Annotated in this window: 97 protein-coding genes; 48 read left to right on the top strand and 49 right to left on the bottom strand. The window is 62.8% G+C overall.

Annotated elements, in window-relative coordinates; all coding sequences use genetic code 11:
* Positions 1 to 158: 158 nt before the first annotated feature.
* The gene (locus tag AC0C6X_RS07740) at positions 159 to 980 is read left to right on the top strand and encodes a lytic murein transglycosylase (RefSeq protein ID WP_173517922.1); all 822 of its coding nucleotides are present in this window, start codon (positions 159 to 161) and stop codon (positions 978 to 980) included.
* A gap of 68 nt (positions 981 to 1,048) precedes the next feature.
* On the opposite strand, the gene AC0C6X_RS07735 is transcribed toward AC0C6X_RS07740, so the two are convergent.
* Both AC0C6X_RS07735 and pdxY read right to left on the bottom strand, forming a co-directional pair.
* Complete coding sequence (locus AC0C6X_RS07735) at positions 1,049 to 1,702, bottom strand: carbonic anhydrase (RefSeq protein WP_173518208.1); 654 nt, start codon at positions 1,700 to 1,702, stop codon at positions 1,049 to 1,051.
* Positions 1,703 to 1,831: 129 nt separating this feature from the next.
* Positions 1,832 to 2,713, bottom strand: coding sequence for a pyridoxal kinase PdxY (gene pdxY, locus AC0C6X_RS07730; protein WP_472952407.1), 882 nt, complete (start codon positions 2,711 to 2,713; stop codon positions 1,832 to 1,834).
* A 284-nt stretch (positions 2,714 to 2,997) separates the two neighbouring features.
* Here pdxY and AC0C6X_RS07725 point away from each other — a divergent pair, with 284 nt between their 5' ends.
* On the top strand, positions 2,998 to 7,791 hold the full coding sequence (locus AC0C6X_RS07725) for an NAD-glutamate dehydrogenase (protein WP_472952690.1): 4,794 nt from the start codon (positions 2,998 to 3,000) through the stop codon (positions 7,789 to 7,791).
* A gap of 186 nt (positions 7,792 to 7,977) precedes the next feature.
* Positions 7,978 to 9,405, top strand: coding sequence for an MFS transporter (locus AC0C6X_RS07720; RefSeq protein ID WP_173517925.1), 1,428 nt, complete (start codon positions 7,978 to 7,980; stop codon positions 9,403 to 9,405).
* Positions 9,406 to 9,461: 56 nt separating this feature from the next.
* Here the strand turns inward: AC0C6X_RS07720 and purH are convergent, their stop codons facing one another.
* From purH to htpX, 4 genes are all read right to left on the bottom strand, one after another.
* Entirely contained in the window at positions 9,462 to 11,072 is a 1,611-nt protein-coding gene (purH, locus tag AC0C6X_RS07715) for a bifunctional phosphoribosylaminoimidazolecarboxamide formyltransferase/IMP cyclohydrolase (RefSeq protein WP_173517926.1), read from the bottom strand.
* A 125-nt stretch (positions 11,073 to 11,197) separates the two neighbouring features.
* Positions 11,198 to 12,880 carry a heparinase II/III family protein gene (locus tag AC0C6X_RS07710; protein ID WP_246304445.1) on the bottom strand — a complete coding sequence of 561 codons (1,683 nt, stop codon included), beginning with the start codon at positions 12,878 to 12,880 and terminating at the stop codon, positions 11,198 to 11,200.
* Between the two features lie 214 nt (positions 12,881 to 13,094).
* On the bottom strand, positions 13,095 to 14,504 hold the full coding sequence (locus tag AC0C6X_RS07705; RefSeq protein WP_472952404.1) for an RsmB/NOP family class I SAM-dependent RNA methyltransferase: 1,410 nt from the start codon (positions 14,502 to 14,504) through the stop codon (positions 13,095 to 13,097).
* On the bottom strand, positions 14,504 to 15,463 hold the full coding sequence (gene htpX / locus AC0C6X_RS07700) for a zinc metalloprotease HtpX (protein ID WP_173517929.1): 960 nt from the start codon (positions 15,461 to 15,463) through the stop codon (positions 14,504 to 14,506). Before htpX ends, AC0C6X_RS07705 begins: the two co-directional genes overlap by 1 nt.
* A 123-nt stretch (positions 15,464 to 15,586) precedes the next feature.
* Here htpX and AC0C6X_RS07695 point away from each other — a divergent pair, with 123 nt between their 5' ends.
* Entirely contained in the window at positions 15,587 to 15,787 is a 201-nt protein-coding gene (locus AC0C6X_RS07695) for a DUF1674 domain-containing protein (protein WP_173517930.1), read from the top strand.
* A gap of 170 nt (positions 15,788 to 15,957) precedes the next feature.
* Here AC0C6X_RS07695 and acs read toward each other — a convergent pair whose 3' ends face one another.
* Positions 15,958 to 17,907, bottom strand: a complete 1,950-nt coding sequence (acs, locus tag AC0C6X_RS07690) for an acetate--CoA ligase (protein ID WP_173517931.1) — start codon at positions 17,905 to 17,907, stop codon at positions 15,958 to 15,960.
* Between the two features lie 225 nt (positions 17,908 to 18,132).
* Between acs and AC0C6X_RS07685 the strand changes: the two genes are divergently transcribed.
* On the top strand, positions 18,133 to 18,834 hold the full coding sequence (locus AC0C6X_RS07685) for a DUF1013 domain-containing protein (protein ID WP_173517932.1): 702 nt from the start codon (positions 18,133 to 18,135) through the stop codon (positions 18,832 to 18,834).
* A gap of 72 nt (positions 18,835 to 18,906) precedes the next feature.
* Here AC0C6X_RS07685 and AC0C6X_RS07680 read toward each other — a convergent pair whose 3' ends face one another.
* Positions 18,907 to 19,293, bottom strand: coding sequence for an ectoine synthase (locus AC0C6X_RS07680; RefSeq protein ID WP_173517933.1), 387 nt, complete (start codon positions 19,291 to 19,293; stop codon positions 18,907 to 18,909).
* 137 nt (positions 19,294 to 19,430) lie between these two features.
* Between AC0C6X_RS07680 and AC0C6X_RS07675 the strand changes: the two genes are divergently transcribed.
* Positions 19,431 to 20,300: a LysR substrate-binding domain-containing protein gene (locus AC0C6X_RS07675; RefSeq protein ID WP_472952401.1), complete on the top strand. Its 870-nt coding sequence runs from the start codon at positions 19,431 to 19,433 to the stop codon at positions 20,298 to 20,300.
* Between the two features lie 45 nt (positions 20,301 to 20,345).
* Here the strand turns inward: AC0C6X_RS07675 and AC0C6X_RS07670 are convergent, their stop codons facing one another.
* Complete coding sequence (locus tag AC0C6X_RS07670; RefSeq protein ID WP_472952399.1) at positions 20,346 to 22,253, bottom strand: propionyl-CoA synthetase; 1,908 nt, start codon at positions 22,251 to 22,253, stop codon at positions 20,346 to 20,348.
* 170 nt (positions 22,254 to 22,423) lie between these two features.
* Entirely contained in the window at positions 22,424 to 23,083 is a 660-nt protein-coding gene (locus AC0C6X_RS07665) for a YggS family pyridoxal phosphate-dependent enzyme (protein WP_173517936.1), read from the bottom strand.
* A 223-nt stretch (positions 23,084 to 23,306) separates the two neighbouring features.
* Here AC0C6X_RS07665 and leuS point away from each other — a divergent pair, with 223 nt between their 5' ends.
* Genes leuS through holA form a run of 3 tightly spaced genes read left to right on the top strand, consistent with a single transcriptional unit; the run spans position 23,307 to position 27,500 of the window.
* Positions 23,307 to 25,934, top strand: a complete 2,628-nt coding sequence (gene leuS / locus AC0C6X_RS07660; RefSeq protein ID WP_472952397.1) for a leucine--tRNA ligase — start codon at positions 23,307 to 23,309, stop codon at positions 25,932 to 25,934.
* A complete protein-coding gene (gene lptE / locus AC0C6X_RS07655; RefSeq protein ID WP_173517938.1) occupies positions 25,921 to 26,454 on the top strand; it encodes an LPS assembly lipoprotein LptE in 534 nt (177 codons plus the stop codon). Before leuS ends, lptE begins: the two co-directional genes overlap by 14 nt.
* Before the next feature lie 11 nt (positions 26,455 to 26,465).
* A complete protein-coding gene (gene holA / locus AC0C6X_RS07650) occupies positions 26,466 to 27,500 on the top strand; it encodes a DNA polymerase III subunit delta (protein ID WP_247959342.1) in 1,035 nt (344 codons plus the stop codon).
* Between the two features lie 200 nt (positions 27,501 to 27,700).
* Here the strand turns inward: holA and AC0C6X_RS07645 are convergent, their stop codons facing one another.
* From AC0C6X_RS07645 to hemE, 8 genes are all read right to left on the bottom strand, one after another.
* Complete coding sequence (locus AC0C6X_RS07645; protein ID WP_247959341.1) at positions 27,701 to 28,591, bottom strand: ParB/RepB/Spo0J family partition protein; 891 nt, start codon at positions 28,589 to 28,591, stop codon at positions 27,701 to 27,703.
* Between the two features lie 35 nt (positions 28,592 to 28,626).
* Positions 28,627 to 29,421: a ParA family protein gene (locus AC0C6X_RS07640; protein ID WP_247959340.1), complete on the bottom strand. Its 795-nt coding sequence runs from the start codon at positions 29,419 to 29,421 to the stop codon at positions 28,627 to 28,629.
* Between the two features lie 15 nt (positions 29,422 to 29,436).
* Positions 29,437 to 30,078 carry a 16S rRNA (guanine(527)-N(7))-methyltransferase RsmG gene (gene rsmG / locus AC0C6X_RS07635; protein ID WP_173517942.1) on the bottom strand — a complete coding sequence of 214 codons (642 nt, stop codon included), beginning with the start codon at positions 30,076 to 30,078 and terminating at the stop codon, positions 29,437 to 29,439.
* Entirely contained in the window at positions 30,075 to 31,958 is a 1,884-nt protein-coding gene (mnmG, locus tag AC0C6X_RS07630; protein WP_472952394.1) for a tRNA uridine-5-carboxymethylaminomethyl(34) synthesis enzyme MnmG, read from the bottom strand. Before mnmG ends, rsmG begins: the two co-directional genes overlap by 4 nt.
* 100 nt (positions 31,959 to 32,058) lie before the next feature.
* The gene (mnmE, locus tag AC0C6X_RS07625; protein ID WP_173517944.1) at positions 32,059 to 33,387 is read right to left on the bottom strand and encodes a tRNA uridine-5-carboxymethylaminomethyl(34) synthesis GTPase MnmE; all 1,329 of its coding nucleotides are present in this window, start codon (positions 33,385 to 33,387) and stop codon (positions 32,059 to 32,061) included.
* A 370-nt stretch (positions 33,388 to 33,757) separates the two neighbouring features.
* On the bottom strand, positions 33,758 to 35,023 hold the full coding sequence (gene rho, locus AC0C6X_RS07620) for a transcription termination factor Rho (protein WP_089044254.1): 1,266 nt from the start codon (positions 35,021 to 35,023) through the stop codon (positions 33,758 to 33,760).
* A 194-nt stretch (positions 35,024 to 35,217) separates the two neighbouring features.
* Positions 35,218 to 35,760, bottom strand: coding sequence for a protoporphyrinogen oxidase HemJ (gene hemJ, locus AC0C6X_RS07615; protein ID WP_472952688.1), 543 nt, complete (start codon positions 35,758 to 35,760; stop codon positions 35,218 to 35,220).
* Positions 35,757 to 36,788 (bottom strand): uroporphyrinogen decarboxylase, encoded by a 1,032-nt coding sequence (gene hemE, locus AC0C6X_RS07610; RefSeq protein WP_472952390.1) that lies wholly within the window; start codon positions 36,786 to 36,788, stop codon positions 35,757 to 35,759. The genes hemJ and hemE overlap by 4 nt, the downstream gene beginning before the upstream one ends.
* Before the next feature lie 407 nt (positions 36,789 to 37,195).
* On the opposite strand from hemE, the gene AC0C6X_RS07605 reads away from it, so the two are divergent.
* Genes AC0C6X_RS07605 through dnaQ form a run of 5 tightly spaced genes read left to right on the top strand, consistent with a single transcriptional unit; the run spans position 37,196 to position 40,791 of the window.
* The gene (locus AC0C6X_RS07605) at positions 37,196 to 38,017 is read left to right on the top strand and encodes a pyruvate, water dikinase regulatory protein (RefSeq protein ID WP_247959336.1); all 822 of its coding nucleotides are present in this window, start codon (positions 37,196 to 37,198) and stop codon (positions 38,015 to 38,017) included.
* A gap of 31 nt (positions 38,018 to 38,048) precedes the next feature.
* Positions 38,049 to 38,648 (top strand): Maf-like protein, encoded by a 600-nt coding sequence (locus AC0C6X_RS07600; RefSeq protein ID WP_472952388.1) that lies wholly within the window; start codon positions 38,049 to 38,051, stop codon positions 38,646 to 38,648.
* Complete coding sequence (locus AC0C6X_RS07595) at positions 38,641 to 39,498, top strand: shikimate dehydrogenase (protein WP_472952385.1); 858 nt, start codon at positions 38,641 to 38,643, stop codon at positions 39,496 to 39,498. The genes AC0C6X_RS07600 and AC0C6X_RS07595 overlap by 8 nt, the downstream gene beginning before the upstream one ends.
* Positions 39,498 to 40,094, top strand: a complete 597-nt coding sequence (gene coaE, locus AC0C6X_RS07590; RefSeq protein ID WP_472952383.1) for a dephospho-CoA kinase — start codon at positions 39,498 to 39,500, stop codon at positions 40,092 to 40,094. The genes AC0C6X_RS07595 and coaE overlap by 1 nt, the downstream gene beginning before the upstream one ends.
* Positions 40,087 to 40,791 (top strand): DNA polymerase III subunit epsilon, encoded by a 705-nt coding sequence (gene dnaQ / locus AC0C6X_RS07585; RefSeq protein WP_472952381.1) that lies wholly within the window; start codon positions 40,087 to 40,089, stop codon positions 40,789 to 40,791. The genes coaE and dnaQ overlap by 8 nt, the downstream gene beginning before the upstream one ends.
* Positions 40,792 to 40,850: 59 nt before the next feature.
* On the opposite strand, the gene secB is transcribed toward dnaQ, so the two are convergent.
* Both secB and AC0C6X_RS07575 read right to left on the bottom strand, forming a co-directional pair.
* Complete coding sequence (gene secB, locus AC0C6X_RS07580) at positions 40,851 to 41,354, bottom strand: protein-export chaperone SecB (RefSeq protein ID WP_247959332.1); 504 nt, start codon at positions 41,352 to 41,354, stop codon at positions 40,851 to 40,853.
* A 171-nt stretch (positions 41,355 to 41,525) separates the two neighbouring features.
* On the bottom strand, positions 41,526 to 42,032 hold the full coding sequence (locus tag AC0C6X_RS07575; RefSeq protein ID WP_472952378.1) for an FxsA family protein: 507 nt from the start codon (positions 42,030 to 42,032) through the stop codon (positions 41,526 to 41,528).
* A 236-nt stretch (positions 42,033 to 42,268) separates the two neighbouring features.
* Here AC0C6X_RS07575 and AC0C6X_RS07570 point away from each other — a divergent pair, with 236 nt between their 5' ends.
* The 5 genes from AC0C6X_RS07570 to gyrB all read left to right on the top strand — a co-directional run bounded on the left by AC0C6X_RS07570 (position 42,269) and on the right by gyrB (position 47,593).
* On the top strand, positions 42,269 to 42,973 hold the full coding sequence (locus AC0C6X_RS07570) for a Tim44/TimA family putative adaptor protein (RefSeq protein WP_173518210.1): 705 nt from the start codon (positions 42,269 to 42,271) through the stop codon (positions 42,971 to 42,973).
* Positions 42,974 to 42,988: 15 nt separating this feature from the next.
* Positions 42,989 to 44,092, top strand: coding sequence for a murein transglycosylase A (gene mltA, locus AC0C6X_RS07565; RefSeq protein WP_247959331.1), 1,104 nt, complete (start codon positions 42,989 to 42,991; stop codon positions 44,090 to 44,092).
* Entirely contained in the window at positions 44,085 to 44,648 is a 564-nt protein-coding gene (locus AC0C6X_RS07560) for a Smr/MutS family protein (RefSeq protein ID WP_472952375.1), read from the top strand. Before mltA ends, AC0C6X_RS07560 begins: the two co-directional genes overlap by 8 nt.
* A complete protein-coding gene (locus AC0C6X_RS07555) occupies positions 44,645 to 45,022 on the top strand; it encodes a helix-turn-helix domain-containing protein (protein WP_173517955.1) in 378 nt (125 codons plus the stop codon). The genes AC0C6X_RS07560 and AC0C6X_RS07555 overlap by 4 nt, the downstream gene beginning before the upstream one ends.
* A 135-nt stretch (positions 45,023 to 45,157) precedes the next feature.
* On the top strand, positions 45,158 to 47,593 hold the full coding sequence (gyrB, locus tag AC0C6X_RS07550; protein ID WP_173517956.1) for a DNA topoisomerase (ATP-hydrolyzing) subunit B: 2,436 nt from the start codon (positions 45,158 to 45,160) through the stop codon (positions 47,591 to 47,593).
* Between the two features lie 60 nt (positions 47,594 to 47,653).
* On the opposite strand, the gene AC0C6X_RS07545 is transcribed toward gyrB, so the two are convergent.
* Positions 47,654 to 48,250 carry a nitroreductase family protein gene (locus tag AC0C6X_RS07545; RefSeq protein ID WP_173517957.1) on the bottom strand — a complete coding sequence of 199 codons (597 nt, stop codon included), beginning with the start codon at positions 48,248 to 48,250 and terminating at the stop codon, positions 47,654 to 47,656.
* Between the two features lie 256 nt (positions 48,251 to 48,506).
* Between AC0C6X_RS07545 and gabD the strand changes: the two genes are divergently transcribed.
* Both gabD and hpaI read left to right on the top strand, forming a co-directional pair.
* Entirely contained in the window at positions 48,507 to 49,961 is a 1,455-nt protein-coding gene (gene gabD / locus AC0C6X_RS07540) for an NADP-dependent succinate-semialdehyde dehydrogenase (protein ID WP_173517958.1), read from the top strand.
* 250 nt (positions 49,962 to 50,211) lie between these two features.
* Positions 50,212 to 51,018 carry a 4-hydroxy-2-oxoheptanedioate aldolase gene (gene hpaI, locus AC0C6X_RS07535; RefSeq protein ID WP_173517959.1) on the top strand — a complete coding sequence of 269 codons (807 nt, stop codon included), beginning with the start codon at positions 50,212 to 50,214 and terminating at the stop codon, positions 51,016 to 51,018.
* Here hpaI and AC0C6X_RS07530 read toward each other — a convergent pair.
* Both AC0C6X_RS07530 and AC0C6X_RS07525 read right to left on the bottom strand, forming a co-directional pair.
* Positions 51,012 to 52,100: a mannitol dehydrogenase family protein gene (locus AC0C6X_RS07530; protein ID WP_472952371.1), complete on the bottom strand. Its 1,089-nt coding sequence runs from the start codon at positions 52,098 to 52,100 to the stop codon at positions 51,012 to 51,014. The two genes, hpaI and AC0C6X_RS07530, sit on opposite strands and share 7 nt — an antisense overlap.
* 20 nt (positions 52,101 to 52,120) lie before the next feature.
* Positions 52,121 to 52,999, bottom strand: a complete 879-nt coding sequence (locus tag AC0C6X_RS07525) for a GntR family transcriptional regulator (protein ID WP_472952370.1) — start codon at positions 52,997 to 52,999, stop codon at positions 52,121 to 52,123.
* Between the two features lie 223 nt (positions 53,000 to 53,222).
* Between AC0C6X_RS07525 and AC0C6X_RS07520 the strand changes: the two genes are divergently transcribed.
* From AC0C6X_RS07520 to AC0C6X_RS07480, 9 genes are all read left to right on the top strand, one after another.
* Entirely contained in the window at positions 53,223 to 54,728 is a 1,506-nt protein-coding gene (locus AC0C6X_RS07520; RefSeq protein WP_173517962.1) for a UxaA family hydrolase, read from the top strand.
* Between the two features lie 39 nt (positions 54,729 to 54,767).
* Positions 54,768 to 55,787 carry an aldo/keto reductase gene (locus AC0C6X_RS07515; protein ID WP_173517963.1) on the top strand — a complete coding sequence of 340 codons (1,020 nt, stop codon included), beginning with the start codon at positions 54,768 to 54,770 and terminating at the stop codon, positions 55,785 to 55,787.
* Between the two features lie 166 nt (positions 55,788 to 55,953).
* Complete coding sequence (locus AC0C6X_RS07510) at positions 55,954 to 56,943, top strand: ABC transporter substrate-binding protein (RefSeq protein WP_247959324.1); 990 nt, start codon at positions 55,954 to 55,956, stop codon at positions 56,941 to 56,943.
* Positions 56,944 to 57,038: 95 nt separating this feature from the next.
* On the top strand, positions 57,039 to 58,592 hold the full coding sequence (locus AC0C6X_RS07505) for a sugar ABC transporter ATP-binding protein (RefSeq protein ID WP_173517965.1): 1,554 nt from the start codon (positions 57,039 to 57,041) through the stop codon (positions 58,590 to 58,592).
* 136 nt (positions 58,593 to 58,728) lie between these two features.
* Positions 58,729 to 59,706: an ABC transporter permease gene (locus tag AC0C6X_RS07500; protein ID WP_173517966.1), complete on the top strand. Its 978-nt coding sequence runs from the start codon at positions 58,729 to 58,731 to the stop codon at positions 59,704 to 59,706.
* A 32-nt stretch (positions 59,707 to 59,738) separates the two neighbouring features.
* Positions 59,739 to 60,761, top strand: coding sequence for a zinc-binding alcohol dehydrogenase family protein (locus tag AC0C6X_RS07495; protein ID WP_472952368.1), 1,023 nt, complete (start codon positions 59,739 to 59,741; stop codon positions 60,759 to 60,761).
* A gap of 320 nt (positions 60,762 to 61,081) precedes the next feature.
* Entirely contained in the window at positions 61,082 to 62,356 is a 1,275-nt protein-coding gene (phaZ, locus tag AC0C6X_RS07490; RefSeq protein ID WP_247959322.1) for a polyhydroxyalkanoate depolymerase, read from the top strand.
* A gap of 145 nt (positions 62,357 to 62,501) precedes the next feature.
* Positions 62,502 to 62,921 (top strand): DUF2852 domain-containing protein, encoded by a 420-nt coding sequence (locus AC0C6X_RS07485; RefSeq protein WP_173517969.1) that lies wholly within the window; start codon positions 62,502 to 62,504, stop codon positions 62,919 to 62,921.
* Positions 62,922 to 63,019: 98 nt separating this feature from the next.
* A complete protein-coding gene (locus tag AC0C6X_RS07480) occupies positions 63,020 to 63,772 on the top strand; it encodes a M48 family metallopeptidase (protein WP_247959321.1) in 753 nt (250 codons plus the stop codon).
* A gap of 16 nt (positions 63,773 to 63,788) precedes the next feature.
* On the opposite strand, the gene AC0C6X_RS07475 is transcribed toward AC0C6X_RS07480, so the two are convergent.
* The gene (locus AC0C6X_RS07475) at positions 63,789 to 63,983 is read right to left on the bottom strand and encodes a YqaE/Pmp3 family membrane protein (RefSeq protein ID WP_034801662.1); all 195 of its coding nucleotides are present in this window, start codon (positions 63,981 to 63,983) and stop codon (positions 63,789 to 63,791) included.
* Between the two features lie 157 nt (positions 63,984 to 64,140).
* Here AC0C6X_RS07475 and AC0C6X_RS07470 point away from each other — a divergent pair, with 157 nt between their 5' ends.
* The 5 genes from AC0C6X_RS07470 to AC0C6X_RS07450 all read left to right on the top strand — a co-directional run bounded on the left by AC0C6X_RS07470 (position 64,141) and on the right by AC0C6X_RS07450 (position 69,276).
* Positions 64,141 to 64,815 carry a phosphoribosylanthranilate isomerase gene (locus AC0C6X_RS07470; protein WP_472952365.1) on the top strand — a complete coding sequence of 225 codons (675 nt, stop codon included), beginning with the start codon at positions 64,141 to 64,143 and terminating at the stop codon, positions 64,813 to 64,815.
* Entirely contained in the window at positions 64,812 to 66,032 is a 1,221-nt protein-coding gene (trpB, locus tag AC0C6X_RS07465) for a tryptophan synthase subunit beta (protein ID WP_173517972.1), read from the top strand. Before AC0C6X_RS07470 ends, trpB begins: the two co-directional genes overlap by 4 nt.
* Before the next feature lie 4 nt (positions 66,033 to 66,036).
* Positions 66,037 to 66,876 carry a tryptophan synthase subunit alpha gene (trpA, locus tag AC0C6X_RS07460; protein WP_173517973.1) on the top strand — a complete coding sequence of 280 codons (840 nt, stop codon included), beginning with the start codon at positions 66,037 to 66,039 and terminating at the stop codon, positions 66,874 to 66,876.
* Positions 66,877 to 66,926: 50 nt separating this feature from the next.
* Positions 66,927 to 67,841 (top strand): acetyl-CoA carboxylase, carboxyltransferase subunit beta, encoded by a 915-nt coding sequence (gene accD / locus AC0C6X_RS07455; RefSeq protein WP_472952363.1) that lies wholly within the window; start codon positions 66,927 to 66,929, stop codon positions 67,839 to 67,841.
* A gap of 91 nt (positions 67,842 to 67,932) precedes the next feature.
* Positions 67,933 to 69,276, top strand: coding sequence for a bifunctional folylpolyglutamate synthase/dihydrofolate synthase (locus AC0C6X_RS07450; RefSeq protein ID WP_173517975.1), 1,344 nt, complete (start codon positions 67,933 to 67,935; stop codon positions 69,274 to 69,276).
* A 98-nt stretch (positions 69,277 to 69,374) separates the two neighbouring features.
* Here the strand turns inward: AC0C6X_RS07450 and trxA are convergent, their stop codons facing one another.
* From trxA to chvI, 12 genes are all read right to left on the bottom strand, one after another.
* Positions 69,375 to 69,698: a thioredoxin gene (trxA, locus tag AC0C6X_RS07445; RefSeq protein WP_247959319.1), complete on the bottom strand. Its 324-nt coding sequence runs from the start codon at positions 69,696 to 69,698 to the stop codon at positions 69,375 to 69,377.
* A gap of 86 nt (positions 69,699 to 69,784) precedes the next feature.
* Complete coding sequence (gene addA, locus AC0C6X_RS07440) at positions 69,785 to 73,351, bottom strand: double-strand break repair helicase AddA (RefSeq protein WP_472952361.1); 3,567 nt, start codon at positions 73,349 to 73,351, stop codon at positions 69,785 to 69,787.
* Positions 73,341 to 76,529 carry a double-strand break repair protein AddB gene (gene addB, locus AC0C6X_RS07435; RefSeq protein WP_472952360.1) on the bottom strand — a complete coding sequence of 1,063 codons (3,189 nt, stop codon included), beginning with the start codon at positions 76,527 to 76,529 and terminating at the stop codon, positions 73,341 to 73,343. Before addB ends, addA begins: the two co-directional genes overlap by 11 nt.
* On the bottom strand, positions 76,526 to 77,257 hold the full coding sequence (locus AC0C6X_RS07430; RefSeq protein WP_472952359.1) for a nucleotidyltransferase family protein: 732 nt from the start codon (positions 77,255 to 77,257) through the stop codon (positions 76,526 to 76,528). The genes addB and AC0C6X_RS07430 overlap by 4 nt, the downstream gene beginning before the upstream one ends.
* A gap of 10 nt (positions 77,258 to 77,267) precedes the next feature.
* A complete protein-coding gene (gene tsaE / locus AC0C6X_RS07425) occupies positions 77,268 to 78,779 on the bottom strand; it encodes a tRNA (adenosine(37)-N6)-threonylcarbamoyltransferase complex ATPase subunit type 1 TsaE (RefSeq protein ID WP_472952686.1) in 1,512 nt (503 codons plus the stop codon).
* A complete protein-coding gene (locus AC0C6X_RS07420) occupies positions 78,779 to 81,259 on the bottom strand; it encodes a sensor histidine kinase (RefSeq protein WP_472952358.1) in 2,481 nt (826 codons plus the stop codon). The genes tsaE and AC0C6X_RS07420 overlap by 1 nt, the downstream gene beginning before the upstream one ends.
* A gap of 305 nt (positions 81,260 to 81,564) precedes the next feature.
* A complete protein-coding gene (gene ahcY, locus AC0C6X_RS07415) occupies positions 81,565 to 82,965 on the bottom strand; it encodes an adenosylhomocysteinase (RefSeq protein ID WP_173517981.1) in 1,401 nt (466 codons plus the stop codon).
* A 166-nt stretch (positions 82,966 to 83,131) separates the two neighbouring features.
* Positions 83,132 to 83,422: an HPr family phosphocarrier protein gene (locus AC0C6X_RS07410; RefSeq protein ID WP_043624332.1), complete on the bottom strand. Its 291-nt coding sequence runs from the start codon at positions 83,420 to 83,422 to the stop codon at positions 83,132 to 83,134.
* A complete protein-coding gene (locus AC0C6X_RS07405) occupies positions 83,422 to 83,823 on the bottom strand; it encodes a PTS sugar transporter subunit IIA (protein ID WP_173517982.1) in 402 nt (133 codons plus the stop codon). Before AC0C6X_RS07405 ends, AC0C6X_RS07410 begins: the two co-directional genes overlap by 1 nt.
* Positions 83,824 to 83,979: 156 nt before the next feature.
* A complete protein-coding gene (locus AC0C6X_RS07400; protein ID WP_247959313.1) occupies positions 83,980 to 84,438 on the bottom strand; it encodes an HPr kinase/phosphorylase in 459 nt (152 codons plus the stop codon).
* Positions 84,435 to 86,222 (bottom strand): sensor histidine kinase, encoded by a 1,788-nt coding sequence (locus AC0C6X_RS07395; RefSeq protein ID WP_349508029.1) that lies wholly within the window; start codon positions 86,220 to 86,222, stop codon positions 84,435 to 84,437. Before AC0C6X_RS07395 ends, AC0C6X_RS07400 begins: the two co-directional genes overlap by 4 nt.
* Before the next feature lie 205 nt (positions 86,223 to 86,427).
* Positions 86,428 to 87,153, bottom strand: a complete 726-nt coding sequence (gene chvI / locus AC0C6X_RS07390) for a two-component system response regulator ChvI (RefSeq protein WP_173517985.1) — start codon at positions 87,151 to 87,153, stop codon at positions 86,428 to 86,430.
* Between the two features lie 324 nt (positions 87,154 to 87,477).
* On the opposite strand from chvI, the gene AC0C6X_RS07385 reads away from it, so the two are divergent.
* The 5 genes from AC0C6X_RS07385 (at position 87,478) to AC0C6X_RS07365 (ending at position 91,364) form a co-directional block, all read left to right on the top strand.
* Positions 87,478 to 89,088, top strand: a complete 1,611-nt coding sequence (locus AC0C6X_RS07385) for a phosphoenolpyruvate carboxykinase (RefSeq protein WP_472952356.1) — start codon at positions 87,478 to 87,480, stop codon at positions 89,086 to 89,088.
* Between the two features lie 115 nt (positions 89,089 to 89,203).
* Positions 89,204 to 89,638 (top strand): alternative ribosome rescue aminoacyl-tRNA hydrolase ArfB, encoded by a 435-nt coding sequence (gene arfB, locus AC0C6X_RS07380; RefSeq protein WP_173517987.1) that lies wholly within the window; start codon positions 89,204 to 89,206, stop codon positions 89,636 to 89,638.
* Between the two features lie 78 nt (positions 89,639 to 89,716).
* The gene (gene lysM, locus AC0C6X_RS07375; protein ID WP_472952355.1) at positions 89,717 to 90,190 is read left to right on the top strand and encodes a peptidoglycan-binding protein LysM; all 474 of its coding nucleotides are present in this window, start codon (positions 89,717 to 89,719) and stop codon (positions 90,188 to 90,190) included.
* A 2-nt stretch (positions 90,191 to 90,192) separates the two neighbouring features.
* Complete coding sequence (locus AC0C6X_RS07370; RefSeq protein ID WP_247959510.1) at positions 90,193 to 90,564, top strand: hypothetical protein; 372 nt, start codon at positions 90,193 to 90,195, stop codon at positions 90,562 to 90,564.
* Positions 90,565 to 90,752: 188 nt separating this feature from the next.
* Positions 90,753 to 91,364, top strand: a complete 612-nt coding sequence (locus AC0C6X_RS07365) for an alpha-ketoglutarate-dependent dioxygenase AlkB (protein WP_173517990.1) — start codon at positions 90,753 to 90,755, stop codon at positions 91,362 to 91,364.
* Positions 91,365 to 91,439: 75 nt separating this feature from the next.
* Here the strand turns inward: AC0C6X_RS07365 and coaA are convergent, their stop codons facing one another.
* From coaA to hisB, 7 genes are read right to left on the bottom strand one after another with little or no spacing between them, the layout of a single operon-like run.
* Positions 91,440 to 92,435 carry a type I pantothenate kinase gene (gene coaA / locus AC0C6X_RS07360; RefSeq protein WP_173517991.1) on the bottom strand — a complete coding sequence of 332 codons (996 nt, stop codon included), beginning with the start codon at positions 92,433 to 92,435 and terminating at the stop codon, positions 91,440 to 91,442.
* On the bottom strand, positions 92,432 to 92,755 hold the full coding sequence (locus tag AC0C6X_RS07355; protein ID WP_173517992.1) for a phosphoribosyl-ATP diphosphatase: 324 nt from the start codon (positions 92,753 to 92,755) through the stop codon (positions 92,432 to 92,434). Before AC0C6X_RS07355 ends, coaA begins: the two co-directional genes overlap by 4 nt.
* A gap of 15 nt (positions 92,756 to 92,770) precedes the next feature.
* On the bottom strand, positions 92,771 to 93,547 hold the full coding sequence (gene hisF / locus AC0C6X_RS07350; protein ID WP_173517993.1) for an imidazole glycerol phosphate synthase subunit HisF: 777 nt from the start codon (positions 93,545 to 93,547) through the stop codon (positions 92,771 to 92,773).
* Between the two features lie 4 nt (positions 93,548 to 93,551).
* The gene (gene hisA / locus AC0C6X_RS07345; protein WP_472952352.1) at positions 93,552 to 94,289 is read right to left on the bottom strand and encodes a 1-(5-phosphoribosyl)-5-[(5-phosphoribosylamino)methylideneamino]imidazole-4-carboxamide isomerase; all 738 of its coding nucleotides are present in this window, start codon (positions 94,287 to 94,289) and stop codon (positions 93,552 to 93,554) included.
* 28 nt (positions 94,290 to 94,317) lie between these two features.
* On the bottom strand, positions 94,318 to 94,968 hold the full coding sequence (gene hisH / locus AC0C6X_RS07340; RefSeq protein ID WP_247959307.1) for an imidazole glycerol phosphate synthase subunit HisH: 651 nt from the start codon (positions 94,966 to 94,968) through the stop codon (positions 94,318 to 94,320).
* A complete protein-coding gene (locus AC0C6X_RS07335) occupies positions 94,968 to 95,438 on the bottom strand; it encodes a DUF2628 domain-containing protein (protein WP_173517996.1) in 471 nt (156 codons plus the stop codon). The genes hisH and AC0C6X_RS07335 overlap by 1 nt, the downstream gene beginning before the upstream one ends.
* A 24-nt stretch (positions 95,439 to 95,462) precedes the next feature.
* Positions 95,463 to 96,071: an imidazoleglycerol-phosphate dehydratase HisB gene (hisB, locus tag AC0C6X_RS07330; RefSeq protein ID WP_429818721.1), complete on the bottom strand. Its 609-nt coding sequence runs from the start codon at positions 96,069 to 96,071 to the stop codon at positions 95,463 to 95,465.
* Between the two features lie 293 nt (positions 96,072 to 96,364).
* On the opposite strand from hisB, the gene hslV reads away from it, so the two are divergent.
* From hslV to AC0C6X_RS07305, 5 genes are all read left to right on the top strand, one after another.
* The gene (hslV, locus tag AC0C6X_RS07325; RefSeq protein WP_173517998.1) at positions 96,365 to 96,922 is read left to right on the top strand and encodes an ATP-dependent protease subunit HslV; all 558 of its coding nucleotides are present in this window, start codon (positions 96,365 to 96,367) and stop codon (positions 96,920 to 96,922) included.
* Positions 96,912 to 97,433, top strand: coding sequence for a GNAT family N-acetyltransferase (locus tag AC0C6X_RS07320; RefSeq protein ID WP_173517999.1), 522 nt, complete (start codon positions 96,912 to 96,914; stop codon positions 97,431 to 97,433). The genes hslV and AC0C6X_RS07320 overlap by 11 nt, the downstream gene beginning before the upstream one ends.
* Entirely contained in the window at positions 97,430 to 98,734 is a 1,305-nt protein-coding gene (hslU, locus tag AC0C6X_RS07315) for an ATP-dependent protease ATPase subunit HslU (protein WP_173518000.1), read from the top strand. The genes AC0C6X_RS07320 and hslU overlap by 4 nt, the downstream gene beginning before the upstream one ends.
* A 194-nt stretch (positions 98,735 to 98,928) precedes the next feature.
* The gene (locus tag AC0C6X_RS07310; protein WP_247959306.1) at positions 98,929 to 99,873 is read left to right on the top strand and encodes a DUF1402 family protein; all 945 of its coding nucleotides are present in this window, start codon (positions 98,929 to 98,931) and stop codon (positions 99,871 to 99,873) included.
* A gap of 74 nt (positions 99,874 to 99,947) precedes the next feature.
* Positions 99,948 to 101,342: a cytochrome P450 gene (locus AC0C6X_RS07305; RefSeq protein ID WP_173518002.1), complete on the top strand. Its 1,395-nt coding sequence runs from the start codon at positions 99,948 to 99,950 to the stop codon at positions 101,340 to 101,342.
* On the opposite strand, the gene AC0C6X_RS07300 is transcribed toward AC0C6X_RS07305, so the two are convergent.
* The gene (locus AC0C6X_RS07300; RefSeq protein ID WP_472952351.1) at positions 101,296 to 101,925 is read right to left on the bottom strand and encodes a hypothetical protein; all 630 of its coding nucleotides are present in this window, start codon (positions 101,923 to 101,925) and stop codon (positions 101,296 to 101,298) included. The two genes, AC0C6X_RS07305 and AC0C6X_RS07300, sit on opposite strands and share 47 nt — an antisense overlap.
* A gap of 146 nt (positions 101,926 to 102,071) precedes the next feature.
* Here AC0C6X_RS07300 and AC0C6X_RS07295 point away from each other — a divergent pair, with 146 nt between their 5' ends.
* Complete coding sequence (locus tag AC0C6X_RS07295) at positions 102,072 to 104,075, top strand: hydantoinase/oxoprolinase N-terminal domain-containing protein (RefSeq protein WP_472952350.1); 2,004 nt, start codon at positions 102,072 to 102,074, stop codon at positions 104,073 to 104,075.
* Positions 104,076 to 104,280: 205 nt separating this feature from the next.
* Entirely contained in the window at positions 104,281 to 106,452 is a 2,172-nt protein-coding gene (locus AC0C6X_RS07290) for a malate synthase G (RefSeq protein WP_173518005.1), read from the top strand.
* Positions 106,453 to 106,576: 124 nt separating this feature from the next.
* Here the strand turns inward: AC0C6X_RS07290 and AC0C6X_RS07285 are convergent, their stop codons facing one another.
* Both AC0C6X_RS07285 and AC0C6X_RS07280 read right to left on the bottom strand, forming a co-directional pair.
* The gene (locus AC0C6X_RS07285) at positions 106,577 to 108,511 is read right to left on the bottom strand and encodes a HAMP domain-containing methyl-accepting chemotaxis protein (RefSeq protein ID WP_472952348.1); all 1,935 of its coding nucleotides are present in this window, start codon (positions 108,509 to 108,511) and stop codon (positions 106,577 to 106,579) included.
* A 275-nt stretch (positions 108,512 to 108,786) separates the two neighbouring features.
* Entirely contained in the window at positions 108,787 to 109,476 is a 690-nt protein-coding gene (locus AC0C6X_RS07280; protein ID WP_472952347.1) for a L,D-transpeptidase, read from the bottom strand.
* Between the two features lie 182 nt (positions 109,477 to 109,658).
* Here AC0C6X_RS07280 and AC0C6X_RS07275 point away from each other — a divergent pair, with 182 nt between their 5' ends.
* The gene (locus AC0C6X_RS07275; RefSeq protein ID WP_173518008.1) at positions 109,659 to 110,189 is read left to right on the top strand and encodes an MmcB family DNA repair protein; all 531 of its coding nucleotides are present in this window, start codon (positions 109,659 to 109,661) and stop codon (positions 110,187 to 110,189) included.
* Between the two features lie 62 nt (positions 110,190 to 110,251).
* Here the strand turns inward: AC0C6X_RS07275 and AC0C6X_RS07270 are convergent, their stop codons facing one another.
* The 3 genes from AC0C6X_RS07270 to hrpB all read right to left on the bottom strand — a co-directional run bounded on the left by AC0C6X_RS07270 (position 110,252) and on the right by hrpB (position 114,820).
* Positions 110,252 to 110,836 carry an ActR/PrrA/RegA family redox response regulator transcription factor gene (locus tag AC0C6X_RS07270; RefSeq protein WP_472952346.1) on the bottom strand — a complete coding sequence of 195 codons (585 nt, stop codon included), beginning with the start codon at positions 110,834 to 110,836 and terminating at the stop codon, positions 110,252 to 110,254.
* 182 nt (positions 110,837 to 111,018) lie between these two features.
* Positions 111,019 to 112,326, bottom strand: coding sequence for an ActS/PrrB/RegB family redox-sensitive histidine kinase (locus AC0C6X_RS07265; protein WP_247959300.1), 1,308 nt, complete (start codon positions 112,324 to 112,326; stop codon positions 111,019 to 111,021).
* A 34-nt stretch (positions 112,327 to 112,360) separates the two neighbouring features.
* Positions 112,361 to 114,820 (bottom strand): ATP-dependent helicase HrpB, encoded by a 2,460-nt coding sequence (gene hrpB / locus AC0C6X_RS07260; RefSeq protein ID WP_472952344.1) that lies wholly within the window; start codon positions 114,818 to 114,820, stop codon positions 112,361 to 112,363.
* Positions 114,821 to 115,343 lie beyond the last annotated feature (523 nt).

The raw sequence follows: 115,343 nt of genomic DNA, 5'->3' as shown, positions 1-115,343 counted from the left end.
GGCTTGGCGGGTTTCCCGTTTCACGGGCCATGGGCCGTGTCGCCCCGGATTCACGTGAAACGACGATAAAGTTACCCGCCGCTCCCGGCAGGTGACACCGCCGGCGAAGGCTGGCATTTTTTGAAAGCAACGAGATTCGGGCTATGACGGGGTATTTCATGCACAGGGCAAAGTGCGTAGCAGTGGGGCTTGCTGCCCTGATTTCGACTGCAATTTTTCCGGCGGTGGCATCTGCCGCCCAATGCGGCAATGACGGAAGCGGCTTTGCTGCCTGGGTGCAGAACTTCAAGCAGGAAGCCTCCGGCAACGGGATCAGCCCTGCGGTCCTCGATCGCGCCCTCTCGAGCGTCTCCTACAACAAGGCCACGATCCGCGCCGACCGTGGCCAGAAGAGCTTCAAGCTGTCACTTGACCAATTCATGCAGAAGCGCGGTGGCCAGGCGATCATTTCCCGCGGCAAGAAGATGAAACAGCAGAACGCCGCGCTGTTCACCAGCATCGAGCAGCGTTTCGGCGTCCCGGCCGGCCCGCTGATCGCCATCTGGGGCATGGAGACCGGCTTCGGTGGCTTCATGGGCAAGGAGCATACGCTTTCGGCCGTGTCGACGCTTGCCTATGACTGCCGCCGCTCGGACTACTTCACCGATCAGCTCTATGCGGCGCTGCGGCTCGTGCAGCGCGGCGACCTGAGCCCGGATGCGCGCGGTGCTGCCCACGGCGAGATCGGCCAGACCCAGTTCCTGCCGGCCAACGTCTTGAAGTATGGCGTCGATGGCGATGGCAATGGCCACATCGACATGGTGCGCTCCAAGGCCGACGCGCTGGCTTCGACCGCCAACTTCCTGCGCGGCCACGGCTGGCAGCCGGGTGCAGGCTATCAGCCCGGCCAGGCGAACTTCGGTGCGATCCAAGGCTGGAACGCGGCAAGCGTCTACCAGCAGGCAATCGCCATCATCGGCGCGGAGATCGACGGCCTCTGATCTTTGGGATGTCCGACCTTTTCTGAGATAGTCTCAAGCCCGGTTCGATGGACCGGGCTTTTTGCTGGCTACATGCCCGGGCGGGAGAAGTCGCCGGTCGCCGGGTCCATCACCCAGAGCTCGCCGGTCGAGATGTCGAACCAGGCGCCATGCAGGTGAAGCTTGCCCTTGGCCTCGAGGATCTGAACGCAGGGGAAAGTGCGCAGGTTGGCAAGCGAGTTGCGGATCGAGACCCGCTCGAGCGCACGCTGGCGCTCCGCCTGGGTCATGATGTCGTTGCTCTGGATCTGCTCGGCTGCCGGCTTCAGGAGGTGCATCCAGCGACCGATGAAATCACCGGGCGACAAGGGCTCGGCATCCGGATCGAGGGCCGCCTTGATGCCGCCGCAGCGGCCATGCCCCATCACGACGATATCGCTGACGCGCAGCGACTGCACAGCGAACTCCAGGGCGGCCGACGTCGAGTGATAGTGACCGTCGGGCTCATAGGGCGGCATGAGATTGGCGACGTTGCGCACGACGAAGAGTTCACCCGGGCCGCTGTCGAAGATCGTTTCCGGCGCCGCACGCGAATCGCAACAGGCAACGACCATCGTCTTCGGCTTCTGGCCGGTTTCCGCGAGCACCTTGTAGCGTTTCTGCTGCTCGTTGAAGCGGCCATTCATGAAGTTGCGGTAGCCGTTCAGAAGGTGATCCGGAAAACGCTGCTGCTGCTTGTCCATCGGTTTCTCCGCTGCTGCTTCGAGCCAGACGCGGGCCTTCGCCCGCATCACGCTCCAAGTCATGAAAATCATCATGATCTAAAGTTCAATCCACGATGTCTTCCAGGCATCGTCGATGAACAGCTTCTTCTATTTTCGCCGTATCTGATTCGGATGTACCAGTCGGCGCATCTGCACCATCGCCATCGGCGTCGAAAGGCTCGAGGCGTCCTGCTCGATCGTCAGTTCATCGGCACCGCGCTTGACGCTGCGCGCGATGATCTCGAACACGCTCGCAGTCGCCATCTGCAGTGCGCGCTCTTCTGAAAGTCCTTCGAGAAGTCGCGCCAGGAACACGGCAGTCAGCAAGTCGCCTGTGCCATTCGGCGGGTTCTCGACGAGCCGATGCTCGGCAAGCAGCGCATGATTGCCCGAAAGGAACAGGTTGCCCGTACCGCCGCTCATCATCGGCACTGCCGAGGTCACCAGCACGCGGGCCGGGCCGAGGCCGAGAGCGGCATCGAGGATCGCCGTATTCGTTTCCAGCGTGGCGCCGGAGAGCCAGGCAAGCTCGAAGCGGTTCGGTGTCGCCAGATTGGCAAGCGGCAGCAGCCGGTCGCGAATGGCCGCCGCGGTCGCCTCCGGAACATAGAGCCCGCCGGCATCGCCGATGACGGGATCGCAGGCATAGATGAGTTTGGGATTGCGCTCTCTGAGAGCTGCCACCAGTCGCGCGACACCCTCGGCCTGGCCGGCCGAGCCGAGATAGCCCGAAAGCACGGCGCGCACCTCGCCCACCCAGGGCGCGGCAATGAGATTGTCGATCACCGACTGGAAATCCGCATCCGCAATGGTGACGCGCGTCGAGCGCCCGTGCCCGGGATGCCAGGGAAGAATGACCGTCGGCAGAGCCCAGACCGGATGCCCCAGCGTCTCCAGCGCGAAGACTGCGGCCCGGTTGCCGACCTTGCCACGTACGACATGGCTCGAGATGACGATGACGGCGCCGGGCAGGGAGGGCATTTCGGGCATCGACGAGTCCAATCCTTCAGTCTAGAACTCTGATCACCCGACTGTCACCGCCCTGTCAACAGCCGATGGCAGATAGGTCCCGCAGAAGCCGCTGGCGTTTTCGTGCTTTTTCATCGATTTTCGAGCAATTTTCGCGAAATTGCCTTCGATTTAAATGGATTTAAGCTGTTTTCACGTGAAATTCTCCGATTTTGGGCTCGATTTTGCCGAAATCGGCGTAAAAAGCGGTCGCCATTAGCCATGGTTCTGATAGGGTTTGGCCTATCATGAGTGGGAGAGACTTCATGGGCGTGAAATACAATCCGAAGCGGGACAGACACATCGACGCAGCAAAGGCGGCCGCCATCAAACTGGGCGTCGACGGGCTGGCGCCGGAAATCCTCTTCGGTGGGGCCAGCAACGACGACCTCGATCTCTATTCGGCGGACATGCTGGCGCTGACTGCAGCCCATGCGCACCGTGAGCTCGCCCGCTGGGATGGCGGCAAGCCACAGGTTTCGGTGGAGAGCGTCGCCGGCGTCGCACCTGGCGGCACCGAGGTTTCGATCATCGCGATCACCGAACGCAACATGCCGTTCCTCTATGATTCGATCATGGGGGAGATCACCAGCACCCACCGCGACATTCACCTCGCGATCCATCCCATCCTGGTTCAGGAACCGGGCGAGCCGGCGAAGCTCTTCGATCCGGACGAGGCAAGCGATCCGGCACACCGCGTCAGCCACATCCAGATCCATCTGACCAAGCTGGCACCCGTCGAGGCCGAACACCTCAGCAACCGCATTCGCGACGTGCTGGAGCAGGTGCATCAGACCGTGCACGACTGGCCGGCGATGACGGCGCTGCTCGACCAGGCCATGCAGGAACTCGAGGCCTACAACGCGTCGCGCAAGAAGAGCGACCGTGACGAGGCGCTCGCCTTCCTTCGCTGGCTGCGCGACAACAACTTCACCTTCCTCGGCATGCGCGAGTACACCTATTCGGGCAAGGGCGAGAAGGCAGCCGTCGAACGCGGCAAGGGCAGGGGCCTCGGCATTCTTTCCAACCCGGACGTACGCGTCCTGCGCCAGGGCAAGGACGCGGTGCTGACCACGCCGGAAATCCTCGCCTTCCTTGATGGCCCGGATTTCCTGATTGTCACCAAGGCCAACGTCAAGTCGGTCGTGCATCGCCGCGCCTATATGGACTATGTCGGCGTCAAGCGTTTCGATGCCGACGGCAATGTCACCGGGGAATTGCGCATCGTCGGCCTGTTCACCTCCACGGCCTACACCCGCCAGGCATCCGAGATCCCGCTGCTGCGCCACAAGATCGAGAAGATCGTCGATCACTTCGGCTACGACCCGCAGAGCCATTCCGGCAAGATGCTGGCAAACACGCTGGAGTCCTATCCGCGTGACGACCTGTTCCAGATCGATGTCGGCCTGCTTGCCGCCTTCTGCGAGCAGATCAACGAGCTCGGCGACCGGCCGCGCATCCGCGTGCTGCCGCGCATCGACCATTTCGACCGTTTCGTCTCGGTCATCGTCTTCGTGCCGCGCGAACAGTATGATTCGGACGTTCGCGAGAAGATCGGCGACTACCTGAAGACGGTCTATGACGGCCGCGTCTCGGCTTACTACCCGGCCTTCCCGGAAGGCGGCCTGGCCCGCGTCCACTTCATCATCGGCCGTTCCGCCGGCAAGACCCCACGCATTCCGCAGGCCAAGCTCGAGGAAGCTGTCCGCGAAATCGTGACGCGCTGGATCGACCGGTTCGATCTGCTCGCCCGCAAGGACGGCATCGAACTCAATGTCGACGAAGCCTATCAGTCATTCTTCACCCCGGCGGAAGCCTATGCCGACCTCGCGGATATCGCCGCCTGCAAGATGGAAGACCCGATCCGGATCTCCTTCTATCACTACCCGCGCGCCGTCACGCGCGCCGATACGGCAGAGCTGAAGATCTTCCATGCCGGCGAGCCCGTATCGTTGTCGCGCCGCGTGCCGCTGCTCGAAAACCTCGGCTTCCGGGTGATCAGCGAGCAGACCTACGATATCGGCGTCAAGGTCCATGGCGAAGACGAGCGCAAGGTCGTGCTGCACGACATGGAGCTGATCCACCGCGACGGGCACACGCTGAACCTCGACAAGACGGGCCCGGCCCTGGAGGAGGCGTTCCTCGCCGCCTGGAAAGGCACGATCGAGGACGACAACTTCAACCGGCTGATCCTGCTTGCGGGCCTCAATGCCCGCGAAGTCACGGTGCTGCGCGCCTATGCCCGCTATCTGCGCCAGGCCGGCATCACCTATTCGCAGGGCTATATCGCCGACACGCTGAACAAGTATCCGGCGATCGCCGCCGAGATCTTCAAGCTGTTCGTGACCCGCATGGATCCGAAGCTCGAGGAAAAGCCGCGTGCCAAGAAGTGCAGCGCCCTGCTTTCCGCGATCGAAGACGCGCTGTCAGCCGTTCCGAGCCTCGACGAAGACCGCATCCTGCGCCGCTACGTCAACGCGATCGAAGCGACGCTCAGGACCAACTACTTCCAGCATGACGCAGAGGGCAAGCCGCGCGCGGTTCTCGCCTTCAAGCTCGATCCGAAGCAGCTCGACGGCCTGCCGGAACCGCGTCCGTTCCGCGAAATCTTCGTCTACGGCACCGAGGTCGAGGGCGTGCACTTACGCTTCGGCAAGGTCGCTCGTGGCGGCCTGCGCTGGTCGGACCGCGCTCAGGACTACCGCACGGAAGTGCTTGGCCTCGTCAAGGCGCAGCAGGTCAAGAACGCCGTCATCGTGCCGGTTGGCGCCAAGGGCGGCTTCTACCCGAAGCAGCTCCCGGTCGGCGGCACCCGTGACGAGGTCTTCAAGGCCGGTACCGAGGCCTACAAGACCTATATCCGCACTCTGCTCTCGGTGACCGACAACATCGTCGGCCAGGATATCGTGCCGCCGGCCGATACGCTGCGCCGCGACGGCGACGACCCGTATTTCGTCGTTGCCGCCGACAAGGGCACGGCAACCTTCTCCGACACCGCCAACGGCCTTGCGCAGGAAGCGGGCTTCTGGCTCGACGACGCCTTCGCCTCCGGCGGTTCCGCCGGCTACGACCACAAGAAGATGGGCATCACCGCCCGCGGCGCCTGGGAGACCGTCAAGCGGCACTTCCGCGAGATGGACATCGACATCCAGACGACGCCCTTCACCGTCGCCGGTGTCGGCGACATGTCGGGCGACGTCTTCGGCAACGGCATGCTGCTCTCGGAGAAGATCCGCCTGATCGCGGCCTTCGACCACCGCGACATCTTCATCGATCCGTCGCCGGATATCGAAGCCTCCTTTGCCGAGCGCAAACGCATGTTCGCCCTGCCGCGTTCGAGCTGGCAGGACTATGACCGCAAGACCCTTTCCGAGGGCGCGATGATCATCTCGCGTGCCGAGAAATCGGTGACGCTGACGCCGCAGGCGATGGCGGCCATCGGCCTCGACAAGCAGAAGGCGACCCCCTTCGAGATCATGAACGCGATCCTGAAGAGCCAGGTCGACCTGCTCTGGTTCGGCGGCATCGGCACCTATGTGCGCGGCAGCAACGAAACGGATGCGGAAGTCGGCGACCGTGCCAACGATGCCATCCGCGTGACGGCCGAAGAGGTCCGCGCCCGCGTCATCGGCGAGGGTGCCAACCTCGGCGTTACCCAGAAGGGCCGCATCGGCTTCGGCCTCAATGGCGGCCGCTGCAATTCGGATGCCATCGACAACTCGGCGGGCGTCAACTCCTCGGACGTCGAGGTCAACATCAAGATCGCGCTTGCTTCCGCCATGCGCGACGGTCGCCTGACCCGTGCGAAGCGCAACACGCTGCTTGCCTCGATGACCGAGGAAGTGGGCCATCTGGTGCTGCGCAACAACTACGAGCAATCGCTGGCGATCTCGCTGACCGCGATGCAGGGCCTCGGCAACCGCACGGCGCTTGGCCGGCTCATGACGCGCCTCGAGGCCGACGGCCATCTCAACCGCAAGGTCGAGACGCTGCCGACCGACCAGGCGATGACCGAGCGCTACCAGGCGGGCAAGCCGCTGACCCGCGCGGAAATCGGCGTGCTGCTGTCCTACTCCAAGCTCGTTCTCTTCGATGAGCTGATTGCGAGCGAACTGCCTGACGATCCGTACTTCACGGCGACGCTGGAGCGCTACTTCCCGGCGAAGATGCGCAAGGCCTATGCGGGCGACATCCGCGGGCATCGCCTGCGCCGCGAAATCATCGCGACGATCCTCGCCAATGAGGTGATCAACCGTGGCGGTCCCGCCTTCGTCTCGACCCTGACGGACGCCACCGGCTTCCTCTCGGCCGATGTCGTCAAGGCCGCAGTGCTGGCACTCGACGGCTTCGACCTGCCGCGCATCTATGACGAGATCGACGCGCTCGACAACAAGATCGGCGGCGGCCTGCAGAACATCCTCTACCAGGAAGTCGGCCGCATCTTCACGCTCGTCACCGAGCGGGCGTTGCGTACCCATGCGGCGACCGGCTCCGTCTCCGAGGCCGTATCGCGCCTGCGTGACGGCCTGCAGAAGCTGCGCGCCACGATGCGCACCGCGGTTTCCGGCGAGAGTGCCGAAGAAGCACGGCTGAAGACGGCGGCCTTCGTCGAGGGCGGCGTACCGGCCAAGCTCGCCGAGGAAATCTCGGAACTGACGCTGATGACGCTCGTGCCGGAGATCATGCAGATTGCCGCTGAAACCGGCGAGACGCTGAGCCGCACGGCGCAGGGCTACTTCGCCGTCACCGATACGCTTCGGATCAACCGGCTGCTGGCGGCCTCCGATCGCGTTCCGGCAACGGAGCAGTTCGAGGCCATGGCTCTGTCGCGGGCCGTCTCCGATATCGCCGCGGCACGGCGGGAGATCACAGCAGCAGCGCTGCGCGAGCAGAAGAAGGAACGCAATCCGGTTGCCGCCTGGGAGGAGAGCGCGCGTGTCCGTGTCGCCCAGGCGACCGGCCAGCTGCAGCTCCTGACCGAGAAGGGCGAAACGACGCTCGCCAAGATCACGGTTGCTGCAGGCCTCCTCAACGACCTGGCGCGCGGAAGGGCGCAGTGAGACGGTTCGTCCCGTCTTGATCGGCACGGATCGGATCGGACCGGTCCGCCTGAACAGGACGAATGGGGGCGTGGGCAGTTTTTTCGCCCGGATCCCGCTCTGGACCTTTTGGAATCGGTCCGATTGAAGATAGGCTGCGCCGCGCGTTCCAGGGACGCGCGGCGCAGTCGTTTCGGGAGGGGGACCTTGCAGATTTTGGCCGAGAGGACGGAAGAACAGCCGCGGACATCGCGCGCAGGCATCGCCGGCTGGATGCTGTTCGACTGGGCGGCGCAACCCTTCTTCACCGTCGTCACCACCTTCATCTTCGGCCCCTACTTCGTCTCCCGATTGACCGAGGATCACGCCGTCGGCCAGGCGATGTGGGGCTACACGCTGACCGTTTCCGGCATCATCATCGCGGTCCTTTCGCCAGTGCTGGGTGCCATCGCGGACGCGACCGGCCCGCGAAAGCCCTGGATCGCCTTCTTCGCCGTCATCAAGATGACATCGCTGGCTATGCTCTGGTTTGCGGCCCCGGGCTCTCCGATCCTCTACCCGGCGATCTTCATGGTGCTCGCGACCGTCGCGGCCGAATTCTCGATCGTCTTCAACGATTCGATGATGACCCGGCTGGTCGACGAGAAGGATGTCGGCCGCATCTCCAACATCGCCTGGGGTCTCGGCTATCTCGGCGGCATGATCGTGCTGATCGCCGTCGTCGCATTGCTTGCCGGCAACCCCGAAACCGGCAAGACGGCAGCCGGCATCGATCCCTTGTTCGGGCTGGATCCGGCAACGGGGGAGGACGCGCGCATCACCGGACCGATTTCAGCACTTTGGTATTTCGTCTTCATCCTGCCGATGTTCCTGTTCACGCCTGATGCGACCAAGGCGACCATGTCGCTCGGCAAGGCGACCGTGACCGGCCTCAGAGAGCTCAAAGGCACGCTCGGCGAACTCAGGGATAGAGCCGGCATTCTGCGCTTCCTGATCGCGCGCATGATCTTCCAGGACGGCGTCAACGGCCTTCTGGCACTCGGCGGCACCTTCGCCGCGGCCATGTTCGGCTGGCGGACGCTGGAACTCGGCATCTACGGCATCATTCTCAACGTCGTCGCCATCGGCGGCTGTCTCTATGCAAGCAGGCTCGATGCCCGGCTCGGTTCCAAGGCCATCGTCACCGCCAGCCTCATCTGCCTTATCGTTGCGACGATAGGCATCGTCTCGACCGGGCCCGGCTTCACCGCCTTTGGCTTGATACCGCTATCGACAGACGACTCCGGTGCGCTCTTCGGCACCGCCGCCGAGAAAGCCTACATCCTCTACGGACTGCTGGTCGGCATCGCCTTCGGTCCGGTACAGGCCTCCTCACGCTCCTATCTCGCCCGCAGCGTCAGCCCGGACGAGGCAGGCCGCTACTTCGGCCTCTATGCGCTCTCCGGCCGCGCCACCTCATTCCTCGCCCCGGCGGCGGTTGCCACGATCACGCTTGCCACCGGCTCGGCCCGCACCGGCATGATGGCGCTCATCGTCTTCCTTGCGGTCGGTTTCCTGATCCTGCTGCGCACGCCGTATCCGGCCGACACCAGACACAAGAAGGCCGCCGAGTCCTGGGGACGCGACGGCCTCTGACTGTTGATCTACAGGCAAACTCCGGGACATGCGTCGAACGCTATCCCGGTGTCGTCTCAGTGACGGAAGTGGCGCATGCCGGTGAAGACCATGGCGACGCCATGTTCGTCGGCAGCGGCAATCACCTCTTCGTCACGCATCGAACCACCCGGCTGGATGACGGCGGTTGCACCCGCGGCGATCGCCGAAAGCAGACCGTCGGCAAAGGGCAGGAAGGCTTCGGAGGCGACAGCGGAGCCCTTGGTGAGCGGCGTGGCCAGGCCCAGGGCCTTGGCCGCTTCCTCGGCCTTGATTGCCGCGATGCGAGCGGAATCGACGCGGCTCATCTGGCCGGCGCCGATGCCGGCGGTCTGGCCATCCTTCGCATAGACGATCGCGTTCGACTTGACGTGCTTCGCCACCTTGAAGGCGAACTTCATGTCCTCGAGTTCCTGAGCGGTCGGTGCACGCTTGGTCACGACCTTGAGCTCGAGATCTTCGACCATGCCGTTGTCACGCGTCTGCACCAGCAGGCCGCCCGAGACGGTTTTGGCCGCAAGGCCCGGAATGCGCGGGTCCGGCAGGCCGCCGGTCGAAAGCAGGCGCAGGTTCGGCTTGCGGGCGATCACGGCCTTGGCCGCGTCACTCACGGAAGGAGCGATGATCACTTCGGTGAACAGCTTGACGATTTCTTCCGCCGTCTCCGCATCGAGTTCCTGGTTGAGCGCGATGATACCGCCGAAAGCCGAGGTGGAATCGCAGGCAAGCGCCCGGCGATAGGCTTCGGCAAGCGTCGGCGCGGTGGCGACGCCGCACGGATTGGCATGCTTGATGATGGCGCAGGCCGGCGCCTTCTCCGGCAGGAATTCGCCGACGAGTTCGAAGGCGGCATCCGTATCGTTGATGTTGTTGTAGGAAAGCTGCTTGCCCTGCAGTAGCGTCGCGGTGGCGACGCCCGGGCGGTTCTCGCCGGTGAGGTAGAAGCCCGCCTTCTGATGCGGGTTCTCCCCGTAACGCATTTCTTCCTTCAGCACGCCGCCGATGACGCGGTGGCGCGGCATCGCCGTATCCAGCGCCTCGGCAAACCAGTTGGAGATGGCCGCATCGTAAGCCGCAGTGCGGGCATAGGCCTTGGCCGCCATCTTCTGGCGGAACGCATAGGTCGTCTTGCCCGCGTCAAGCTCTTCGAGCAGCAGCGGATAGTCAGCCGGATCCGTGACGATCGTCACATAGGCATGGTTCTTGGCCGAGGCGCGGATCATTGCCGGGCCGCCGATGTCGATGTTCTCGACGGTGGTCGGATAGTCGCCGCCCTTGGCCCGGACTTCTTCGAAGGGATAGAGGTTGATGATCGCGAGGTCGATCGCGGTGATGCCGTGCGTGGACATGGCGGCGACGTGTTCGGCATCGTCCCGGATTGCCAGCAGGCCGCCATGCACGCCCGGATGCAGGGTCTTCACCCGGCCATCCATGACTTCGGGAAAACCGGTCAGTTCGGAAACGTCACTCACCGGCAGGCCGGCTTCCGAGAGTGTTTTGTGCGTGCCGCCGGTCGATACGAGCCGGATCCCCTTCTCGTGAAGGGAACGCGCCAGATCGACGACGCCGGTCTTGTCGGAGACGGAGAGGAGGGCGGTGCGGACCGTAACCTCGTTCGGGGCGGGGATTTTCTTGGAGGCGACAGCCATCAACCATGCTCCTTTGGCGGCGCCGGACGCCCGGGAGGATGCTCCGGCGGTTGGGATGGCTGCCCGTTAGCATAGCTTGCCGGTCGAAGAAACCTCCACGAGGCGGCAGCGCTAAAATAAGCACCTCAGTTCGCGCGCGAGAAGGTCCACTGGATCTCCGGCTGGCGGCCGACGGCGAAGGTTACGGTCAGTTGCGACGACGCGCGGATGCCGGAAGGATCGGCAAAGAAGATATCCTCTTCGACGGCGAGCTCTCCGTCCTGGCAGGCAAAGAGCCAGATCTCGCCATCCGGCGCGGTCAGAAAGACCTCGCGTGCATTGTTCTGGCGGATGCCGACCGCCGGATGAATATGGAAGCGGGCGACCGCGGTGGCCGTATCGCCTTCGTCCGGATCACTGCCGTCGGCGCGCGACAGCCGGTCGCGACCGCGGATCATGCGGCCACCGTTCAGGACGCCGATGTCACGCTCGTGCACCAGGCCGAAGGCGGCAAGATAACCGTCATGACTTGCCGTCACCGACTCCAGCCGACCCGGCTCGTCCTTGCGCGCCACCGCAACCTTAGAAACGCCTGTCGTCATGATCGGTCCGAGAAAGCGCGACTGCGAGAAGCGTGACGAGGACGTGTCGTTGACGGTCACCGTCGAATGCGCCGCGGTCGTGCGCGACATCTGCCTGAAACGATCGCCGGCAAATTTCGGTGCGCCCGAATTGACGACGAAGCGCGTCTTGCCCGAGGACATTTCGAAGGACAGGCAGCCGGCATGGGCGCTGCGCGAAAGATCGACGGACAGCGGCCGGCCGGTATCCATGATGACGACGGTGTTCTCGATCGCCAGACGCTCGTAATGCGCATGGGGCAGAGACCGGAACGGGTCGCCTGCCGTCTCGTCGTAACGCAGCACGGAGGCCAGTTCATGTGCCAGGACCGAGGTTGCACCGTTGAACAGCGCGAGCTCCCCTCCCTGATGCCGGAAGAAGCGCAGAGCCGGATACATCCGATCGATGCAGGGGATCAGCCGCGACGGCACGTCATGGCCGAGATTGACGTAGGTCTGCCGGAGCGGCAGCAGATCGAGCAACAGTTCGAGCCCGGCCCGCGGGCTGCGCGAGCAATGGCTGCCATCCGGCAGGATCTGGCGGTCGAGTTCGAGGTCGAGATGGCGCGAGGCCTTGCGAATGGCGCTCGGCGAAGCCGGCATGGCGACCGACGCCATGGCAAGCGCAAGCCGCACCCGAAGCCGCGCCTCGCCGTCGCGCACCGTATCGGCGATATGGCGAAGATAACGCACCTGAAGCGCGAGGCTCTTCAGGAAACGGCGATAGAAACCGTGTTCGGCGTTGCGCAGAACCACAGGCGAGTGAGAAAGCCAGGCAATGATGCGCTGGGCGATGATATCAGGATCCCAGGCGATGCCGCCGAGATCGCGGCCATGGGTGGCGATCCAATCGTCGACGATCTGGCGCAAGCGCACGTAGCCGGCGTCCTCGCGGATCGCACGCAGATGTCTCAGCCAGCCGAAGGAGTGGAGACGCGCCGCAAACTCGCGCGACGGAAGATCGATCTCGAACGGCGACTCGCCTTCCGTATCGAGGACGCGGCCGGCAAGCGGGAAACGCCCGGCGAGGATTTCCTCGGCGACAAAGGGATCGACGGCTCTGAGATCGGTCGGCGCGACGATCAGGCGGTTCGGCGTCGTGCCGGTGAAACGCAGGGTGGAGACACGGCCGATCGACAGCCGGCGCGACACGCGGCGCCAGCCTTCACGCACATACAGGTAAGAAAGCCTCCGCCTGCCGGAAAACAACCTCAACGCCGCCGGTTTCCTCATTACTGGCACGACCGCTCAAACATCTGAACGGGCGATGGTCTCGCGCCAGCCGCCGCATGGTGCCAGAGAGACCGTTAAACTTTTATCAATCTTGCCATCTTTGATAGGCCCCTGGCGCGAAAGCGTCAAATGACACGGCAAGACAGGGCCTTGAGCCCATCCTGACCGGCCTGACCGCGGGCCAGCGGTGCTATTTGCGGCGAATCACTGCCGCGTAGAAGCCATCGAGGCCGCCGGCAAAGGGCGCATCGAGCGGCAGCATGGCCGGCGTAGTGCGCATCTCACCAAGCGGCGTGATTGCGTCCTCCAGCCCCGGCCAATCCGCGCGGGAGATCGCAACCCGCTCATAGACGGCGCCCGAACCGACCACCCGCTGGACGACCTCTTCGCCTTCGAGCGGATCGAGGGAGCAATTGGAGAAGACGACGATGCCGCCGGGCTTGACCACGGTGAGCGCGTGGCGGAGCAACCGCTCCTGCAAGGCGGCGAGCTTCGCGATATCTTCCGGGCCCTTGGTCCACAGCACGTCGGGGTGACGACGGGTCGTGCCGGTGGACGAGCAGGGCGCGTCGAGCAAGGCCGCATCGAACAGCGTTTCCGGCTGGAAGTCGGCCATGTTGACTTCCTTCGTCTCCGCCTCCAGGCCGAGCCGCTTCAGGTTGCTCTTCAGCCGGCGCAAGCGGCTGCCGGACTGATCAAGCGCCGTCACTTCGGCGCCGGCGAGGATGAGTTGAGCGGTCTTGCCGCCCGGTGCGGCACAGAGATCGACGACCCGCTTGCCGCTAAGGTCACCGAACAGCCGCGCGGGGATCGATGCGGCGGCATCCTGAACCCACCAGGCGCCCTCTTCGAATCCGGCTAAGGAAGGGATGGCGCCGGAGAATGCGCCGAGACGAACCGAGCCCGTCGGCAAGACAGTGCCGCCGAGACGCTCGGCCCAGCTTGCCGGTTCCGATTTGACCGATAGATCGATTGCCGCCGGTGTGAGCTGCGCTTCGGCGATCTGCTGGGCTGGTCCAGCGCCATAGCGGGCGATCAGGCGCTCAAAGAACCAGTCCGGCATCGCCGGCACCTCCCGCATGCTTTCGAGAATGGCATCCTTCTCACGCGACAGCCGCCGAAGAACCGCATTCACGAGATTGGCGAAACGCCGATTGCGCGGATCCGCCTGCGCCTGCTCGACGGCGAGGTCGACGGCGGAATGATCGGGCACATCGAGATAGAGGATCTGTGCCGCCGCCACGGCAAGCACATGCTCGAGCGCGCGTGCGCCCTCCGGCAAAGGCGTCTGCAGCAGCGAACCGATGGCGGCCTGGATGCGTGGCAGATGGCGAAGTGCGGAGTTCAGGATTGCCCGAACGAGCGCGCGATCGGCCTCGTTGAGCTCGCGGTAGGCCGGATTGCCGTGCTCGCTGTCGAGCATCCCGTCAAGCGAGGTCTTGCGGTCGATGACCGCGGCCAGAATTTTTGCGGCGGCCTGCCGTGCCCTGAGACCCGGTTTTTCCGGGCCGCGCGGAGCGGCGGGCTTCTTCGATTTTGCCGCGGCGCCGTTTCCGTGTGATCGTTTCGGACGTGAATCGTTTTTGTTTTCTGCGGACATCAGGACCAGGGACCTTTGGGCGGTTCGGAACCACCGCGACCCCAACCGGTAGGAGGCACAGAGCGCGATTTGCGCACGGGATTATCAGCACGAACCGGCGGCGTCGAGCCCGAAGACATTTCCTGGGCCATCTGCTGCAGAGCCGCAATCCGGTTTTCCGTGTTCGGATGGGTCGAGAACAGATTGTCCATGCGCTCGCCGGAGAGCGGGTTGATGATGAACATATGCGCCGTGGCCGGATTGCGCTCGGCCTCGTCATTGTGAATCCGATGGGCAGCGCCGGCGATCTTCTCCAGGGCGGAGGCCAGCGCCATGGGCTTGCCGCAGATCTCGGCGCCGCGCCGGTCTGCGGAGTATTCACGGGTGCGGCTGATCGCCATCTGCACCAGCATCGCCGCCAGCGGTGCCACGATGATGGCGACCAGCGTGCCGATGAAGCCCAGCGGGTTATTGTTTTCGCGGTTGCCACTGAAGAAGAAGGCAAAGTTGCCGAGCATCGAGATCGCACCCGCAAGCGTCGCCGTCAGCGTCATCGTGAGGGTGTCGCGATTTTGGACGTGCGCCAGTTCATGCGCCATCACGCCCGCGACTTCATCATAGCTCAGCGCATGCAGCAGGCCGGTCGAGGCGGCAACCGCGGCATTTTCCGGGTTGCGACCGGTGGCGAACGCATTCGGCTGCGGGTTGTCGATGACATAGACGCGCGGCATCGGCAGCCCGGCATTTCGCGCGAGATCACGGACGATGCCGTAATATTCCGGTGCGCTGCGTTCATCGACTTCCTGGGCGCGATACATGCGCAGCACCATCTTGTCGGAGTTCCAGTAGGAGAAGAAGTTCATGCCCGCAGCGATGACGAAGGCGATCATCATGCCGCCACGTCCACCGATGGCGAGGCCCACCGCCATAAACAGGGCGGTCATGACTGCAAGCAGCATGGCGGTGCGGACAAGGTTCATCAAAGTCTCCGGATCGTCGATGTTTCACGTGAATCAGGGTTCCCGTTCTGGGAATGGCATCCTATATGATGGGTGCAAATGCCCCGTTCTTCAATATTGATGCTCGAATCCGGATACGTTCAGATGCAGAACGACAATGACAATGCTCCCGATCGTCCGAAGCGACCACTGCCGCCTGCAGCCATACGCGCACTGAAGGAAGCCGAAGAGCGACGTCGGGCGGAGGTCACGAAGGAATTGCCGCCGGAAATCGGCGGGCGCGGCGGTGAAGATCCTGCCCGCTACGGCGACTGGGAGATCAAGGGGCGGGCGATCGATTTCTGAATTTGAGGCTGCGAGCTGTCAGCCGTTGGTCGCGATCTGAATCCGGCTCACAAAGCCGCAATGCGCGCAAAACATTGCACGTCGCGACACCGCACTTCACCGGCGAAGCTTGCTTGTTTCGATCGAAGCGGCCGCTGCCCACCCAACGGGATAGACAGCGGCCGAGAGCGTCAGGCCCTGTTCTGACGGTTGGCGATCAGATCGTCGACGACAGCCGGATCGGCGAGCGTTGACGTATCGCCGAGCGTTCCGAAATCATCTTCGGCGATCTTGCGCAGAATGCGCCGCATGATCTTGCCCGAGCGGGTCTTCGGCAGGCCGGGCGCGAACTGGATCTTGTCAGGCGTGGCGATCGGTCCGATTTCCGAACGAACGTGCTTCACCAGAGCTGCGCGAAGATCATCATTGCCGATCTCGCCGGCCATCAGCGAGACATAGCAGTAGATGCCCTGGCCCTTGATCGGATGCGGATAGCCGACGACGGCGGCTTCCGAGACCAGGTGATGCGACACCAGCGCGGATTCGACTTCAGCCGTGCCGAGACGGTGGCCGGAGACGTTCAAGACGTCGTCGACGCGACCGGTGATCCAGTAATAGCCGTCCTCATCGCGACGGCAGCCATCACCAGTGAAATACTTGCCCTTGTAGGTGGCGAAGTAGGTCTGGGCGAAGCGCGCGTGATCGCCATAGATCGTACGCATCTGGCCCGGCCAGCTATCAATGATGCAAAGGTTGCCGTCGGCAGGGCCCTCGAGCACGTTGCCCTCATTGTCGACGAGCTGCGGCTGCACGCCGAAGAACGGCCGGGTCGCGGAACCGGGCTTGAGATCGGTCGCGCCCGGCAGCGGCGTGATCAGAATGCCGCCCGTCTCCGTCTGCCACCAGGTATCGACGATCGGCGACTTCTGCTCGCCGACAACGTTGTAATACCACTCCCAGGCTTCCGGGTTGATCGGCTCCCCGACCGAGCCGAGCAGGCGCAGCGACGAGCGCGACGAACGCTGGACGAACTCGTCGCCAGCCCCCATCAGCGAGCGGATCGCCGTCGGCGCCGTATAGAAGACGTTGACCTTGTGCTTGTCGACCACTTCCCAGAAGCGCCCGGCATCCGGGAAATTCGGAACACCTTCGAACATCACGGTCGTCGCCGCATTCGCGAGCGGACCATAGACGATATAGGAGTGGCCGGTGACCCAGCCGACGTCCGCCGTGCACCAATAGACTTCACCATCGCGGTAGTCGAAGACATATTCATGCGTCATCGACGCATAGACGAGGTAACCGCCGGTCGTGTGCAGCACGCCCTTCGGCTTGCCGGTCGAGCCCGACGTATAGAGGATGAACAGCGGATCTTCCGCCTTCATCTTCGCCGGCTCGCAATGCGGCTTCACGGTCGCGATTTCCTGGTGATACCAGAGGTCGCGGCCAGGCGCCCAGGCGGTCTTGCCGCCGGTGCGGCGGACCACCAGCACCTTGTTGACGATGACATGCTGCTTGGCCGCGATATCGATCGCCGTGTCGGTGTTTTCCTTGAGCGGTACCGGCTTGCCGCCGCGCACACCCTCGTCGCAGGTGATGACGAAAGTGCTCTCGCAGTCGACGATACGGCCGGCCAGCGCGTCCGGCGAGAAGCCGCCAAAGACGACGGAATGGATCGCCCCGATGCGGGCGCAGGCGAGCATCGCATAGGCCGCTTCCGGGATCATCGGCATGTAGATGGTGACGCGGTCGCCCTTCTTTACGCCGTGCTTCTTCAGCACGTTGGCGAGGCGACAAACCTGTTCGTAGAGCTGGTTGTAGGTGATCTTCTTGTCGATATAGGGATTGTCGCCTTCCCAGATGATCGCGGTCTTCTCACCATGCGTCTTCAGGTGGCGGTCGATACAGTTGTAGGAGACGTTGGTCAGGCCGTCTTCGTACCACTTGATCGAAACCTTACCCTTGAAAGAGGTGTTCTTGACCTTGGTATAGGGCTTGAACCAATCGATCCGTTTGCCGTGTTTGCCCCAGAACTTTGCCGGGTCCGAAACACTCTCCTCGTACCACTTCAGGTAAGTGGCGTTGTCGAGCAACGTCCGGCTCTTGGCAGACTTCAACACCGGATAGATCTTGGCGGACATTTTTTCCTCCCTGCGCATTTCGATGCCGGCGACCCCTCCCCGGGGCGCTCGCTCGCGCACATTCATAGCAGGTCAAATCCCCGCCGCAATTAGACAAAAGGACATTTGGAACTGAAGAATTGCAATTTTGAGACAAGGACGGTATAGAGGCCCACATTTCCCGGAAATCAGTGGTAGACTCCACGGCCCGCGACACCGGCGCGGACGGACAAAAGGACTATATCCATGGCTCAGCAACTGCTTATGCCCAAGGCAACAGCCGTCTGGCTCGTTGACAATACCGCGCTGTCCTTCGACCAGATCGCGCAGTTTTGCAAGCTGCACCCGCTTGAAGTGAAGGCGATCGCCGACGGTGAATCCGCGCAGGGCATCAAGGGCCTCGACCCGATTGCCACCGGCCAGCTTTCGCGTGACGAGATCGCGCGCGCAGAAGCAAACCCCAACCACAAGCTGAAGCTTTCGGAGCCGAAGGTCCGCGTTCCCGATTCCAAGCGCAAGGGTCCGCGCTACACGCCGGTCTCCAAGCGCCAGGATCGCCCCAACGCCATTCTCTGGCTCGTACGCAACCATCCCGAGTTGAAGGACGCGCAGATTTCGCGCCTCGTCGGCACGACCAAGTCGACGATCGAACAGATCCGCGAGCGCACCCACTGGAACTCCGCTAACCTGACGCCGATGGATCCGGTGACCCTCGGCCTGTGTTCGCAGATCGACCTCGACCTCGAAGTCGAACGCGCCTCCAAGGGCCGTCCGCTGCCGACGGCTGCCGAACTCGGCCAGACGCTGGAGTCGGCTCAGGAAACCGAAAAGCTCGGCTTCAGCTACGAGCGCGAAGAAGAGAAGGAAATCGACGCCGATGCCGTCTTCGCCAAGCTCAAGTCGCTGAAGTCGGACCGCAAGGACGAGGACGACGACGATCAATACTGATCACCGTCCAGTTCGATCAAAGCCCGGATCGACGATCCGGGCTTTTTTGTTGGCCTGTGCTCAAGAAAGTGTTCAGTAAGCCGAACCGGATGGATCGTTGAGGTTGTGACGCTCGGTTCCCTTAAGCGGCGGATTGAAGATGCTGACGAGGATCAGATCCTCGTCCTTGCCGCCGCGCAGATAGTGCTTGTCGTGCTGGTCCAGCACGTAAATGTCGCCCTTGGTGATCGGGAAGATCTTGCCCTGCATGTCCTCGACCTCACCGTGGCCGGCGATGCAGTAGCACGCCTCCAGATGGTTGCGGTATTCGAGCAGCGACACGGTGCCAGCGCGCACGACCGTGTGGCATACGGTGAAACCCATGCCATCCTTCTCGGTAAGCAGGCGGTGGCTGGTACCGCTGCCCCATTCGACGAAATGATCGGTTGCCTCGACTTGCTGCAGGCTGCGCACGAACATGGGTCTCTCCATCTGTAAAGATTTCTAATGTTTCCGGGCGAGCTTCCCGCTCATTCCCGTGATGAAACCAGTATCCGTTGACATCGGCAGCCGATCAAACGACGATTCCTCACGGAATAGCTGAGGAAATCTTACAGATGACACTGCCGCCACTTGGCATGCTGCGCGCCTTCGAAGCTGCGGCGCGTTTGGCAAGTTTCTCCCGCGCCGGGGACGAACTGCACGTGACGCATGCCGCCGTCAGCCACCAGATCCGCCTGCTGGAGGAGTGGTTCGGCCGGCCGCTCTTCGTGCGGGAGAAACGTGGTGTGCGGCTGGCGGCGGAAGCCGAGAGCTTGGCAGCAACGCTGACATCAGCCTTCGAGCGCATCGCCGCGGAAACGGAGTTGCTGCGACTGAATGCCAAGGCGCAAGTGAGCGTCGCCTGTATTCCTTCGATCGCCACGCGCTGGCTGATACCGGCACTCGGAGAGTTTCTCCGCGATCACCCGGACGTCGACGTCAGGGTCGTCTACGCCATGGCCGAGCAGCAATTGCGCGAAACCGGCTGCGATATCCTCATCACCCTCGGCGCCGATACAAGCGAAGGGACGCGCTCAGACCGGCTGTTTTCACGAATCAACCGGCCGGTTGCCAGCCCACGCTACATCGAACGGAAAGGGGACCTGAGGACGGCGCAGGCGATCGCTTCCGCCGATCTGCTGCATGACGAGACAACCTCGCGCTGGCGCGATTGGTTCGCCAAGGCAGGGGTGGCAGCGGGGCAAGCCTTGCGAGGTCCAATCTTCCAGGACTTCAACCTTCTCGCCACGGCCGTCATCGCCGGCCATGGCGTGGCACTGTGCCCCGTCGAAGTCTTCCGGCGCGAAATCGGGAGCGGCGATCTCGTGATACTCTCCGATATCGCCACGCTCGAAAACGAAAGCTATTTTCTCATCACCAAGACCGCACGCTCAAAGGCGGTGTCGGCCTTCAGCGACTGGTTCGCAATGGTTGCCAGGTCTTGATGCGAGCGCCACGGCGCTCACATCATAAGCCGGCTCAGAAAGCCTCTAGATTCCGATTCCCCGGCCATGCAAGGCCACGGTGATCTCGTCGAGGATAAGCGGATCGTCGATCGTCGCCGGCATTTTCCAGGGTTGCCGATCGGCGATTTTCTGGATCGTTGCCCGCAGGATCTTGCCTGAGCGCGTCTTCGGCAGCCGCTTGACGCAGATCGCCATCCGGAACGCCGCCACCGGCCCGATGCGCTCGCGAACGAGGCCGATCACTTCGCGTTCGATCTCCGACGTTTCACGGGAAACATTGGAATTGATCACCAGGAAGCCCGCCGGCACCTGGCCTTTCAGATCGTCGGCGATGCCGATGACGGCGCATTCGGCGACATCGGGATGGCTGGCGCAGACTTCTTCCATCGCCCCGGTCGAGAGGCGATGACCGGCAACATTGATGATGTCGTCGGTGCGCGCCATAATGAAGATATAGCCGTCCTCGTCGAGATAACCGGCGTCAGCGGTCTTGTAGTAGCCGGGGAACTCGTCGAGATAGGCCGCGCGGAAGCGATGGTCGGCGTTCCAGAGCGTCGGCAGGCAGCCGGGCGGCAGCGGCAGTTTTACGACGACATTGCCGAGCGTCCCCGGGCCGACCGGATGCCCAGCATCGTCGAGGATCTGAACATCATATCCCGGCAACGGAACGGACGGCGACCCATATTTGACCGGCAACAGGCCGAGGCCCATGGGGTTGCCGGCCACCGGCCACCCGGTCTCCGTCTGCCACCAGTGATCGATGACGGGCACGCCAAGCGCCTTTTCTGCCCAGCGGATCGTGTCAGGGTCCGCCCGCTCACCGGCAAGGAACAGCGCACGGAAGCGCGACAGGTCGTAGCGGCCGACATGGGAAGCGTCAGGGTCCTCCTTGCGGATCGCCCGCAACGCCGTCGGCGCCGTGAACATCACCACGACGCCGTGCTCGGCAATGATCCGCCAATAGGTTCCGGGATCAGGCGTTCCGACCGGCTTGCCTTCGAAGAGGATCGAGGTGCTGCCGTTCAGGAGCGGCCCATAGACGATATAGGAGTGGCCGACGACCCAGCCGATATCGGAGGCGGCCCAGAACACCTCGCCCGGCTGGACGCCGAAGAAATTCTCCATCGACCACTTGAGCGCGACCATGTGACCGCCATTGTCGCGCACCACGCCCTTGGGCTGGCCGGTCGTGCCTGAGGTGTAGAGCACATAGAGCGGATCGGTGGAGGCAACGGGCGTGCATCCGACCTCTTCGCCCGCCTGCTTCGCCGCGGCCAGCGCCGCAGCAAAATCGATGTCGCGTCCCTCCGTCATGGCGGCTTCCGCCATTTCGCGCTGGAAGACGAGGCAATGCGCCGGCTTGTGGGTAGCGATCTCCAGCGCCGCATCGAGCAACGGCTTGTAGGCGACGGTCCGGCCGGGTTCGATGCCGCAGCTTGCGGAAACCACGAGCTTCGCCTGGCAATCGTCGATGCGCACCGCCAATTCGTTGGCGGCAAAACCGCCGAAGACCACGGAATGGACGGCGCCGATCCGGGCGGCAGCAAGCATGGCAACCGCCGCCTGCGGGATCATCGGCATGTAGATGATAATGCGGTCACCCTTGCCGATGCCGAGCTTCCGATAGACGGCGGCCAGCGCCTTCACGTCGGCGAGCAGGGCCGCATAGGAAATGCGCTCGACCCGACCGGTGACCGGACTGTCATAGATGAAGGCGATCTGCTCTCCGCGCCCCGCTTCGACATGACGGTCGAGACAGTTGTAGCAGGTATTCGTCAGGCCATCGGCATACCAGTGCCCATAGGTGCCACGCTCGGCGTCAAAGGCCCGCTGCGGACGTTCGAACCAATCGATGGCGTCGGCGGCACCAGACCAGAAACCCTGCGGATCCGCCTTCCAGGCGGCGTACACTTCGGAATAGCGACTCGCCATTTCCGTTCCTCCCTGTGCATGTTGCCGGACATGTCCGGCCTCCTCATGCGCAAGGATAGGCTAATGAGTGGGCAGGGGAACCCCGACGAAAGCGGTATGCGTCGAGCTCGAGCAATTCCAGCGAAAGCGTGAAAGGGTTCGCTGGAATTGCAAGTTCCTACACTCTTTCGTCAGCGCGCGCCGAAAATGGCCGAACCGACGCGAACGCTGGTGGCGCCGAACTGGATGGCCGTCTCGAAATCGCCGGACATGCCCATCGACAGCTTGTCGAGCCTGCAGGCGGCGGCGAGCTTCGCAAGCAGGGCAAAATGCGGGCCGGGATTTTCCTCGACCGGCGGAATGCACATCAGCCCCTCGATCTGAAGGCCCAGCTCCCGGCGGCAGAGATCGACGAAGGCGACCGTCTCCTCCGGTGCGATGCCGGCCTTCTGCGGCTCGAGCCCCGTGTTGACCTGAACGTAGAACCTGAGGTTCCGGCCCTGCTTCTGCATCTCTGCCGCGAGCGCGCGGGCAATCTTCTCGCGATCGACGGTCTCGATGACGTCGAACAGGGCCACGGCCTCGGCCGCCTTGTTCGATTGCAGCGGGCCGATCAGGTGAAGTTCGAGGTCGGATGTCTCCGCCTTCAGCTCCGGCCACTTGCCCTGCGCTTCCTGCACCCGGTTTTCGCCAAAGACCCGCTGGCCCGCCGCGATCACCGGCCGGATGGTATCGGCGTCGAAGGTCTTGGAAACCGCGACCAGCGTAACGGCGCCCTCGGCGCGATCGGCAGACTTCTCCGCCGCCTGAATCCGGCTCACGACATCCTGCAACCGCTCTTGGACTTCCATCGACCCGTTCTCCGACAAGGAACTATCAAACCACTGACCGAGCGGCTTAGGCAAACTTGAGCGACTTGCCAAGGCCATGGCCACACCGGCAGGCTCAAATCCGCCAAAGTGTCGCGGCAAACCCTTCAAAAACTTGACCGTCAGGCGGTTTCGTGGTGAAGGTCACGCCAACTATCATGAGGGCGCCTTATGCGCCGCAGAACTTCCGGAACATCGAAAAGACATGTCTAGCGAACGATACAATCCGCGTGATGCCGAGCCCCGCTGGCAGCAGGAATGGGAAAAGAACGAGGTCTTCCAGACCGCGAACGACGATCCGCGCGAAAAGTACTACGTGCTCGAGATGTTCCCCTATCCGTCGGGCCGCATCCACATGGGCCACGTGCGCAACTACACCATGGGTGACGTGGTGGCGCGCTACAAGCGCGCCCGCGGCTTCAACGTGCTGCACCCGATGGGCTGGGATGCTTTCGGCATGCCGGCCGAAAACGCCGCCATGGAACGTGGCGTGCATCCGGCCAGCTGGACCTACCAGAACATCGCCTCGATGAAGGCGCAGCTCAAGGTCATGGGCCTGTCGCTCGACTGGAACCGCGAATTTGCGACCTGCGACCCCGCCTACTACCAGCGCCAGCAGCACCTGTTCCTGGACTTCCTGGAGAAGGGTCTCGTCTATCGCAAGCAGTCGAAGGTCAACTGGGACCCGGTCGACAACACCGTGCTCGCCAACGAGCAGGTGATCGACGGCCGCGGCTGGCGGTCGGGCGCTCTGGTCGAACAGCGCGAGCTGACGCAATGGTTCTTCCGCATCACCGACTTCAGCCAGGAACTGCTCGACGCGCTCGACACGCTGGATCAGTGGCCCGAGAAGGTGCGCCTGATGCAGAAGAACTGGATCGGCCGCTCGGAAGGCCTGTCGCTGCGTTGGGAACTCGTGAACGGTACCGCTGGTGACGCGGCCGAGCTCACCGTCTATACGACCCGTCCGGATACGCTCTTCGGCGCCTCCTTCCTGGCGATCGCCGCCGACCATCCGCTGGCCAGGCAGGTGGCAGCCACCAATCCGGAGGTCGAGGCATTCTGCGAGGAATGCCGCCGCGCCGGCACGTCGCTCGCTGCACTGGAAACGGCAGAAAAGAAGGGCATCGATACCGGCATTCGCGCCAAGCACCCGCTCGATCCGAGCTGGGAGCTGCCGGTCTATGTCGCCAACTTCGTGCTGATGGACTACGGCACGGGCGCCATTTTCGGCTGCCCCTCCGGCGACCAGCGCGACCTCGATTTCGCCCGCAAATACGGCCTGCCGGTCGTCCCCGTCGTCATGCCGAAGGACGGTGATGCCGCGACCTTTGCAATCGGCGACGAGGCATATATCGGCGACGGCGTGATGATCAACTCGCGCTTCCTCGACGGCCTGTCGACGGAAGACGCCTTCGAGACGGTCGCTTCGAAGCTGGAAAAGGAAACGTTCAACGGCACGCCGCGCGCCGAGCGCAAGGTGAACTTCCGCCTGCGCGACTGGGGCATTTCGCGCCAGCGCTATTGGGGCTGCCCGATCCCGGTCATCCATTGCGACGACTGTGGCGTCGTGCCGGTTCCGAAAGCCGATCTGCCTGTCGTGCTGCCGCCGGACGTCACCTTTGACAAGCCAGGCAATCCGCTCGACCGTCACCCGACCTGGCGCCACGTCGCCTGCCCGCATTGCGGCAAGGATGCCCGGCGCGAGACGGACACGATGGACACCTTCGTCGACTCGTCCTGGTATTTCACGCGCTTCACCGCACCCTGGGAAGACAATCCGACCGACCCCAAGGTCGCCAACCACTGGCTGCCGGTCGATCAATATATCGGCGGCATTGAACACGCGATCCTTCACCTGCTCTACTCGCGCTTCTTCACCCGCGCGATGAAGGCAACCGGCCATGTCGCGATCGACGAGCCGTTCAAGGGTCTGTTCACCCAGGGTATGGTCGTGCACGAAACCTATAGCCGCGGCGAGGGCGCCCAGCGCGAATGGGTTACGCCGGCTGAGATCCGCATCGAAGAGATCGACGGACGACGCCGCGCCGTACTGCTTGAGACCGGCGAGGAAATTGCCATCGGCTCGATCGAGAAGATGTCGAAGTCGAAGAAGAATGTCGTCGATCCCGACGACATCATCGCTTCCTACGGCGCCGATACGGCCCGCTTCTTCGTTCTTTCCGATTCGCCCCCGGATCGTGACGTTATCTGGTCCGAAGCCGGTGTCGAGGGATCGCATCGCTTCGTCCAGCGCGTGTGGCGTTTGGTGAGCGAGGCGGCCGAAAAGCTGCGCGCGACCGAGGCTGCACCGGCGTCTGAAGGCGAAGCCCTTGCCGTTTCGCAGGCCGCTCACAAGACGCTGCGCGCCGTCGAGGCGGATTATGACAAGCTCGCCTTCAACAAGGCCGTGGCGCGCATCTATGAACTGGTGAACACGCTTGCCGCGCCGTTGACCCAGGTTGCCGCCGGCAAGGCGGATGCGGCACTCGCTGGCGCCGTAAAGGACGCCACGACGATCCTGATCAACCTGATCGCGCCGATGACGCCGCACCTTGCCGAGGAATGCTGGCGTGAAATCGGTGGCGAGGGGCTGATCGCGGAACGCGGCTGGCCAGCTTTCAACCCGGCGCTGGTCGTCGAGAACGAAATCACCCTTCCGGTACAGATCAACGGCAAGAAGCGCGCCGATTTGACAATCGCCCGCGATGCGGATCAGAGTGCGATCGAAAGCGCCGTCCTGGCGCTTGATGCCGTCAAGACTGCGCTCAACGGCAGCAGCCCCAAGAAAATCATCGTCGTGCCCCAGAGGATCGTCAATGTCGTTGTCTGATAGAGCTGGCGCCCGCATCCGGTCGATCCCGGTGCTGGCAGGTGTTCTTTTGCTGACCGCGCTCGCCGGCTGCCAGGTCAGGCCGCTCTATTCCGATCCTGTCGGCACGTCGACGGCATTGGCGGCGATCGAGATCTCCGATGCCGACGACCGGGTCGAACAGGAAGTCCGCAACGACCTGATCTTCCTTGTGGCGGGCGGGCAGGGCGAACCGGTAAACCCGCAGTATCACCTGGCACTGGAGGTCACGACCCGTGCCATGGGCGTGCTCTATGATCAGGACAAGGACCGAGTGGACCGCGCCAGCGCCGGACGCATCGTCGTCAAGGCGGACTACAACCTGACGAAGATCGGCACGGGCGAGACGATCAAGTCCGGCAACCGTACGGCGGTCGCGCTCGTTGACTTCCCGGTCCAGGAATTTGCCAAGTTGCGCGCCATCCGCGACGGCGAAAACCGCGCCGCAAAGGAACTGGCCGAGCTGATCCGGGCTGATATCGCCGCGGCCCTCAGCCGCTAGTCGGTGTCGGGATGAGCGAAGTCAAGTCGCACGAATTCGACTCCTTCCTCCAGAAGTCCGCCGGGGTCTATCGGCTGTTCATTCTCTACGGGCCCGACCGCGGGCTCGTCTCCGAGCGTGCGTCCGCGCTCGCCGCGCGCTGCGGCGTGCCGCTGGATGATCCCTTTTCCGTCCTGAAACTCGATGTCAGCGAGCTGACGCAATCGCCGGGCCGGTTGCTCGATGAGGTCAATTCGATCGGCCTCTTCGGAGGTGACAAGCTCATCTGGGTACGGGGTGCGGCCAACGAGAAGTCGCTCGTCGACGCGATGCAGCTTCTGGCCGCCGAACCGCCGTCCGGAAGCTATGTGATCGTCGAGGCCGGTGACCTGAAGAAGGGTGCCGCGCTTCGCAAGATCGGCGAAACGGCCCGTTCTGTGGCCTGCATCGCCTGTTACAGCGACGACATTCGCGGCCTGCAGGCCTTGATCGACAAGGAACTTGGCGACGAGAAGCTGGGAATCACGCCGGCCGCCCGTGCGCGCCTGCTGGAGGCGCTTGGCGGCGATCGCCTGGCGTCACGCAATGAACTGCGCAAACTCGCCCTTTATTGCCGCGGCAAGACGGCCGTCGACGAGGAGGATGTCCTAGACATCGTCGGCGACGCCAGCGCCATTTCCGTTGACGACGCAGTCGACGCCGTGCTGAAGGGCGATCTCGACGGTCTGCTGCATGCGATGCAGAAGATCACCACGTCGAAGACACCGGCGTTTCTGGTGCTGCAGGCCTGCCTAAGACAGTTCCAGCAGCTCGACGTGATGCGCGCCGAAATGGATGCCAGTCGCCAGCAGGCAGGGCAGGTCATTGCCACGCTCGGCCGCGGTCTACATTTCCGGCGCAAGCCGATCGTCGAAGCCGCCTTGAAGCAATGGACGGCGCCGGCGATACGCCGTGAACTCAATCGTCTTCAGACGACGATCTTTCAAAGCCGCAGCCGTGCCAGCCTGGAAGAAAGCCTGGTCTTGCAGAATCTCATGGCGATCGCCGTGCAATCCGCACGGCGCTGATGCGGTTGACGCAAAGGGAACCCAGCCTGTAGCAATCGATTGCTTCTGTCACTTTCCTCGCCGGTAATTACGCCCGGCACGGATACGGAGGCTTCTACTAAGCCCGGTGAGACAGAAAGATTAAGTGAATCAATAGATTAGGACGCGCTTTGCGTACAAGGCGCGCCCTTCGGGAGTTCTGAAAATGCCGCTTGAAGCTCTCACCGGCGCTCAAGCAGGCGGCAAATTTCCTCGAGCTGATCGAGCGTCTTATAGGCGATGCGGAGATGGCCACCAGACGCCTTGTGGTTGACGGTCACCTCGAGGCCAAGGCTATCCGACAGGGTGCGTTCCAACGCCAGCGTATCCGCATCCTTCTCGTCGCGGCGCGCTGTCTTGCCGAAATTCGGATCGTTCTGCGCGCGGATATCGTTCTGGGCCATGCGCTCGGCATCACGCACCGAAAGCCCCTTGGCGACGATCGTCCGGGCCAGCGTCGCCGGATCCGACGTGGGAATGAGCGCCCGTGCATGACCCGCGGACAGCGTGCCCTCCGACAGCATGTCGCGCACCGGTTCCGGCAGTTTCAGCAGCCGCAGGCTGTTGGCGACGTGACTGCGGCTCTTGCCGATGATTTCACCGAGATCGTTCTGCGTATAGCCGTGCTCGGCAATCAATTGTTCATAGCCCAGCGCCTCATCAAGCGGGTTGAGGTCAGAGCGCTGAACGTTTTCGACGATGGCGATCTCCAGCGCCGTCCGATCGTCGACGTCGCGAATGATCACCGGAATCTCGGTGAATCCGGCTAACTGTGCGGCCCGCCAGCGGCGTTCGCCGGCGATGATTTCGTATCGGTCGACACCAATGGTGCGGGCGACAACGGGCTGAACGATACCATGCTGGCGAATCGAATTGGCGAGATCCTGGAGTTCGGCTTCATCGAACTGTCGGCGCGGGTTGCGCGGGTTGCGCGACACAAACTCAATCGGCACCCGTCGGTCCGGATTGACCGGGGCAGGGGCTGCGGCGCCGGTCTGCAGCGGTTGGTCCATCTCACCGATCAACGCCGCCAGTCCGCGACCAAGCCGTCTCTTCGAGCTATCGTCGTTCATATTGTCACCCGATTTAAATTACGCTGCCGAAATGATTATGCCGCCTTGCGCTGGCGCTCACGCTGAATCACTTCCGATGCCAACTGCAGGTAGGCCTGGCTTCCGGCACATTTCAGATCGTAGAGGATCGCAGGCTTGCCGTAGGACGGCGCCTCCGAGACGCGAACGTTGCGCGGGATGAGCGTGTGATAGACCTTGTCGCCAAGATGGGTCCTGACATCGCTGACGACCTGCTGGGCGAGATTGTTGCGCGAGTCGAACATCGTCAGCACGATGCCCTGGATATCCAATGACGGGTTTACCGATCGGCGAACCTGGTCCACGGTTTCCAGCAATTGGCTGAGGCCTTCCAAGGCGAAGAACTCGCACTGCAGCGGCACCAGCACGGAATGTGCGGCCGCCATGGCATTCATCGTCAGCAGATTGAACGACGGTGGGCAATCGACGAGTACGTAGGAATATTCCATCGCCGCCGGGCTAACCAATGCCTTGCGCAACCGAAAAACCCTGTCTGCTTCCCGCGAGATCTCCATCTCGACGCCAAGAAGATCCATCGTCGAAGGCACGATCGAGAGGTTCGGAACGGCGGTTTGCTGCGCGATCTCGCCGATCCCATGGGATCCCATCATCAGCTCGTAGGACGAGAGGTTTCGATCGCGCCGCTGAATACCCAAACCGGTGCTGGCATTGCCCTGCGGATCAAGATCGACGATGAGGACGCGCTCGCCGATCGCCGCCAAAGCGGTAGCCAGATTAATGGCGGTCGTCGTTTTACCAACTCCACCCTTCTGATTTGCGATTGTGATGATCCGATTTCTTGCGCCAAACATGTTTCCGCTCGCCGATCACTGAACCTTGCGTGACAGATTTGCGATCTCGAGCACAACAGAATCCGGCTCGACGACGCTTGGATGTTTTACCAGATCGAATTGATAGCGGCCAATGGCTTTGTCGATTTCGCGCTGGTAATCCCGCCCTTTGTGGAAGTAGGCGACCGTTTTGCGCTCTTCGGCCAGCAACCACGGCGCCGAATAGTCGAGCAACAGCGTCAAGTCGGCCAATGCGCGCGCGGAAACTGCGTCTGCCTGCGGAATCACCTTTCCAGCTTCTTCGATCCGAATCGGATGAACGGAGCCACGTGCACCCGTTTCGGCCAAAGCGACTCGCAAGAATGCGGCCTTCTTGTTGTTGCTTTCGACGAGATGCACCCAGCCGTCGGCGAACTCCGAGAGATAGATCGCCGTAATGACACCCGGGAAGCCGCCGCCGCTGCCGAGATCAACCCAGGTCTTCGGCTCGGGAGACAGTTGCGCAAGCTGCAGACTGTCGACGATATGACGGCGCCATAAATCCTCGATCGTCGAGGGCGCCACGAGGTTGATCGACTTCGCCCATTTCTGAAAGAGGCGGGCAAAATGCTCCAGTCGTTCATTCGTTTCACGTGAAACACGCAGTCCGTTCAACACGTCGACTGGACTCGTTTTCATTGTGCATTCGCCTTCTCTTCGCGTTCTACGGTTCCGTTCTGGCGCTTCAACCAGGCAAGAATCAGCGACGCCGCGGCCGGGGTCATGCCGTCGACCTTCATCACCTGCGCCAGGTTTCGCGGTGCCTGCTGCTTCAGCTTCTGCTTCAGCTCATTGGACAAGCCCGACAGTTTGTCAAAGTCAAAGCCATCGGGAATGACCAGATTTTCCTCACGACGAATGCCGGCTATGTCCGCCGCCTGGCGGTCCATATAGACCGCATAGGCAGCATCAATCTCTAGCGCCTCGACGACCCGCGGGCCAATCGACGACAGCTCCGGCCAGATCGGCAGCAGCGAAGCGATCGATTGCTCCGGATAGGAGAGGATCTCAAAGGCAGTGCGCCGCTGCCCGTCCTGGTTCAACTTCAGGCCATGGCGATTGCCTTCCGCCGGTGTCACCGAAAGGCTCTTCAACAGTTGCCGACCGTCGTCGAACTGAGCCCGCCAATCGACAAAACGATCACGGCGCGCATCGGAGACGCAGCCGAGTTCCATCGCCAATGGTGTGAGACGGGCATCGGCATTGTCGGCTCGCAGCGACAAACGATACTCCGCGCGAGATGTGAACATGCGGTAGGGTTCAGTGATGCCGCGCGACGTCAGATCATCGATCATGACGCCGATATAGGAATTGGTGCGGCTGAAGATCACCTCCGGTCGTCCGGTCGCAAGCAAAGCCGCGTTCAAACCCGCGACCAATCCTTGCGCGCCAGCTTCCTCGTAACCGGTCGTCCCGTTGATCTGTCCCGCCAGGAACAGGCCGGGCATCTTGCGCACCGCCAGTGTCGCATTCAACTCGCGCGGATCCACATGGTCATATTCGATGGCATAGCCGGGCTGCAGGATCGTCACATTCTCCAAGCCGGGGATCGTTCGAATGAACGCGTCTTGGATATCGGCGGGCAGCGACGTCGAGATCCCGTTCGGATAGATGGTGTCATCGTCGAGGCCTTCCGGCTCCAGGAAGATCTGATGGCCGTCGCGCTCGCCAAAGCGGACGATCTTGTCTTCGATCGACGGGCAATAGCGCGGGCCGACACCTTCGATCTGGCCCGAATACATGGCCGACTTGCCGATGTTGTCGGTAATGATCTTGTGCGTTGCCTCCGTCGTGCGCGTCACACCGCAATCAATCTGCCGGTTCAAAATGCGGTCGGTCATGAAGGAGAAGGGCACAGGATCCTCGTCCGGGCCTTGCCTCCCGACACGATCCCAGTCGATCGTGCGTCCATCGAGGCGTGCCGGCGTACCGGTCTTCAAGCGGCCAAGCTTCAGACCGTAGCGCAACAGCGTCCCGGAAAGACCAACCGATGGTTCTTCGCCAACGCGGCCGGCAGGGATCTTCTGATCGCCAATGTGGATCAAGCCCTTCAGGAAGGTGCCAGTCGTCAGGACCACGGACTTTGATACAAACGACCGCCCGTCCTTCATCACGACGCCGCTGACTTTTCCGTCCGCCTCGACAAGGTCGAAAGCATCGCCCTCGATGACTGTCAGGTTGGCGATGGCGGCGATCTCGCGTTGCATGGCTTCGCGATAGAGGCGCCGGTCAGCCTGTGTGCGCGGACCGCGGACAGCAGGGCCCTTGCGCCGGTTGAGGAGGCGAAACTGAATACCGCCGGCATCGGCGACGCGGCCCATCAGGCCGTCCATCGCGTCGATCTCGCGCACCAGGTGACCCTTGCCCAATCCACCAATCGCCGGGTTGCAGGACATCACGCCGATGGTCGACGCCTTGTGGGTAATCAGTGCCGTATTAGCACCGAGACGCGCAGCCGCGGCTGCCGCCTCGCAGCCCGCATGGCCGCCGCCAATGACGATGACGTCATACTGGATCATTGTTCATATCTCCAAACCAGCACCGCTTCGCGCCGGCACGATTCGTTTCACGTGAAACACAACGAAGGACTCGCAAACGTTGTATCGTTGTTTCCACAGACTATTTTCCAATACAGAATTCGGAAAATATCACATCCAAGAGGTTCTCGACATCCACCCGGCCGGTAATCCGCCCGATGGCATCGCCAGCGAGACGAAGCTGTTCAGCTCGGATGTCGAGACCATAACTTTCCCCCGCCAAGCTTGCTTCGATTGCTCGAAGTGCTTGCCGCAGGCTATCGACATGGCGGCGACGCGACGGCAAAGCGAGTGCGGTGCGGCCACTAAGGTCGGGCAGGTGACTGGCGATCGCATCCAACAGGCGATCCATGCCTTCACCGGTCCTGACCGAAATAAAGACGTCGGCCGCATCGGGAGACCACCGCCGGTCCGGTTGATCGATCTTTGTTGCCACCCGCAAAACGGGCGTGCCGTCAGCGGCGATCTCGGACAAAGAGTCGAAGCCGCCCATCGACTCCGACAGAAGGAGGATCAGATCTGCCCGCTCGATAACTTCTCGCGCGCGACGGATACCCTCTTGCTCGACACGTTCGTCGGTTTCACGCAATCCCGCAGTGTCGTAAAGTTTGACAGAGAATCCGGCTAATGAAAGGTCGACTGAGAGTACGTCGCGCGTCGTTCCGGCGATTTCCGTGACGATGGCGATATCCCTCTGCGCCAGTGCATTGAGCAAACTCGACTTGCCGGCGTTCGGCTCGCCCGCGATGACGATCTTCAACCCGTCCCGGATGATCTCGGCGAGCGGCGCATCAGCGATGTGGGCGGCGATCTCCTGTGCCAGCGTCGCCATGTCCTGCCAGATACGCTCGCTCACCGAACCCGGCACATCGTCCTCGTCGGCAAAATCGAGCTCAGCCTCGATCATCGCCCGCGCATGGGTGAGGCGTTTCGCCCAGGCCGCATAGACCTTCGATTGCCCGCCGCCAGAATGCTCGATCGCCAGGCGGCGCTGCATTTCGGTCTCGGCAACGATCAGGTCGGCGAGCCCCTCGACTTCCACCAGATCCAGCTTGCCGTTCTGGAAGGCGCGCCGTGAAAACTCGCCCGCTTCGGCGTGCCGCAAGCCCTCGAACTGGGAGAGCTCCTCGAGCAGGGCGTTTACCGCAGCGCGGCCGCCATGGATCTGAAACTCAGCGCAATCCTCGCCGGTGAAGGAGGCAGGCGCGCGAAAATAGAGAACAAGGCCGCTATCGATCACAAGACCGTTGCGGGTCCGAATCGATTTGAGCGTCGCTGTTCGCGGCAACGGCACGTCACCGCACAATGCCTGTAAGACCGCCGCGGTGTGCTGGCCGCTGACACGCACGACCGCGACGCCAGAGGGCAGGGCCCCGCTGGAAAGCGCATATATCGTGTGCATCGCTGTCATTGGCTCACCTGAAAGACCGCGAAAGCCGTTATGCAGTTCGCTGGTCGAAACAATGGGGATCATCGAAGTTCGGGACCGGATCGTTTCACTTCGCGGAGCTGGCTCACGCAGAATGAAAACTGTATCTCAACGGGTCGGGGAGCTTATGCCGAAACGGCGTTGAAATATCAAGGTGCTGCCACGCGCGTGTTTCACGGCATCGGCATGTTTCACGTGAATCAGCCGGAAACAATCGCGGAATCGAGATCCAGATGATCCCGATTGTTGCAAAGCCGAATCAATACCTACTGTGAATCCGGCTAAGTTTTTTGGAAAGCAAAACCGACCGAGTAAGGTCGGCCGGTCTCTGATTTGGGATATCGACTGCGTTTTACGTGTTCATCGAGTCGAAGAAGTCGCCATTGTTCTTCGTCTGCTTGAGCTTGTCGATGAGGAACTCGATCGCATCGGTCGTGCCCATCGGCGCCAGAATGCGGCGGAGCACGAAGATCTTCTGCAGATCCTGGCGCGGCACCAGCAGGTCTTCCTTACGCGTACCGGACTTGAGGATGTCCATAGCCGGGAAGATGCGCTTGTCGGCGACCTTGCGGTCGAGCACGATTTCCGAGTTACCGGTACCCTTGAATTCTTCGAAGATGACTTCGTCCATGCGGCTGCCGGTATCGATCAGCGCGGTCGCGATGATCGTCAGCGAGCCGCCTTCTTCGATGTTACGAGCAGCACCGAAGAAGCGCTTCGGACGCTGCAGGGCATTGGCGTCGACACCACCGGTCAGGACCTTGCCCGATGACGGAACGACCGTGTTGTAGGCGCGGCCGAGGCGGGTGATCGAGTCGAGCAGGATGACGACGTCGCGGCCGTGTTCGACAAGGCGCTTCGCCTTTTCGATGACCATTTCGGCCACCTGCACGTGGCGGGTTGCCGGCTCGTCGAAGGTCGACGAAACGACTTCGCCCTTCACCGAGCGCTGCATGTCCGTCACTTCTTCCGGACGCTCGTCGATCAGGAGAACGATTAGGTAGCATTCCGGATGGTTGGCGGTGATCGAATGCGCAATGTTCTGCAGGAGAACGGTCTTACCGGTGCGCGGCGGCGCGACGATCAGGCCACGCTGGCCCTTGCCGAGCGGCGCCACGAGGTCGATGACGCGGGCGGAGAGATCTTTCGACGTCGGAACGTCGAGTTCCATCTTGAAGCGCTCGTTCGGATAGAGCGGCGTCAGGTTGTCGAAGTGAACCTTGTGACGGATCTTTTCCGGATCGTCGAAATTGATGGTGTTGACTTTGAGCAGGGCGAAGTAGCGCTCGCCTTCCTTCGGTCCGCGGATCGGGCCCTCGACCGTGTCGCCGGTCTTCAAGGAGAAGCGGCGGATCTGGGAAGGCGAGATGTAAATGTCGTCGGGACCGGGAAGGTAGTTTGCATTCGCGGAACGGAGAAAGCCGAACCCATCCTGCAGGACTTCAACGACGCCTTCGCCGATGATTTCGATATCCTGTGCGGCAAGCATCTTGAGGATCGCGAACATCAGCTCCTGCTTGCGCATCGTGCTGGCGTTTTCGACCTCGAGCTCCTCGGCAAAGGCGAGCAGATCGGTCGGCGTCTTGTTCTTGAGTTCTTGTAGCTTCATTTCAGCCATGAAGGATCCATGTTTGGTATGGGTAATGGAGAGATGGCGAGTATTCGTTGGGGAGCTGCGGCTGGAAGAGGCAGGCTCTTGTCTTTGTCACAAGCCATGAAGAGGAGATGGCAGAAAATAGCGATTCACGTGAAACCCCGCAAGGGGCTGTCGCAAATTAGAAACGACTATTGCAAACCACAAATCGATTAAATTCAGAATGGCTTCACCACGACCATGATCACGATGAGAATCATCAGCAGCGTCGGGGCCTCGTTCATCAGCCGCCAATAGCGCGCGTCGTGCTTGTTTTCGTCACGCTGAAATTCGCGAACGGCTCGGCTGAAGCGCATGTGGACACCCGTCAGCAGCACCACGAACAGGAGCTTGGTGTGCAGCCAGCCGCCCTGGAAGCCATAGACGCTCCAGGCGAGGTAAAGCCCGAGCACCCAGGAGATCATCATCGCCGGGTTCATGATGACCTTCAAAAGCCGCATCTCCATCATCTTGAAGGTTTCCGCCTGCGCCGAGCCCGGCTCGGCGTCGGTGTGATAGATGAAGAGGCGCGGCATGTAGAGAAGGGCCGCCATCCAGGACATGACCGCGATGACATGCAGCGCCTTGATCCAGAGATAGAGATCATCCGGCTGCCAAAGGAACAGACCGACAAGAAGCGCGACGAAAGCGCCGAGCGCAATCGCTGCCCTGAGCCGCGCCCTGTTGCCGGGCGCCTGATCGGTCTGTTTCTCCGCCATCAGCTTGCTCCGCGGACCCGGGCAACCAGGGCCGACACGTGATCCGGATCGGCCTGCGGCGTGATGCCATGGCCGAGATTGAAGATCAGCGGTCCATGGCCAAGCGCATCGAGAATACGGTCGATGCCTTCCGCGAGCGCCGTGCCGCCCGCAACGACCCGCATCGGATCGAGGTTGCCCTGGACGGGCCCTTCCTTCTGCAGATCCTGCGCAAAGGAAAGCGGCACGGTCCAGTCAAGACCGATGGCATCGGCGCCCGTCGCCTGGCGATAGGTCTTCAGTAGCTGACCGGCGCCTTTCGCAAAGGCGATGATCTTCGCGTTCGGCCGCTGCGCCCGGACCGAAGCGATCATCCGGCGAACCGGCTTGACGGCATAACGGGCGAATTCCTCCTCGCCGAGAACCCCCGCCCAGGAATCGAAGATCTGCACCGCATCGGCGCCGGCATCGATCTGCCGCACGAGATAATCGGCCGAGACATCAGCAAGGAAAGACAGCAGGTGATCGAAGGCTTCCGGATTGCGGTAAGCGAAGAGACGGGCAGGGGCCTGGTCCGGCGTTCCGTGTCCGGCGATCATATAGGTCGCAACCGTCCAGGGAGCGCCACAGAAGCCGAGCAGCGTCGTTTCTCCGGGGAGTTCGGCGCGCAACCGCGACACCGTCTCGAATACCGGCTGGAGGTGCTCGGCGATGCCCTCAGGCTTCAGGCTAAGGATGCCGTCGACATCGATCGGATCCATTCGCGGCCCATGACCTTCCTCGAAGCGCACATTGCGTTTCAGAGCATCCGGGATGACCAGGATATCGGAAAAGAGAATGGCGGCATCGAAAGCATATCGACGGATCGGCTGCAGCGTCACCTCGACTGCGAGATCCGGCGTGTAACAGAGATCGAGGAAGCTTCCGGCCTTAGCCCGCGCTGCCCTGTACTCCGGCAGGTATCGGCCGGCCTGGCGCATGAGCCAGATCGGAGGAGGAGACACCATCTTCCCTGCCAAAACCTCCAGAACCTTTCTGCGCGTTTCGGTCACGGATCATCTCTCCCAATCTAAAATCAAAGATATTTAGAAGGTTTCTATTTCTTAGAGTCGGTGGGTATCAAGGATTAAAACAACCCACCAACTTGTCCACGGTTGCGGATCGGAATGAAGCGCGCCGGGACAACAACTGCGCCATCTGGAAAAACAGTGCAGATAGGCGAATAAAGGCCTTTTGATTCAGTCAATTAGCGACACAGAGATTTTGACCGGGCCTGTGGACGAGCGGTTGATACGCGTGACACTTTGTCATCGCCGCGAGTCTTTTCCACATTTGCCGCGGAGCATTTTCCGCGGCTGCGCCAATTGTGAATAAGTCGGCTGTTTTCCACTTGCCTGGATCGGCACCGCGTCGTTAGCTGTTCTTCATCCCGGCTTATCAACAGCACCAGGAGAATAGCGTGGAGAACAAGAAAAACTACTTCCACCTTCACCTGATTTCGGACTCGACCGGTGAGACTCTGATCGCTGCAGGGCGCGCCGCAGCGGCTCAATTCCAGAGTTCCCATGCGCTGGAACATGTCTATCCGCTGATCCGCAACCGCAAACAATTGCTGCAGGTTCTCGATGCGATCGATGGCGCGCCCGGCATCGTGCTCTACACGATTGTCGACCGGGAACTCGCCGATATCATCGACCGGCGTTGCCGCGACATGGGTGTCCCTTGTGTCTCGGTGCTCGACCCGATCATCGACCTCTTCCAGTCCTATCTGGGATCGCCCTCGCGCCGTCGCTCCGGCGCCCAGCATGTGATGGATGCGGAATACTTCGCCCGTATCGATGCGCTCAACTTTACGATGGACCACGACGATGGTCAGTTGCCTGCCGATTTCGACGAGGCCGATGTCGTTCTCGTCGGCATCAGCCGGACGTCGAAGACGCCGACCAGCATCTATCTCGCCAACCGCGGCATCAAGACCGCCAACATCCCGATCGTCCCGGGCGTGCCGTTGCCTGACAGATTGATGGAGGCGACGAAGCCGCTCGTTGTCGGTCTAATCGCTACCGCCGACCGCATCTCACAAGTGCGCCAGCACCGGGTACTCGGAACGACGCAAGGGTTCCACGGCGATCAATATACGGACAAGGCCTCGATTACCGAGGAACTGAAATATGCCCGGTCAATTTGCGCCCGCAACAACTGGCCGGTCATCGATGTTACCCGCCGTTCGATCGAGGAAACCGCGGCGGCCATCGTTGCCCTGCGTCCGCGTCTGCGCTAGACCCGAATCGAACAATACGGGAACCTGCTTGATGAATCCTTTGCTCGTCCTGGCCTCGGCAAGCCCGTTTCGCCGTGCGCTCCTGGAAAATGCCGGCCTCGTTTTCGAGGCGAAGGCAGCAAAGATCGATGAGCGTGCGCTGGAAAAGCCGCTCGAAGATGCCGGTGCTGCGCCCGAAACCGTGGCGCTCGCGCTGGCGGAGGCAAAGGCGCGCGACGTTATCCGGCATTTTGACGACGCGCTGGTGATCGGCTCGGACCAGACCATGTCCCTGGAAGCGCGGGTCTATCACAAGCCAAAGGACATGGCGGAAGCGGCACAGCATCTGCTTTCGCTGTCGGGAAAGACCCATCGCCTGAACAGCGCCATCGTGCTTTTGCGCGGCGAAGAGGTTGTCTGGCGGCACGTCTCTTCCGCTCATATGACCGTGCGGCCGCTGACGGCAGACTTCGTTAGGCGCCACCTGGAGCGTGTCGGCGAGAAGGCACTTTCGAGCGTCGGCGCCTACCAACTGGAAGGCGAGGGGATCCAGCTCTTCGAAAAGATCGAGGGCGACTATTTCACCATCCTCGGTCTTCCGATGCTGCCGCTGCTCGCCAAACTTCGTGAACTGGGAACGATCGATGCGTGATTCACGTGAAACATTTGTTAACCACGCCTTCGTCACCGGCTATCCGATCAAGCATTCCCGATCGCCTCTCATCCACGGCTATTGGCTGAAACAGCTCGGTCTGCCCGGCAGCTACCGTGCCCATGAGGTCAGGCCGGACGATTTCGCCGCCTTCATTGCAAGCCTCAAGGACGGAACGTCCGGCTTCTGCGGCGGCAATGTCACCATCCCGCACAAGGAACTCGCCTGTCGCCTGGCGGATAGACCCGATGAGCTGAGCCAGGAACTCGGCGCCGCCAATACACTATGGATTGAAGACGGAGAGGTTCGCGCCACCAATACCGACGGCCGCGGTTTCGTTGCCAATCTCGATGAGCGGGCGGCCGGGTGGGATAAGACGTCGACCGCCGTTGTCCTCGGCGCCGGCGGCGCCAGCCGCGCGGTCATCCAAGCGGTCCGTGATCGCGGCATCAAGACGATCCATGTCGTCAATCGGACGGTCGAGCGGGCGAAGGAGCTCGCCGATCGTTTCGGACCGTCGGTCGAAGCGCATCCCATGGGCGCGCTCAAGGAGGTGATGGCGGGTGCAGGCCTGTTCATCAACACCACTTCCCTTGGCATGGATGGCAGCGACGCGCCGGCGATCGATTTCGGCATCATGGCATCCGGCGCCGTCGTGACGGATATCGTCTATGTTCCGCTGAAGACGCCGATCCTGGCCCAGGCGGAGGCGCAAGGTTTCGCGATCGTCGACGGCTTGGGCATGCTTCTGCACCAGGCCGTGCCCGGCTTCGAGCTCTGGTTTGGCTGTCGGCCAACGGTCGATGCCGCGCTGCGACAACTCATCATCGATGACATGGACAGGCACTGATGATCATCCTCGGGCTGACAGGATCGATCGCCATGGGCAAGTCGACGACGGCCCAGATGTTCCGTGATTTCGGCGTCCCGGTGAACGATGCCGACGAGGTCGTGCACGAACTTTATCGCGGCGAGGCGGTTACGCCGGTCGAGGCGGCCTTTCCCGGAACGACGAAAGACGGCGAGGTCGATCGCGCCGAACTGTCGCGCCAGCTCATGGAGGCGCCGGGACGGCTGCCTGAACTCGAGGCGATCGTTCATCCGCTCGTGCGCAAGAAGGAACAGGAATTCCTAACGAAGAACGCGGGCGCGCCTTTTGTCGTCCTGGACATCCCGCTGCTGTTTGAAACGGGAGCGGAAAAGCGGGTCGACCGCGTCGTGGTGGTCAGCTGCTCGGCCGAACTCCAGCGCGAGAGAGCGTTGAAGCGCCCGGGGATGACTGAGGAAAAATTCGCGATGATCCTTGCACGGCAGGTGCCCGACAGCGAAAAGCGTAAACGCGCCGACTACATCATCGATACCAGCGACAGTTTCGACGTCACCCGCGGCCAGGTGAAGGCGGTCGTCGACGAGCTCGCAGCCAGCAACGGAGACACGGATGCGTGAGATCATCTTCGATACGGAAACGACAGGCCTCGACAATCGCGAGGACCGCGTGATCGAAATCGGCGGTGTCGAGCTCGAAAATCAGTTTCCGACCGGCCGCACGCTGCACATCTTCATCAATCCCGGCAGCCGCAAGGTTCACCCGGACGCGCTCGCCATCCACGGCATCACCGACGAATTCCTGAAGGACAAACCGCCCTTCGCCGATGTCGTCGACGAGATCCTCGATTTCTTCGGTGATGCGCGTTGGGTCGCGCACAACGCCACCTTCGACATGGGCTTCGTCAACGCCGAGTTCGCCCGCCTGGGACTGCCGCTGATTGCTGTCGACCGGGTGACGGACACATTGGCGCTTGCGCGCCGCAAGCACCCGATGGGGCCGAACTCGCTCGATGCGCTTTGCCGTCGTTACGGCATCGACAATTCGCACCGCGCGAAACACGGCGCTCTTCTCGACTCCGAACTGCTTGCCGAAGTCTATATCGAGATGATCGGCGGCCGGCAGGCTGCGCTCGGCCTTGTCTCGACGAAATCGGCGGGGCAATCGATCGAACTCGACGATGCGCCGATCGTCATCGGCCAGCGTCCGCGTCCGCTGCCGAGCCGGCTGTCGCAGGACGATCTTGCGGCGCACGCTGCGCTGATCGCGAAGATCGGCGCCAAGGCGATCTGGGCAAAATACGAACCCCAGGAATAATAGGCATCAAAAAAGCCCGGCGCGAACCGGGCTTCTTGTTCCAGCGTTCTGGATTTCGATCAGTTCGCGGTTTCGTTCGCGTTCGAAACCTGGGCACGGACCTTTTCTTCGGCCATGCGCTGCGCGAACATCTGCGCGAAGTCGATCGGGTCGATCATCAGCGGCGGGAAGCCACCGTTGCGGGTCGCGTCGGCAACGATCTGCCGCGCGAACGGGAACAACAGGCGCGGGCACTCGATGAAGAGCAGCGGCAGCATGTGCTCCTGCGGGAAACCTGCAACGCGGAAGACGCCGCCATAGGCCAGCTCGACGTTGAAGAGAACCCGTTCGCCGTCCTTGGCTTCGGCATTCAGCGACAGGACGACGTCGAAATCGTTCTCTGCGAGCGGGTTGGCGTTGACATTGACGTTGATGTTGATCGACGGCGCCTTGTCACGAGCCTGCAGCGAACGCGGAGCGCCCGGGTTTTCGAAGGAAAGGTCCTTGATATACTGGGCGAGGATGTTCAGCGACGGGCTCTGCTGCGCGCTGCCGTTGCCGTTGGATGCGGTATCAGTCGTCATAAGGGTTCCTCGACATCAATTCGGTGAGGCCATCTAGCATTTCGGCCTGGGGCTTACAACCCTGCGGACCCGGCCCGTTCGGCCGGATGCGGGTACCTTTGCTCCAAACCGCGAAGCCGGGAATATGCTCCAGAATGTGGGCGACGGAGTGCCGTTTGCGCATTCTTTTGGTCAGGGGCGATGGCGATCGCCGTTTTGCGGCGGATCCTCGTCGTCCGTCCGCGAGAATTCGCCTTCGTCGAGGTCGATGACGCGCCGCGAGGGCCGTGGTTCTCGCGGGTCGTTTTGTTGGTACCAGTTCGCCCCGGATGCCGCGGTCACGATCGTCATCCGCTTGCGCAGGTAGGCGGCCACGCCATTCCGGACCAAGGGCAGAAACAGGAGGAGCCCGATCACGTCGCTGACGAAGCCCGGCACGATGAGCAGGATCGCCGCGACGAACAACAAGGCGCCGCCGATCACCTCTCGGCCCGGGTCACTGCCGGTGCGGGTGGCATCCTGCATCCGGCGGATGACGGCAAATCCCTGGACCCTGAGCAGGATCACACCCACAAATGCGCTTGCAAGCACCAGAAGCAGCGTCATCAAAAGCCCGATCTCTCGGCCGACGACGACGAAACCGGCGATTTCGGCGAGCGGGAGCCCGAGGATGACGAGGGGGATAAGAATTGAACGCATCGATGCTGCCCGAAAATGAAACCTGGTGTCAGAACCCCTTCTACCGCATGTTTCCTCAAAGCGTCTCCGATTTCAGGGCAAAAGCATGCAGCAACTCTGAAGGATCACAGCGATCTTTGCGCATCTTAAAAGACGCGCGACGCCGTAAGAGTGCGGACATCGCCATTTGAATGATCTATTCTTGCGGACTATATGGAAATAGCCACGAGAAAATCTAACAGCGGTTCCGGGTGGAAATGGGCTCCTTCGACTTCATCACGTTTTTTTTCCTGATCGCCGCGGTGGTCATCTTCCTGCAACTGCGCAGCGTCTTGGGCCGTCGGACAGGGAGCGAGCGGCCGCCGTTCGATCCTTACTCGCCGCGTGATATGAGCCAGGGGCCGGAAAACGGCGACAAGGGCAAAGTCGTGCAGTTGCCGCGGCGCGAGAATGCGGACGAACAAGCGGGGCGCTACGAATCGATCGATACCTTCGCCAAGGCGGGCACGACACTGAATACCCAGCTTCGGTCGCTGAGCGACGCTGATCCGAGCTTCGATCCGAAGGAATTCGTCCACGGCGCCAAGATGGCCTACGAGATGATCGTCATGGCTTTTGCTGACGGTGACCGCAAGACGTTGAAGAACCTGCTGTCCCGCGAGGTCTATGAAGGCTTCGACGCGGCGATCACCGATCGCGAGCGCAAGGGCGAAGTTGTCAAGTCCACCTTTGTCGGCATCGACAAGGCGGACATCATTCACGCCGAAGTGAAGGACAGCGAGGAAAACATCACGGTGCGCATCGTCAGCCAGCTGATTTCGGCGACCTATGACAAACAAGGTGGCCTGATCGACGGCGATGCCGAGTCGGTCGCCGAGGTCAACGATCTCTGGACTTTTGCACGCGACATCCGTTCGCGGGATCCAAACTGGAAACTGATCGCCACCGAATCCGAAAACTGAGCGGACGGGGCTGCCATGTCCTTTCGACTTGAACCCGTCAGTTTCGACGATCTTCCCGGCTGGCGGGACGACGACCCGACCAAGGTGATCGAGGCGATGCGGCGCTGTCAGAAGCACGTCTCGACGGTCAAGCCCTATCGCACCGGTTCGCTCGGGATCTCGGTCGATGATCTGATGCCGGCGCTCTCGGCTTCGTCGGCAGACATCGATACGGCTGAAGGCGCGCGGGCATTTTTCGAGAAGCACTTCGTGCCGTTCCTAATCGGCCCGGACGCCGGTTCCGGATTCGTGACCGCGTTCTACGAACCAGAAATCGAAGTTCGTGCTGAAGCGAACGAAACCTATCGTTATCCGCTTTATCGGCGGCCGGCCGACCTAGTCGATATCGACGACAGCAACCGACCCGATGGCATGGATCCTTATTTCGCCTTTGGCCTTTCTGACGGTGACCGGATCAGCGAGTATCCGGACAGACGGGCCATCGAACAGGGTTATTTGACCGGCCGCGGCCTGGAGATTGCCTATGCAAAATCCAAGATCGATGTCTTCTTCGTGCATGTGCAGGGTGCGGCGCGGCTCGTTTTCCCGGATGGTTCGCGCCGTCGCGTGACCTATGCCGCCAAGACCGGCCACTATTTCTCGCCGGTCGGCAAGTTGCTGATCGAGCGCGGCAAGATCGATGCCGCGACCGTCTCGATGATGAGCATCCGTGCCTGGCTGGAGGCGCACCCGGACGACGTCGATGAAGTGCTCTGGCACAACCGGTCGTTCATCTTCTTCCGCGAGGCTGCGGTCGAGGACGAGCACCTGGGTCCGATCGCCGCCGCCAAGGTCTCGCTCGAGCCGGGACGTTCCTTGGCGGTGGATCGCCTGATCCACACTTTCAGTGTGCCCTTCTACATCGCGAGCGAGAGCCTGACGCGCCTCGACGACGGAAAGCCCTTCCAGCGCCTGATGCTGGCGCTCGACACGGGTTCGGCGATCGTTGGACCGGCGCGCGGTGACATCTTCACCGGTTCCGGCTTCGAGGCTGGCGAACGGGCCGGCGCAGTCCGCAACACGGCGGATTTTTATGTCTTTGTTCCGAGGGCCGCTGCGGCACGATACGGCCATGCCTAAGGAAAAGAAGCTTTCGTCCGAAGATCGCATTCTCTGGGGCAAGGTTGCCCGCTCGACGAGACCGATGCCGGGTCGGCTCGACGACCTGATGGAGATGTTGGCCGAGGACGAACAGCCAAAGCCGCAGGAAGAACCGAAAGCCAAGCAGCAGAAACCGACCGGTACCGTCGAGCCGCCGGGCATCACGCTGACGAAAAAGCCGGGCGAGAAAGTGCATCATCCGCTTGAGCAGCCGGTCAAGCGTAAGCTTGCCAAGGGGCGCCTGACACTCGAAGCGCGCATCGACCTGCACGGCATGATCCAGAGCGAAGCGCATGGTTTGCTGCTGCAGTTTCTTCTGAGGGCGCATGAGCGGGGATTGCGCCATGTGCTCGTCATCACCGGCAAGGGCACCTCGTTCGGTAGCGACGGCGCTTTGAAACGGGCTGTGCCGCTTTGGTTCTCCCTGCCTGAGTTCCGGCCGCTGATCTCGTCCTATGAGCAGGCTGCCCGCAACCATGGCGGAGAGGGCGCTCTCTACGTTCGGTTGGCCCGTACCCGCGGGAGCGCGATATGACGCCCTTTGGCGAGGCGCTGCGCGAACTCAGGCGCAGGAAGGGTGTGTCGCAGAAGCAGATGGCGGCGGCGCTCAACGTTTCTGCCGCCTATCTCTCAGCGCTCGAACACGGAAAGCGCGGTGCGCCGAGCTTCGATTTTCTCCAGCGGGTGGCAGGCTACTTCAACGTCATCTGGGATGAGGCGGAGGAATTGTTCCGTATCGCCAATGTCTCCGCCCCGAGGGTCGTGCTGGACACGTCGGGCCTGACGCCGGAGCACACCGCATTTGCCAACCGGCTCAGCGAGCAAATCCGCGCTTTGTCGCCAGAGACGATCCGCGCCCTGGAAGATGTTTTGGAAAAAGCCACATTTCCTGATAATGACAGGGGATGAATGCCTGTTTCCGGCCGCTGCCTGGCGGTCCGGGATTTGGAACCGTGGACAAATTTTCTATAGTCCACGAGGCGTCCGAGACGTGATTCGCAACGAATCACCATGTCCGAAGAACCTGGAAAGACCCGTAGCTGAATGACCGATATTCCTGAGACCGAAACCGGCGCCAGCGCCGAATATGGTGCCGATTCCATCAAGGTGCTGAAGGGCCTGGATGCCGTGCGCAAGCGGCCTGGCATGTATATCGGCGACACGGACGACGGCTCCGGTCTACACCACATGGTCTACGAGGTCGTCGACAACGCGATCGACGAGGCGCTCGCCGGTCATGCCGACATCGTCACGGTGTCGCTCAATCCGGATGGATCGGTGACGGTAACCGACAACGGCCGCGGTATCCCGACCGACATCCACAAGGAAGAAGGCGTCTCGGCGGCCGAGGTCATCATGACTCAGCTCCACGCCGGCGGTAAGTTCGATCAGAACTCCTACAAGGTTTCCGGCGGTCTGCATGGCGTTGGCGTCTCGGTGGTCAACGCGCTTTCGGTCTCGCTGAAACTGAAGATCCGCCGCTCCGGCAGGATCCACGAGATGAGCTTTACCCACGGGGTCGCCGATGGCCCGCTTGCGGTGACAGGCGATGCAGGCGACGCAACCGGCACCGAAGTGACGTTCCTACCGAGCGCCGAGACCTTCTCCAAGACCGAGTTCGACTACTCGACCCTGGAACACCGTCTGCGCGAACTCGCCTTCCTGAACTCCGGCGTCCGCATCATGTTGACGGACAAGCGCCATTCCGACATTCGCCAGGACGAGATGATGTATGACGGCGGCCTTGAAGCCTTCGTCGCCTATCTCGACCGGGCGAAGAAGCCGCTGGTGCACAAGCCGGTCGCCATTCGTGGCGAGAAGGACGGCATCACCGTTGAAGTCGCCATGTGGTGGAACGACAGCTACCACGAAAACGTGCTCTGCTTCACCAACAACATCCCGCAGCGCGACGGCGGCACCCATATGGCCGGTTTCCGCGCGGCGCTGACGCGACAGGTCACCTCCTACGCGGATTCCTCGGGCATTACGAAAAAGGAAAAGGTCACGCTCCAGGGCGAGGACTGCCGCGAGGGCCTGACGGCCGTTCTTTCGGTCAAGGTTCCGGATCCGAAGTTCTCGTCGCAGACGAAGGACAAGCTGGTATCGTCGGAAGTGCGCCCGGTGGTCGAAAGCCTCGTCAACGAAGCGCTCAGCACCTGGTTCGAGGAACATCCGAGCGAAGCCAAGATCCTCGTCGGCAAGGTGGTCGAAGCGGCTGCTGCCCGCGAGGCCGCCCGCAAGGCCCGCGAACTGACGCGCCGCAAGGGTGCGCTCGACATCTCGTCGCTGCCCGGAAAGCTTGCCGACTGCTCCGAGCGCGATCCGGCCAAGTCCGAGCTCTTCCTGGTGGAAGGGGACTCGGCAGGCGGCTCCGCCAAGCAGGGCCGTTCGCGCGAAAACCAGGCGATCCTGCCGCTTCGCGGCAAGATCCTCAATGTCGAACGCGCCCGCTTCGACAAGATGCTGTCGAGCCAGGAAATCGGCACGCTGATCACCGCGCTCGGCACCTCGATCGGCAAGGACGAGTTCAATGCCGACAAGCTGCGCTACCACAAGATCATCATCATGACGGACGCCGACGTCGACGGCGCCCATATCCGCACCCTGCTGCTCACCTTCTTCTTCCGCCAGATGCCGGAACTGATCGAGCGCGGCCATCTCTATATCGCCCAGCCGCCGCTCTATAAGGTGATGCGCGGCAAGTCGGCCCAGTACCTCAAGAACGAGCAGGCACTGGAAGACTATCTGATCACGATGGGCCTTGAAGAAGCGACGCTGGAGCTGGAATCGGGCGAAGTGCGCGCCGGCCAGGATCTGCGCGAAGTCATCAACGACGCGCTCCGCCTGCGCAATCTGATGAACGGGCTGCACTCGCGCTACAATCGCTCCATCGTCGAGCAGGCGGCGATTGCCGGCGCGCTGAATGTCGAGCTCAACGGCCAGCGCGACGCCTATGAGGCGGTCGCCACGGAAGTTGCCCGTCGCCTCGACGTCATCGCCGAGGAAACCGAACGCGGTTGGGCCGGTGCGGTCACGGCCGAAGGCGGTCTCCGCCTCGAGCGCATGGTTCGCGGCGTCAAGGAAGTCGCCGTGCTCGACATGGCGCTCATCGGCTCGTCCGATGCCCGCTACATCGACCAGCTCACCGCCAAGCTCAAGGAAGTCTATGCCGCCCCGCCGGTCCTGCGCCGCCGCGACGGGACGCAGGAGATCAGCGGACCGCGTGCGCTCCTCGACGCCATTTTCGCGGCTGGCCGCAAGGGCCTGTCGATGCAGCGCTACAAGGGCCTCGGTGAGATGAACGCCGAGCAGCTCTGGGAAACGACGCTCGATCCGAACGTCCGCTCGCTGCTGCAGGTCCGGGTGGCCGATGCGACCGATGCCGACGGCCTGTTCTCGCGTCTGATGGGCGACGAGGTCGAGCCGCGCCGCGATTTCATCCAGGAGAACGCGCTGAGCGTCGCCAACCTCGACATCTGATCTTTCCGGAGATCATTACCGATCGGGATCCCGGTGCCGCGCGACACCGGGATTTTTTCGTTATTCGCCCTTGAACTGGCCTTCGAAGGCGAACTCGCTGACCGGCTTGCGCTGGCTTGGGATTTCCCGCGCGCGCAGATCGTCGGGGAGCGTCGAGGGATCGGCCAGCCGGCCGATCGCAACGGCGGCCTCGACCCGGTAATGTTCGGGAACGTTCAGTACGTGCATGGCCTTGTCGCGGTCGATGCCCGCCATGCCATGGGCGTGCCAGCCGGAAAGCGAAACCTGCAAAGCAAGGCTGTACCAGGCCGAGCCCGTGTCGAAGGCATGGGTATAGGCCGGCCGCATCTCGCCGTTCTGTGCCTGGTTATGGGTTCTCGAAATGACGATCAGAAGCGCTGCCGCGTTCTTCGCCCAGCGCTGGTTGCCTTCGTCGAGACAGTCGAGCAGCACCGGGAAGTGTTCCGTCCCGCGACGGGCGTAGACGAAGCGCCAGGGCTGTCGGTTGCTTGCCGAGGGCGCCCAGCGAGCTGCTTCGAAGAAGGAAAGCAGTTCGCGTTCCTCGATCTCTTCGTGGGTGAAGGCGCGGGGCGACCAGCGCTCAAGGAACATGGCGTCAATGGGATAGTCGGCTTTTCTGTTATCGGTCGCCGTCATGGACATGCCTCTTCTCTGTATTCTCTAAATCCTCAGCAGCTTTTCAGCGCCTGATCTGTCCTGGCGCCTATGGCTCGATTCGTTTCGGACGCTACATGAGGACGGGTGCGGATGAAACCGGGTCGGAAGCATGGAAACGTGCGTGCGATCGGTAAGCTGTACGCGTCAGGAAAGTGCAGAAACGGTCGCGTGGGTCATTGCCGTTTCCAGGAAAAAAGTTGTATAAGTTCTGTAGATTTTTGAGAGAGGACGGATCATGTCGTTTAAAGACCCATCATTGTTTCGCCAGGCAGCCCTCGTCGGCGGCGAGTGGATCGAGGCGGACGCGGCGAACGCGATCGAGGTGAACAACCCCGCGACCGGCGAGATCATCGGCCGCGTGCCGAAGCTTGGCGCCAAGGAAACCAAGGCAGCGATCGAGGCGGCGCGCGTGGCCCAGAAGGGCTGGGCGGCGCGCACGGCCAAGGAGCGCGCCGGCATCTTGCGCAAATGGTTCGAGCTGATGATCGAGAACAAGGAGGATCTCGGCCGCATCCTGACGCTGGAACAGGGCAAGCCGCTTGCGGAAGCGACCGGCGAAATCGTCTATGGCGCAAGCTTCGTCGAGTGGTTTGCCGAAGAGGCGCGCCGCATCTATGGCGACCTGATCCCCGGCCATCAGCCCGACAAGCGCATCCTGGTGATGAAGCAGCCGATCGGCGTCGTGGCCGCAATCACGCCGTGGAACTTCCCCAATGCGATGATCACCCGCAAGGCCGGCCCGGCCTTCGCCGCCGGCTGCGCCATGGTGCTGAAGCCCGCAGCGCAAACGCCGTTCTCGGCGATTGCGATCGCGATCCTTGCCGAACGCGCCGGGCTGCCGAAGGGCCTTTTCAGCGTCATCACCGGCTCGGCCCGCGAGATCGGCGCCGAGATGACCTCCAACCCTGTCGTGCGCAAGCTGACCTTCACCGGCTCGACCGAGGTGGGTGCCGAGCTCTATCGTCAGAGTGCGGCCACCATCAAGAAGCTCGGCCTCGAACTCGGCGGCAATGCGCCGTTCATCGTCTTCGACGATGCCGATCTCGATGCTGCGGTCGAAGGCGCGCTGATCGCCAAGTTCCGCAACAACGGCCAGACCTGCGTCTGCGCCAACCGCATCTATGTGCAGGATAAGGTCTATGACGCCTTTTCCGACAAGCTCGCCAAGGCGGTCGCCAAGCTGAAGATCGGCAACGGCCTTGATGAAGGCGTCATCCTCGGGCCGCTGATCGACAAGGCGGCGCTGGAGAAGGTGGAAGAGCACATTGCCGACGCCACCTCCAAGGGGGCACGCGTGGTCCAGGGCGGCAAGCGCCACACGCTCGGCGGCACCTTCTACGAAGCGACGGTTCTGGCCGACGTCACCCAGGCGATGGCCGTTGCGCGGGAGGAAACCTTCGGCCCGGTCGCGCCGCTCTTCCGCTTCAAGGACGAGGCCGATGTGATCGAGCAGGCAAACGATACCGAGTTCGGTCTCGCCTCCTATTTCTACGCCAAGGATCTGGCGCGGGTGTTCCGCGTGGCGGAAGCGTTGGAATACGGCATGGTCGGCGTCAACACCGGGCTGATCTCGACGGCGGAAGCGCCGTTCGGCGGCGTGAAACTCTCCGGCCTCGGCCGCGAGGGCTCGCGCTACGGTATCGAGGAATTCACCGAGATCAAGTATGTCTGCCTCGGCGGCGTTGCCTGAAACAGGCGAAAATCCAACTTGCAACAAACCGGCCAGTGTTTTGGCCGGTTTTCTTTTGCCAGCAAGGCGTTAGTGTCAAAATCGAAATTATCGATGGCGTGAGGTTGCCCTTCACTCCAGCCCTCTCCGTGCGAGCGGAGAAAAGGGATTTCAACGCGGCGCGGTATCGTCTCCGTATACGGGAAGAGGTACCGGCAGGCGGGTGAGGGGCGAAGGTTGATCCTCACGGCTACGTTTAAGGAGAATGAGCATGCCGGCCCCGAAGAACCCCTTTAAGGCAGCCCTGCGCGAAAACCGCTTCCAGCTTGGACTGTGGGTGGCGCTTGCCAGCCCCTATGCGGCGGAAGTGGTGGCTGGCAGCGGCTATGACTGGCTGCTAATCGATGGCGAGCATGCGCCGAACGATATCCCGCTGCTGTCGGCACAGTTTCGCGCGGTCTCGGCATCCGCCAGCCATCCGATGGTCCGTCTGCCGGTCGGCGATACCGTGTTGATCAAGCAGATTCTCGACACCGGCGTGCAGACCTTGCTGATCCCAATGGTCGAGAGCCTGGCGCAGGCGCAGCAACTGGTGCGTGCCACACGCTATCCGCCGCATGGCGTTCGTGGCGTTGGTGCCGCCCTCGGCCGTGCGTCTCACTTCGGCCGCATCGGCGACTATCTCCAAACCGCCGGCGACGAGATCTGCCTGATCCTGCAGATCGAAAGCCGCGCAGGCCTTGCCGCGATCGACGAGATTGCCGCACTCGACGGCGTCGATGGCCTCTTCATCGGTCCGTCCGACCTGGCGGCGGACATGGGTTATCTCGGCAAGCCCGGCCATCCGGAGGTGCGTGCGGCGATTGCCGACGCCTTCGAGCGTATCAAGAAGGCTGGCAAGGCGCGGGGCATCATGACGCTCGACCTCGAGCAGGCGCGCGACTACCGCGAGCTCGGCGCCGATTTCATGGCGATCGGCACGGACGTTACATCGCTCGTTCGCGCAACGACGGCGCTGCGCCAGGAGTTTATCGGCGAGGTCGCTTCGGCGCCAAAGAAGCAGGAATCCGGCTACTGATTCGAGATTGCGGCGAGCTCGGGCATCGAAACGCTCGGGCTCCAGCGCTGGAGGTCGACGATCCGGCGCTCGATCTTTTCGCGGTGATGGTTGGCGATATCGCCCAGGCGGTGGTTGAGGAACGGGTTTCTGAAGCGCTCCAGCGTCGCTGCAGCATAGGTGGTCGCCTCGTTCTCCAGACCCTTGGCGGCGAAGGCGGGAATGACTTCGGATTGATAGATGTGGTCCAGCCGGGCTGCCACGGATGCGTCGGCGAGGATCTCCCGGACGGTCTCGTTCGGGTCGCGGCCTTCCTTGAGCCAAAGATCCGCAAGCACCGTGTGGCCGAGGTTGAGAATGTGAAGCTTCAGCTTCTCATAGGGTGTCAGGTTGTCCACGAGTTTCACGGACGGATGGGTGCAGGGCGAGCGTAGGCCGGGCTGATTTTCGATTGCCCACAGCGCATAGGGCTCGGCAATCGCACCGGCGGGCTCCAGCGGTTCGGAGACGATGCGGTCGACCAGCGTGTTTGCCCAGACGACGCGCTTGTCCAGCCACATGGTGAATGTGTCGTCTTTGACCCGCTCCGCCGCAAGCCCCAGCATCAGCGCCTTCAGCACATCGCCGTTGCGTGACACGAGCTCGCAGGGAAGGATCGTCAGGGGGCGCCCGCCGGCATCGAAGCGCGCCTTCAAGAGCAGAAGCAGCTTACCGGGAAAGGAAAGGGGAATGTCCGTCACCAGATCGTCTTCGCTGACCTGGTAACCCGTATCGCCGGTATTGGAGATCAGGATCTCCGCCTCCTCGGCAACGATCTCCCGGACCTCGTTCCAATTTTCGGCAGTCGAGCGCGCCCGCGCCACACTGGTGACCTGTACTGTCCGGTCGATCCGCTCGCCGCCCTGGATGCCGCGGATGACGACGGGAAAGCCGTCGGGGCGGGCAAGCGCCGCAAGTCGTCCGGCGCGTTCCTTGGATCCGGTCGTCTGGACGATCGTGATCGGCCCGGGCGCCTGACCTGTTTTCAGTGCCTCGCTGACGAAGAGATCGGCATGGGCCTGAAGGAAGCGGCTGGTCCCGAATTGCACGATCGGCGTCGTCATCTTGTGGCTCCGGTAGCTGGCTATGGAATGGATTGAAGCAAGGTCTCGCGCGCGGACTGGAGATGGCGCCGGCAGGCCTGTTCGGCCTTTGCGGGGTCATGCGAGCGCAACGCCTCGATATAGGCAAGGTGTTCTTCCAGGGCGCGCGCATTGCGCTGGCGGGCATTCGTCTTGTTCCACTGGTAGTGATAGTGGAAGACGATCGCGATGATGTCGTAGAAATCGATGATGAAGCGGTTGCTGGACGCCTTGTGCACCAGCAAGTGGAACTGCTCGTCCAGTTCGGAGAATTCCCGGTAGCGGTTGTCGATATCGGCCAGGATTTCCCGGTGCAGGGTCTCGATTTTCTTGAGCTCCTCCCATGCGGGGTGATCGTGCGGCAAGGAAACGAAGCGCGCGGCCGAACGCAATTCGAACATCTCGCGCACTTCCGTCAGCTCCAGCGCAAACTCCCGCGTGAAGCCCTTGAGGATCCAGTGGCTATTCGGCCGTTTCTCGATCAGGCCGAAGCGACTGAAGCGAATCAGGAACTCGCGTACGCTGGTCGTCCCGGTGCCGATTTCGCGCGCCAGTTCGAGCTCGTTGATCTGCATGCCGGGCTCGGCGCCGCCGGCGAGAATCCGGCGCATGAAACTGCGCTCGATGATCTCGGACAGCGAATCGGTTTCTTCCGTCGGAAAATAGTCGTCGGGGCGGGGCTGCCGCAGCACGTTCTTCTTGCGCTTGTCCCAGGCGATCAGCTGCAGTTCCTCGAAGCGGCTGAGGATTGCGCGCACCGTCGTCCGGCTGACGCCGAGCACCTGCCCAAGCTCCGGCTCGGAGGGCAGCGAGGATGTTTCCGCCAGAAGCTTCAGGCAGCGGTTATAGGCATCCTTGAAGACGGTATTCTGTTTTGCCATGGCAAGATCCGGCCGGTTTGAACTTGTCTGCGTTTATCAGCGACGCTCCTCTATCGCGGCGATCCGGTTTTGTCTCCGTCTGTCGTCAGCATCTTTCCTCCCGTTTACCCCGGTCGTTGGCCCGACGGCGTCAGCGACGTTCCGCTATAATACCCATTGACGACGATCTGTCTATTGTAGATAAAAGACAGAAGAACAGACCTCAACAATCACGGAGAAATCGGTGTCTGCGCCGTCCACCATCCTGCTCGCACCGGAGGACAACGTCGTCGTGGCGACCTTGGCGATTGCCGCCGGTGACGCCCTGCCAAATGGCGCGCGCGCGGCAGCAAAGGTCGATGCCGGCCACAAGATCGCGATCCGCACCATCCGCACCGGCGAACCGGTCGTCAAATATGCTCAGGCGATCGGACGGGCGACCGCCGATATCGCACCGGGCGACCATGTACACTCCCACAACCTTGCCTTCGACCGGGATCGTTTGGCGATCGGCCCGCAGGGAGCGCCGGAAGCAGCAAGCGATGCCGACAAGGCGCGCACGTTCATGGGCTATCGCCGTGGCGACGGGCGGGCGGCGACGCGAAACTATATCGGAGTCGTCGCCAGCGTGAACTGTTCCACCACCGTCTGTCGTGCGATCGCCGAGGAGGCGAACAGGCGCATCCTGCCGAAATACGAAGGCATCGACGGGTTCGTGCCGATCGTGCATGACCAGGGTTGTGGCATGTCGTCGACGGGCGACGGCATGGCCAATCTGCATCGCACGCTCGCCGGCTATGCCCGCCACGCCAATTTCGGCGGCGTGCTGATGGTCGGTCTCGGCTGCGAGGTCAACCAGTTGACACTCTATGGGCAGAGCGGTGCCGGCGGCGAAAAGCGTCACTTCAACATTCAGGAAGCCGGCGGGTCGCGGCGTTCGGTGGAAAAAGCGCTTGGCATTCTCGAGGAAATTGCTGCCGAAGTCGGCAAAGCGCGTCGCGTGGCCATTCCGGTGAGCGAGATCGTCGTCGGCCTGCAATGCGGCGGATCCGACGGGCTTTCAGGTATTACCGCCAACCCGGCGCTCGGCGCCGCGGTCGATATCCTTGCAGCGGCTGGTGGTACGGCAATCCTCTCCGAGACCTCGGAGATCTACGGCGCTGAACATCTGCTCCGCAGCCGGGCCGTCAACGAAGCCGTGGCGATGAAGCTCGACGGACTGATCGCCTGGTGGGAGAACTATGTGGCGATGCACGGCGCCTCGCTCGACAACAATCCGTCGCCGGGCAACAAACGCGGCGGCTTGACCACCATTCTCGAAAAATCGCTCGGTGCCGTGGCCAAAGGCGGCCGGTCACCGCTGAACGCGGTCTATCGCTACGCCGAACGGGTGACCGAGCATGGGCTCGTCTTCATGGATACGCCCGGCTACGATCCGGTGTCGGCGACCGGCCAGGTCGCTGGCGGCGCCAATGTCATCGCCTTTACCACCGGTCGCGGCAGTTGCTTCGGCTGTCGGCCGGCACCGTCGATCAAGCTCACCAGCAACACGGCGCTGTTTAGGGCGATGGAAGAGGACATGGACATCGATTGCGGCGTGATCGCTTCGGGGGAGGCGAGTATCGCAGGGCTCGGCCGCGAGATCTTCGATCTGATCGTCGAGACCGCCTCGGGCCGCAAGACCAAGAGCGAGCTCTTCGGCTATGGCGACAATGAGTTCGTACCCTGGCATCTGGGGGCGACGCTCTAAATACGGAACGACTGGCATCCTTGGAGGAGGAGACGGGGAATGCAGACGAGACGGATCGGTCGGACCGAACTATCGGTGACCGAATATAGCTTCGGCGCCGCCGGTCTCGGCGGGCTCTACCGGGAGTGTACGCGTGACGCGGCAATCGCGACGCTGGACGCTGCCTGGGCTGCGGGACTGCGCTATTTCGACGTGGCTCCCTTTTACGGCCTCGGGCTTGCCGAGCGCCGGGTCGGCGATTTCCTGCGTGACAAGCCGCGCGGTGAGTTCGTCCTCTCCACCAAGGTTGGCCGGCTTCTTCATCCGGTGCCGGACGACAAGGTGCCTGACTATTCCTATGTGAAGCCGCTCAATTTCGACGTCAGCTACGACTACAGCTACGACGGCATCATGCGCTCCGTCGAGTTCAGTTACGCCCGGCTGGGGCTCAACCGCATCGACATTCTCTATGTGCACGATATCGGCGTCTACACCCATGGCGCTGCCCGAAGCGCCGTCTATATGAGGCAGTTGCTGGAGGGCGGACTGAAGGCGCTGGAGGAACTGAGATCCTCAGGAACCATCGCCGCCTATGGTCTCGGCGTGAACGAGGTGCCGGTTTGCCTCGAGGTCATGCGCCAGGCCGATATCGACTGCATCCTTCTGGCCGGCCGCTATACCTTGCTCGATCGCTCGGCCGTCGCCGAACTCTTGCCGCTCTGTGAAAAGAAGCAAACCTCCCTTGTCGTCGGCGGGGTCTTCAATTCGGGCATCCTGGCAACGGGCCCAGTCGAGGGTGCGCATTTCGATTACATGCCGGCAACGGAAGATGTCCGTCAAAAGGTCGGCGCCATGGAAGTGGTTGCTCGCGGCATGAACATACCGCTTGCGGCACCCGCCATGCAGTTTCCGCTCGGTCATCCCATGGTTGCCTCCGTGCTGCTCGGGACCGCCAGGCCGGAGAGCCTGACGCGCAACATGGCACTCACCGAACACCGGTTTTCCGCGGCAGATTTCGCGGCTTTCGAACCGTTCACGCTGGTCGCGCCGGAACTCGGAGACGAGCCGGTTCGGGTCTAGCGGATCGCGCCGCCCCGCGGCCTGAAATGCTGTTCCGGCAGCTTGCCAAGCCGGAATTGTCGTACTAGCATCCAGATATGTTTTTTATCGATAAAAGGTCGATAAGCCGGCACCTGCGATCGACCTCCAAGAAGTGGAACACGGTGCACTGAGAGGAAAACCTGGGATGAGCATTTTGAAAAGCAGCCTTACCCGTCGCGCCTTCACCGCCCTGGCCGGTGCTGCGATGATCGCCGGCATGTCGCCGGTCGCGTCCTTCGCACAGGACGTGACGATCCCGATCATCGTCAAGGACACCACGTCCTTCTATTGGCAAATCGTGCTGGCCGGCGCGCGCGCCGCCGGCAAGGACCTGGGCGTCAATGTACCCGAGCTCGGGGCCCAATCCGAGTCCGACATCAACGGCCAGATCAGCATTCTCGAGAACGCGGTTGCCGGCGCTCCGGCTGCCGTCGTCATCTCGCCAACGGAATTCAAGGCGCTCGGCAAGCCGATCGATGAGGCGGCGAAGGCTGTTCCGATCATCGGCATCGACTCGGGCGCGGACTCGAAGGCCTTCTCCTCGTTCCTCACCACCGACAACGTCCAGGGTGGCCGCATCGCTGCCGACGGTCTCGCTGCGGCGGTCAAAGAAATGACCGGGAAGGAAGAGGGCGAAATCGCCATCATCACCAGTCTCCCGGGCGTCGGCTCGCTCGACCAGCGCCGCGAGGGCTTCCTCGATCAGGTCAAGACGAAGTATCCGGGCTTCAAGGTCGTCGCCGACAAATATGCCGACGGCCAGGCGACGACCGGCCTCAACATCATGACCGACCTGATCACCGCCAATCCCAATCTTGTCGGTGTCTTCGCCTCCAATCTGATCATGGCGCAGGGCGTCGGCCAGGCGATCGCCGAAAACAAGCTCGGCGACAAGATCAAGGTGATCGGCTTCGACAGCGACGACAAGACGGTCGGCTTCCTCAAGGAAGGCGTTCTGGCCGGTCTCGTCGTTCAGGATCCCTATCGCATGGGCTATGATGGCGTGAAGACGGCGCTGGCCGTTTCTAAGGGTGAAAAGGTCGAAAAGAACGTCGATACCGGTGCCAATCTGGTGACCAAGGCCAATATGGCCGAACCGAAGATCGACGCTCTCTTGAACCCGAAGGTGAAGTGACGACGGCCGCGGCGGGCCGCTTTGCCCGCCGCACCCGCTTGCGACCGGAACGAGGACCGGTCGCAAGCGATCTCCGCGATGGGAGGAATGCGCAGATGACCGAGTTGCAAGAGGCGCGCGATATCAGGACCGAAGGCCTGCACGTGGCAACGCGCCATCCGGTTCCGAAGGGCGAACCGATTCTGGAACTGCGCGCCCTGCAGAAGAAATACGGCGCCGTGGAAGCCTTGAAGCCGGCGTCGCTGACCTTTCTTTCCGGTGAGATTCACGCAATCGTCGGCGAGAACGGTGCCGGCAAGTCGACGCTGATCAAGCTTCTGACCGGCGTCATCAAGCGCACCTCCGGTGAGATCTTCTGGTGCGGCAAACCCGTCCAGCTCGACACGCCGCACGAGGCGATCGAACGCGGCATCAACGCCGTGCACCAGGAGGTCGTGCTCTGCGCCCACCTGACGGTGGCGGCCAACATGTTTCTCGGCGACGAGATCAACCGCAATGGCCTGATGCGCAAGCGCGCCATGACCGATGCGGCCCAACGCGTACTCGACGATCTCGGCTTCAACCTACCCGCCGCCGCCGTGCTCGGTAGTCTCACGATCGGCCAGCAGCAGCTCGTCGCCACCGCGCGCGCCGCGATGCGCGGCACGCAGTTCCTGATCTTCGACGAGCCGACGGCCTATCTGACGCGGCAGGAATCGGCCCAGCTCTTCCGGCTGATCCGCAGGCTCCAGGCCGAAGGCGTCACCATCGTCTATATCAGCCACCGCATGGAGGAAGTCTTCGAGCTTGCCGATCGCGTCTCGGTGTTGCGTGACGGCACCCATGTCGGTACCCGCAAGATCGGCGAAACGAACGAGGCGGAACTGATCGCGTTGATGATCAACCGCACGATCGAGCAGATCTATCACAAGGAGCATTTTCCGCCCGGCGAAGTCATCGTCGAAACGCGAGACTTGAGCGGTCCCGGATTCCAGGACGTATCGCTGACCGTTCACGCCGGCGAGATCGTCGGCCTCTACGGGTTGATCGGGGCGGGGCGCAGCGAGTTTGCGCTCGGCCTCTATGGGCGCCATCGCCCAAGCGCCGGCGAGGTCTATTGGCAGGGGCGCAAGGTGGATATCGCCAGCGAGCGTGTTGCCATGGATCTCGGTATCGCGCTGGCGCCGGAAAGCCGTCGCGACCAGGGCCTGTGCCTCAATCTGCCGATCGGCCTCAACATCAACCTGCCGGTGTTCAGCCGGCTGACGCGCGGGTTTACGATCAACGGCCAGCAGGAGCGGGAGAATGCCGACCGGCAGATCCGCGACCTGAAGATCAAGACGCCTTCGCGCCGGGTCCTGGCGTCCGCCATGTCCGGCGGCAACCAGCAGAAGATCGTCATCGGCAAATGGCTGAGCCACGGCGCCAAGCTCTTCATTTTCGACGAGCCGACCGTCGGCGTTGACGTTGGTACCAAGGCGGAAATCTACCGCCTGTTCGCACGGCTTCTGGAGAACGGGGCGGGCATCATCCTGATTTCGTCCTATCTGCCTGAGGTCTACGAGCTCGCGGATCGGCTGCACGTGTTCCGGCGCGGCCGGCTGGTTGCCAGCCACGACTATCGCGCCGCCAGCCATGAGGAAGTGCTGACGCAGGCGATCGGCGTTTGAACGCCTGGAGCGGGATGAGTGAGCGGTTTTCCGCCCGCATCCCACTCAGCTTATGAAGACGATCATGATGATCTTGGTCGAATAGATCCAAGATCGTCATGATCTAAGAAACTTGAGGGATGCAGGGAGGAAGATCATGAGTGCGGAAACGGTGGAGAGCGGCGCCAGTGCGGCGCCACGCAAGGGCGTGAGCATTCTGTTCGGCCTCACCCTTTTGGGGCTGCTTCTGTTCCTCTGGCTGCTGCTGGGGTTTGCCACCAACAGCTTCTGGACGCCCAACAACATCAGCAACCTGCTGCGCCAGGGCGCGATGACGGCGATCCTTGCGGTCGGCCAGACCTTCGTCATCATCACCGCCGGCATCGACCTTTCGGTGGGCGCGGTGGTCGGCTTCACCAGCGTCATCGTCGCCTGGCTGCTTGCGGCCGGCGTGCCGCTCTGGGCCGCCATCCTGCTCACGCTTGCCTTCGGAGTGCTGATCGGCGCCTTCCACGCCTTCGGCATCGTACGCATGGGCCTGCCGCCCTTCATCATCACGCTTGCGACCCTCACTTCGCTCCGTGGCATCGGCCTGCTGATCACCAACGGCTCGACGATCTCGATCACAAACGAAGCCTTCACCAACTTCTCGCGGGCGGATTTCCTCGGTGTGCCCAGCCTGTTCTGGATGGTGATCGTGGTGGCGATCCCGGCCTATGTCTTCCTGCATCTGAGCCGCTTCGGGCGCTACCTCTTCGCCGTCGGCTCCAACAGCGAGGCAGCACGCCTCTCCGGCGTCAACGTCCACCGCACCATCTATCTCGCTTATATCCTCTCCTCGACTTGCGCCGCCTTCGTCGGCTTGCTGCTCGCCTCGCGCATCGGCATCGGCAACGCGACGCAGGCCGAGGGCTGGGAACTGCAGGCGATCGCCTCGTCGGTCATCGGCGGTACCAGCTTGTTCGGTGCGGTCGGTTCGGTGCACGGGCCGCTGCTCGGCGCCTTCATCCTCGCGACGATCAACAACGGCGCCAATCTCCTGAACGTCAACTCGTTCTGGCAGCGCATCATCACCGGCGTTCTGATCATCGTCATCGTCTATTTCGACCAACTCCGGCGTCGCAGCGCCCGCTAGGCGCCGGCACCGAACATTCCGTGGGAAATGTCATGAAAGCCGTGCTCTGCCTCGAACCCGGCCATCTGGAGGTCGTCGACCGTCCGCCGGCTGAGAATGTGCCTGACGGGTGGGTGCGTGTCGCCGTCAGCCATGTCGGCATCTGCGGCACCGATTACCATATCTTCGCCGGCAAACATCCGTTCCTCGAATACCCGCGCGTCATGGGCCACGAGATATCGGCTACGGTCATCTCCGGTGGCCGCGGCACGGCGATCGCGCCCGGCACGCCGGTCGTGGTGAACCCCTATCTTTCCTGCGGCAACTGCGTTGCCTGTCGAAAGGGTAAACCCAACTGCTGCACCGCCATCAAGGTTCTCGGCGTGCATACCGATGGCGCTTTTTGTGAAGAGATCATCGTACCAGACGGCAATCTTTATCCGGCGCAGGATCTGTCGCCGGAGGCCACCGCCACCGTAGAATTCCTGGCGATCGGGGCCCATGCGGTGCGCCGTGCTTCCGCGGATGCCGGTTCACGGGCATTGGTCATCGGCGCGGGACCGATCGGTCTCGGCACCGCGATCTTCTCGCGCATCGCCGGCCACCGGGTGACGCTGATCGACACCAGCACCGAACGGCTGGACTTTGCCGCCCGCAAACTCGGCTTTGCCAACGGTATTGTCGCCGATATGGAAGTGGCGGCGCGCGTTGCCGAGGCGACGGATGGCGACGGCTTCGACGTCGTCTTCGATGCCACTGGTCACGGTGGCTCTATGCAGGCGGCCTTTTCCTATGTCGCCCATGGCGGCACGCTGGTCTTCGTCAGTGTCGTCAAGGACGAGATCCGCTTTTCCGACCCGGAGTTCCACAAGCGTGAGATGACGCTGATCGGAAGTCGCAACGCGACCCGCCAGGACTTTGACCATGTCGTCGCGTCGATCGCCTCTGGCCTCGTGCCGGTCGAGGCCCTGATCACCCACCGCACGACACTCGACGGAGCCGTCGTCGATCTTCCTCGTTGGGCGGAAGAAAAGACGGGTCTGGTCAAGGCGATCGTCAAGGTGGCTGTCACGTGAGACCGCTGATTGCTGCATCGCCATAGGGTCGCCATGAGCGTGGAGTTGCCACTTTTTCCTGAAATTGCCCGGCATCCGGCACCCAGCGCACGAAAATAGCGGAAAACCGCCAGTTTCAGACAAGCTCGTTTGCAAATCGTCAGGAATCCGGATTCAGTCTGGCCTAAGGCCTTGTATCGAGGTGACACGGGTATACATGTTGCACCGCACAAGAAAAATGGTAGTCTGGCAGCGATTGCGGACACCAAGACAAACAATCGCAAGCTTGCGTCCGACCGGGAGCGGCGTTGTCGTTGATTGAACCAAGGGGTACGCTTCCCATGTTCTACCAGCTCTATGAATTGAACCATGCAATGATGGCGCCGTGGCGTACGGCCGCCGATGCTATGCGGCTTGCCTTCAGCAACCCGATGAATCCCGTCTCGCACACCTATTTCGGTCGTGCGGCCGCTGCCGGGCTCGAAGTGTTCGAGCGCTCCACCCGCCGCTATGGCAAGCCGGAGTTCGGGCTTCCCGCGACCGAGGTCGACGGCACGTCCGTCTCCGTCTACGAGCGCATCGTCTGGCGCGCTCCCTTCTGCAACCTCATCCATTTCGAGCGCGCCTTGCCCAAGGGGCGTGCTGCCGATCCGAAGGTTCTGGTGGTGGCGCCGATGTCCGGCCACTACGCGACGCTGCTGCGCGGCACCGTGGAAGCTCTGCTACCACATTCCGACATCTACATCACCGACTGGATCGACGCCCGCATGGTGCCGCTCAGCGAAGGTACTTTCGATCTCGATGACTACATCGACTACGTCATCCAGATGCTGCACTTCCTGGGCCCGAACACCCATGTGATCGGCGTCTGTCAGCCGGCGGTGCCGGTGCTCGCCGCCGTCGCGCTGATGGAAGCGGCCGACGATCCGCTGTCGCCGGCGACGATGACGCTGATGGGCGGACCGATCGACACGCGCATCAATCCGACCGGCGTCAACCAGCTCGCCGAACAGCGGCCGATCGAATGGTTCCGCGACAATGTCATCATGCCGGTGCCGTGGCCGCAACCGGGCTTCATGCGCATGGTCTATCCGGGCTTCCTGCAGCTTTCCGGCTTCATGTCGATGAACCTCGACCGTCACCTGATCGCCCACAAGGAGTTCTTCGCGCATCTGGTGAAGAACGACGGCGACGCGGCCGAGAAGCATCGCGACTTCTACGACGAGTATCTCGCGGTCATGGACCTGACAGCCGAATTTTACCTGCAGACCGTGCAGGTGGTCTTCATGCAGCACGCGCTCCCGAAGGGCGAGATGATGCACCGCGGCAAGCGCGTCGATACGACGGCGATCAGGAAGGTCGCGCTGCTGACCGTCGAGGGCGAGAACGATGATATCTCCGGCGTCGGTCAGACGAAGGCGGCGCAGACGATCTGCACCAACATCCCTGATCATATGCGCATGCATTACATGCAGCCGGACGTCGGCCACTACGGCGTCTTCAATGGTTCGCGCTTCCGCCGCGAAATCGCCCCGCGCATCGTCGCCTTCCACCGCGAACATTCGCGGCACGTGAAGCCGGTGAAGCAGCTCATCAAGGGCGGCAAGTCGGCCTGACCTCGTCACCGGGCCGTTTTGACCGCGCAGAGTCAAAGGTTTGTCCGATTCCGGGGGAGGGCGTCTTGCACAGCCAGGGTCGCCTTCCCACATCGTTTTCATCGGGTCGCATGGGCGGCCCGGATGATTGCGAGGAATCCTGAAGATGAACCAATCTGCAATGATCCGTCCGGATTGGACGCCCGCGACCATCGCCCTGATGGTGCTCGGCTTCGTGGTCTTCTGGCCACTGGGCCTGGCCATGCTCGCCTACATTCTGTTCGGCGAAAAGCTCAAGACGTTCAAGAAAGACGCCAACGATACGGTGGATGGCATGTGCTCTGCATTCAAGCGCGGCGGTCGCCGCTCCAACTGGACGCACCGCACCGGCAACGTCGCCTTCGACGACTGGCGCGAAGCCGAACTTGCGCGCCTCGACGAGGAGCGCCGCAAGCTCGACGAAATGCGTGAAGAATTCGACACCTATGTGCGCGAGCTTCGCCGTGCCAAGGACCAGGAAGAGTTCGACCGCTTCATGCGCGACCGCAAGAACGGCGGCTCCGGCCCGGTTGTCGAAGCTCACTGACCCGATGTGCTTCCGGCGTTTCACATGAAACGCCGGATATCCGTTCGCGTCTCGCGGCACTGTAGGCGAAAGCCCCGCGAATCGGTTAGAAAGCCTGCATGTTCCCTTCCTTCAAGCGGCGCATTCAACCTGCACCATCCGCCACGACGCGGCAGATCGAGGTCGCCGGCAAGTCCTTGCCGCTGACGATCAAGCAGAACGCGCGCGCGACCCGCATGACGCTGCGCATCGAGCCCGGCGGTCGGGCACTGAAGATGACGATCCCTCAAGGTCTGTCGGAGCGCGAGGTCAATGCCTTTCTCAGCCGCCATCAGGGTTGGCTGATGACGAAGCTTGCCCGCTTCTCCGGCGAAAGCCAGATCGAGGAGGGCGGTTCCATCCTCATCCGCGGCATCTCCCATCGCATCGAGCGCACCGGCAAGATCCGCGGCCTGACGGAAGCGATCGTGCTTGATGACGAGCCGGTGTTGCGCGTCAGCGGCGGCGAGGAGCATCTGAACCGGCGCATCGTCGATTTTCTCAAGAAAGAGGCCCGCCAGGATCTCGATCGTCTGGTGGCGATCTATACCGGTCGCATCGGCCGGCGAGCGAAGTCGCTGTCGCTCAAGGACACGCGCAGCCGCTGGGGATCCTGTTCTGCAGATGGGGCGCTGAGTTTTTCCTGGCGCATCGTCATGGCACCGCCGAAGGTCATCGCCTATCTCGCAGCGCACGAGGTCGCGCATTTGCAGGAGATGAATCACGGGCCTGATTTTTGGGCGCTGTGTGGGAAATTGTGCCCGGATACGGACGATGCCAAGCGCTGGCTGCGCCGCAACGGCACGATGCTTCACGCCATCGACTTCGACTGAGCCGGCCAGCCGGAGATCATGCGCGGTGGCGCAGCGCTTCGCGGATCTTCTCGTCGGTCTTGTATTGGCTGAGCGCATAGACCGACCAGATCGCCGCCGGAACCCAACCGATCAGTGTGAGCTGCAGGATCAGACAGATGAGGCCGGCAAAGGGCCGGCCGATCGTGAAAAACTGCAGCCAGGGTAGGATAAGCGCGAGCAACAGGCGCATCAGTCTCTCCATTATGGTAAAATGCATATGGTGAAAGCTCGCCGGTCGCGCAAGTGGCGCACACCCGTTGGGGCATAGGTGCCGGGGGCGCTGGCTGGCAGGCCGCGCGTCGGTTTTTGGCTCGACTCGGGCGACATTTCATGCAAGGTCGCTTCTCATGAAAACCGAAGTAAAGATATGCGGGCTGAAGACCGCGGAAGCGGTTGAGCGCGCTGTGGCGCTCGGCGCATCCCATACCGGCTTCATCTTTTTCCCGAAGAGCCCCAGGAACATCGAGCCCGATGATGCCGGCCGCCTGGCAGATCGGATTCGTGGTCGTGCGAAGATCGTTGCGGTCACGGTCGATGCCGACAACGACGAGCTCGATGAGATCGTCTCGGCGCTCAATCCGGATATCCTGCAGCTTCATGGCAGCGAGAGCCCGGAACAGTTGCTGACGGTCAAGGCGATGTACGGCCTTCCGGTCATGAAGGCGCTTTCGGTGCGTGAAGCCTTGGATCTCGAAAAGATCGACGCCTATATCGGCATCGCCGACCGTTTCCTGCTTGATGCCAAGCCGCCCGCCGGCTCGGATCTGCCGGGTGGCAACGGCATCTCCTTCGACTGGCGGCTGCTCGACGCGCTTGACGGAAGCGTCGATTACATGCTTTCCGGTGGTCTCAATGCCAACAACATCGGCGAGGCCCTGGCGCAGACCCAGGCCCGCGCCATCGATACCTCCTCCGGCGTCGAGAGCGCGCCGGGCGTCAAGGATTTGAAGCTCATGGAATCGTTTTTCAATGCCGTTCGCCAGGCGGAGGCGGGCATGCCACGGTCAGGGAGCAGGACGTGAACCAGGCGCCAAAGTTGAATTCCTACCGGGGTGGCCCGGATGAAGACGGTCGTTTCGGTATTTTTGGCGGCCGCTTCGTGGCCGAGACGCTGATGCCCTTGATCCTCGACCTGCAGGACGAGTGGAACAAGGCGAAGGACGATCCGGCGTTCAAGGCGGAGCTGGCACATCTCGGCGCCCATTATATCGGCCGGCCGAGCCCGCTCTATTTCGCCGAACGGCTGACGGCCGAGCTTGGCGGCGCCAAGATCTATTTCAAGCGCGAAGAGCTGAACCACACCGGCTCGCACAAGATCAACAATTGCATCGGCCAGATTCTGCTTGCCAAGCGCATGGGCAAGACACGCATCATCGCCGAGACCGGTGCCGGCCAGCACGGTGTGGCTTCGGCGACAGTCGCGGCCCGCTTCGGCCTTCCCTGCGTCGTCTACATGGGCGCGACCGATGTCGAGCGCCAGGCGCCCAATGTTTTCCGCATGAAGCTGCTCGGTGCCGAGGTGAAGCCGGTAACTGCCGGTAGCGGCACGCTCAAGGACGCGATGAACGAGGCGCTGCGCGACTGGGTCACCAATGTCGACAGCACCTATTACCTGATCGGCACGGCTGCCGGCCCGCATCCCTATCCGGAAATGGTCCGCGATTTCCAGGCCGTCATCGGCCAGGAAGCCAAGGAGCAGATGCTTGCCGCCGAAGGCCGGCTGCCGGATCTCGTCGTTGCCGCCGTCGGCGGTGGCTCCAATGCAATCGGCATCTTCCATCCGTTCCTCGATGATGAAAGCGTCAAGATTGTCGGCGTCGAAGCCGGCGGCAAGGGCATCGAGGGCGACGAGCATTGCGCGTCGATCACCGCCGGTTCGCCCGGCGTGCTGCACGGCAACCGCACCTATCTGCTGCAGGACGGTGACGGCCAGATCAAGGAAGGCCATTCGATTTCGGCCGGTCTCGACTATCCCGGCATCGGCCCGGAACATGCCTGGCTGAACGATGTCGGCCGTGTCGAATACGTGCCGATCATGGATCACGAAGCGCTCGAAGCGTTCCAGACGCTGACCCGCCTCGAAGGCATTATTCCGGCGCTCGAGCCGTCGCATGCGCTTGCCGAAGTCATCAAGCGCGCACCGAAGATGGGCAAGGACGAGATCATCCTGATGAATCTCTCCGGGCGCGGCGACAAGGACATCTTCACCGTCGGCAAGATTTTGGGAATGGGGCAGTAAGATCATGACCGCACGCATGGACAAGAGATTTGCCGATGTTGCGGCCGAGGGACGTCCGGTCCTCGTCACCTATTTCATGGGCGGCGATCCTGACTTCGAGACGTCGGTCTCGATTATGAAGGCGCTGCCGAAGGCTGGCGCCGACGTCATCGAGCTGGGCATGCCCTTTTCGGATCCGATGGCCGATGGTCCGGCGATCCAGCTTGCCGGTCAGCGTTCGCTGAAGGGCGGCCAGACGCTCGCCAAGACGCTCGAGATCGCGCGCCGTTTCCGCGAGGAAGACCAGCGCACGCCGATCGTGCTGATGGGATACTATAACCCGATCTACATTTACGGCGTCGACCGCTTCCTGACGGATGCGCTTGCCGCCGGCATCGACGGCCTGATCGTCGTCGACCTGCCGCCGGAGATGGATGACGAGCTCTGCGTTCCGGCGCTCGAGAAGGGCATCAACTTCATTCGCCTGGCGACGCCGACCACGGACGACCGCCGCCTGCCGAAGGTGCTCGAAAACACCTCCGGTTTCGTCTACTACGTGTCGATGAACGGCATCACCGGTTCGGCTCTGCCCGATCCGTCGTTGATTGCCGGTGCCGTCGGCCGTATCAAGGCGCACACCAACTTGCCGGTTTGCGTCGGTTTCGGCGTCAAGACGGCAGAACATGCAAGGGCCATCGGAGCATCCGCCGATGGCGTGGTCGTCGGTACGGCGATCGTCAACCAGATCGCGTCAAGCCTGACCGAAGAGGGCAAGGCGACCGATGCGACGGTTCCGGGTGTTGAAGCGCTGGTCAGAGGGCTCTCGGCAGGCGTGCGGTCCGCACGCCTCGCAGCAGCCGAATAATTGCCTATATTAGCGCGCACAACCCGAAGGAAATCTTCAGGAGTTACTAAGTGAACTGGATCACAAACTACGTTCGGCCGAAGATCAACTCGATGCTGGGCCGCCGGGAAGTTCCGGAAAATCTCTGGATCAAGTGCCCGGAAACCGGCGAGATGGTGTTCCACCGCGATCTCGAGGAAAACAAGTGGGTCATTCCGCAGTCCGGCTTCCACATGAAGATGCCGGCCAAGGCCCGGCTGAAGGACCTGTTCGACGGCGGCATCTATGAAGCCTTGCCGCAGCCGAAGGTTGCGCAGGACCCGTTGAAGTTCCGCGATTCCAAGAAGTATGTCGACCGCCTGCGCGACAGCCGCACCAAGACCGAGCTCGAAGACACGATCGTCGCCGGCCTCGGCCGCGTCCAGGGCGTCAAGCTCGTTGCCGTCGTGCACGAGTTCAACTTCATCGGCGGTTCGCTCGGCATGGCTGCCGGCGAGGCGATCATCAAGGCCTTCGAAAAGGCGATCGCCGAGAAGTGCCCGCTGGTCATCTTCCCGGCATCGGGCGGCGCCCGCATGCAGGAAGGCATCCTGTCGCTGATGCAGCTGCCGCGCACCACCGTTGCCGTCAACCTGCTGAAGGAAGCCGGTCTTCCCTATATCGTCGTGCTCACCAACCCGACGACCGGCGGCGTCACCGCTTCCTATGCGATGCTCGGCGACATCCACATGGCCGAGCCCGGTGCCGAAATCGGCTTTGCCGGCAAGCGCGTGATCGAGCAGACGCTGCGCGAGAAGTTGCCGGAAGGCTTCCAGACTTCCGAATACCTGCTGGAGCACGGCATGGTCGACATGGTCGTCAAGCGCCATGATCTGCCGGCAACGCTCGCCCGGGTTCTGAAGATCCTGATGAAGAAGCCGGCGGAAGCCTCGAAACTCAACGGCGGCACACAGCCGGCAGCCTTGCCGGTCGCGGCACGCGCTTGAAAAAGCTCGGGTAACCGGAGCTACACAGAACAAAATGAAGCATCTCCGCGTGGAGATGCCTTGGCAGTCGAGCTTGTCGGGGCGGTGAGAGATGACAGCGGTGGAAGCCAGCGAAGCGGGCTATGAGATCGAAAAACTCCTTGCCCTCCACCCAAAGGGCTTCGACCTGTCGCTGGACAGGATCACCCGGCTTCTCGCTGCGCTCGGCAATCCGCAGGACCGCCTGCCGCCGGTGATCCATGTCGCCGGCACCAACGGCAAGGGCTCGGCAACCGCGTTCTCGCGGGCGATCCTGGAAGCGGCCGGTTTCAGCGTTCACGTCCACACGTCGCCGCATCTCGTCAATTGGCACGAGCGCTACCGCCTGGGCGTCAAGGGCGGCAAGGGACGGCTCGTCAGCGATCCCGTTCTGGCCGAGGCCGTGCGCCGCGTCGCCGAAGCCAATGGCGGCGAGAAGATCACCGTCTTCGAAATCCTGACCGCTGTCACCTTCCTGCTCTTCGCCGAGCATCCCGCGGATGTCGCGATCATCGAGGTAGGCCTCGGCGGTCGCTTCGACGCGACGAATGTCCTTGTCCGCCCGGCCGCCTCGGTCATCATGCCGATTTCGCTCGACCATCAGTCCTATCTCGGCGACCGGGTCGAATTGATCGCCGCGGAGAAGGCCGGAATCATGAAGCGCGGCTGCCCGGTGGTGATCGGCCAGCAGGAAGAGGAAACGGCGCGCGAGGTGCTGATCTCGACGGCCGAGCGGCTTGGCTGCCCCATCTTCGTCTACGGCCAGGACTTCATGGCGCACGAGGAGTTCGGCCGTCTTGTCTATCAGGACGAGAGCGGACTTGCCGATCTGCCGCTGCCGAAGCTGCCGGGACGTCATCAATATGCGAATGCCGCCGCGGCCATTCGTGCGGTGCGGGCCGCAGGCTTCGACGTTTCCGAAGCGGCGATCGAGAGAGGTCTTGCCGGCGTCGAGTGGCCCGGACGCCTGCAGCGCCTGACCAGCGGCAAGCTGACGCATTATGGCCCGGCCGACGCGGAAATCTGGGTCGATGGTGGCCATAATCCGGGTGCCGGCCAGGTGATCGCAGAGGCGATGGCGACGTTCGAAGAACGCGAATCGCGGCCCCTCTTCCTGATCATCGGCATGATCAATACCAAGGATCCGGTCGGCTATTTCCGGGCGTTTCTCGATCTTGCCGAGCAGGTCTTCACCGTTCCGATCCGTGGTTCCGACGCAGGCCTTGATCCGGTGGCGCTTGCAAGCGATGCGGCTGCCGTCGGGTTCGAAGCCTCTGCCGTCTCTTCCGTTGCCGAAGCGCTGACGATCATTGCCAATCTGGTCGACGAAGACCCGGCGCCGCCACGCATCCTGATCGGCGGCTCGCTCTATCTGGTGGGTGACGTTCTCGCCGACAACGGCACACCGCCGAAGTGATTCCGAAGGCGCCGCCGCCATCTCGGTACCAGATGCAAGACAAGAAAAAAGCCCGGGGTTCCCGGGCTTTCTGCTGCAGTAGTTAGTCAGCGAACGTCTCAGGCGACAGCCATGGAGATCCACGAGGAAAGGGCCGTCTTCGGTGCGGCGCCGACCTTGATGTCGGCCACTTCACCGGCCTTGAACATGGCGAGCGTCGGGATCGAGCGGACGCCGTACTGGGCAGCCAGTTCCGGATTTTCGTCGATGTTGAGCTTAACAACCTTGACCTTACCGGCGAGCTCGTTGGAGATTTCCTCGAGGCTCGGTGCGATCATCTTGCACGGGCCGCACCATTCAGCCCAGAAATCGACAACCACCGGCTCGGCGGCGTTCAGCACTTCCTGCTGAAAATTGGACGTATCGACCTTTACAGTAGCCATAGGCTGCTCCTTGCGTTCGGAATGGCAGTATCCAGATGTTGTGCCTCATGTGAGAGGGCGCCGCTGGATTTTCAATATCCGGTATCTCACTTTGTCGCGAGGTCTTCAAGGCTCCTGTCGAGCACCTGATCCGCAACGACGTGGATTGCCGGCCCTTCGGTGAAGATCAGCACGCATCGGAACCTGTGCCCGGGATAGAGCGGCCGCAAGAGTTCGCGATAGATCGCCAGCTGTGCCCTGTAGGCGAAGGGAATATCCTCCTGCGAAGCCGGCACCTGTCGGTTCGTCTTGAAATCCGCAATGGTCACGATCCCGTCGCCGACGGCGAGCCGGTCGATGCGGCCGGAAACCGCGTGATCGCGCGTGCCGAGCGTGAGCGTGCCCATGACCGAGACTTCGGCGCGGCTGCCGGCCGAGAAGAGCGCCCTGAGATCGGGGTGGTCGAGCACATTCTCGACGCCGGCAATCAGCGCGGCGCGCTGCTCGGGCGACCAGCGGGGCACGGAACGCAGAAGATAGCGCTCGGCTGCGGCGCGGCGATCATCGCCCGGAATGGAGGGCAGGACCTGCAGCAGGCGGTGCAGGATGGCGCCGCGCAACATCGAGAGATTTGCCGGTGCCTTTTCCGAAAACAGGGCGGACCCGACGAGCCCATCGCCGTCGTCCTCGTCGATGGCGATCCCGATGCCGGAAGGGCTGAGCGGGCGTGGCAGCCGCTTCTGCGGTGGCAACGGTGTCGAAAGCGCCTTCGGCAGGCCGGACGCCGGACGGCTGGCATCCGGTGAGAGCGCTTCCTTGGAGGGAAGGTCGCGCTCAAGCTGTCGTTCACGCCAGGCATGGCCGGACCATTCCTCGCCGCCGGCATGGAAGGTTGTCGGATGGCCGCGGCCGCTTTCGTCCCCGGCCAGGCTCGCCTGAACCATAGCATGCCATGTTTCGGCTACGGCCCGCTGTCCGCGGTAGCCGCAGACGACCAGACGGTCGGCGGCGCGGGTCATGCCGACATAGAGCAGGCGCCGATATTCTTCCTCGGCGAGCGTTTTCAGACGATCGCTGTCGGCGGTGATCAGCGAGTTCGACTCCGAGCCCGGTGCGCGCCACACCGGCAGTGACAGGATCGCGCCATCTGCTCGAGGAAGCTCGAGGAAGCGGAGCGAAGGGACATGCTGGTTGCTGAAGGGTGCGCCGCCGCCGTCGACGAGGAAGACGACGGGCGCTTCGAGACCCTTGGCGGCATGCACGGTCATGATCCGGACTTCGTCGCGTTCCTTGTCCTGTTCGCGCTTGACCGTCGGCGCTTCCATTTCCAGTGTCGAAACGAAGGCCTGCAGTCCGGGGAGGCCGCTTCTTTCCTGGTCGAGCGCGAAGGTGAGGAACTCGTCGAGAATGTCGCTGACCTCGGTGCCGAGCCGCGCCAGGAAGGCCGCCCGGCCGCCATGCACGCCAAGAATGCGGGCATAGAAATCGTGCGGTGCAAGCTGGGTTGCGAGCGCCACATAGCCTTTCAGTACCCTTGCTGCCTGGTGGAACAGGATACCATCGGCCGCCTCCGCCTGCAGACGTTGCCACAGGCTTTCGCCTACTTTGCGGCGCGCCGCGAGTTCGAACAGCGCGTCTTCCCCGAGATTGAACAAGGGGCTTTTCAGCAGCGCGGCGAGCGAGAGATCGTCCTGCGGCAAGAGGACGAACCGCCCGAGAGCAAGCAGATCCTGGACCGCAATATGTTTGGTGAGCACCAGCCGGTCGGCGCCGGCGACCGGAATGTTGTTGCGGCGCTTGAGCGCCCGGGTCAGCGCATTGACGAAGGCGTCGCGTTTGCGGACCAGCACGATCACGTCGCCCGGACGCATCGGCCGGCGAACACCCTTCTCGACGATGGTCTCCTTGCCGATCCAGCTCTCCAACACGCCGGCGATCCGACGTGCGAGGATGTTGACCGGCGCACTCTCAGGCGTCGCATCGAAGGCCGCGGTCCATTCCTCGTCCGTATCCATCGGTTCGGCGGCAACCACGTCCCAGATATCGACCGCACCGGGATGGCCGATGCGGTTCGAAGCATGAACGACCGGTTCGCTGCGGGCGCTGAGGCCCCGTGCATGCGCCGGATTGGCGAAGACGGTATCGACGGCGGAAAGCACGTCGACGGTCGAGCGGAAGGAGAGTTGCAGGCGGATGGGCTCGAAGGCCTTGCCGCCGTCGCGCACCCGCCGTTCGGTTTCCTGGCTCTCGAGCGAAAACCGCTCTGGCCGCGCACCCTGGAAGGAATAGATCGACTGTTTCTCGTCGCCGACGGCAAACATCGTGCGGTTGGCGCCGCGGGCGCTTTCGCCGGAAAAGAAGTCGGCGGCCAGCGCCTGGATAATGGTCCATTGCGCCGGGCTGGTATCCTGCGCCTCGTCGACGAGGATGTGGTCGATACCCTGGTCGAGCTTGTAATGCACCCAGGCGCTGACGTCGCCGCGGGCAAAGAGCGCCGCCGTGCGATTGATCAGGTCCTCGAAATCGAGCTGGCTGCGTCGTCGCTTGAGCTCCTCGTAGTCGACGTTGAGCCTTTCGGCGAGCGTCAGCGCCGCAAGCGTCGCCTCGAACATCTTGAGAATGCTGATGTGATCGATGCAGGCGACGACATGGCGGTAGGCTTCGTCCACCAGGTCTATGAGATCGGGGGCCGCCTGCTGCATCGCCTTGTTGAGGAAGGTGGATTGCGCCCGCGCCTTGCCGGTATTGGTGAAGAACAAGTGGCGGAGGCCGTCATAGCGGGCGCTCACGTCCGTGAGCTTGGAAACGGTTCGGAGCCCCTCGGCAAAGTCGAGCACCTTTGTTCCGCCGACACTCGTGGCAAGTGAGAAGTAGCGTTCCAGGGCCGCGCCGTTCAGTCCCGCCAACGGCCAGATCGCGGCCATGGCGCTGTCGACGCTTTCATCCGGCGCCAGCTTCAGGACCCTGCGCAGCTCGGCCTCGGTGCCGCCATACGCGCCGGCATGTTCGAGAAAGATCTGGATCGAGGTCCGGTTCTCGACGATCGCCGCGAGTAGCCTTTCCAGCCCGGTGTCGTCGGCGAGGTTCAGCACGGTGGCAAAGGCGCGCGCCAGTTCCGGATCGTCCTTGGCTGCCGTCGCCGTCAGTAGCATACGGCGCGCATCGGCAAGCAGTACGGCGGCAGCGCGGTCGTCGAGGACCGAGAAATGTCCGGCGACGTTGGCTTCCAGTGGAAACTGATGCAGCAGTGCTTCGCAGAAAGCGTGAATCGTCTGGATCTTCAGGCCGCCCGGCGTCTCCAACGCGCGGGCGAAGAGGCGGCGCGCTTCCTGCAGCTTCAGGAGACCAGGCCGCTCGCCCTCGATCGCCTCGATCCGCTTTTCGAGCGTCGCGTCGTCGAGCGTGACCCATTCCGCCAGACGCTCGAAGACGCGGTTCGACATTTCGGATGCGGCCGCCTTGGTATAGGTCAGGCAGAGGATGGCCGACGGCCGGCAGCCGGCGAGCAGCAGCCGGATCACCCGCTGGGTCAGCACGTGCGTCTTGCCGGATCCGGCATTGGCCGAAACCCAGGCGGAACGCGCGGGGTCGGAGGCAAGCGACTGCCGGCGCGAGGTCCAGTCGAGCCAGGCTTGCGGCGTCGCCTGCTCGGGGCCGGGGCTGTCATCCCTCATCGCCGTTCTCCTCCTCGCTATCGGCCGTCGACCATTCGGCCACACGTGCCAAATGGTCGTATTCGCCACCGTAGTCGCGCTCTTTCTGAACAATCAGCCGGGAAGCAAAACCGTGTTTTCCCGAAAGAAGGGCGCTGAGCAGTTTTCTGAGCTCGGCCAGGGACTCGTCGGCAAGCTGGTCCGCGGATCTGGTCTCCTTCGACCTGCTGCCTTCGTTGTTGACCGCATCCGACTTGAAGCGTGAGCCGGGCTTGAGCCGGACATAGAGCAGCGACTGCGGATGGCTCGGTGGCACGTCCTTGAAGGCGCCGGCCTTGAGCGCCGCCGCCTCCAGGGCGAGCTGGGGATCAAGCAGCACGCGGGCTTCCGTCGCCGATGGGCTGGAACCGGTCTTGTAGTCGATGATCTCGACGCTGCCGTCGGTCATCGTATCGAGCCGGTCGGCGATGCCGGTCAACCGCATGTCGGCGATGCCCAGTTCCATCGATGCCGGAACCTCGGTGCGCGAGCGGCGGATGAAGCGTGCGCGTTCCCGCTCCCACTTGATGAAAGCCGCGCCGACGGCGGCGAAGCGTGGCCGCCAGATCGTGTCGATATGCGTCGGCAGCCGCGCCTCATCGAAGACCTCGTTCAGCAGCCGATGCATTTCCTCTTCGGCCGCGGGCGACATCAGATCGACGCCGGAGCGCACGAAACGCTCGACGATCTGGTGATAAAGCGTGCCACGCTCGGCCGGGCCGGGGTCGCTGTTGAACGGCAGCAGCGGATGCAGGCGTAGGATGCGCCGGGCGTAGACCGCATAGGGGTCGCGCCTCAGGCGCGAGACCTCGCTGAAGGAATACTTGCGCGGCTGCAGGTCCGCCGGCGGCTTGGGTGCCGGGCGTTCGGCAAGCGGCTGCCGCCCCCCATCGTCGAGCATTCGGGCCCAGGTCAGATAGTCCGCACCATTGGCCTGCAAGGCCTCAACTAGCCGGTTGCCGCCAAGCGCCAGCAGGCGCTGTAGCCAGCGCGAGGCGACGGTGGGTGCCGCGCCCTGGCGCATCGAGCGGGTGAAGATCAGTCGCCGTGGGCCGCAGGCCATCTGGAAATCATGCGCCAGCTGGCCGATGCGTCGCTCCGGCGGTTCGAGACCGATGCCCGTCTTCATCGTGCGCGACAGGAACGGATCGTTGGCAGTCTGGCCCGGCCAATTGCCCTCGTTCATGGCGCCGAGCACCACCAGATCCATGCTCTGCAGGCGTGATTCCAGCGCGCCGAAGATGAAGACCCGCGGATGGCGCATGGAACGCGGCTTGACCGCTGCGCCGGCGGCGAGCGCTTCCATGACATCGCACCATTGCGGTCCATCCGCCGTCATCTGGCCATCGGTTTCGATGATGCCGCGAAGCAGGGTCGCCAGCGTATCCGCCGCCTCGCCGGACCAGAGCCCACCGAGATCGCCGCGCTCGTCGGCCGAGGCCGCTTCCAGCGCCTGGCCGGTACGCGTCGCCCAGTCGGCGAAGGTGAATTCCTCCGAGAAAACACGGCTGCCGTCCTTGCTGCGGCTCAGCGCCGAAGCGAGCGGTGCCACTGCGTGGCCGATCTTCATCGCCAGATCGCGGGCTGCCTGAAGCTCCTCGGCGCCGATGCCGACGCGCCACTCCGGCGGGTGGCGATCGGCCCCGTGCCCGGCAATGGCCGCATCGAGCAAGGGTTCCAGGGCGAGGATATCGACGGTTGCGGTGCTGCCGCGCAGCGCCATGCGTTCGAGCGCGTCGGCGCCCTGACGCATCGTCTCATACGATAGCCCGAAGCGCGCCAGCGGGTGCTTGAGCAGTGCCACCAAGGGCACGAGATCGCCGGGGCGCAGACTAGCCTCCAGAAGCAGGCGCATGAAGCTGCCCTGAGGCGTCGAGGACAGCGGCGTGCCGGCGGAATCGTCGGCCTCGATACCGAAGCGGGCAAGCTCGGCGCCGACCCGTCGTGCGAGATTTCGGTCCGGCGTGATCAGTGCCGCCTGGCTATCCTCGCTGTCTTCGAGCGCCAGCCGCAACGCAACGGCAATGACGGCCGCCTCCTCGCGTTCGTTGGCGGTTTCGATGAGGGCTGCATCCCTGAAGGCGGCGTGCAGCGATTCGCCATCGAGTTCGCTGCGCCTTTCGGTCCAGGCATTGGTCGCCTTCGCCGGCAGAAGGGCATGCGAGAGGATCTCGGCGCGGACGTCGAGGTCCGTCTCGGCGTCGGCCAGGGTGGTCACGTCCGACCGGATGACCCCCATGCGCTTCAGCAGCCGGTAGAAGCCGTATTGCGGATGGCTCCGGCTTGCCGGGTCCGGCCTGCCGTCAAGGGCTGCGTCGGCGACGATCATGTCCCATTCGGCATCGCTCATCGTCTGGTCGAGACCGGGCAGCACGATCGTGCCGTTTGGAAGCTTCTGCACGGCGGCAATCAGCGCGGCGGTCGCCGGAATCGAGCCGGTCGAACCGGCGATGATGATCGGGCCCTCGATCTTGCCGGCGGCGATGCGCTGCGTTTCGGCCTGAAGGATGGCGTTGCGGTGGCGGGCAGGGGAGGATTGCTTGAGCTCCTCCAGTCGCTCCGGCCAGTAGCTGCGGGCAATCTTCAGGAATTCGAGCGTCAGCTGCCACCACAACGCATGCTCGCCGGCATCGAGCCGGTCGAGCTCGTCCCAATCCAGTTCTTCCGTCTCCATCGCATCGATGAGTTCGGCGAGATTGCGCGCGAGCCAGATCGCATCCGCCGGGCTTGCCGGCGCGATCAACGGGCTCTCCGCATGAATGTCGAGCACCACCTTCGGCAGCCGGTTGCGCCAGGCAAGGATCAGCCGCCCAAGCTCGATCAGGCGCGCCGTGCCGGGCAGGGGCGGGGCCAGATCGAGGATCGCCGGGACCTCGGCATCGAAGAAGCCGCTGTCGTCGTCGGTCTCGCCGAGCGCCTTGATGGTGGGCAGGATGGTGGAGCGGCCGCCGAGCAGATCGACGAATTCGGACCTGAGCACACGGGCCGAGCGCCGTGTCGGCACGAAGATCGTCACGCCCGCCAGCGGCAGGGGATCAGCCGGATCGTAGCGGAAGTCCGGGGTCAGGCTACCGTCGCAAAGCCTTTCGGCGAGTGTCTTCAGGAACGGGAGGCCGGGTGGGATCGTGAAGACGTTGGACCGGCGGCCGCTCACGCTCATCCTCCCGGCTGATGGCGGCGGATCGCCGCTTCCGCTTCGCCGATCGCTTCCGGCGTGCCCACCGTCATCCAGTGACCCTCGAGCAGGATGCCGTGGAGGCGTCCCTTCGCGGCCGCACGGTCGAAGTAGATGTTGAGGTTGAAAGCGTCATCCGGCGCATCGGCGAAAAGCCGGGAGTGAAGCGCGATCGCACCGGCATAGACCACCGGGTTCGGCAGACCTTCCTTGTAACGCGTCAGCTTCCCGTCGGCGCCGAGCGAAAAGTCCTTCTTGCCGTTATGCCCGGTCGTGTCCTCGTCGCGTACGCAGAGCAGCAGCATGTCCATGCGGTCCGGATCGAAGGCCGCAGCAAGCCGCGAAAGATTGCTCGGTCTGTTGGTGTCCTCTCCGACCCAGAAGAGATCGGCATTCATCACCAGAACCGGGCCATCCGGCAGCAGTTTCAGCCCCTTGACGAGGCCGCCGCCGGAATTCATCAGCGCGTCGCGCTCGTCGGAAATCAGGATCTCGGGCGCGCTCCGCCGGCTGAGATGCCCTTCCATCTGGTCGGCGAAATGGTGAACGTTGACCGCGGCCCTGGTAATGCCGGCCTCCACCAGCAGGTCCAGCACGTAGTCGATCATCGGCTTGCCCGCGATTTCCACGAGGGGCTTCGGCATGGTGTCGGTGATCGGGCGGAGCCGGGTGCCGAGGCCCGCGGCGAGCACCATCGCATTGCTGATCGACATTGCTTCTCTGTCAGTTCGCTGATTCGGAAACGAGGATTCCGGTCTTCATACACCAGTCATACAAGGGTTTCAGCGATTCATGTGTGAGCGCCGCCTGAAGGTAGGCGAAAGTGCGCGGCATGTGTTTCATATAGCCGGGCTTGCCGTCTCGCTGCATCAGCCGCACCCAGATGCCGACGAGCTTGCAATTGCGCTGTGCCGACATCAGGTGCCAGTCACGCAGGAAAGTCGCCTCGTCGAAGCTGCCGCTTGCGCGCCGTTCCGCGAGATAGGTTTCCATCATCCGGCTGGCAAGCGGAGGCGCGATGGTCACGCGCGCGTCCTGCACCAGCGATGCCACGTCATAGGCGGTCGGACCGATCATCGCGTCCTGGAAATCGATGAGGCCGATTCGGTCAAGGCCCTGGCGGTCGCCGCGCCAGATGATGTTCGGCGAGTGGAAGTCGCGCAAGAGCAGGTTGGTCTCGGAGGTCTGCAGGAGATCGATCAAGCCGTCCCATATGTCGGAATATTCGCGCTTCTCGTCGTCGCTTGCCGGTTCGCCGCGTTTCCAGGGCAGGTACCAGTCGATCAGGAGCCGGGTCTCGATCTTCATCGCCGTCCGGTCGAAATCGGGAATGCGGTGGCTGACCGTCGGATCGACCACGATCTCCCTGTCGGTCTGTTTGGCATGGAGGCGGGCGAGCAGTCGCGCGCTTTCGATATAGCGCTCGGCGATCGGCTCCCCCGCCGCATCGAGCACGCCTTCCGACCCCAGGTCCTCGATCAGCAGAATGCCCTGGTCGAGATCGCGGGCGTAGATCGCCGGCGCCGCAAAGCCGCGTGCAATGAGCAGCTGGTCGATGGCGACGAAGGGAACGACGTCTTCGGCGATATGCGCGAGCTGCTGGTAGTATTTGCCGTCCTGCAGAATGGGGCCGGGCTTGTGCCGCGGCGAGTCCATCAGAATCCGGCTAACGGAGCCATCCGCCGGGTAAATGCGCTCATAGGCCCGGATCGAGGCGTCACCGCTCAGGTGCCGGCGCCGTGCGTTCGGGTGACCGTTGTGATCGAGAAAGTCACGGATTGCGAGCGTACGGGCGATGCGCTGCGGCTTTTCGTCCGGACCGGAGATTTTGACGCGGCGCCCATCGCCTTCATGGGCGATCGTCAGCGTGATGCGGCTGGCGGGGAGGGCGTCGTCCGCCCGCTCCGGCCATTCGACGAGACAGATGCCTTGCGATAGCGCCTCGTCGAAGCCGAGCTCGTCCAGTTCGCTGGAATCAGCCAGCCGGTAGAGATCGAAATGCGCGACCGGAATGCGAAGGTCATAGGTCTGGACCAGGGTGAACGTCGGGCTCGGGACCTCCAGGCCGTCGTCATCGGCAAGCGCCCGAAGGAGCGCGCGCGCCAAGGTCGACTTGCCCGCCCCGAGATCGCCCGAGAGCGCGACGCAGTCGCCGGGCTTCAGGGCCAGCGCCAGATCTTCGCCGAGCTCGATCGTTGCCGCCTCGCCCGTCAGGAAGCGCTCGATCGTCGACATCATTCGGCCGCGACGATCGTCGGCACTTCGGCCGAGGGAATGCGGCAGGTCACTTCCGTGCCTTCACCTTCCTTGCTGCGGATCGAGACGGTGCCGTGGTGCAGGCTGACGAAACTCTCGACGATCGAAAGCCCGAGACCTGCGCCGCCACGCTGGCCGTAGCTTTCGAAGCGATTGAACACGGTGTCGAGCACGTCCTGCGGGATTCCGGGGCCGCTGTCCGAGACCGAGAAGATGAAGTCGCTGCCCTCGCGGCGGCACTTCAGCTCGATGGCGCTGCCATCCGGTGCGAAGTTTGCGGCATTGGTGAGCAGCTTCACGAAAATCTGCTTCAGCCGCTGCTGGTCTGCAACCATGCGGCCGAGATTGTCAGGGGCGGTGATCCTGAGCGTCACGCCGCTTTCGAGCAGCCGGTCGGCCATCTGATGGGCGATGTCATCGAGGAAGTCGGTGAGACTGATATCGGACATGTCGAGCTGGACGATGCCGGCATCGACGGTCGCCAGATCCAGGATGTCGTTGACGATCGTCAGCAGCAGCGACGAGGACGTGGCGATGTGGTCGACATATTCCGCCTGCCGCTCGTTGAGGTCGCCGAAGGCCGGCGTCTTCAATAGATCGGCGAAGCCGATGATGTTGGTGAGCGGCGAGCGCAGCTCGTAGGAAACGTGGTGCACGAAATCGTTCTTCAGCGCATCCGCCTTGCGCAGCGCCTCGTTCTTTTCGGTGAGCGCCCGCTCGACCCGGACGCTGTCGGTGATGTTGACGAAGGTCAGCATCGTCTGCGCGTTCGGCAGCGGGATGACGGCGTAGTCGAGGATCAACCCGGTCCGAAGCTCGAGAATGCCGCGGCTCGAGGGCCGTTCATCGTCGAAGCTGGTGATGATGTGAGTGAAACGCTTCCACCCGTCCGGCTGGTCGTAGGAGATGAGGCAGGCCTGCTCGATCGCCCGGATATGGGTGCCGGGTTTGGCTTCCGCCTCGCTGATGCCCCAGATCGCACGGAAGGCCGGGTTCGAAAGGCGAATGCGACCGTCGGGGCCGAACACCGCCACGCCTTCGGCGAGGTGGTCGATGGTCTCGCCCTGGACCTGTACCAGCGTGTTGTAGCGCGTTTCGAGATCGACCTTCTCGGTCAGGTTCTCGAACACCCAGGTCGCGCCGCCCTGCGGGCGGGCGGTGGCGAAGACACGCAGCGTCTGGCCGTTCGGCAGGTGCCAGAGGTCGCTCTGCGTGTCGAGCGCCTGATAGACGGAAAGCGCGTTCGCCTTCCATTGTTTCCAGTTGAGCTGCTCCGGCAGCTGACCGCCGGCCCGCAGCCGGTCGAGCACCTCGCCGTTGTCCGGCTTGCGCTCCAGGAAGCCGATGTCGAGGTTCCACAGACGCTGGAAAGCCTGATTGTAGAACTGCAGGCGCTGATTGCCGTCGAAGATCGCGACGGGGGTCGCAAGATGATCGAGCGTTTCGGCATGGCTCTTGAGCGTGCGGTTGAGTTCCTCGCGTACGGCCTCGATGCCGGAGACATCGATGGCGACGCCGGCCGAGCCGGCCGGGCTGCGGGCATCGACGACGTCGAAGAAGGTGCGGTTGCCCTTGACGACGGTCGAAACCTTGTCGCGGAACGGCGTGTCGAACGTGGAGACGGCGCGGATCTTTTCGCGCGCGACGGTCGCGAGCAGCTCGCGCCCCTCGGCGACCGCAGTCGCGACGTCGGGAGCCTCCACCGCGTCGGCATAGGCTTCGTTGACCCAGGTGAGCGCGCCATCCGTGCCGCGCTGCCAGACCGGCAGATCGATGGCGTCGAGAAGGGTGCGGAAAGAGACGAGCGCTGAATTGAGCCGGTCGTGCTCCAGTTTCAGCTCGGCGAGTTCCGCGCGCATGTTGTTGAGCGCGATGAAGCGTACGAAAGCTCGCCCGCCCGAAACCCGTCCCTGGGCCTCCAGGACTTCGTTGCGTTGCGTTTCGAGCACCAGGTCGAAGCTGCGCGCCTCGGTACGCAGCGCATCGATCGCCTTTTCCAGTTCTCCGGCAGATTGCGCCTTGATCCAGCGGCCGAAGGCCAGGAACTCGCGGTCGTCTGCCGGCGCGCCGGTTTCGGGCGGCAGCTGGCCGAGCAGTTCGGCCCGCTCGAGCAGTCCGTCCCAGACGACGATCCGGCGGTTCTTGTCGGCCACGAGCGCCTGATAGCGTGAAAGGCGCTGGTTCGCGTCCGACAGATCGGAGCGCAATTCGCGGTTTTCCGCTTCGATATTGCCGCGTTGGCGGATCAGCCAGATGGCCGAGATCATCGCTGCGGAAATGACGCCGATAAGCACGGAGAAAGTGACAACTTCCGAGGAGCCGAAGATGTTGGCCTTCTGCGGCGCGACCTGGGCGAGGGCATCCGTTGCTGCAAAAAGAGCGGTGCCGGCCAAAAGGTGGCGCAGGAACTTCGGGCCCTTGCGGCGGCTGCCCGGAATAGCTGTTTGGTCTCTGTTCATGGCGCTGCCATCCCCGTCTGCCCGAAGGGTGCTGCCGGCCTTGTTGCGCCTTGCACAGTTCCACCGAGGCCCTGGTCAAGGGCCTGCGTCAGTTCCGATTGCATCCCCGGTCTGTCTCCGTCTGTTTGCCGCTTATCGACAAGACATCCCATCCGCGATGCCCAAGGTCCGCACCGGCATCACGAATCAATGGGTTAGAGCATACTTCCTAGTCGAATCGTCGGGAAGGGAGAGGCCCAAAAAAGCGGCCGCGCTCTCTTGTCAAGAACGCGGCCACAAGATGTTGTGGATTGCCCGGGTAAGGATTAGTACCGGTAGTGCTCGGCCTTGAACGGGCCCTGCTTCTTCACGCCGATGTAGCTGGCCTGCTCTTCGGAAAGCTCGGTGAGCTTGGCGCCGAGCTTCTTCAGGTGCAGGCGAGCGACCTTCTCGTCGAGCTGCTTCGGCAGGACGTAGACTTCGTTCTTGTACTTCTCACCCTTGGTGAAGAGCTCGATCTGCGCCAGGACCTGGTTGGAGAACGAGGCCGACATGACGAAGGACGGGTGGCCGGTGGCGTTGCCGAGGTTCAGGAGGCGGCCTTCCGACAGCAGGATCATGCGGTTGCCCTTCGGGAACTCGATCATGTCGACCTGCGGCTTGATGTTCGTCCACTTCAGGTTACGCAGCGCCGAGACCTGGATCTCGTTGTCGAAGTGGCCGATGTTGCCGACGATCGCCATGTCTTTCATCTCGCGCATGTGGTCCATGCGGATGACGTCCTTGTTGCCGGTCGTCGTGATGAAGATGTCGGCGGTCGAGACGACGTCTTCGAGCTGAACGACTTCATAGCCGTCCATGGCGGCCTGCAGCGCGCAGATCGGGTCGACTTCGGTGACCTTGACACGGGCGCCGGCGCCGGCGAGCGATGCTGCGGAGCCCTTGCCGACGTCGCCGTAACCGCAGACGACGGCGACCTTGCCGGCCATCATCACGTCGGTGCCGCGGCGGATGCCGTCGACCAGCGATTCCTTGCAGCCGTACTTGTTGTCGAACTTCGACTTGGTGACCGAGTCGTTGACGTTGATTGCCGGGAACGGCAGCAGGCCCTTGGCCTGGAGCTGGTACAGGCGGTTGACGCCGGTGGTGGTTTCTTCGGTCACGCCCTTGATGGCGTCACGCTGCTTGGTGAACCAGCCCGGCGAAGCCTCAAGGCGCTTCTTGATCTGCGCGAAGAGGATTTCCTCTTCCTCGGAACCGGGGTTCGAGAGCACGTTCTCGCCGGCTTCGGCGCGGGCGCCGAGCAGGATGTACATGGTGGCGTCGCCACCGTCGTCGAGGATCATGTTCGAGACGCCGCCGTCGGCCCACTGGAAGATCTTGTCCGTGTAGGTCCAGTATTCTTCGAGCGTTTCACCCTTGACGGCGAAGACCGGAACGCCGCTTGCGGCGATCGCCGCGGCTGCGTGATCCTGGGTCGAGAAGATGTTGCAGGACGCCCAGCGCACGTCGGCGCCGAGGGCAACCAGCGTCTCGATCAGGACGGCGGTCTGGATGGTCATGTGCAGCGAGCCGGTGATGCGCGCGCCCTTCAGCGGCTTTGCAGCGCCGAACTCTTCGCGGCAGGCCATCAGGCCCGGCATTTCCGTTTCGGCGATCGCAATTTCCTTGCGCCCGAAATCGGCGAGACCGATGTCGGCGACGATATAGTCCTGAGTGGTGGTCATGGAATTCTCCGGGCTGGTCTCTTCAAGCCGCATGGCTTCAACCGAACTGCGGCGCGATTATGCCTCCCGCGCCTGCGCGACGCGGTGAGAGTGCGACCGATCTATCAGGAATCAGGGGAGAGGGCAATATCGATATAAAGAAGTCTTTATATCTTTATATTGTCAGTCAGATCTCTTCGCCGAACTTGTCGGCAACCAGCGCGTCGAGCGCGTTCAACGCCTCTTCGGCCTGCGCGCCGCTTGCGGTCACGCACACGCTGCAGCCGGTGCTGGCAGCCAGCATCATCAATCCCATGATCGACGTTCCGCCGACCGTCATGCCGTCCTTCGACACGGTAATCTCGGCGTCATAGGCCTCGACCGTCTGCACGAACTTCGCCGATGCCCGCGCATGCAGGCCCCGCTTGTTGATGATCAGCAGTTCGCGCGTCAGCGACATGTCGGGGCGATGATCCATTACTTACCACTCAGGACGCGGCTGGCGACGTTGATGTATTTCCGTCCGGCTTCCGACGCTTCGACCAGTGCCTTGTCCATGTCGCTCTCGCCGCGTACGCCGGCGAGCTTGATCAGCATCGGCAGGTTGACGCCGGCAATCACTTCGACCGTACCGCTGCGCATCACCGAGATGGCGAGGTTGGAGGGGGTTCCGCCGAACATGTCGGTCAGGATGATGACGCCGTTGCCTTCGTCGACAGTGGTAACCGCATCGAGGATATCCTGTCGACGCTGGTCCATGTCGTCCTCGGGGCCGATGCAGACGGTCTCTATAGCTTTTTGCGGACCGACGACATGCTCGAGCGCAAGTCGAAATTCCTCAGCCAGCTTGCCATGGGTGACAAGCACAAGTCCGATCATGGGTATCTTCGCTCCAACTGCACACGCAATTCACTGATGGCCAGATATCGCAATGCAGCAATTTCGTCCACCTGTTGGGGCGGCCATCTTGGCAAGGAAAAGGGGAAGTGCAAGCCAAAAATGCCGAAAAACCAGCCGCGCTGACCGTAAATCGAGCTAGAAACCCAATTTTTCGGCGATCAGCATGCGCAGAATATCGAGAGTCTGCGCCCCCTCTTCAACGGGAACGCGAACAATCGGCAGCGCTCGCCCGAATGGCAAGGGCAGCATCTCGTCTTCCGGAGCCAGGCGCGGGTCGAAAGGCGCACTGACCGGCAGCAGGGCCCAGTCCATCACCGCGGCAGGCACGGTTTCGATCTTGCCGATACCGGCGCCACGGATTTCGATCAGGCCGTGAATGGAAGGCGGACAGCGTGCGACAATCCTGTCGTGTTCCAGCCTCAGATCCACCCGATCGTCGGCAACGAGAGCCGCAAAGTGGCCGGCCTGTTGGGCGGCCGTGATGCACGCAAGCGCCAGCCTGGATTTGCCGATGCCGGAAGGGCCGGTGATCAGGAAGCCGCGCGTCCCGAGCACGATGGCAGTGCCGTGGACATTGGCGCGGGCGGCCGTCACGCGTGCGGCTCGGCGGGAAGCGACAGGATGAAGCGCGCGCCACTGACGTGGCCATCCTGCGCGACGATGTTTTCCGCCTTCAGCGTACCGCCATGCGCTTCGGCGATCTGCCTGGAGATCGACAGGCCGAGGCCGGAGTTCTGGCCGAAATCCTCGCCTTCGGGCCGGTCGGTGTAGAAGCGCTCGAAGATGCGATCGATGTCTTCCGCCTGGATGCCGGGGCCGTTGTCCTCGACATAGACGAGGCAGCGCGATCGCGACCGTGTGAGGCGCACGACGATCCGCCCGCCGTCTTCGGGAACGAAGGACCGGGCGTTCTCGATCAGGTTGGTGATGATCTGGCCGATGCGCAGCTCATAGCCGCTGACGGCGAAGCGGGCCTTCGGGCTGTCCTTGCGGTCGATCACGAAGTCGAGCAGCACCGTCTTTTTCTTGCTGCGGACCTGACGGGAAATGTCCACGAGGTCGCCCAGAAGTTTTTCGAGGTCGATGATCTTGGCATCGCTGCGGGCGAGTTCGGCGTCGAGCCGCGAGGCGTCCGAAATGTCGCTGATCAGGCGATCGAGGCGGCGGACGTCATGCTGGATGACGTCCATCAAGCGCTTTTTCGATTCGTCGGTGCGCGCCAGCGGCAGGGTTTCGACGGCGCTGCGCAGCGAGGTGAGGGGGTTCTTCAGCTCGTGGCTGACGTCGGCCGCGAAATTCTCGATCGCCGCGATCCGATCGTAGAGCGCGGTCGTCATCTCGCGGAGCGCGACGGAAAGGTTGCCGATCTCGTCCTGGCGCGAGGAGAAATCGGGGATTTCCTCGCGCTCCTTGGCGCCGCCGCGGCGCACGCGCACGGCCGCCGCCGCCAGGCGCCGGAGCGGGTTTGCGATCGTCGAGGACAGAAGCAGCGACAGGATGATGTTGACGAGGGCAGCGACGCCGAAGACGCGGATGATGGCCAGGCGCTCCGCCTGGACGATCTTGTCGATGTCGCCGGCCTGCGTCGACAAGAGCAGCACGCCGAGCACGGCGCGGAAACGCTGGACGGGAACGGCCACCGACACGATGAGTTCGCCCTTCTCGGTCACGCGCTCGACATAGCCGCGCACGCCGGTCAGCGCGTTGGTGACCTCAGGATAGATCGAGCCGTTGCCACCCGGCGGCTCCTTGTAGAGCGGCAGATTGCCCGGCTGCAGCAGCTTGTTCAGCCAGCTGTTGAGTTTTTCGCCGATGCCAGTCGATTCCGGTTCGATCGGCGGCAGGTCGAAGCGCAGCACCTGGCCGCCGCTGTAGAGATGTCGGGAATCGAGCAGCAGATCGGCATCGGCATCGAACAGGCGCGCGCGGGTGCGCGTCGGCGAGATCAGGCGGCGCAGAACCGGCGCTACGCGTTCCTGGATGATCGGGAAGTCGAGATCCTCGTCGCTCGGAAGCGGCGTAATGCTCTGGCCCGCCTGCAGTTCCAGCAGCTTTTCGGGATCGATGGTGATCGAGTTGGTGTCGACCGAGGCCGAGGCCGAGATCGCCCCGGCGATGATTTCACCCTGGGTCAGCAGGCTTTCGACACGTGCGTCGATCAGTCCCTCGCGGAACTGGTTGAGATACATGATGCCGCCGACGAGGACGACGAGTGCCACGAGGTTGAAGAAGACGATGCGGCGGGTGAGGCTCGAGAAGACGGCGTTGCCGAACAGCCGACGAATCAGCGTGAAGGGATGTGCCCAGCGGCGTTGGCCGTTCTGTGCCTGCGCACGCCCGTCACTGTCTTCGATGTCGCCTTGCAAGACTTCTACCAAATGTCCCGCTCCCGCGCGGACTGTCCTTCACGTTCGTTCGATGACGACGTCGCTGCCAGCCGGAGCCAGTCGCGTCGTCGCTGTCTTCCATGGTCCGGTCCAAAGACGGCGGAGATCGCTGCGAGCTTCAAAGGAGGCCGTCGGCCATGCTCCCACAGCGCCGCCTTGAATGCGCCACTCTGGGAGCGATGGCAAGCCCCGTGGCTCAGGCGGTCTCCCGAAAACGGTAACCGACACCGTAAAGCGTCTCGATCATATCAAAGTCGTTGTCGACCATCTTGAACTTCTTGCGCAGCCGCTTGATGTGGCTGTCGATGGTGCGGTCGTCGACATAGACCTGCTCGTCATAGGCCGCGTCCATCAGTGCATCGCGGCTCTTCACCACGCCCGGGCGCTGGGCGAGCGAATGCAGGATGAGGAACTCCGTCACCGTCAGCGTGACCGGCTCGCTCTTCCATGTGCAGGTGTGGCGCTCCTGGTCCATCACCAGCTGACCGCGCTCGAGCGAGCGCGACGGCGTGTCGGATGCCTTGACGGTGGTCGTCGAGTTGCCGGCCGCGGCCTCGCGGTTAGCGGCGCGACGCAGGATCGCCTTGACGCGTTCAACCAGCAGGCGCTGCGAGAACGGCTTGGTAATGAAGTCGTCGGCACCCATCTTCAGACCGAAGAGTTCGTCGATCTCTTCGTCCTTCGAGGTCAGGAAGATCACCGGCAGGTCGGACTTCTGTCTCAGGCGGCGCAGCAGCTCCATGCCGTCCATGCGCGGCATCTTGATGTCGAAGATCGCAAGTTGTGGCGGCCGGGCGAGCAGGCCCTCCAGCGCGGAAGCACCGTCGGTATAGGTCTCGACCTTGTAGCCCTCTGCCTCGAGGGCGATGGATACGGACGTCAGAATATTCCGGTCATCATCGACAAGCGCGATGGTCTGCATCGTGTTCAACTCCGTCTTTTGAGGTGCCGGTCTCGTCCCCGAAAAATCCGGCATTCGCGAGTCACGGGTGCGTTAGTGAGTATAAAGGTGGAACAAATTGTGGCGAAGCGCAAAAAGCACCTGTTGTGACGATAGGATAGGCCCTGGCAGATCGGTGTTTGGCAGGTCGAATTCAACCGATTAAAAAAACGATAATTTTCTTTAAATCGATTAATATACTGAAATCATTATTCTTTTTTTGACGCCGCCTTGTTTTTGAGCGAGCATGCAAGTATGGTCCGGCGAAATTCAACGCCAATGGCCAAACACGAAGGAAGGTTGACCATGGAGCAACTCGGCACTCGTAATCTCGCGAACGGCTTGGAAAAACTCGGCTTTATCGACCTGGAAAAGGTTCGGTACAACCTCGAAGCCGCAGAGCTTTATGAGGAAGCTCTTCGCCGCGGCGAGGCTGAGCTGACGGCACACGGCGCCCTCGTCGCCCGTACCGGGCAGCACACCGGCCGCTCGCCGAAGGACAAGTTCGTCGTTCGCGATGCGAACACCGACGATCAGATCTGGTGGGACAACAACAAGCCGATGTCTCCCGAGCATTTTGCCCTGCTGCGCCAGGACATGCTCGATCACGCCAAGGGCATGTCGCTCTATGTGCAGGACCTCGTCGGCGGCGCCGATGCCGCCAACGCCCTTCCGACCCGCGTCGTCACCGAATATGCCTGGCACTCGCTGTTCATCCGCAATCTCTTGATCCGTCCGGCCCGCGAGGCGCTCGCCTCCTTCCTGCCGAAGCTGACGATCATCGATCTGCCGAGCTTCAAGGCTGATCCGGAGCGCCACGGTTGCCGCACGGAGACCGTCATTGCCTGCGACTTCACCAACGGCCTGATCCTCATCGGCGGCACCTCCTATGCCGGTGAAATGAAAAAGTCGGTCTTCACCGTTCTCAACTACCTGCTGCCCAAGAAGGGCGTCATGCCGATGCACTGCTCGGCCAATGTCGGCTCGGCCGGTGACACGGCAATCTTTTTCGGCCTCTCCGGCACCGGCAAGACGACGCTTTCGGCCGACCCGACCCGCACGCTGATTGGCGACGACGAGCACGGCTGGGGCGAACAGGGCGTGTTCAACTTCGAAGGCGGCTGCTACGCCAAGGCGATCCGTCTGTCGGAAGCTGCCGAGCCGGAAATCTACGCGACGACCCGCCGTTTCGGCACGGTGATGGAAAACGTCGTGCTCGATGAGCGCCGCGTTCCGGACTTCGACGATGGCTCGCTGACGGAAAACACCCGCATCGCCTATCCGCTCGACTATATCCCGAACGCCAGCGCCACCGGCACCGCGCCGCAGCCGCGCACCATCATCATGCTGACGGCCGACGCCTTCGGCGTGATGCCGCCGATCGCCAAGCTGACGCCGGAACAGGCGATGTATCACTTCCTCTCCGGCTACACCGCCAAGGTCGCCGGCACGGAAAAAGGTGTCACCGAGCCGGAAGCCACGTTCTCGACCTGCTTCGGCGCGCCGTTCATGCCGCGTCATCCGTCGGAATACGGTAACCTCCTGAAGGACCTGATCGCCAAGAACGGCGTCACCTGCTGGCTGGTCAATACCGGTTGGACCGGCGGCGCCTACGGCACCGGCAGCCGCATGCCGATCAAGGTGACGCGCGCTCTGCTCGCCGCCGCCCTCGACGGCTCGCTGAACGCTGCCGAATTCCGCACCGACGCCAACTTCGGCTTCGCCGTTCCCGTCTCGGTCCCCGGTGTCGAAGACGGCATTCTCGATCCGCGCTCGACCTGGGCCGACGGTGCAGCCTACGATGCGCAGGCACGCCGTCTCGTCGACATGTTCATCGCGAACTTCGCCAAGTTCGAGAGCCATGTGGATGGCAGCGTTCGCGACGCAGCTCCCGGCACGAAAATCGCCGCCGAATAAATATCGTCGGCTATGATTCACGTGAAACCCGGCCGCCCACGGCCGGGTTTTTCGTTTTCGCGGTGAATATTTTCAAGAGGTTCGCTCTGTGCCATAGATCGGGGCGAGGTGAACCATGGCCAGCGACCCGCTCTACATAAACGACAACATCGTGATTGCCGGCTGGGAGCTGACGGAGCAATTCGTGCTGGCCGGCGGGCCGGGCGGACAGAACGTCAACAAGGTGTCGACGGCCGTGCAGCTTTTCTTCAACGTGTTGGCCTCGCCGGCTCTCTCCGATCGCATCAAGGCCAACGCGCTGAAGATCGCCGGTCGCCGCGCCTCGAAAGAGGGCGTGCTGATGATCGAGGCCAGCCGTTTTCGCAGCCAGGAGCGCAACCGCGAGGATGCGCGCGAGCGGCTGAAGGAACTGATTCTCAAAGCCGCGGAGCCGCCACCGCCGCCGCGCAAGAAGACGAAACCGACCCGTGGCTCCGTCGAGCGGCGCCTCAAGGAGAAGTCCGGGCGCGGTGAGATCAAGAAGCTTCGGGGGCGGCCGGCCGGAGACTGATTTCTTTTTTGCCGCTCCTTGCCTTTGGCAGGCGGCGCCCTCTCTTATCGGCAGTGTTTTGGCAAAAGGAGATATTTCATGGGTCTTTTCAGCTTTATCAAGAACGCGGGCAAGAAGCTCGGCATCGGCGGCGACGATGACGCTCCGGATGCCGAAAGCGTTCAGAAGGAGCTTGCATCCCACGATCTCGGCACCAAGGACGTGCAGGTCGAAGTGGCCGGTGACAAGGTCGTGCTGAAAGGTGTCGTGAGGGACCAGAGCGTCTTCGAAAAGGCCGTCGTTGCCGTCGGCAACACGCTCGGTGTCTCGGCGGTCGAGGCGTCCGAGCTCAAGGTCGCTGATGCCGGCGCTGAGCCTGCTCCGGCCAAGGAGCCGGTTTTCTATACCGTCAAGAAGGGCGACAACCTCTGGAAGATCGCCGAAGCGCAATACGGCAGGGGCAAGGGTGCGAAGCACACGGCCATCTTCGAAGCCAACAAGCCGATGCTGACGCATCCGGACAAGATCTACCCCGGCCAGGTTCTGCGCATTCCGGATCTGGACGCCGCTTGAGCGTGTCGGTCGGGCGCTCTCTGTCAATCGCCGCGCTGGCGAGCCTCTGGCTTGCCGGCGCTTCACTGGCGCAGCCCTTCCGTGAGCCCGCCAAGGGTAATGCCGAACGTGCCGCGATCCTCGACGCGATCCGCCCGGCGGTCGAGGCGGAGATGCGTGGCCCTGTCGAATTCGTCGTCACGACGATGCGCGCCTCGCCCAACTGGGCCTTCATGCAGGTGGAGTCGCAGCGTCCCGGCGGCGGCGCGATCGATCTTGCGCAAACCGGGTTGCGCGACGAGGCCGAGATGATGGATGGTCGGACGGTGTTCGCACAAGATCACGATGATTTGGGTCGGAGCGACCCAAATCATAAACGTGATCGGTTCTTTTAAGTTAGAGCGGGATACGGGCGGAAAACCGCGCACACTTTTCCTTATCCCGCTCTGGTCAGCTTCCAGAACGGCCGCTGGAACCTGATCGACCACGTCGTCGGGCCGACGGATGTCGCTTATGCCGGCTGGCGGCTTCGCTATGGCGAACCGGCAGCGCTTCTCGGCCTCGAATAAGAGGACTGTCACCCATGCAGGTGCTCCCGAAAGGGGTCAGACACATTCCGGGCTTTCTCGACCGAACCCGGCAGGAGCAGCTTGTCGAGGCGATCCGCCTCGTCGTGGCCGAAGCGCCATTGTTCGTGCCGGAAATGCCGAAAACGGGCAAACCCATGTCGGTGCGCATGACCAATTGCGGTTCGCTCGGCTGGGTCACGGATCGCGATCGCGGCTATCGCTACCAGGCTCAGCATCCGGTGACCGGCCACCCCTGGCCGGCGATGCCGGATGTGCTGCTCGAAATCTGGAATGCGGTTTCCGCCAGCAACAAGACGCCGGAGGCCTGCCTGGTGAACTTCTATTCCGAGGAGGCCCGCATGGGTCTGCACCAGGACCGCGACGAGCGCGACCTCGAAACGGCCGTCGTATCGATCTCGCTCGGCGATAGCTGCCTCTTTCGCGTCGGCGGCAACACGCGCGGCGGCCAGACCATGTCTTTCCGGCTCGAAAGCGGCGACGTCGTCGTGCTGGGCGGGGAAGGCCGGCTTGCCTTCCATGGCGTCGACCGGATCTACCCGAACACGTCGACGCTCCTGAAGCATGGCGGCCGGGTCAATCTGACGCTTCGCCGCGTCAATCCCTGACCGCCGGTCGAACGCTCGGAGAAAGTCCAGGAAAAGCGCGTAGCGGTTTTCCATTCGGAATTGCGTAATGATGACCTACAGCTTCCTGAGAGCCACCTTTTCCGTCAGGTGGTTCGGACCCTTCTGCAGGATCAGGTCGGCGCGCGGGCGCGTCGGCAGGATGTTCTGGTGCAGGTTCTTCAGGTTGATGTTGTGCCACAGGCCCTCGGCAATCGCGCGGGCGGCATCCTCGCTGATCGTGGCGTAGCGATGGAAGTAGGATTCCGGGTTCTTGAAGGCCGTTTCGCGCAGCCGCATGAAGCGGTTGACGTACCAGCTATGGATCAGGCTCTCCTCGGCATCGATGTAGATCGAGAAGTCGAAGAAATCCGAGACCATCGGCACGATCTTGCCGTCGGCCGGAAGGTTGCGTGACTGCAGGACGTTGATGCCTTCGAAGATCAGGATATCCGGACGGTCGATGACCGTGAACTGATCCGGCAGCACGTCATAGGTCAGGTGCGAATAGCTGGGCGCCTTGACGTTGGGTTGTCCCGCCTTGATCGCCGACAGGAAGCGCAGCAGCGCCCCGACGTCGTAGCTCTCCGGAAAGCCTTTGCGATCCATCATGTTTTCGCGCTGAAGCACGGCATTCGGATAGAGGAAGCCGTCGGTCGTCACCAGATCGACCTTCGGGCTCGACGGCCAGCGCGACAGGAGCTGCGCGAGGATACGCGCCGTGGTCGACTTGCCAACGGCAACCGACCCGGCGATGCCGATGACGAAGGGCGTCTTGGTTTCGTCCGACATGCTGAGGAAGCGCTTGCGCTGCTCGAAGAGCATCTGCGACGATTCCACATGGGTGGAAAGCAGGCGCGACAGCGACAGATAGATCTGCCGGACCTCGCGGAGGTCGACCGGGTCGTTCAGCGAGCGCAGCCGCTGCACTTCGTCGGCAGTCAGCGTCAGCGGCGTGTCGGCGCGAAAGCGCGACCATTCCTCGGCGGTGAAGAAATGATAGGGCGAATAGTCTCGCTTCTGCGGATTGTCCGGCAAGTCGGCCGCTTCGATGTCTTTCGCCGCTATCGTCATGGATTCTGCCGATTTGCCTTTTCCTGCAGGCCGGATTGTTTCGTTCGCCGCGCAAGTTCGTTCAGCACATCCTGTAACGGAATGTCGGCGATGTTCAATACGACCATCAGATGATAGAGCAGATCGGCGCTCTCGGCGACGAGATTCGCGCGGTCGTTGCCGACGGCCGCGATCACCGTCTCGACCGCCTCTTCCCCGAGTTTCTTGGCCGCCTTCGGCTGGCCGCTCGCCACCAGTTTTGCCGTCCAGGATTCGTCCGGCGCTGCCTTCGCGCGTGTCGCGACGATGGCCTCGAGATCGGAAAGTGTGAAATCAGCCATGGAGGATCCTGAAGCTCAGTCGAGGCGCATGGCGATGCCATGCTCCGCCATATAGCGCTTGGTTTCGCCAATGCTATAGGTGCCGAAGTGGAAGATGGAGGCGGCGAGCACGGCGGTTGCGTGGCCGTCGCGGATGCCAGCGACCATGTGGTCGAGCGTCCCGACGCCGCCGGACGCGATGACCGGTGCACGAATGGCGTCGGCGACCGCGCGGGTGAGCGCGATGTCGTAGCCACTTTTCGTGCCGTCGCGATCCATCGAGGTCAACAGGATCTCGCCAGCGCCGAGGTCGACGACGCGGCGGGCAAACTCGATCGCGTCGATGCCGGTCGGCTGCCGTCCGCCATGGGTGAAGATTTCCCAGCGGTCCGCTTCGCCGTCCTTCGATACCTTCTTGGCGTCGATCGCAACGACGATGCACTGGTTGCCGAACTTGTCGGCCGCTTCCGCGACGAACTCCGGGTTCTTCACGGCGGCGGTGTTGATCGACACCTTGTCGGCGCCGGCGAGCAGCAGCTTGCGGATATCGGCCACCTGGCGCACGCCGCCACCGACAGTCAGCGGCATGAAGCACTGCTCGGCCGTGCGGGCGACCACGTCGAAGATCGTCTCGCGATTGTCCGAGGAGGCCGTGATGTCGAGGAAGCAGAGCTCGTCGGCGCCGGCGGCGTCATAAGCGCGTGCCGCTTCCACCGGATCGCCGGCGTCGATCAGGTCGACGAAGTTGACGCCCTTGACCACACGGCCGTCCTTGACGTCGAGGCAGGGAATGACACGGGCTTTGAGGGTCATGGTTTCACGCCTTTCTCGCGGCGCGGATCAGGTCCAGCGCCTCCTGCGGGTCGATGCGGCCGTCATAGAGCGCGCGGCCGGAAATGGCACCTTCGAGCTTGCGTGCGTCCGGTGCGACCATGCGGCGGATGTCGTCCATCGAGGCGAGGCCGCCCGAGGCAATCACCGGAATGGAGACCGCGTCCGCGAGTTCCAAGGTCGAGGCCCAGTTGATGCCGGTCAGGATGCCGTCGCGGTCGATGTCGGTATAGATGATCGCGGAGACGCCGGCGCCCTCGAATTTCTTTGCAAGCTCGATGACGCCGAGCTCGGAGGCCTCCGCCCAGCCCTCGACGGCGACCTTGCCGCCCCTGGCGTCGATACCGACGGCGACCTTGCCGGGGAACTTGCGGCAGGCCTCGATGACGAGCGCCGGATCGCGCACGGCGACCGTGCCGAGGATGACGCGGGCGAGCCCGCGCGTGAGCCAGTTTTCGATATGCTCGAGCGTGCGGATGCCGCCGCCGAGCTGCACAGGGTTCTTGGTCGCCTTGAGGATGGCGTCGACGGCCGCGCCGTTGACCGTCTCGCCGGCAAAGGCGCCGTTCAGGTCAACCACGTGCAGCCATTCGAAGCCTTGTTCTTCAAAGGCAAGGGCCTGGGCCGCCGGGTCGGGGTTGTAAACCGTCGCCTGGTCCATGTCGCCAAGCTTCAGGCGCACGCATTGCCCGTCTTTCAGGTCGATCGCGGGAAAAAGGATCATAGGTCTGTCCAATCAGTCGTGCGAAAGCTCAGGGCTTCCAGCGCAGGAAATTCGAGATGAGGGCGAGGCCGAGTGCCTGGCTCTTTTCCGGGTGGAACTGCGAGCCGGCCTTGTTGCCGTTGGCGACGAAGGCCGTGACCGGACCGCCGTAATCCGCCTCGGCCACCACGTCCTCGGCGTTCTCGGCCGCCAGGTGGTACGAATGCACGAAATAGGCATGCAGACCGGTTTCGCCAACCCGGATGCCGTCAAACAGCGGATGTTCGCGCTTGAGCTTCAGCGTGTTCCAGCCGATCTGCGGGATCTTCAGCGACGCGTCGGAAGGCGTCATTTCGACGACGTCGCCCGGGATCCAGCCGAAGCCATGGGTGATGGTCTTTTCGAGCCCGCGCGAGGACATCAGCTGCATGCCGACGCAGATGCCGAGGAACGGCCGCCCCGCCTGCTCCACCGCTTCAGTCAGCGCCTGCTCCATGCCGTCGACTGCGGCAAGGCCGCGGCGGCAATCGGCATAGGCGCCGACACCCGGAAGCACGACGCGGTCGGCGCTCGCCACCCGTTCCGGCTTGTCGGTAAGGTCGATCTCGGCCGAAATGCCGGCTTCGCGAGCGGCTCGTTCGAAGGCTTTGGTGGCCGAGCGCAGGTTACCCGAGCCGTAATCGATGATGGCGACGCGCATCAGCGTTCTCCGTAGGAATCAAAAAGGCCGAGACCCGGACCGCCGTTCGAGGGCTTGCGCGCGGTCCAGTCGGCCGGGGAGGGTGGGGTCGGCTTCGTCTCGCTCGAAGCCACGCTCGTGAAGTAGATCTCTTCGGCCGCCGCCAGATTGGGTGCCGGAACGATCGAACGCAGCGTCCAGTCGCGGGCCGTCAGGCTGCGCGCCACCAGAACCGGTCCTTCGAGCGCGACGAGCAGCCGCAGAGCGAACTGTACCAGCACCGATGCGAGGAAACCGCCTGCGACACTCGAGAGCGAGATTAACGAAATTTGCAGAATGGCAACTGCGATTCCGATTACCCATTGCCGCTTGGCGAGAAGCCAGAGCGCCGGGAAGAGAAAGGCCGTCCAGGAGAAGCCATCGGCAACAAAGCGCGCACGCTCATCGTCTGCGTGCGCACCCGGTGGGGTCAGGATCATGTAAGAAGCCATGGATCTCAGCCAGTGACTGGCCGCTTAGGCAAGGGTCCCCTTGGTTGAGGGAACGCGGCCGGCCTGGCGCGGGTCGATTTCGGTTGCGGTGCGAAGCACGCGGGCGACGGACTTGAAGCAGGTCTCGGCGATATGATGGTTGTTGGCGCCGTAGATGTTCTGAATATGCAGCGTAATCCCGGCGTGCTGGGCGAGCGCCTGGAAGAATTCGCGCACGAGTTCCGTGTCGAAGGTGCCGATCTTCGGCGAGGTAAAGGTCACGTTCCAGACGAGGAACGGCCGGCCGGAAACGTCGACCGCCGCGCGCGTCATCGTCTCGTCCATGGCGAGGTCGAGCGAGGCGTAGCGGGTGATGCCGCGCCGGTCTCCGAGCGCCTTGGCAATGGCCTGGCCGATGGCGATGCCGGTATCTTCGACCGTATGGTGGTCGTCGACATGCAGGTCGCCATCCGTCTTGATCTCCATGTCGATGAGGGAATGGCGGGCGAGCTGGTCCAGCATATGGTCGAAGAAGCCGACGCCGGTCGAAATCTTGGCGATTCCGGTGCCGTCGACGTTGACCGATACGGATACCGCGGTTTCGTTGGTCTTTCGCGAAACCTGTGCGGTGCGGCTGGACGTGGCTTCTGCCATCGGGCTCTCCTGTATGCGCCAGTGCGATGAGGAAAGTCCGTGCGGTCTCCTCGTCTCGCGCTCGCTTGCGATCTGGCCGCTCCTTATCAGGCAAATGCCCAAATATCCAGAACTTGAGCGCTCGATTCGAGTCATCCGACACCGGGCCCCGAATGAGGATTGTGCCTGCGGGCAGTTGCCATTTGCAAATGTGTCTGCCGTACTTACATAGGCCTCAAGCAACCAGGCTCGTGTCACGAGCCGCAACGCCCCCAAGTAAACGCCCTAAGTATCAGGGGCTGACAGGTATCTTCATGAGTGAACACAATCCCTACGGAACGATGCATGCGACGACCATCATCACGGTACGCAAGGATGGCAAGGTGGTGATGGCCGGTGACGGCCAGGTGAGCCTCGGCCAGACCGTGATGAAGGGCAATGCCCGCAAGGTGCGGCGCCTCTCCAAGGGCGACGTCATTGCCGGCTTTGCCGGCGCGACCGCCGATGCCTTCACGCTTCTGGAAAGGCTCGAGGCCAAACTTGAGCAATATCCGGACCAGCTCATGCGCGCGGCCGTCGAGCTTGCCAAGGACTGGCGCACCAACAAGTATCTGCGCAACCTCGAAGCGATGATGCTGGTTGCCGACAGGTCGATAACGTTGGCGATCACCGGCAACGGTGACGTTCTCGAACCCGAGCATGGCACGATCGCCATCGGTTCCGGCGGCAACTACGCCTTGGCTGCGGCGCGCGCCCTGATGGACAGCGACAAGTCGGCCGAGGACATCGCCCGGCGGGCGCTGCAGATCGCCGGTGACATCTGCGTCTATACCAACCACAATATCGTGGTGGAGACGCTGGATGCCGAATGACCGGCCGCATGTCAGCTTCGTGCCGGTGGCCGATGGTCACCTCTCGATGCTGCATGCCTGGCTGAGCGAACCGCATGTGCGGCAATGGTGGGGCGACCCGGACAAGGAAGTGGAGCTGATCCGCGAAGGCTGCGCGACCGGAGAAGTGGAAGGCTTCATCTTCCACCTGGCCGACAAGCCGGCCGGTTACATCCAGTCCTGGACCCCCTCGCAATATGACGAGGAGCCCTGGGCAAGGGATCTGCCGGCTGATGTGCCCGGCGTCGACATCTTCATTGGCCCGCCGGAGATGACGGGCAGGGGCGTCGCGTCGCTCGTCCTGAAAGCCTTCGCCGGAAGGCTCTTTGCCGCTGGCGCTTCGCGAATCGTGATCGACCCCGATGCAGGCAACCGCAGAGCCGTCAGTGCCTACACCAAGGCCGGCTTCGTGCCCTACGCAGAATGGATAGATGCGTCCGGTCGCACGCTCCTGATGGAGCTGACACGGACCGAGTTTGAGAGGACTAGATGAGTACGTTTTCACCCAGAGAGATCGTGTCCGAGCTCGATCGCTACATCATCGGCCAGAAGGATGCCAAGCGCGCCGTGGCCATCGCGCTTCGCAACCGCTGGCGCCGCCAGCAGCTCGGCGACGAACTGCGCGACGAGGTAATGCCGAAGAACATCCTGATGATCGGCCCGACCGGTGTCGGCAAGACCGAGATTTCAAGGCGCCTGGCCAAACTCGCCGGCGCACCCTTTGTCAAGGTTGAGGCGACCAAGTTCACCGAAGTCGGCTATGTCGGCCGCGACGTCGAGCAGATCGTGCGTGACCTCGTCGAGGTCGGCATCGGTCTAGTGCGCGAGAAGCGCCGCGCCGAAGTCAAGGCCAAGGCCCATCAGAACGCCGAAGAGCGCGTGCTCGACGCGCTGGTCGGCGCAACCGCGTCGCCGGCGACGCGCGATAGCTTCCGCAAGAAGCTGCGCGCCAACGAGCTCGACGACAAGGAGATCGAGGTCGACCTCGCCGACACCGGTACACCCGGCGGTTTCGAAATCCCGGGCATGCCGGGCGCCAATATCGGCGTGCTGAATCTCTCGGAAATGTTCGGCAAGGCACTCGGCGGCCGCACGAAAAAGGTCAAGACGACGGTCAAGGCATCCTATGACCTGCTGATCAATGACGAATCCGACAAGTTGCTCGACAATGAGCAGATCCAGCGCGAGGCAGTGAAGGCGGTCGAAGACGATGGCATCGTCTTCCTGGACGAGATCGATAAGATCGCCTCGCGGGAAGGCGGCATGGGGGCGGGCGTGTCACGCGAAGGCGTGCAACGGGACTTGCTGCCGCTCGTCGAAGGCACGACGGTTGCGACGAAGTACGGGCCGGTCAAGACCGACCACATCCTCTTCATCGCCTCCGGCGCCTTCCACGTGGCCAAGCCCTCGGATCTCCTGCCGGAATTGCAGGGCCGCCTGCCGATCCGCGTCGAGCTTCGTGCACTGACCAAGGAAGACTTCCGCCGCATCCTGACGGAAACGGAAGCCAGCCTCATCCGCCAGTACAAGGCGCTCCTGGACACGGAAGAGGTCAAGCTCGACTTCACCGACGACGCGATCGACGCGCTCGCCGACGTGGCCGTGCAGTTGAACGCCACAGTCGAGAACATCGGCGCCCGCCGATTGCAGACGGTGATGGAGCGCGTGCTGGACGAGATTTCGTTCAATGCGCCCGATCGCGGCGGCCAGGAAGTGACGATCGACGCCGAGTATGTGCGCAAGCATGTCGGCGATCTCGCCGCCAACACCGATCTGTCGCGCTACATCCTGTGACATTTCGGTCGAAGGCGCAGGCAAACGCCCGCAACCCTGAATATGCAGGCGCCTGTCTCTCGACAGGCGCCTGCATATTTTCTAACACGGACGCGGGAATTGATCGTGGTCCGGGCATTTTTCCGACATGATCTTGGCGTAGGAGCCGCGCCGCCGACCGAGGCCGCCTCCACCATTCACAGGAAGAAGAGATCGTGCGTTTCACCGCCTGCATGCTCGCTATCGCCACGTTTTGCCTGACCGCAAGCCAGTCAATCGCGGCGACCGCCGTTCCGCCGGGAAACCGCAACGTCGAGCAGCCCGGTATTCCCGGCGCTTCCGTGCGCCGCACCAAGGCCGGCCGCACCTCCTTCGACGCCAAGTTCGAGAAAGTCCGCGATCTCTTGGCGACCGACAAGCAGCTGATCAGCAAGATCAAGTCCGTCTCGCGCGCCTATGGCATCGCGCCGATCCACATGGTTGGCGCCATCGTCGGCGAGCACACCTATAATGTCGATGCCTATGACCGGCTGCAGTCCTATTACGTCAAGGCGGCCGCTTACGCCGGCAACAGCTTCCAGTTCGGCTATGACGGCGAAACGGTTGCCGAATTCGTAACCCGGCCGCAATTTGCCGAATGCGGCGCCAAGAAGGGCGCCTATGCGCTCTGGAGCTGCCGCGAGCGCGTCTGGGACAATGACTTCCGCGGCAAGTCGGTCGGCGGCAAATCCTTCCCGAACAACCGCTTCAGCGCCGTTTTCTTCCAGCCGTTCTTCGCCGGCCAGACCTTCGGGCTCGGCCAGATCAACCCGCTGACGGCGCTGATGCTGACCGACATGGTCGCGAAGACCTCTGGCTACGACCGTCTCGACGAGAACAATGCCGCCGGCGTCTATGAGGCGATCATGGATCCGGACGTCTCGCTCGCCTATATGGCGGCCTCGATCCGCCATTCGATCGACGCCTACAAGTCGATCGCCGGCCTCGATATTTCCGACAATCCCGGCATCACCGCGACGCTCTACAATGTTGGTGATCCTGACGGCCGCGCTGCGGCCCTCGCCGCCAAGATCCAGAGCGGCCAGGCGCAATGGCCAGAGGAAAACTATTACGGCTGGCTCGTCAACGACAAGCTTGCGGAGCTCGAAAAGCTGCTGTGATTCACGTGAAGCACTTTCCTTGATTGCGCCGTAAAAACCTGAAATCATTGGCGCAATCGAGAAAGGCAATCACCATGGACATGCGTCCGGAGCCCTTCGAACCGCCGGCTCCCGTTCCTCGAGTGGGCATCCCTTCCTATCTGAAGATCATCAGGACAGTCCTACGCAATCCACTCGAACTGTGGGGCGAGCCGTCCTACACCTTGCCCTGGATCGAGACGAAGTTCGTCACCCAGCGCACGCTGATCGTCAACGATCCCGGCCTCATCCGCCACATCCTCGTCGACAATGTCGGCAACTACGAGATGTCGAAGGTTCGCCGGCTGATCCTGAGACCCATCCTGCGCGATGGCCTGTTGACGGCCGAGGGTGAGGTCTGGAAGCGTTCGCGCAAGGCCATGGCGCCGGTGTTTACGCCGCGCCATGCCAAGGGCTTCGCCGGCCAGATGTTGCGCAGATCCGAGGATTTCGCTGAGCGTTACGCCGGCGCCAAGGCGGCCCCGTTCATGACCAACATCGCCAATGACATGACGGAGCTCACTTTCGACATCCTCGCCGAGACGCTGTTCTCGGGGGAGGTCGCCGTCGAGCGGGACGGGTTTGTCCAGAGCGTCGAGGAACTCCTGCACCGTATGGGGCGCGTCGATCCGATGGATATCCTGCTGGCGCCGGAATGGGTGCCACGCCCGACGCGGATCGGCGGCAAGCGGGTGATGAACCGCTTCCGCTCGATCGTATCCGAGACCATGGCGCTTCGGCGCCGCAAGATGGTGGAGGACCCCGAAGGCACGCCGAAGGATTTTCTGACCCTGCTTCTGGAGATCGAGGGCAGCCAGGGCCTTTCGACCTCCGAGATCGAGGACAATATCCTGACCTTCATCGGCGCCGGGCACGAGACGACCGCCCGCGCGCTCGCTTGGACGCTCTATTGCATCGCCAACACGCCCGCCTATCGCGAGACGATGGAGGCCGAAATCGATGCCGCGATCGCGAGCGGGGCCGAGCCGGTCGAATGGCTCGGCCTGATGCCGCATGTGCTTGCCGCCTTCGAGGAGGCGATGCGACTCTATCCGCCGGCGCCGTCGATCAACCGCGCTGCGATCGAGGAAGACGAGTGGACCTCTCCGACAGGCGAGCGGGTGCGCATACGCAAGGGCATCGCGGTGCTGATCATGCCCTGGACCTTGCACCGCCACGTGCTCTACTGGGACAAGCCCCGCGCCTTCATGCCCGAGCGTTTCCTGCCGGAAAACCGTGAGAAGCTTCATCGTTACCAATATCTGCCCTTCGGCGCCGGCCCGCGCGTCTGCATCGGCGCCACCTTCGCCCTGCAGGAGGCAGTGATCGCGCTCGCAGTGCTGATGCACCGCTATCGCTTCGACCCGACCGAGGAGACGAAACCCTGGCCGGTGCAGCGGCTCACTACTCAACCGCGGGGCGGGTTGCCGATGAGGGTGTCGGCTCGCTGAAGGTCTTGCCCGGGATCGGCGACTGGACCGAGCGCACCGGCGAATCGGCCGGTTTCGGTTGCTGCAGTTGTTTCGACGGCTTCTTGATCGTCTTGATCTGGGCGCAGGTGGCGTCGCCGACATTGTCGCACGGCTTGTAGACGACGATCTCGCTTCCAGCGCCATCATCCCAGACCGCCTGGATCGTCAGCGACTTTGCGGTGTCCGCCGGCAACGAGATATAGACATACTCCGCCGTCTCGTCGGCCGGCAGGTTGAAGGGGATCTGCGGATTGCACTTCGCCAGCGGGAAACGCCGGTCGAGCGCGTCCGAATTGATCGAATAGCGGATTTCCGATAGCCGGCAATGCATCGTCTGCAATGCGGTGAAATAGATAAGCTGCCGGTCATCATAGTTGCGGAACTGCACCCACCCGGTCTGCTTGTTGGCGTCGAGCATCGCCTTGTAGATCGCGACGTCGGGAAGTTGCGGCTTGTATTCTTCTTCCTCCGCGTCTTGCGCCTGGGCGAGGTTCAGCGGAAGCCAGATGAAGGCGACCGACAGGAGCCGGACGAGAACAGACGGACGGCGGATTTCGAACATGGTGTCCCGATCTTTTGATCCGTGTCGCCCAGTTGATCATCGATGTCCGCGGCACGATGGTTTTCTCTTGAAATATGTCATATCACCGCATCGATCCCCATTGAACCCGGGGCCTTGCGCCCCGCGCGAATTCCGGACTGCGCCAATTGACCTCTCATTTTCTTCTCGGCATCGACACCGGCGGCACCTATACCGACGCCGCTCTCTTCTCGGAGACGCAAGGGGTCGTCGCCAAGGCCAAGGCATTGACGACGCGCCATGACCTCGCGGTCGGTATTTCCGGCGCGGTCGAGGCGGTACTCGATCAGGCGAAAGTGCCGGTTTCGGCGATCAGCATGGTCTCGCTGTCGACGACTCTTGCCACCAATGCGCTCGTCGAAGGGCAGGGCGGTCGCGCCGGCTTGGTGATGATCGGCTTCGGCCCTGACGATCTGAAGCGCGACGGTTTGCTGGAGGCGCTCGGCTCCGATCCGGTGATCTTCCTGCCCGGAGGGCACAATGTGCACGGCGGCGAAACCCCGCTCGACATGAGCGAGCTCGACGCTGCCCTGCCGGTGCTCGCCGGACAGGTTTCTTCCTTCGCCATTGCCGGCTATTTCGCCGTCCGGAATCCGGATCACGAAAAGCGCGTCCGCGACCGTATTCGCGAAGTCTCGCATTTGCCGGTAACCTGCAGCCATGAACTGTCCTCGAAGCTCGGGGGCCCGCGCCGCGCCTTAACGACGCTGCTCAATGCCCGGCTGGTGTCGATGATCGACCGGCTAATCGGCTCCTGCGAAGGTTTCCTGAAGGCGCGCGGCATCGACGTGCCGATGATGGTGGTGCGCGGTGACGGCGCCCTGATCTCGGCGGAAGAAGCGCGCCTGCGCCCGATCGAGACGATCCTTTCCGGCCCGGCGGCGAGCCTCGTCGGCGCAAGGCACCTGACCGGCCTCGACAACGCCGTGGTTTCCGATATCGGCGGCACGACGACCGACGTCGCGGTTCTCGAAGGCGGTCGGCCGCGGCTTGACGCCGAAGGCGCCGTCGTCGGCGGCTTCCGCACCATGGTCGAGGCGGTGGCGATGCGGACCTATGGCCTCGGCGGCGATTCGGAAGTGCGCATCAACGACCGCGGCCTGAAGGCGAAGCTCGACCTCGGCCCGCGCCGGCTGATGCCGCTCAGCCTGGCGGCCGCCCTGCATGGCGATGCTGTCATCTCGGTGCTCGAAAAACAGATGCGCGCCCAGCACAGCGGGCGCCACAATGGCCGATTTGCAGTCCGCACCGGTCTGCCGGACTATCTCGCGAGCGGCCTGCAGCCGCAGGAGCAGGCACTTTACAAGCGAATCGGCGCCGTACCCGTTGCGCTGGAGACGCTGCTGGTTTCGACCCCGCAGAAGGCAACGCTCGATCGCCTGGTGGGGCGTGGCCTCGTCCATATCTGTGGTCTTACGCCGTCGGACGCCATGCATGTGCTTGGCAGGCAATCGCAATGGAACCTCGAGGCGGCGGAGCTTGGCATTCAGCTTGCGGCGCGCACCCGCGACGGCTCCGGCCAACCGATCGCGTTCTCGCCGGAAGCGATGGCGCAGATGATCGTCGACCGCCTGACGCGGCAATCCTCCGAAGTCATCCTGCAGGCCTGCCTTGGCGAAGATGGCGCCGGTGCCATCGATCCCGCCGTCTCGCAGGCCGTCGACCGCGCGCTCACCCGCACGCCGGGCATCGTGCGCTTCTCGCTCGGTCTCGACCGTCCGCTCGTCGGCCTCGGTGCTTCGGCGCCGGTCTATTACCCTGATATCGCTAAGATGCTCGGGACGGAAGCCGCCATTCCCGAGGAGGCCGGCGTCGCCAATGCCGTTGGTGCCGTGGTCGGCCAGGTCAGCGCTACGGTCACGGTCTTTGTGACGATGCCCGAGGAAGGCATCTTCGTCGTCAACGGCGCCGGGACCAGCGAACGCTTTATCGATCAGGAACAGGCCTTCGATGTCGCCCGTCGGCGGGCCGAGGCGGTGGCGCTGGAAACGGCGCGCACCAATGGAGCGGACGATCCCGCATCGCTGCTGCGCGAGGAAATCGACGCACCGGAAGTCGAGGGCAGCCGCAAGCTGATCGAGGCCCGGTTCATTGCGTCCGCCAGCGGCCGACCTCGCATCGCCCACGGCTGATCTTTTCCATTCCGGAAACAATTCTTCGCATCCTTGCAGAATTGACAGGGAATGAATTGGTGAGAAACTGCCGCCGTTTCACGCGCGCATTGCGTATGGGCTGGTCCGCGATCGGCTTCAGGCGCAAGATCAACACATGTCGGGGCGTTCATCGCATCCCTTGGGAGCGGTAGCGCTCCTCTCGTCTATTTCAAGGAGCTGGCAGATGGACCGCATTGAGAAGTTTGGGTTGAAGATAGATGCGGGTCTCCATCGCTTTCTGGTGGAAGAGGCGATGCCGGGTACCGGCATCGATGCCGAGCACTTCTTCGAGCAGTTCTCCGCCCTCGTGCACGACCTGGCGCCGACGAACCGGGCGCTGCTCGCCAAGCGCGACGATCTCCAGGCCAAGCTCGATGCCTGGTACAAGCAGAACGGCGCACCCAGCGACATCGAAACCTATCAGGCCTTCCTTCGAGATATCGGCTATCTGCTGCCGGAAGGCGGCGATTTCAGCGTTTCGACCGCCAATGTCGATCCGGAGATCGCGACGATCGCCGGCCCGCAGCTCGTCGTTCCCGTCATGAACGCGCGCTATGCGCTCAATGCCGCCAATGCGCGCTGGGGCTCGCTCTATGATGCGCTTTACGGCACGGACGCGATTTCGGACGCCGATGGCGCGGAAAAGGGCCGCGGCTACAATCCCAAGCGCGGCGCCAAGGTCATCGCCTGGGCGCGCGATTTCCTCGATGCCAGCGCACCGCTGGCAAAGGGAAACTGGGCCGACGTCAGCTCGCTCAAGGTTGCGGGCGGCGCGCTGACGATCGGGCTCAAGGACGGCTCGAACACGGTGCTGCGCAATGCGGCCCAGTTCGCGGGTCATTCCGGTTCGGAAGGCGCGCGGTCGGAGATCGTTCTCCGGCACAACAATCTGCATGCGATCGTCGTTATCGACACCTCCACGCCGATCGGCAAGGAGGATCCGGCCGGCATCTCCGATGTCATTCTCGAATCGGCGATCACCACGATCATGGACTGCGAAGACTCGATCGCCGCCGTTGACGCCGAAGACAAGGTCGTCGTCTACCGCAATTGGCTCGGCCTCATGAAGGGCGACCTCGAGGAGGAAGTTGCCAAGGGCGGCAAGACCTTCATCCGCCGCCTCAACGCCGACCGCACCTATGAGGCAGCAAGCGGCGGTACGCTGTCGCTCCCCGGCCGCTCGCTGATGCTGGTCCGCAATGTCGGCCACCTCATGACGAATCCGGCTATCCTTGATCGTGACGGCAAGGAAGTACCCGAGGGCATCATGGATGCCATGGTCACGGCCCTGATCGCCCTGCATGATATCGGTCAGGACGGCCGGGGCATGAACTCCCGCGAAGGGTCCATGTATGTCGTCAAGCCGAAGATGCATGGACCGGAAGAAGTCGCCTTCGCCTGCGAGATCTTCGCGCGCGTCGAAAAAGCGCTCGGCATGCCCGCCAACACCATGAAGATGGGCATCATGGACGAGGAGCGCCGCACGACGGTCAACCTCAAGGAATGCATCCGCGCCGCCCGTGAGCGCGTCGTCTTCATCAATACCGGCTTCCTCGACCGCACCGGCGACGAGATCCACACCTCGATGGAAGCAGGCCCGATGATCCGCAAGGGCGACATGAAGCAGGCCGCCTGGATCGCGGCTTACGAAAACTGGAACGTCGATATCGGCCTGGAATGCGGCCTCTCCGGCCATGCCCAGATCGGCAAGGGCATGTGGGCCATGCCTGACCTGATGGCGGCGATGCTCGAGCAGAAGATCGCCCACCCGAGGGCCGGCGCCAATACCGCCTGGGTTCCGTCGCCGACCGCCGCGACACTGCACGCGACCCACTACCACCGCGTCAATGTCGCCGAAGTTCAGGCAGGCCTGAAGAACCGGAGCCGCGCCAAGCTCTCCGACATCCTGTCGGTGCCGGTCGCGACCCGGCCGAACTGGACGCCGGAGGAAATCCAGCGCGAACTCGACAACAACGCTCAAGGCATCCTCGGTTATGTCGTGCGCTGGGTCGACCAGGGCGTCGGCTGCTCGAAGGTTCCCGACATCAACAATGTCGGCCTGATGGAAGACCGCGCGACGTTACGTATTTCCGCCCAGCACATGGCCAACTGGCTGCATCATGGCGTCGTCACCGAGGGCCAGGTCGTCGATACGATGAAGCGCATGGCCGCCGTCGTCGATGGTCAGAATGCCGACGACCCGCAATATGTGGCGATGGCTGGCAACTTCGACGGCTCGATCGCCTTCCAGGCGGCGCTCGACCTCGTTCTCAAGGGGCGCGAGCAGCCGAACGGCTACACCGAACCGGTCCTGCATCGCCGCCGGCTGGAGCTGAAGGCGCGCAACGCCGCCTGATTGGCCGCTGACGTCTCAATATCAATGCAGAGCCGTGTGTTCGTTCGACCGCACGGCTCTGTTTTTTCATGCGCGGTCCCGGCTTAGATATACGCCTCGTCTAGTCGTCTCCGCCGGACGAGGTCTAAAATTCGGCCCAGCCGTCTGTGGCGAGCGCGGCGTTGCCCTGTGTCGCGTAGGCGGCTGGCCGCCGCGTTGCCTTGGCAACGGGCCGAGCCTGATCGCGGCTTGCGGCTGGAGCGGCTACCGGGGCAGGGGGCCTCGATTCGGCCTTTGCCTGCGTCTCGCCGGTGAGGATGAAGCGTCCGATCAGGTTGCGCAGATTGGTGCCCTCCTGCGCCAGGGTGGCGGAGGCGGCATTGGCTTCCTCGACCATCGCCGCGTTCCGCTGCGTCACCTGATCCATCTGGTTGACCGCCGTGTTGACCTCGCTCAAGCCCACAGATTGTTCCCGGGCGGACGTGGCAATCGCGGCCATATGTTCGTTGATGGTGATCACATGCGCCTCGATCGTCTGGAGCGCCTCGCCGGTGTCGCGCACCAGACGCACGCCGTTTTCGACCTCCTGGCTCGATGTGCGGATGAGATCCTTGATTTCCTTAGCGGCCTTGGCCGAGCGTTGGGCGAGTTCGCGCACTTCCTGGGCAACAACGGCAAAGCCCTTGCCCGCTTCGCCGGCCCGCGCCGCTTCGACGCCGGCGTTCAGCGCCAAGAGGTTCGTCTGGAAGGCGATCTCGTCGATCACGCCGATGATGCTGGAGATCTGGCTCGACGATTCTTCGATCCGCCGCATCGCCTCGACGGCATTGGCGACAACGACGGCGGACTGGGCCGCGCTGGTCTTCGCTTCGCCGGCGACATCGCGCGCCTCCTCCGTCCGTCTGGAGGAGTTGCTGACATTGGCGGTGATCTCGTCGAGTGCCGCAGCCGTCTCTTCGAGCGACGCGGCCTGCTGTTCGGTCCGTTTGGATAGATCGTCGGCACTTTGGCTGATCTCACGCGTACCCATGCCGATGTTCCCGGCGCTGTCGGCGACAGCCAGCAACGCGTCGTTCAACTGTTCGGCTGCCTTGTTGAGGTCATGCCGCAACTGCTCGAATTCTGCGGCGAAAGGCTCATGCAGCCGGACGGCGAGATCGCCATTGGCAAGCCGCTGCAGCCCGCCGGCGAGACCGGCGGTCGCTTGCGTCAGCCGCTGCTGCGCGTCCTGTTCCGCCTGTCTTTGTACGCGAATGCGCTCGGCTTCGCTGGTGCGGCGAGTCTCTTCCGCCTCCGCCTGCAGCCGCAGATTCGATCGCGCGGCCTCGCGGAAGGACTGGATGGCGCGGGCCATGTCGGCGATTTCGTCCTTGCCGTTCACCGGCTCGTCGGCATCTTCGACGTGGCCGTCGATCAGCCGGCGCATGGCGGCGATCTGGCGGCCGAGCGGTCCGACGACGCCGCGCAGCACGACAAGGAAGGTGCCGGCGGCAAGCCCCATGACGAGAACGATGATGGCAATGTTGAGCGTCTGCACCGTCTCGAACTCGCGATGCTTGGCTTCAAAGGCCGTGCCGGAAAGTTCGACCTGCAGGTCCGAGATCTCGGAGATCGTCGCCGTCAACGGATCGATCGTCGCGTAGAGCTTGTCGCGCACGAACGTGTCGAGTGCCTTCTGGTCCTTGCTGGACAGAATTTGGGTGAGCGCCGTGATCGAATCCATTGCAACGACCATCTGGTTCCGGGCGTTGTCGACGAGTCTCCGTTCCTCGTCGGTCATTGAAGTCGCCGCATAGGCATCCCAGTTGGTCTTGATCGTCTCCCGTGCGGCATTGACCGAGGCAAGCCCGCTCTCCATCGATTCGTTGCCGTTGCGAACCTTATGGGCGGCGTCGACGATCGAGACTGCAAAGGCGTCGGAAGTCGCCTTGAGGTTCTTTAGCGGCACGATGCGATCGGCATAGACCGCATCCATCATGTCGCTGGTTTTCAACAGCGTGCTCTGGCTGTAAGTGGCGATGCCGATGGCAATGGATGATAGAAGCGCAATCGCGCCGATAAGCTTGGTCTTGATCAGCATGCCAGTCCTCCCGAGCGGAATTTCTTGGGCACACTGTTTCTTTTGTTTAGATAACGCTTACTTAATAAGCGGCTGAATTTAAGTCGAAATAGAACTTTTTCGCGTCACATTGCTCGGTTTTCGCGACCCTGATTTGAGGGTGTTTTCGAACAGCAACTGTGCGTGGCTGGCAAGCTGCGTTGCAGTATCGTAACGCCGGCAAATGGTGGTTGAGTGTCGACGCAAAAAAGCCGCCGACGGGTGTCGGCGGCTTCGGATGCGCTGGTGTGATTCGGTTACTGCTGGACGACAACCCGGGCGTTCTTGCCGGGGCGAACGCGCGAATAAAGATCGATGATGTCCTGGTTGATCAGGCGGATGCAGCCCGACGATGCGGCGGTGCCGATCGAGGACCATTCCGGCGTGCCGTGCAGACGGAACAGCGTATCCTTGCCTTCGTCGTTGAAGAGGTAGAGCGCGCGGGCGCCGAGCGGGTTCTTGAGGCCGGGACCCATGCCTTCCTCGACATATTTCGCGACTTCCGGCTTGCGCTCGGCCATTTCCTTCGGCGGATGCCACATCGGCCATTCCTGCTTCCAGGCGATGTAGGCTTCGCCTTCCCATGCAAAGCCGGCCTTGCCGACGCCGATGCCGTAGCGCACGGCCTTGCCGCCGGGCAGTACGTAGTACAGGAAGCGATTCGGCGTGTTGACGACGATCGTACCGGGGCGTTCGCTGGTGGTGTAGTCGACGATCTGGCGATGGTAACGGCTGTCGACCTTGTTGATCGGAATGGCCGGCAGCGCATAGCCGTGATCCTCAACTGCGCCATATTCGCCGTTAAAGATCTGATTCGTAGCGATCTTTTCCGCTACGGGAGCAGGTTCGTTGGCAGCAGTCTCGGGCTTGGACGACGTCGTCGAGCAGCCGGCAACGGCCAGTGTCGCCGCGAGGCTGCACAAGAGGAAGGCATTGCGGAAGCGCATGGGGGTCTCTTAAAAAGAAGCGAAGTAAAACTGGGTCGCCGCGACCAACAGTGAGACCGGTTATTTTCGATTAGTTTGTGCTATGCAAGAGATTGCGCGGCCACAATTTGGCTAGAAAGTGCAAATTCCATGACGCTTGCTTTTTTGCAACAAAATCGCCGGCTCAAAGGGAGCCCGGACAGATGACAATCCTCTCCATCCATGGCGACAACCCTCTGATTGACGGTCGTCAGTCGAATCGCGCGATGATGGTGCGCCGCGGTGTACAGCGGCTTTTTGCCGAACTGCGCCATTCGGTGCTGCCCGAGTTGACGCTCGCGAGCGGAAGGCGCGCCGATCTGATCTCGCTGTCGGCCAAGGGCGAGATCTGGATTGTCGAGATCAAGACCTCGATCGAGGATTTTCGAATCGACCGCAAATGGCCGGAGTACCGGCAGCATTGCGACCGGCTGTTCTTCGCAACCCATGCCGGCGTGCCGCTGGACATCTTCCCAGAGGAGTGTGGCCTATTGCTTTCCGACGGTTACGACGGACACCTCGTTCGCGAGGCGCCCGAGCACAAGCTGCCGCCGGCCACGCGCAAATCCGTCTTGCAGCTCTTTGCCCGCACGGCGGCGCAACGGCTGATGCTGGCCGAATGGGCGGCCGAGCGCAATGGCGAGCTCGGTGATTCGATCGGCGACATTCTCTCCGGCGGCCGCGACGGTGGCTGATCCCCGAGCAATCCCCGTAGTGCGAAGCGGTTCTCCGCCCCGAATCGGTTGAGGCGCTTTACCTATTTCGGCGCGCGCTTGGCGAGAATGCGCTGCAGCGTGCGGCGATGCATGTTGAGCCGGCGTGCCGTCTCCGACACGTTGCGCTCGCACATCTCGTAGACGCGCTGGATGTGCTCCCAACGCACCCGGTCGGCCGACATCGGGTTCTCCGGCGGCTCGACGCGCTCGCCCTGGCGCTGAACGAGCGCCGCGAAGATATCGTCGGCATCGGCCGGTTTGGCGAGATAGTCGACAGCGCCGAGCTTCACGGCGTTTACGGCGGTGGCAATGTTGCCGTAGCCGGTCAGCATGATCATGCGCGTGTCGTCGCGTCGCCCGCGGATCGCTTCGATCACGTCGAGGCCGCTGCCATCGCCGAGCCTCAGGTCGATGACGGCGTATTTCGGCGGCTTGCCCTTGGCCTTGGCGATACCTTCCGCGACCGATTCGGCAATGTCGACGGAAAAGCCGCGGGCTTCCATGGCGCGGGCCAGGCGCCTGAGGAAGGGCGCGTCGTCGTCGACGAGCAGCAGGGTGCGGTCCGGTCCGATCAGTTCGGCGTCCTGTGCGGGTGTGCTGGGCGAAGCTGTCGATTTGTCAGTCATTCTGGCAATCCTTGAGCGAAAACCTGCGCTTTCGCCGAGATTATAGGGTTCTTCTACAGCGCCGCGCGTCGTAGAAGACGCGCAAAGGTCGCTGTAGCACTTTGAATTACTGCATAATCTTGGCTCTAAATCGATTCCGATCCAAAATTATGCGGCAGCCTCGTTCAATAAACTGCGAAATGTCATTTCGCCAGTTTCGTATCCATCAGGGCGCGCGGCCATTCGACGCTGACCCGGGCGCCCGGCCTGTCCGGTCCGCCGTTTTCGAAGCGCAGGCGCGCGCCCGAACGTTCGAGCAGCGTCTTCGCGATAAAGAGGCCGAGCCCGAGGCCGCCGGCGCTGTCGTCCTTTTGCCGGCGCGTCACATAGGGTTCGCCGATGCGTTGCAGGATATCCGGGGCGAAGCCGTCGCCATCGTCCTCGATCGTCACTTTCACGCGGTCGGCCGTATGCTCCACGGTCACCGCCACTTCCTTCTTGGCATAGTCGACCGCGTTTTCGAGCAGGTTGCCGAGCCCGTAGAGAATGCCGGCATTGCGATTGCCGACCGGCTCAGTGGTGCGGTCGCCCTTCTCGATGAGGTTGATGTGGATGCCGAACTCGCGATGCGGCGCCATCACCTCTTCGATCAGCGAGGACAGAGGCAGCAGCCGCATGTGTTCCTCGCTCTCGGAGGAGAGCGTCGTCAACCTTTTGAGAATATCCCGGCAGCGCTCGCTCTGGCTGCGCAGCAGATGCACATCCTCGCCGAAACGCGGATCGTTGCCGAGTTCGCGCTCCATTTCCTTGGCGACGACGCTGATCGTCGCAAGCGGCGTGCCGAGCTCATGTGCCGCCGCCGCCGCAAGCCCGTCGAGCTGCGACAGGTGCTTTTCCCGCTGCAGCACCAGTTCGGTTGCCGTCAGGGCCTCCGAAAGTTCGCTCGCTTCCAGCGAGACGCGGTAGGTATAGAAGGCGGCAAAGGCGGTCATCGAGACGATCGCGAACCAGATGCCGGCGGTCAAAACCCGCGGCATCAGGAGAACCGTGCCGGGATACCAGGGCAGCGGGAAGGGCGAGAAGGCAAGCGCAGTGATCGCGATCACCGCGAGACCGGCGAGGATGATGCTGTGTGATTTCGGCTGTGATGCCGAGGAGATGATGACGGGAACGCAGAGCAGCGGTGCGAAGGGATTGGTCAGCCCGCCGGTGATGAACAGCAGCCCGGTGATCTGCGCGAGGTCGAGGCCCAGCAGCGCGAAGGCGGCCGGGGGCTGCAGCCGATGCGTCGGCGGATAGCGCAGCGTCACATAGGCATTGACCAGTGCGAGGCTCGCGATCAGCACCAGGCAGGAAATCAGCGGCAGCGGAAACTGCAGCCAGAAAGCCGTGATGAGGACGGCGATCGACTGGCCGCCGACGGCAAGCCAGCGCAGGCGAACGAGCGTCTGCAAGCGCAGGCTTCGGTTGCTGGTCTGGTCGTTGTTGTGTTCGAGCGCAACTGTGGTCATTCGTGCCTGCATTCCGGTCGTCGATTGTGCTGTTTCATGTACCACGCGGCTTTGCCCGTGTCGTCGGCGTCGCATTGGCCGGATCTTCGGGCCATGGATGTTTCGGATAGCGGCCGCGCATGTCCGCGCGCACGTCGCGCCAGGAGCCCGCCCAGAAACCGGGCAGGTCGCGCGTTGTCTGGATTGGGCGATGTCCGGGCGAAATCAGTTCGAGCAGCAGCGGCAGGCGGCCGTCGCCGATCGCCGGGTGGGTCTTGAGGCCGAAGAGCTCCTGCACGCGAATCGACAGAAGCGGCTCGTCGCCATCATAGTGGATCGGGTGCCTTTGCCCGGTTGGCGCCTCGAAATGCGTCGGCGCAAGCTTGGCGAGTTCCCGCTGCCGCTCGTGCGGAATGAGGGAGAGCAGGCCGTCCGACAGGTTGGACGCCTTGATGTCGGCGATGGCGGTGACGCCATGCTGGAAGGGCACGAACCAATCGTCGAGGCGGTCGAGCAAGGCCTGATCGGAGACATCCGGCCAGGGCTCGCCGATCGAGCGGTTGAGGAAGCCGATGCGGTCGCGCATCTGCATCGCCTCCTTTGAGAAGGGCAGAACCGCAAGGCCGAGCTGGCGCACGCCATCGGCAAGTGCGCGCGCGGCGGCTTCGCCGGTCGGCCTGGCGAGTGGCGCCTCCTCGAAGATAATCGCGCCGAGCCGCGTCACGCGACGTGCGCGCACCTGCCGGCTCTGCCGGTCGAAGAAGCTCTGGTCTTCGCGGGTGATCGCCTCGGGCATATGCGCTTCGACCTCGGCCCGCGTCAGTTCGGCGGCCGCCAGCACCCGCTGGCCACCGGCACGGCCGGTCAAGTCGGCGATGACCAGCATCGGCGCGGCCGCCAGCCGTTCCGTCTCCGGGATCTCCGCGCCGCGTCCGTTTGCCATCACGAATCGGCCGCGGCCGCCGCGCTGAAGTGCAATGCGATCGGGGAAGGCGTGCATCAGCAGGGCGCCCGGCTGGATCGGTTCGCTCGATCTTGGTGCGCCCTTCAGCTCGGCCGCCATGCGGCGCGCGAGATTGCGCGAGGCCTCGGCGCGGTCGCCGCGCTCCTGGCGAAAGCGACGCAGCCGATCCTCGAGATCGATGCCGTTGCCGCCGAGGCCCTGTTCGGTGAGCATCACCGCGAGCAGGCACGCGGCCTCGGCCTGGCCCTCTTCGGTCGCGGCGACCGCCATCGCCGCCAGGCGTGGGGGCAGGGCCAGATCGCGGATCTTGCGACCTTTTGCCGTCAGTGCGCCGGCCTCGTCCAGTGCGCCGAGTGCGGTCAGCAGTTTCCGTGCTTCCGCAAGCGTCGTTTCCGGCGGTGCGTCGATGAAGGCAAGCGTCGTTGGATCGCTGACGCCCCAATGGGCGCAGTCGAGCAGTAGGCCCGACAAGTCGCTGGCGAGAATCTGCGGCGGCGTGAAGGCAGCAAGTGCCGCCGTCTGGCCGCTGTGCCAGAGGCGGATCGCAATGCCGGGCTCCGTCCGTCCGGCACGGCCGGCGCGCTGGTCGGCGGAGGCCCGCGAAACCCGCACCGTCTCCAGTCGGGTAATCCCGGTCGCCGCCTCGAACACCGGCAGGCGCTGCAGGCCGCTGTCGACGATGATGCGCACGCCGTCGATGGTGATCGAGGTTTCGGCGATCGAGGTGGCGAGCACGATCTTGCGGGTGCCATTTGGCGCCGGACGGATCGCCGCATCCTGCTCTTTCTGGGTCAGGTTGCCGTAAAGCGGTACGATCGCGGTGCCGGCATCGAAGCGATCCTGGAGCCGCGTGGTGACACGGGAGATCTCTGCCTGGCCGGGCAGGAAGGCGAGGATGGAGCCGTCTTCCGTGCGATGCGCCTCGACAATGGCGCGCACCATGGCATCTTCGACACTCTCGCCGCCGCGATCCTGGTAGCGAATGTCGATCGGATAGCTGCGGCCCCGGCTCTCTATGACAGGCGCGCCGCCGAGCAGCCCGGCGACGCGTTCGACATCGAGCGTCGCCGACATGACGATGATCTTCAGATCGTCGCGCAGTGCCGCCTGAACGTCGAGTGCCAGTGCGAGGCCGAAATCCGCGTCGAGCGAGCGTTCATGGAATTCGTCGAACAGCACGGCCGCGACGCCCTTGAGTTCCGGGTCGTCGAGGATCATGCGGGCGAACACGCCTTCGGTCACGACCTCGATGCGCGTCTTGGCCGAGATGCGGTTGTCGAGGCGCATGCGATAGCCGACGGTTTCGCCGACCTTCTCGCCGAGCAGCTCCGCCATGCGGCCCGCTGCGGCCCGTGCTGCCAGCCGTCGGGGCTCGAGCAGAATGATCTTGCCGCCCTTTGCCCAGTCCTGTTCGAGCAGGAAGAGAGGGACGAGCGTCGTCTTACCGGCGCCGGGCGGGGCCGAAAGCACCACGGAGGGGCCTGCGGTCAGTGCATCTGCCAGTGCGGGCAGCGCCTCGCGAACCGGAAGCGCAGGTAGCTGTGTCGTCACGTCTGGATCTCCGCCCCTATGTGAATCATGGCGCCACGTTCGGCCGGCCGCATCCGCCGGCTCGCGCTCACCCGTGTTGGTTGGTCTGTCCCGCTGCATGGATCGTCATGTCGGGCAGGGCGAACATTTCGCAAGTACGGCAATTGCCTAGCCAAGGGCAAGGCGTGGCGCGTCTGTAGGCGTGCTCGCGGGGCGCTTGCCTGCCGAGAGATCAATATCTGACGACCGAGAGAGCCCCTGCTGTCTATATGTAGAGAGGCTCACTTTGAGGGGCAATTTTGATCATGTGAAGCGGCCATCAGGTTTTTGACCATCCGATCAAAGATTCGCGCTGCGGATTGGGGGCTCTAAATCCCCCGAATTTATCAACAGTAGAAATTATTCTTTAGAATCAAGATGTTGTAGAATTTTGAAGTTTTTTTGAAAATGTCTGTTGACGTGTGAGAGGGGGTGGGTCTATAAGCCCGATCACTGACGAGGGCGGCGGCGCTGCTGGCGACGACGACCTTCGCTCTAGAGTTTC

This window comes from Ensifer sp. VA4, from assembly GCF_055710065.1.
The sequence above is the reverse complement of the archived record's forward strand: the minus strand, read 5'-3'. Positions and strand labels throughout refer to the sequence as shown.

Excerpts from the sequence above, each read along its gene's own strand:
- AC0C6X_RS07740 (WP_173517922.1), top strand. The coding sequence starts at position 159 with ATGCACAGGGCAAAGTGCGTAGCAGTGGGGCTTGCTGCCCTGATTTCG.
- AC0C6X_RS07735 (WP_173518208.1), bottom strand. The coding sequence starts at position 1,702 with ATGGACAAGCAGCAGCAGCGTTTTCCGGATCACCTTCTGAACGGCTAC.
- pdxY (WP_472952407.1), bottom strand. The coding sequence starts at position 2,713 with ATGCCCGAAATGCCCTCCCTGCCCGGCGCCGTCATCGTCATCTCGAGC.
- AC0C6X_RS07725 (WP_472952690.1), top strand. The coding sequence starts at position 2,998 with ATGGGCGTGAAATACAATCCGAAGCGGGACAGACACATCGACGCAGCA.
- purH (WP_173517926.1), bottom strand. The coding sequence starts at position 11,072 with ATGGCTGTCGCCTCCAAGAAAATCCCCGCCCCGAACGAGGTTACGGTC.
- AC0C6X_RS07705 (WP_472952404.1), bottom strand. The coding sequence starts at position 14,504 with ATGTCCGCAGAAAACAAAAACGATTCACGTCCGAAACGATCACACGGA.
- htpX (WP_173517929.1), bottom strand. The coding sequence starts at position 15,463 with ATGAACCTTGTCCGCACCGCCATGCTGCTTGCAGTCATGACCGCCCTG.
- AC0C6X_RS07695 (WP_173517930.1), top strand. The coding sequence starts at position 15,587 with ATGCAGAACGACAATGACAATGCTCCCGATCGTCCGAAGCGACCACTG.
- acs (WP_173517931.1), bottom strand. The coding sequence starts at position 17,907 with ATGTCCGCCAAGATCTATCCGGTGTTGAAGTCTGCCAAGAGCCGGACG.
- AC0C6X_RS07685 (WP_173517932.1), top strand. The coding sequence starts at position 18,133 with ATGGCTCAGCAACTGCTTATGCCCAAGGCAACAGCCGTCTGGCTCGTT.
- AC0C6X_RS07680 (WP_173517933.1), bottom strand. The coding sequence starts at position 19,293 with ATGTTCGTGCGCAGCCTGCAGCAAGTCGAGGCAACCGATCATTTCGTC.
- AC0C6X_RS07675 (WP_472952401.1), top strand. The coding sequence starts at position 19,431 with ATGACACTGCCGCCACTTGGCATGCTGCGCGCCTTCGAAGCTGCGGCG.
- AC0C6X_RS07670 (WP_472952399.1), bottom strand. The coding sequence starts at position 22,253 with ATGGCGAGTCGCTATTCCGAAGTGTACGCCGCCTGGAAGGCGGATCCG.
- AC0C6X_RS07665 (WP_173517936.1), bottom strand. The coding sequence starts at position 23,083 with ATGGAAGTCCAAGAGCGGTTGCAGGATGTCGTGAGCCGGATTCAGGCG.
- leuS (WP_472952397.1), top strand. The coding sequence starts at position 23,307 with ATGTCTAGCGAACGATACAATCCGCGTGATGCCGAGCCCCGCTGGCAG.
- lptE (WP_173517938.1), top strand. The coding sequence starts at position 25,921 with ATGTCGTTGTCTGATAGAGCTGGCGCCCGCATCCGGTCGATCCCGGTG.
- holA (WP_247959342.1), top strand. The coding sequence starts at position 26,466 with ATGAGCGAAGTCAAGTCGCACGAATTCGACTCCTTCCTCCAGAAGTCC.
- AC0C6X_RS07645 (WP_247959341.1), bottom strand. The coding sequence starts at position 28,591 with ATGAACGACGATAGCTCGAAGAGACGGCTTGGTCGCGGACTGGCGGCG.
- AC0C6X_RS07640 (WP_247959340.1), bottom strand. The coding sequence starts at position 29,421 with ATGTTTGGCGCAAGAAATCGGATCATCACAATCGCAAATCAGAAGGGT.
- rsmG (WP_173517942.1), bottom strand. The coding sequence starts at position 30,078 with ATGAAAACGAGTCCAGTCGACGTGTTGAACGGACTGCGTGTTTCACGT.
- mnmG (WP_472952394.1), bottom strand. The coding sequence starts at position 31,958 with ATGATCCAGTATGACGTCATCGTCATTGGCGGCGGCCATGCGGGCTGC.
- mnmE (WP_173517944.1), bottom strand. The coding sequence starts at position 33,387 with ATGACAGCGATGCACACGATATATGCGCTTTCCAGCGGGGCCCTGCCC.
- rho (WP_089044254.1), bottom strand. The coding sequence starts at position 35,023 with ATGGCTGAAATGAAGCTACAAGAACTCAAGAACAAGACGCCGACCGAT.
- AC0C6X_RS07600 (WP_472952388.1), top strand. The coding sequence starts at position 38,049 with ATGAATCCTTTGCTCGTCCTGGCCTCGGCAAGCCCGTTTCGCCGTGCG.
- AC0C6X_RS07595 (WP_472952385.1), top strand. The coding sequence starts at position 38,641 with ATGCGTGATTCACGTGAAACATTTGTTAACCACGCCTTCGTCACCGGC.
- coaE (WP_472952383.1), top strand. The coding sequence starts at position 39,498 with ATGATCATCCTCGGGCTGACAGGATCGATCGCCATGGGCAAGTCGACG.
- dnaQ (WP_472952381.1), top strand. The coding sequence starts at position 40,087 with ATGCGTGAGATCATCTTCGATACGGAAACGACAGGCCTCGACAATCGC.
- secB (WP_247959332.1), bottom strand. The coding sequence starts at position 41,354 with ATGACGACTGATACCGCATCCAACGGCAACGGCAGCGCGCAGCAGAGC.
- AC0C6X_RS07575 (WP_472952378.1), bottom strand. The coding sequence starts at position 42,032 with ATGCGTTCAATTCTTATCCCCCTCGTCATCCTCGGGCTCCCGCTCGCC.
- AC0C6X_RS07570 (WP_173518210.1), top strand. The coding sequence starts at position 42,269 with ATGGGCTCCTTCGACTTCATCACGTTTTTTTTCCTGATCGCCGCGGTG.
- mltA (WP_247959331.1), top strand. The coding sequence starts at position 42,989 with ATGTCCTTTCGACTTGAACCCGTCAGTTTCGACGATCTTCCCGGCTGG.
- AC0C6X_RS07560 (WP_472952375.1), top strand. The coding sequence starts at position 44,085 with ATGCCTAAGGAAAAGAAGCTTTCGTCCGAAGATCGCATTCTCTGGGGC.
- AC0C6X_RS07555 (WP_173517955.1), top strand. The coding sequence starts at position 44,645 with ATGACGCCCTTTGGCGAGGCGCTGCGCGAACTCAGGCGCAGGAAGGGT.
- gyrB (WP_173517956.1), top strand. The coding sequence starts at position 45,158 with ATGACCGATATTCCTGAGACCGAAACCGGCGCCAGCGCCGAATATGGT.
- AC0C6X_RS07545 (WP_173517957.1), bottom strand. The coding sequence starts at position 48,250 with ATGACGGCGACCGATAACAGAAAAGCCGACTATCCCATTGACGCCATG.
- gabD (WP_173517958.1), top strand. The coding sequence starts at position 48,507 with ATGTCGTTTAAAGACCCATCATTGTTTCGCCAGGCAGCCCTCGTCGGC.
- hpaI (WP_173517959.1), top strand. The coding sequence starts at position 50,212 with ATGCCGGCCCCGAAGAACCCCTTTAAGGCAGCCCTGCGCGAAAACCGC.
- AC0C6X_RS07530 (WP_472952371.1), bottom strand. The coding sequence starts at position 52,100 with ATGACGACGCCGATCGTGCAATTCGGGACCAGCCGCTTCCTTCAGGCC.
- AC0C6X_RS07525 (WP_472952370.1), bottom strand. The coding sequence starts at position 52,999 with ATGGCAAAACAGAATACCGTCTTCAAGGATGCCTATAACCGCTGCCTG.
- AC0C6X_RS07515 (WP_173517963.1), top strand. The coding sequence starts at position 54,768 with ATGCAGACGAGACGGATCGGTCGGACCGAACTATCGGTGACCGAATAT.
- AC0C6X_RS07510 (WP_247959324.1), top strand. The coding sequence starts at position 55,954 with ATGAGCATTTTGAAAAGCAGCCTTACCCGTCGCGCCTTCACCGCCCTG.
- AC0C6X_RS07505 (WP_173517965.1), top strand. The coding sequence starts at position 57,039 with ATGACCGAGTTGCAAGAGGCGCGCGATATCAGGACCGAAGGCCTGCAC.
- AC0C6X_RS07500 (WP_173517966.1), top strand. The coding sequence starts at position 58,729 with ATGAGTGCGGAAACGGTGGAGAGCGGCGCCAGTGCGGCGCCACGCAAG.
- AC0C6X_RS07495 (WP_472952368.1), top strand. The coding sequence starts at position 59,739 with ATGAAAGCCGTGCTCTGCCTCGAACCCGGCCATCTGGAGGTCGTCGAC.
- phaZ (WP_247959322.1), top strand. The coding sequence starts at position 61,082 with ATGTTCTACCAGCTCTATGAATTGAACCATGCAATGATGGCGCCGTGG.
- AC0C6X_RS07485 (WP_173517969.1), top strand. The coding sequence starts at position 62,502 with ATGAACCAATCTGCAATGATCCGTCCGGATTGGACGCCCGCGACCATC.
- AC0C6X_RS07480 (WP_247959321.1), top strand. The coding sequence starts at position 63,020 with ATGTTCCCTTCCTTCAAGCGGCGCATTCAACCTGCACCATCCGCCACG.
- AC0C6X_RS07475 (WP_034801662.1), bottom strand. The coding sequence starts at position 63,983 with ATGCGCCTGTTGCTCGCGCTTATCCTACCCTGGCTGCAGTTTTTCACG.
- AC0C6X_RS07470 (WP_472952365.1), top strand. The coding sequence starts at position 64,141 with ATGAAAACCGAAGTAAAGATATGCGGGCTGAAGACCGCGGAAGCGGTT.
- trpA (WP_173517973.1), top strand. The coding sequence starts at position 66,037 with ATGACCGCACGCATGGACAAGAGATTTGCCGATGTTGCGGCCGAGGGA.
- AC0C6X_RS07450 (WP_173517975.1), top strand. The coding sequence starts at position 67,933 with ATGACAGCGGTGGAAGCCAGCGAAGCGGGCTATGAGATCGAAAAACTC.
- trxA (WP_247959319.1), bottom strand. The coding sequence starts at position 69,698 with ATGGCTACTGTAAAGGTCGATACGTCCAATTTTCAGCAGGAAGTGCTG.
- addA (WP_472952361.1), bottom strand. The coding sequence starts at position 73,351 with ATGAGGGATGACAGCCCCGGCCCCGAGCAGGCGACGCCGCAAGCCTGG.
- addB (WP_472952360.1), bottom strand. The coding sequence starts at position 76,529 with ATGAGCGTGAGCGGCCGCCGGTCCAACGTCTTCACGATCCCACCCGGC.
- AC0C6X_RS07430 (WP_472952359.1), bottom strand. The coding sequence starts at position 77,257 with ATGTCGATCAGCAATGCGATGGTGCTCGCCGCGGGCCTCGGCACCCGG.
- tsaE (WP_472952686.1), bottom strand. The coding sequence starts at position 78,779 with ATGTCGACGATCGAGCGCTTCCTGACGGGCGAGGCGGCAACGATCGAG.
- AC0C6X_RS07420 (WP_472952358.1), bottom strand. The coding sequence starts at position 81,259 with ATGAACAGAGACCAAACAGCTATTCCGGGCAGCCGCCGCAAGGGCCCG.
- ahcY (WP_173517981.1), bottom strand. The coding sequence starts at position 82,965 with ATGACCACCACTCAGGACTATATCGTCGCCGACATCGGTCTCGCCGAT.
- AC0C6X_RS07410 (WP_043624332.1), bottom strand. The coding sequence starts at position 83,422 with ATGGATCATCGCCCCGACATGTCGCTGACGCGCGAACTGCTGATCATC.
- AC0C6X_RS07405 (WP_173517982.1), bottom strand. The coding sequence starts at position 83,823 with ATGATCGGACTTGTGCTTGTCACCCATGGCAAGCTGGCTGAGGAATTT.
- chvI (WP_173517985.1), bottom strand. The coding sequence starts at position 87,153 with ATGCAGACCATCGCGCTTGTCGATGATGACCGGAATATTCTGACGTCC.
- AC0C6X_RS07385 (WP_472952356.1), top strand. The coding sequence starts at position 87,478 with ATGGAGCAACTCGGCACTCGTAATCTCGCGAACGGCTTGGAAAAACTC.
- arfB (WP_173517987.1), top strand. The coding sequence starts at position 89,204 with ATGGCCAGCGACCCGCTCTACATAAACGACAACATCGTGATTGCCGGC.
- lysM (WP_472952355.1), top strand. The coding sequence starts at position 89,717 with ATGGGTCTTTTCAGCTTTATCAAGAACGCGGGCAAGAAGCTCGGCATC.
- AC0C6X_RS07365 (WP_173517990.1), top strand. The coding sequence starts at position 90,753 with ATGCAGGTGCTCCCGAAAGGGGTCAGACACATTCCGGGCTTTCTCGAC.
- coaA (WP_173517991.1), bottom strand. The coding sequence starts at position 92,435 with ATGACGATAGCGGCGAAAGACATCGAAGCGGCCGACTTGCCGGACAAT.
- AC0C6X_RS07355 (WP_173517992.1), bottom strand. The coding sequence starts at position 92,755 with ATGGCTGATTTCACACTTTCCGATCTCGAGGCCATCGTCGCGACACGC.
- hisF (WP_173517993.1), bottom strand. The coding sequence starts at position 93,547 with ATGACCCTCAAAGCCCGTGTCATTCCCTGCCTCGACGTCAAGGACGGC.
- hisA (WP_472952352.1), bottom strand. The coding sequence starts at position 94,289 with ATGATCCTTTTTCCCGCGATCGACCTGAAAGACGGGCAATGCGTGCGC.
- hisH (WP_247959307.1), bottom strand. The coding sequence starts at position 94,968 with ATGCGCGTCGCCATCATCGATTACGGCTCGGGTAACCTGCGCTCGGCC.
- AC0C6X_RS07335 (WP_173517996.1), bottom strand. The coding sequence starts at position 95,438 with ATGGCTTCTTACATGATCCTGACCCCACCGGGTGCGCACGCAGACGAT.
- hisB (WP_429818721.1), bottom strand. The coding sequence starts at position 96,071 with ATGGCAGAAGCCACGTCCAGCCGCACCGCACAGGTTTCGCGAAAGACC.
- hslV (WP_173517998.1), top strand. The coding sequence starts at position 96,365 with ATGAGTGAACACAATCCCTACGGAACGATGCATGCGACGACCATCATC.
- AC0C6X_RS07320 (WP_173517999.1), top strand. The coding sequence starts at position 96,912 with ATGCCGAATGACCGGCCGCATGTCAGCTTCGTGCCGGTGGCCGATGGT.
- hslU (WP_173518000.1), top strand. The coding sequence starts at position 97,430 with ATGAGTACGTTTTCACCCAGAGAGATCGTGTCCGAGCTCGATCGCTAC.
- AC0C6X_RS07305 (WP_173518002.1), top strand. The coding sequence starts at position 99,948 with ATGGACATGCGTCCGGAGCCCTTCGAACCGCCGGCTCCCGTTCCTCGA.
- AC0C6X_RS07300 (WP_472952351.1), bottom strand. The coding sequence starts at position 101,925 with ATGTTCGAAATCCGCCGTCCGTCTGTTCTCGTCCGGCTCCTGTCGGTC.
- AC0C6X_RS07290 (WP_173518005.1), top strand. The coding sequence starts at position 104,281 with ATGGACCGCATTGAGAAGTTTGGGTTGAAGATAGATGCGGGTCTCCAT.
- AC0C6X_RS07285 (WP_472952348.1), bottom strand. The coding sequence starts at position 108,511 with ATGCTGATCAAGACCAAGCTTATCGGCGCGATTGCGCTTCTATCATCC.
- AC0C6X_RS07280 (WP_472952347.1), bottom strand. The coding sequence starts at position 109,476 with ATGCGCTTCCGCAATGCCTTCCTCTTGTGCAGCCTCGCGGCGACACTG.
- AC0C6X_RS07275 (WP_173518008.1), top strand. The coding sequence starts at position 109,659 with ATGACAATCCTCTCCATCCATGGCGACAACCCTCTGATTGACGGTCGT.
- AC0C6X_RS07270 (WP_472952346.1), bottom strand. The coding sequence starts at position 110,836 with ATGACTGACAAATCGACAGCTTCGCCCAGCACACCCGCACAGGACGCC.
- AC0C6X_RS07265 (WP_247959300.1), bottom strand. The coding sequence starts at position 112,326 with ATGACCACAGTTGCGCTCGAACACAACAACGACCAGACCAGCAACCGA.